116 protein-coding genes and 1 pseudogene (1 of these 117 only partly in view) are annotated in these 115,343 nt (G+C 41.5%); 49 read left to right on the top strand and 68 right to left on the bottom strand.

The window, feature by feature from the left end:
* The first annotated feature begins 103 nt into the window (after positions 1-103).
* On the top strand, positions 104-2,269 hold the full coding sequence (locus BKH46_RS00880) for a TonB-dependent receptor (protein ID WP_172402510.1): 2,166 nt from the start codon (positions 104-106) through the stop codon (positions 2,267-2,269).
* Here BKH46_RS00880 and BKH46_RS00875 read toward each other — a convergent pair.
* From BKH46_RS00875 to ispG, 3 genes are all read right to left on the bottom strand, one after another.
* Positions 2,266-3,513 (bottom strand): MFS transporter, encoded by a 1,248-nt coding sequence (locus BKH46_RS00875; protein ID WP_095224928.1) that lies wholly within the window; start codon positions 3,511-3,513, stop codon positions 2,266-2,268. The two genes, BKH46_RS00880 and BKH46_RS00875, sit on opposite strands and share 4 nt — an antisense overlap.
* 9 nt (positions 3,514-3,522) lie before the next feature.
* Positions 3,523-4,437, bottom strand: coding sequence for an AEC family transporter (locus BKH46_RS00870; protein ID WP_095224927.1), 915 nt, complete (start codon positions 4,435-4,437; stop codon positions 3,523-3,525).
* A gap of 192 nt (positions 4,438-4,629) precedes the next feature.
* Positions 4,630-5,703: a flavodoxin-dependent (E)-4-hydroxy-3-methylbut-2-enyl-diphosphate synthase gene (gene ispG, locus BKH46_RS00865; RefSeq protein WP_095224926.1), complete on the bottom strand. Its 1,074-nt coding sequence runs from the start codon at positions 5,701-5,703 to the stop codon at positions 4,630-4,632.
* 226 nt (positions 5,704-5,929) lie between these two features.
* On the opposite strand from ispG, the gene BKH46_RS00860 reads away from it, so the two are divergent.
* The 18 genes from BKH46_RS00860 (at position 5,930) to yedF (ending at position 20,328) form a co-directional block, all read left to right on the top strand.
* Positions 5,930-8,062 (top strand): WD40 repeat domain-containing protein, encoded by a 2,133-nt coding sequence (locus tag BKH46_RS00860; protein ID WP_143428891.1) that lies wholly within the window; start codon positions 5,930-5,932, stop codon positions 8,060-8,062.
* 12 nt (positions 8,063-8,074) lie between these two features.
* Entirely contained in the window at positions 8,075-8,476 is a 402-nt protein-coding gene (gene hypA / locus BKH46_RS00855) for a hydrogenase/urease nickel incorporation protein HypA (RefSeq protein WP_095224924.1), read from the top strand.
* Positions 8,466-9,065, top strand: coding sequence for a nickel-binding protein Mua (mua, locus tag BKH46_RS00850; RefSeq protein ID WP_095224923.1), 600 nt, complete (start codon positions 8,466-8,468; stop codon positions 9,063-9,065). Before hypA ends, mua begins: the two co-directional genes overlap by 11 nt.
* A complete protein-coding gene (gene lpxB / locus BKH46_RS00845) occupies positions 9,058-10,125 on the top strand; it encodes a lipid-A-disaccharide synthase (protein WP_095224922.1) in 1,068 nt (355 codons plus the stop codon). Before mua ends, lpxB begins: the two co-directional genes overlap by 8 nt.
* Positions 10,126-10,171: 46 nt before the next feature.
* Positions 10,172-10,663, top strand: coding sequence for a transcription elongation factor GreA (gene greA, locus BKH46_RS00840; protein WP_095225033.1), 492 nt, complete (start codon positions 10,172-10,174; stop codon positions 10,661-10,663).
* Positions 10,660-11,091: a dUTP diphosphatase gene (gene dut, locus BKH46_RS00835; RefSeq protein WP_095224921.1), complete on the top strand. Its 432-nt coding sequence runs from the start codon at positions 10,660-10,662 to the stop codon at positions 11,089-11,091. Before greA ends, dut begins: the two co-directional genes overlap by 4 nt.
* Positions 11,092-11,133: 42 nt before the next feature.
* Positions 11,134-11,772 (top strand): hypothetical protein, encoded by a 639-nt coding sequence (locus BKH46_RS00830; RefSeq protein ID WP_216358689.1) that lies wholly within the window; start codon positions 11,134-11,136, stop codon positions 11,770-11,772.
* Positions 11,769-12,797 (top strand): PQQ-like beta-propeller repeat protein, encoded by a 1,029-nt coding sequence (locus tag BKH46_RS00825; protein WP_253248265.1) that lies wholly within the window; start codon positions 11,769-11,771, stop codon positions 12,795-12,797. Before BKH46_RS00830 ends, BKH46_RS00825 begins: the two co-directional genes overlap by 4 nt.
* On the top strand, positions 12,794-13,435 hold the full coding sequence (locus tag BKH46_RS00820; RefSeq protein ID WP_095224920.1) for a type III pantothenate kinase: 642 nt from the start codon (positions 12,794-12,796) through the stop codon (positions 13,433-13,435). The genes BKH46_RS00825 and BKH46_RS00820 overlap by 4 nt, the downstream gene beginning before the upstream one ends.
* On the top strand, positions 13,432-14,046 hold the full coding sequence (hisG, locus tag BKH46_RS00815; protein ID WP_095224919.1) for an ATP phosphoribosyltransferase: 615 nt from the start codon (positions 13,432-13,434) through the stop codon (positions 14,044-14,046). Before BKH46_RS00820 ends, hisG begins: the two co-directional genes overlap by 4 nt.
* The gene (locus BKH46_RS00810; RefSeq protein ID WP_095224918.1) at positions 14,043-14,342 is read left to right on the top strand and encodes a hypothetical protein; all 300 of its coding nucleotides are present in this window, start codon (positions 14,043-14,045) and stop codon (positions 14,340-14,342) included. The genes hisG and BKH46_RS00810 overlap by 4 nt, the downstream gene beginning before the upstream one ends.
* On the top strand, positions 14,342-15,169 hold the full coding sequence (locus BKH46_RS00805) for a sulfite exporter TauE/SafE family protein (protein WP_095224917.1): 828 nt from the start codon (positions 14,342-14,344) through the stop codon (positions 15,167-15,169). Before BKH46_RS00810 ends, BKH46_RS00805 begins: the two co-directional genes overlap by 1 nt.
* Complete coding sequence (locus tag BKH46_RS00800) at positions 15,166-15,699, top strand: HAD family hydrolase (protein WP_095224916.1); 534 nt, start codon at positions 15,166-15,168, stop codon at positions 15,697-15,699. The genes BKH46_RS00805 and BKH46_RS00800 overlap by 4 nt, the downstream gene beginning before the upstream one ends.
* A gap of 1 nt (position 15,700) precedes the next feature.
* Positions 15,701-16,699 (top strand): ADP-glyceromanno-heptose 6-epimerase, encoded by a 999-nt coding sequence (gene rfaD / locus BKH46_RS00795; RefSeq protein ID WP_095224915.1) that lies wholly within the window; start codon positions 15,701-15,703, stop codon positions 16,697-16,699.
* Positions 16,700-18,124: a D-glycero-beta-D-manno-heptose-7-phosphate kinase gene (rfaE1, locus tag BKH46_RS00790; RefSeq protein WP_095224914.1), complete on the top strand. Its 1,425-nt coding sequence runs from the start codon at positions 16,700-16,702 to the stop codon at positions 18,122-18,124.
* Between the two features lie 8 nt (positions 18,125-18,132).
* Positions 18,133-18,705 (top strand): D-sedoheptulose 7-phosphate isomerase, encoded by a 573-nt coding sequence (gene gmhA / locus BKH46_RS00785; RefSeq protein ID WP_095224913.1) that lies wholly within the window; start codon positions 18,133-18,135, stop codon positions 18,703-18,705.
* 132 nt (positions 18,706-18,837) lie between these two features.
* Positions 18,838-20,079 (top strand): selenium metabolism membrane protein YedE/FdhT, encoded by a 1,242-nt coding sequence (gene yedE, locus BKH46_RS00780; RefSeq protein ID WP_216358688.1) that lies wholly within the window; start codon positions 18,838-18,840, stop codon positions 20,077-20,079.
* Between the two features lie 24 nt (positions 20,080-20,103).
* Positions 20,104-20,328, top strand: coding sequence for a sulfurtransferase-like selenium metabolism protein YedF (yedF, locus tag BKH46_RS00775; protein WP_343286590.1), 225 nt, complete (start codon positions 20,104-20,106; stop codon positions 20,326-20,328).
* Between the two features lie 13 nt (positions 20,329-20,341).
* On the opposite strand, the gene BKH46_RS09380 is transcribed toward yedF, so the two are convergent.
* From BKH46_RS09380 to purL, 3 genes are all read right to left on the bottom strand, one after another.
* Positions 20,342-20,650, bottom strand: coding sequence for a hypothetical protein (locus tag BKH46_RS09380; protein ID WP_143428890.1), 309 nt, complete (start codon positions 20,648-20,650; stop codon positions 20,342-20,344).
* Positions 20,651-20,825: 175 nt separating this feature from the next.
* A complete protein-coding gene (locus tag BKH46_RS00765) occupies positions 20,826-21,836 on the bottom strand; it encodes a lipid A deacylase LpxR family protein (RefSeq protein ID WP_095224909.1) in 1,011 nt (336 codons plus the stop codon).
* Between the two features lie 3 nt (positions 21,837-21,839).
* Positions 21,840-24,080 (bottom strand): phosphoribosylformylglycinamidine synthase subunit PurL, encoded by a 2,241-nt coding sequence (purL, locus tag BKH46_RS00760; RefSeq protein WP_172402509.1) that lies wholly within the window; start codon positions 24,078-24,080, stop codon positions 21,840-21,842.
* 198 nt (positions 24,081-24,278) lie between these two features.
* Between purL and ppsA the strand changes: the two genes are divergently transcribed.
* The 6 genes from ppsA to BKH46_RS00735 all read left to right on the top strand — a co-directional run bounded on the left by ppsA (position 24,279) and on the right by BKH46_RS00735 (position 30,883).
* A complete protein-coding gene (gene ppsA / locus BKH46_RS00755; RefSeq protein WP_095224908.1) occupies positions 24,279-26,705 on the top strand; it encodes a pyruvate, water dikinase in 2,427 nt (808 codons plus the stop codon).
* A 9-nt stretch (positions 26,706-26,714) separates the two neighbouring features.
* Entirely contained in the window at positions 26,715-28,820 is a 2,106-nt protein-coding gene (locus BKH46_RS00750; RefSeq protein WP_095224907.1) for a ribonucleoside triphosphate reductase, read from the top strand.
* An 8-nt stretch (positions 28,821-28,828) separates the two neighbouring features.
* On the top strand, positions 28,829-28,987 hold the full coding sequence (locus tag BKH46_RS09375; RefSeq protein WP_143428889.1) for an anaerobic ribonucleoside-triphosphate reductase: 159 nt from the start codon (positions 28,829-28,831) through the stop codon (positions 28,985-28,987).
* The gene (locus BKH46_RS00745) at positions 28,978-29,664 is read left to right on the top strand and encodes an anaerobic ribonucleoside-triphosphate reductase activating protein (protein WP_095224906.1); all 687 of its coding nucleotides are present in this window, start codon (positions 28,978-28,980) and stop codon (positions 29,662-29,664) included. The genes BKH46_RS09375 and BKH46_RS00745 overlap by 10 nt, the downstream gene beginning before the upstream one ends.
* Before the next feature lie 10 nt (positions 29,665-29,674).
* Positions 29,675-30,271, top strand: coding sequence for a GNAT family N-acetyltransferase (locus tag BKH46_RS00740; protein WP_095224905.1), 597 nt, complete (start codon positions 29,675-29,677; stop codon positions 30,269-30,271).
* Positions 30,272-30,346: 75 nt separating this feature from the next.
* A complete protein-coding gene (locus BKH46_RS00735) occupies positions 30,347-30,883 on the top strand; it encodes a DUF308 domain-containing protein (RefSeq protein ID WP_095224904.1) in 537 nt (178 codons plus the stop codon).
* Between the two features lie 11 nt (positions 30,884-30,894).
* Here the strand turns inward: BKH46_RS00735 and BKH46_RS00730 are convergent, their stop codons facing one another.
* The 9 genes from BKH46_RS00730 to BKH46_RS00690 form a co-directional block, all read right to left on the bottom strand.
* The gene (locus tag BKH46_RS00730; RefSeq protein WP_095224903.1) at positions 30,895-32,019 is read right to left on the bottom strand and encodes a tyrosine-type recombinase/integrase; all 1,125 of its coding nucleotides are present in this window, start codon (positions 32,017-32,019) and stop codon (positions 30,895-30,897) included.
* A 572-nt stretch (positions 32,020-32,591) separates the two neighbouring features.
* Positions 32,592-33,770: a pyridoxal phosphate-dependent aminotransferase gene (locus BKH46_RS00725; RefSeq protein ID WP_095224902.1), complete on the bottom strand. Its 1,179-nt coding sequence runs from the start codon at positions 33,768-33,770 to the stop codon at positions 32,592-32,594.
* An 81-nt stretch (positions 33,771-33,851) separates the two neighbouring features.
* Positions 33,852-34,823 (bottom strand): hypothetical protein, encoded by a 972-nt coding sequence (locus BKH46_RS00720; RefSeq protein ID WP_143428888.1) that lies wholly within the window; start codon positions 34,821-34,823, stop codon positions 33,852-33,854.
* 29 nt (positions 34,824-34,852) lie between these two features.
* Positions 34,853-36,001 carry a dihydropteroate synthase gene (folP, locus tag BKH46_RS00715; RefSeq protein WP_095224900.1) on the bottom strand — a complete coding sequence of 383 codons (1,149 nt, stop codon included), beginning with the start codon at positions 35,999-36,001 and terminating at the stop codon, positions 34,853-34,855.
* 3 nt (positions 36,002-36,004) lie between these two features.
* Positions 36,005-36,646 (bottom strand): DNA polymerase III subunit delta', encoded by a 642-nt coding sequence (locus tag BKH46_RS00710; protein ID WP_095224899.1) that lies wholly within the window; start codon positions 36,644-36,646, stop codon positions 36,005-36,007.
* Positions 36,643-37,200, bottom strand: coding sequence for a HobA family DNA replication regulator (locus BKH46_RS00705; protein ID WP_095224898.1), 558 nt, complete (start codon positions 37,198-37,200; stop codon positions 36,643-36,645). The genes BKH46_RS00710 and BKH46_RS00705 overlap by 4 nt, the downstream gene beginning before the upstream one ends.
* Entirely contained in the window at positions 37,197-38,402 is a 1,206-nt protein-coding gene (locus tag BKH46_RS00700; RefSeq protein WP_095224897.1) for an aspartate kinase, read from the bottom strand. Before BKH46_RS00700 ends, BKH46_RS00705 begins: the two co-directional genes overlap by 4 nt.
* Positions 38,402-38,872, bottom strand: coding sequence for an RNA pyrophosphohydrolase (locus BKH46_RS00695; RefSeq protein ID WP_095224896.1), 471 nt, complete (start codon positions 38,870-38,872; stop codon positions 38,402-38,404). Before BKH46_RS00695 ends, BKH46_RS00700 begins: the two co-directional genes overlap by 1 nt.
* 104 nt (positions 38,873-38,976) lie before the next feature.
* Complete coding sequence (locus BKH46_RS00690; protein WP_095224895.1) at positions 38,977-39,288, bottom strand: c-type cytochrome; 312 nt, start codon at positions 39,286-39,288, stop codon at positions 38,977-38,979.
* Positions 39,289-39,378: 90 nt separating this feature from the next.
* Here BKH46_RS00690 and hemW point away from each other — a divergent pair, with 90 nt between their 5' ends.
* Entirely contained in the window at positions 39,379-40,422 is a 1,044-nt protein-coding gene (gene hemW, locus BKH46_RS00685; protein ID WP_095224894.1) for a radical SAM family heme chaperone HemW, read from the top strand.
* A gap of 85 nt (positions 40,423-40,507) precedes the next feature.
* Here hemW and tsf read toward each other — a convergent pair whose 3' ends face one another.
* The 6 genes from tsf to mnmG all read right to left on the bottom strand — a co-directional run bounded on the left by tsf (position 40,508) and on the right by mnmG (position 47,075).
* The gene (tsf, locus tag BKH46_RS00680) at positions 40,508-41,575 is read right to left on the bottom strand and encodes a translation elongation factor Ts (protein ID WP_095224893.1); all 1,068 of its coding nucleotides are present in this window, start codon (positions 41,573-41,575) and stop codon (positions 40,508-40,510) included.
* Positions 41,576-42,376 carry a 30S ribosomal protein S2 gene (gene rpsB / locus BKH46_RS00675; protein WP_095224892.1) on the bottom strand — a complete coding sequence of 267 codons (801 nt, stop codon included), beginning with the start codon at positions 42,374-42,376 and terminating at the stop codon, positions 41,576-41,578.
* Positions 42,377-42,554: 178 nt separating this feature from the next.
* On the bottom strand, positions 42,555-43,526 hold the full coding sequence (gene selD, locus BKH46_RS00670) for a selenide, water dikinase SelD (protein WP_095224891.1): 972 nt from the start codon (positions 43,524-43,526) through the stop codon (positions 42,555-42,557).
* Positions 43,527-43,587: 61 nt separating this feature from the next.
* Positions 43,588-43,941 (bottom strand): DsrE family protein, encoded by a 354-nt coding sequence (locus BKH46_RS00665; protein WP_095224890.1) that lies wholly within the window; start codon positions 43,939-43,941, stop codon positions 43,588-43,590.
* The gene (dapE, locus tag BKH46_RS00660; protein ID WP_095225030.1) at positions 43,931-45,106 is read right to left on the bottom strand and encodes a succinyl-diaminopimelate desuccinylase; all 1,176 of its coding nucleotides are present in this window, start codon (positions 45,104-45,106) and stop codon (positions 43,931-43,933) included. Before dapE ends, BKH46_RS00665 begins: the two co-directional genes overlap by 11 nt.
* Before the next feature lie 70 nt (positions 45,107-45,176).
* Entirely contained in the window at positions 45,177-47,075 is a 1,899-nt protein-coding gene (gene mnmG, locus BKH46_RS00655) for a tRNA uridine-5-carboxymethylaminomethyl(34) synthesis enzyme MnmG (RefSeq protein WP_095224889.1), read from the bottom strand.
* A 94-nt stretch (positions 47,076-47,169) separates the two neighbouring features.
* On the opposite strand from mnmG, the gene BKH46_RS00650 reads away from it, so the two are divergent.
* Positions 47,170-47,973 (top strand): phosphatidate cytidylyltransferase, encoded by an 804-nt coding sequence (locus tag BKH46_RS00650; RefSeq protein WP_095224888.1) that lies wholly within the window; start codon positions 47,170-47,172, stop codon positions 47,971-47,973.
* Positions 47,974-47,982: 9 nt separating this feature from the next.
* Positions 47,983-49,074, top strand: coding sequence for a 1-deoxy-D-xylulose-5-phosphate reductoisomerase (dxr, locus tag BKH46_RS00645; RefSeq protein WP_095224887.1), 1,092 nt, complete (start codon positions 47,983-47,985; stop codon positions 49,072-49,074).
* 156 nt (positions 49,075-49,230) lie between these two features.
* On the opposite strand, the gene dnaJ is transcribed toward dxr, so the two are convergent.
* A complete protein-coding gene (gene dnaJ, locus BKH46_RS00640; protein WP_095224886.1) occupies positions 49,231-50,397 on the bottom strand; it encodes a molecular chaperone DnaJ in 1,167 nt (388 codons plus the stop codon).
* Between the two features lie 97 nt (positions 50,398-50,494).
* Between dnaJ and recR the strand changes: the two genes are divergently transcribed.
* The 6 genes from recR to folE all read left to right on the top strand — a co-directional run bounded on the left by recR (position 50,495) and on the right by folE (position 55,183).
* Positions 50,495-51,076 carry a recombination mediator RecR gene (gene recR / locus BKH46_RS00635; protein WP_095224885.1) on the top strand — a complete coding sequence of 194 codons (582 nt, stop codon included), beginning with the start codon at positions 50,495-50,497 and terminating at the stop codon, positions 51,074-51,076.
* Positions 51,077-51,180: 104 nt separating this feature from the next.
* On the top strand, positions 51,181-51,495 hold the full coding sequence (locus BKH46_RS00630) for a c-type cytochrome (protein ID WP_095224884.1): 315 nt from the start codon (positions 51,181-51,183) through the stop codon (positions 51,493-51,495).
* A gap of 35 nt (positions 51,496-51,530) precedes the next feature.
* Positions 51,531-52,559 (top strand): alanine racemase, encoded by a 1,029-nt coding sequence (locus tag BKH46_RS00625; RefSeq protein WP_095224883.1) that lies wholly within the window; start codon positions 51,531-51,533, stop codon positions 52,557-52,559.
* A complete protein-coding gene (gene truD / locus BKH46_RS00620; RefSeq protein ID WP_095224882.1) occupies positions 52,559-53,665 on the top strand; it encodes a tRNA pseudouridine(13) synthase TruD in 1,107 nt (368 codons plus the stop codon). The genes BKH46_RS00625 and truD overlap by 1 nt, the downstream gene beginning before the upstream one ends.
* Positions 53,666-53,707: 42 nt before the next feature.
* Complete coding sequence (gene htpX, locus BKH46_RS00615) at positions 53,708-54,634, top strand: zinc metalloprotease HtpX (protein WP_095224881.1); 927 nt, start codon at positions 53,708-53,710, stop codon at positions 54,632-54,634.
* On the top strand, positions 54,635-55,183 hold the full coding sequence (gene folE, locus BKH46_RS00610) for a GTP cyclohydrolase I FolE (protein ID WP_095224880.1): 549 nt from the start codon (positions 54,635-54,637) through the stop codon (positions 55,181-55,183).
* Position 55,184: 1 nt separating this feature from the next.
* Here folE and ppa read toward each other — a convergent pair whose 3' ends face one another.
* The 4 genes from ppa to BKH46_RS00590 are packed head-to-tail and all read right to left on the bottom strand — an operon-like array spanning position 55,185 to position 59,064.
* Positions 55,185-55,703 (bottom strand): inorganic diphosphatase, encoded by a 519-nt coding sequence (gene ppa, locus BKH46_RS00605; protein WP_095224879.1) that lies wholly within the window; start codon positions 55,701-55,703, stop codon positions 55,185-55,187.
* 9 nt (positions 55,704-55,712) lie between these two features.
* Positions 55,713-56,285, bottom strand: coding sequence for an adenylate kinase (locus tag BKH46_RS00600; protein WP_095224878.1), 573 nt, complete (start codon positions 56,283-56,285; stop codon positions 55,713-55,715).
* A gap of 40 nt (positions 56,286-56,325) precedes the next feature.
* Complete coding sequence (aspS, locus tag BKH46_RS00595; RefSeq protein WP_095224877.1) at positions 56,326-58,065, bottom strand: aspartate--tRNA ligase; 1,740 nt, start codon at positions 58,063-58,065, stop codon at positions 56,326-56,328.
* Positions 58,066-58,116: 51 nt separating this feature from the next.
* On the bottom strand, positions 58,117-59,064 hold the full coding sequence (locus BKH46_RS00590) for a chemotaxis protein CheW (protein ID WP_095224876.1): 948 nt from the start codon (positions 59,062-59,064) through the stop codon (positions 58,117-58,119).
* 100 nt (positions 59,065-59,164) lie between these two features.
* Between BKH46_RS00590 and ligA the strand changes: the two genes are divergently transcribed.
* Entirely contained in the window at positions 59,165-61,138 is a 1,974-nt protein-coding gene (gene ligA / locus BKH46_RS00585) for an NAD-dependent DNA ligase LigA (protein ID WP_095224875.1), read from the top strand.
* 181 nt (positions 61,139-61,319) lie between these two features.
* Here ligA and BKH46_RS00580 read toward each other — a convergent pair whose 3' ends face one another.
* From BKH46_RS00580 to BKH46_RS00470, 23 genes and pseudogenes are all read right to left on the bottom strand, one after another.
* Positions 61,320-61,895: a peptidylprolyl isomerase gene (locus tag BKH46_RS00580; protein WP_095224874.1), complete on the bottom strand. Its 576-nt coding sequence runs from the start codon at positions 61,893-61,895 to the stop codon at positions 61,320-61,322.
* Positions 61,892-62,839 carry a hypothetical protein gene (locus tag BKH46_RS00575; RefSeq protein WP_253248264.1) on the bottom strand — a complete coding sequence of 316 codons (948 nt, stop codon included), beginning with the start codon at positions 62,837-62,839 and terminating at the stop codon, positions 61,892-61,894. Before BKH46_RS00575 ends, BKH46_RS00580 begins: the two co-directional genes overlap by 4 nt.
* Positions 62,840-62,848: 9 nt before the next feature.
* Entirely contained in the window at positions 62,849-63,361 is a 513-nt protein-coding gene (locus BKH46_RS00570; protein WP_095224873.1) for an OmpA family protein, read from the bottom strand.
* 57 nt (positions 63,362-63,418) lie between these two features.
* Positions 63,419-64,672, bottom strand: a complete 1,254-nt coding sequence (tolB, locus tag BKH46_RS00565) for a Tol-Pal system protein TolB (protein ID WP_095224872.1) — start codon at positions 64,670-64,672, stop codon at positions 63,419-63,421.
* Positions 64,672-65,385, bottom strand: coding sequence for an energy transducer TonB (locus BKH46_RS00560; RefSeq protein ID WP_095224871.1), 714 nt, complete (start codon positions 65,383-65,385; stop codon positions 64,672-64,674). Before BKH46_RS00560 ends, tolB begins: the two co-directional genes overlap by 1 nt.
* Complete coding sequence (locus tag BKH46_RS00555) at positions 65,385-65,783, bottom strand: ExbD/TolR family protein (RefSeq protein ID WP_095224870.1); 399 nt, start codon at positions 65,781-65,783, stop codon at positions 65,385-65,387. Before BKH46_RS00555 ends, BKH46_RS00560 begins: the two co-directional genes overlap by 1 nt.
* A gap of 3 nt (positions 65,784-65,786) precedes the next feature.
* Positions 65,787-66,365 (bottom strand): MotA/TolQ/ExbB proton channel family protein, encoded by a 579-nt coding sequence (locus tag BKH46_RS00550; RefSeq protein WP_095224869.1) that lies wholly within the window; start codon positions 66,363-66,365, stop codon positions 65,787-65,789.
* A gap of 2 nt (positions 66,366-66,367) precedes the next feature.
* Complete coding sequence (atpC, locus tag BKH46_RS00545) at positions 66,368-66,760, bottom strand: ATP synthase F1 subunit epsilon (protein WP_095224868.1); 393 nt, start codon at positions 66,758-66,760, stop codon at positions 66,368-66,370.
* Positions 66,761-66,770: 10 nt separating this feature from the next.
* Entirely contained in the window at positions 66,771-68,171 is a 1,401-nt protein-coding gene (atpD, locus tag BKH46_RS00540) for a F0F1 ATP synthase subunit beta (RefSeq protein ID WP_095224867.1), read from the bottom strand.
* Positions 68,172-68,187: 16 nt separating this feature from the next.
* Entirely contained in the window at positions 68,188-69,084 is an 897-nt protein-coding gene (gene atpG, locus BKH46_RS00535) for an ATP synthase F1 subunit gamma (protein ID WP_095224866.1), read from the bottom strand.
* A 14-nt stretch (positions 69,085-69,098) separates the two neighbouring features.
* A complete protein-coding gene (gene atpA / locus BKH46_RS00530; protein WP_095224865.1) occupies positions 69,099-70,613 on the bottom strand; it encodes a F0F1 ATP synthase subunit alpha in 1,515 nt (504 codons plus the stop codon).
* A gap of 17 nt (positions 70,614-70,630) precedes the next feature.
* Positions 70,631-71,161, bottom strand: a complete 531-nt coding sequence (locus BKH46_RS00525; protein WP_095224864.1) for a F0F1 ATP synthase subunit delta — start codon at positions 71,159-71,161, stop codon at positions 70,631-70,633.
* On the bottom strand, positions 71,161-71,670 hold the full coding sequence (locus tag BKH46_RS00520; RefSeq protein ID WP_095224863.1) for a F0F1 ATP synthase subunit B: 510 nt from the start codon (positions 71,668-71,670) through the stop codon (positions 71,161-71,163). The genes BKH46_RS00525 and BKH46_RS00520 overlap by 1 nt, the downstream gene beginning before the upstream one ends.
* A 10-nt stretch (positions 71,671-71,680) precedes the next feature.
* Positions 71,681-72,106, bottom strand: coding sequence for a FoF1 ATP synthase subunit B' (locus BKH46_RS00515; RefSeq protein WP_095224862.1), 426 nt, complete (start codon positions 72,104-72,106; stop codon positions 71,681-71,683).
* Positions 72,107-72,179: 73 nt separating this feature from the next.
* Entirely contained in the window at positions 72,180-73,058 is an 879-nt protein-coding gene (locus BKH46_RS00510) for a ParB/RepB/Spo0J family partition protein (protein WP_095224861.1), read from the bottom strand.
* 1 nt (position 73,059) lies between these two features.
* Positions 73,060-73,848, bottom strand: a complete 789-nt coding sequence (locus tag BKH46_RS00505) for an AAA family ATPase (RefSeq protein WP_095224860.1) — start codon at positions 73,846-73,848, stop codon at positions 73,060-73,062.
* Positions 73,849-73,860: 12 nt separating this feature from the next.
* Positions 73,861-74,490, bottom strand: coding sequence for a biotin--[acetyl-CoA-carboxylase] ligase (locus BKH46_RS00500; RefSeq protein ID WP_095224859.1), 630 nt, complete (start codon positions 74,488-74,490; stop codon positions 73,861-73,863).
* Positions 74,490-75,401 (bottom strand): methionyl-tRNA formyltransferase, encoded by a 912-nt coding sequence (locus tag BKH46_RS00495; RefSeq protein WP_095225028.1) that lies wholly within the window; start codon positions 75,399-75,401, stop codon positions 74,490-74,492. The genes BKH46_RS00500 and BKH46_RS00495 overlap by 1 nt, the downstream gene beginning before the upstream one ends.
* Before the next feature lie 58 nt (positions 75,402-75,459).
* Entirely contained in the window at positions 75,460-76,578 is a 1,119-nt protein-coding gene (obgE, locus tag BKH46_RS00490) for a GTPase ObgE (protein WP_095224858.1), read from the bottom strand.
* A gap of 20 nt (positions 76,579-76,598) precedes the next feature.
* Positions 76,599-77,411: pseudogene (locus BKH46_RS00485) on the bottom strand (DUF535 family protein); the annotation flags it as partial.
* Positions 77,412-77,997: 586 nt separating this feature from the next.
* Positions 77,998-78,252 carry a 50S ribosomal protein L27 gene (rpmA, locus tag BKH46_RS00480; protein ID WP_095224856.1) on the bottom strand — a complete coding sequence of 85 codons (255 nt, stop codon included), beginning with the start codon at positions 78,250-78,252 and terminating at the stop codon, positions 77,998-78,000.
* A 10-nt stretch (positions 78,253-78,262) separates the two neighbouring features.
* Complete coding sequence (rplU, locus tag BKH46_RS00475) at positions 78,263-78,574, bottom strand: 50S ribosomal protein L21 (RefSeq protein ID WP_095224855.1); 312 nt, start codon at positions 78,572-78,574, stop codon at positions 78,263-78,265.
* Positions 78,575-78,679: 105 nt separating this feature from the next.
* Positions 78,680-79,051, bottom strand: a complete 372-nt coding sequence (locus BKH46_RS00470) for a RidA family protein (RefSeq protein ID WP_095224854.1) — start codon at positions 79,049-79,051, stop codon at positions 78,680-78,682.
* 76 nt (positions 79,052-79,127) lie between these two features.
* Here BKH46_RS00470 and BKH46_RS00465 point away from each other — a divergent pair, with 76 nt between their 5' ends.
* From BKH46_RS00465 to hsrA, 3 genes are all read left to right on the top strand, one after another.
* Positions 79,128-79,550 carry a hypothetical protein gene (locus BKH46_RS00465; RefSeq protein WP_095224853.1) on the top strand — a complete coding sequence of 141 codons (423 nt, stop codon included), beginning with the start codon at positions 79,128-79,130 and terminating at the stop codon, positions 79,548-79,550.
* Positions 79,551-79,663: 113 nt separating this feature from the next.
* Complete coding sequence (gene flgL, locus BKH46_RS00460; protein WP_095224852.1) at positions 79,664-82,210, top strand: flagellar hook-associated protein FlgL; 2,547 nt, start codon at positions 79,664-79,666, stop codon at positions 82,208-82,210.
* 345 nt (positions 82,211-82,555) lie between these two features.
* Positions 82,556-83,233, top strand: a complete 678-nt coding sequence (gene hsrA, locus BKH46_RS00455) for a homeostatic response regulator transcription factor HsrA (protein WP_095224851.1) — start codon at positions 82,556-82,558, stop codon at positions 83,231-83,233.
* A 3-nt stretch (positions 83,234-83,236) separates the two neighbouring features.
* On the opposite strand, the gene BKH46_RS00450 is transcribed toward hsrA, so the two are convergent.
* Complete coding sequence (locus tag BKH46_RS00450; RefSeq protein ID WP_095224850.1) at positions 83,237-84,262, bottom strand: SAM-dependent methyltransferase; 1,026 nt, start codon at positions 84,260-84,262, stop codon at positions 83,237-83,239.
* Positions 84,259-85,464 (bottom strand): aspartate aminotransferase family protein, encoded by a 1,206-nt coding sequence (locus BKH46_RS00445; protein WP_095224849.1) that lies wholly within the window; start codon positions 85,462-85,464, stop codon positions 84,259-84,261. The genes BKH46_RS00450 and BKH46_RS00445 overlap by 4 nt, the downstream gene beginning before the upstream one ends.
* A 160-nt stretch (positions 85,465-85,624) precedes the next feature.
* Here BKH46_RS00445 and BKH46_RS00440 point away from each other — a divergent pair, with 160 nt between their 5' ends.
* From BKH46_RS00440 to motB, 5 genes are all read left to right on the top strand, one after another.
* Complete coding sequence (locus tag BKH46_RS00440; protein ID WP_095224848.1) at positions 85,625-86,236, top strand: MBL fold metallo-hydrolase; 612 nt, start codon at positions 85,625-85,627, stop codon at positions 86,234-86,236.
* 15 nt (positions 86,237-86,251) lie between these two features.
* Positions 86,252-87,031, top strand: coding sequence for a HesA/MoeB/ThiF family protein (locus BKH46_RS00435; RefSeq protein WP_095224847.1), 780 nt, complete (start codon positions 86,252-86,254; stop codon positions 87,029-87,031).
* Positions 87,028-87,438 carry a M67 family metallopeptidase gene (locus BKH46_RS00430; RefSeq protein ID WP_172402508.1) on the top strand — a complete coding sequence of 137 codons (411 nt, stop codon included), beginning with the start codon at positions 87,028-87,030 and terminating at the stop codon, positions 87,436-87,438. Before BKH46_RS00435 ends, BKH46_RS00430 begins: the two co-directional genes overlap by 4 nt.
* 62 nt (positions 87,439-87,500) lie before the next feature.
* On the top strand, positions 87,501-88,271 hold the full coding sequence (gene motA, locus BKH46_RS00425; RefSeq protein ID WP_095224845.1) for a flagellar motor stator protein MotA: 771 nt from the start codon (positions 87,501-87,503) through the stop codon (positions 88,269-88,271).
* 12 nt (positions 88,272-88,283) lie between these two features.
* A complete protein-coding gene (gene motB, locus BKH46_RS00420) occupies positions 88,284-89,078 on the top strand; it encodes a flagellar motor protein MotB (RefSeq protein WP_095224844.1) in 795 nt (264 codons plus the stop codon).
* Here the strand turns inward: motB and BKH46_RS00415 are convergent.
* From BKH46_RS00415 to BKH46_RS00390, 6 genes are all read right to left on the bottom strand, one after another.
* Positions 89,075-89,800 carry an MnmC family methyltransferase gene (locus BKH46_RS00415; protein ID WP_095224843.1) on the bottom strand — a complete coding sequence of 242 codons (726 nt, stop codon included), beginning with the start codon at positions 89,798-89,800 and terminating at the stop codon, positions 89,075-89,077. The two genes, motB and BKH46_RS00415, sit on opposite strands and share 4 nt — an antisense overlap.
* On the bottom strand, positions 89,800-91,245 hold the full coding sequence (gene guaB / locus BKH46_RS00410; protein ID WP_095224842.1) for an IMP dehydrogenase: 1,446 nt from the start codon (positions 91,243-91,245) through the stop codon (positions 89,800-89,802). The genes BKH46_RS00415 and guaB overlap by 1 nt, the downstream gene beginning before the upstream one ends.
* Positions 91,242-92,612 carry an Asp-tRNA(Asn)/Glu-tRNA(Gln) amidotransferase subunit GatA gene (gene gatA / locus BKH46_RS00405; RefSeq protein ID WP_095224841.1) on the bottom strand — a complete coding sequence of 457 codons (1,371 nt, stop codon included), beginning with the start codon at positions 92,610-92,612 and terminating at the stop codon, positions 91,242-91,244. Before gatA ends, guaB begins: the two co-directional genes overlap by 4 nt.
* A gap of 67 nt (positions 92,613-92,679) precedes the next feature.
* Positions 92,680-93,273 carry a dephospho-CoA kinase gene (gene coaE / locus BKH46_RS00400; protein ID WP_095224840.1) on the bottom strand — a complete coding sequence of 198 codons (594 nt, stop codon included), beginning with the start codon at positions 93,271-93,273 and terminating at the stop codon, positions 92,680-92,682.
* Between the two features lies 1 nt (position 93,274).
* Complete coding sequence (locus tag BKH46_RS00395; protein ID WP_095224839.1) at positions 93,275-94,069, bottom strand: spermidine synthase; 795 nt, start codon at positions 94,067-94,069, stop codon at positions 93,275-93,277.
* Positions 94,070-94,184: 115 nt separating this feature from the next.
* Positions 94,185-96,965, bottom strand: coding sequence for a DNA translocase FtsK (locus BKH46_RS00390; RefSeq protein ID WP_253248263.1), 2,781 nt, complete (start codon positions 96,963-96,965; stop codon positions 94,185-94,187).
* Positions 96,966-97,133: 168 nt separating this feature from the next.
* On the opposite strand from BKH46_RS00390, the gene BKH46_RS00385 reads away from it, so the two are divergent.
* Positions 97,134-98,597, top strand: coding sequence for a hypothetical protein (locus tag BKH46_RS00385; protein ID WP_095224838.1), 1,464 nt, complete (start codon positions 97,134-97,136; stop codon positions 98,595-98,597).
* On the opposite strand, the gene BKH46_RS00380 is transcribed toward BKH46_RS00385, so the two are convergent.
* Both BKH46_RS00380 and tkt read right to left on the bottom strand, forming a co-directional pair.
* The gene (locus BKH46_RS00380; protein ID WP_095224837.1) at positions 98,594-100,894 is read right to left on the bottom strand and encodes a PD-(D/E)XK nuclease family protein; all 2,301 of its coding nucleotides are present in this window, start codon (positions 100,892-100,894) and stop codon (positions 98,594-98,596) included. The genes BKH46_RS00385 and BKH46_RS00380 overlap by 4 nt on opposite strands.
* Positions 100,895-100,906: 12 nt before the next feature.
* On the bottom strand, positions 100,907-102,871 hold the full coding sequence (gene tkt, locus BKH46_RS00375) for a transketolase (protein WP_095224836.1): 1,965 nt from the start codon (positions 102,869-102,871) through the stop codon (positions 100,907-100,909).
* Between the two features lie 198 nt (positions 102,872-103,069).
* On the opposite strand from tkt, the gene BKH46_RS00370 reads away from it, so the two are divergent.
* A complete protein-coding gene (locus BKH46_RS00370; RefSeq protein WP_095224835.1) occupies positions 103,070-105,178 on the top strand; it encodes a TonB-dependent receptor in 2,109 nt (702 codons plus the stop codon).
* Between the two features lie 19 nt (positions 105,179-105,197).
* Complete coding sequence (locus tag BKH46_RS00365; protein WP_095224834.1) at positions 105,198-106,463, top strand: MFS transporter; 1,266 nt, start codon at positions 105,198-105,200, stop codon at positions 106,461-106,463.
* 28 nt (positions 106,464-106,491) lie between these two features.
* On the opposite strand, the gene BKH46_RS00360 is transcribed toward BKH46_RS00365, so the two are convergent.
* The 3 genes from BKH46_RS00360 to BKH46_RS00350 are packed head-to-tail and all read right to left on the bottom strand — an operon-like array spanning position 106,492 to position 108,511.
* Positions 106,492-107,337, bottom strand: coding sequence for a bifunctional riboflavin kinase/FAD synthetase (locus BKH46_RS00360; RefSeq protein ID WP_095224833.1), 846 nt, complete (start codon positions 107,335-107,337; stop codon positions 106,492-106,494).
* Positions 107,303-108,016 (bottom strand): TlyA family RNA methyltransferase, encoded by a 714-nt coding sequence (locus BKH46_RS00355; RefSeq protein WP_095224832.1) that lies wholly within the window; start codon positions 108,014-108,016, stop codon positions 107,303-107,305. Before BKH46_RS00355 ends, BKH46_RS00360 begins: the two co-directional genes overlap by 35 nt.
* Before the next feature lie 3 nt (positions 108,017-108,019).
* Positions 108,020-108,511 carry a hypothetical protein gene (locus BKH46_RS00350; protein ID WP_095224831.1) on the bottom strand — a complete coding sequence of 164 codons (492 nt, stop codon included), beginning with the start codon at positions 108,509-108,511 and terminating at the stop codon, positions 108,020-108,022.
* A 92-nt stretch (positions 108,512-108,603) separates the two neighbouring features.
* On the opposite strand from BKH46_RS00350, the gene BKH46_RS00345 reads away from it, so the two are divergent.
* Positions 108,604-109,494 (top strand): aspartate carbamoyltransferase catalytic subunit, encoded by an 891-nt coding sequence (locus tag BKH46_RS00345; protein WP_095224830.1) that lies wholly within the window; start codon positions 108,604-108,606, stop codon positions 109,492-109,494.
* A 99-nt stretch (positions 109,495-109,593) separates the two neighbouring features.
* Here the strand turns inward: BKH46_RS00345 and BKH46_RS00340 are convergent, their stop codons facing one another.
* Positions 109,594-110,358, bottom strand: a complete 765-nt coding sequence (locus tag BKH46_RS00340; protein ID WP_253248262.1) for a DUF3943 domain-containing protein — start codon at positions 110,356-110,358, stop codon at positions 109,594-109,596.
* Between the two features lie 138 nt (positions 110,359-110,496).
* On the opposite strand from BKH46_RS00340, the gene BKH46_RS00335 reads away from it, so the two are divergent.
* Positions 110,497-111,018 carry a YhcH/YjgK/YiaL family protein gene (locus BKH46_RS00335; RefSeq protein ID WP_095224829.1) on the top strand — a complete coding sequence of 174 codons (522 nt, stop codon included), beginning with the start codon at positions 110,497-110,499 and terminating at the stop codon, positions 111,016-111,018.
* 4 nt (positions 111,019-111,022) lie between these two features.
* Positions 111,023-111,520: a DUF2147 domain-containing protein gene (locus BKH46_RS00330; protein WP_095224828.1), complete on the top strand. Its 498-nt coding sequence runs from the start codon at positions 111,023-111,025 to the stop codon at positions 111,518-111,520.
* A gap of 102 nt (positions 111,521-111,622) precedes the next feature.
* Here BKH46_RS00330 and BKH46_RS00325 read toward each other — a convergent pair whose 3' ends face one another.
* The 5 genes in view from BKH46_RS00325 to BKH46_RS00305 are tightly spaced (at most 39 nt apart) and all read right to left on the bottom strand, a layout consistent with a single transcriptional unit that may run on beyond the window.
* Positions 111,623-112,648, bottom strand: a complete 1,026-nt coding sequence (locus BKH46_RS00325) for an aspartate-semialdehyde dehydrogenase (protein ID WP_095224827.1) — start codon at positions 112,646-112,648, stop codon at positions 111,623-111,625.
* Positions 112,649-112,687: 39 nt separating this feature from the next.
* Entirely contained in the window at positions 112,688-113,278 is a 591-nt protein-coding gene (locus BKH46_RS00320; protein WP_095224826.1) for an HAD-IB family hydrolase, read from the bottom strand.
* A complete protein-coding gene (locus tag BKH46_RS00315) occupies positions 113,275-114,237 on the bottom strand; it encodes an NAD(P)-dependent oxidoreductase (RefSeq protein WP_095224825.1) in 963 nt (320 codons plus the stop codon). Before BKH46_RS00315 ends, BKH46_RS00320 begins: the two co-directional genes overlap by 4 nt.
* Before the next feature lie 2 nt (positions 114,238-114,239).
* Positions 114,240-114,602 (bottom strand): SMR family transporter, encoded by a 363-nt coding sequence (locus BKH46_RS00310; RefSeq protein WP_095224824.1) that lies wholly within the window; start codon positions 114,600-114,602, stop codon positions 114,240-114,242.
* A 23-nt stretch (positions 114,603-114,625) separates the two neighbouring features.
* Positions 114,626-115,343, bottom strand: the 3' portion of a protein-coding gene (locus tag BKH46_RS00305; protein ID WP_095224823.1) for a glycosyltransferase family 87 protein. Its footprint extends 500 nt past the window's final position; only the last 718 of its 1,218 coding nucleotides appear in the window; the start codon falls outside the window, past its right edge — the gene reads right to left on this strand; its stop codon occupies positions 114,626-114,628.

Genomic DNA, 115,343 nt, shown 5'->3' with positions numbered 1-115,343 from the left:
TTTTTTATATAAGGAGATTGTATTGCGAAAATCAAGTCAATGGCAAAAAAATATTTTATGTGCTATGGGGGGAGTTTGTGTCTTGGGTATATTTGGAGGGCTTATGGCTAGCCAAAAGGGTCTTGCTCTCACGCCTTTGATGACAACAGCCACACGGATACCCACTCGTATCAGTCAATCACCCGGAAATGTCACATTGATGGAAAAATCTGAAATCAAAAAGAGGACACCGCGTCAAATCAGCGATATGATCTCTGTGATGGCAGGCGTGAGGGTGAGTAAAGATGTGGGCTATCAAGGGCGAGAGCAGCTATTTATCCGCGGTATCCCCTATGGGACGATTGTAATGCTTGATGGTGTGATACTCAATGACTTAGAGGGAGAAATGCGAGTGATCCAATCTATCAATGCCTATGATATCGATCGCATAGAAGTGGTGCGTGGGCCTTTTTCGAGTTTGTATGGGACAGGAGGGATTGGTGGGGTGGTGAATTTCATCACAGAAATGCCCGCTAAATTTGAATCCACAGCCGTATTGAGTTATGGCAATGAGCTAGATTCTAGCCCCATCAAAAGTGCTGATAAAAACCTTGCAAGGGGATATTTTTCACTCGGAGATGTGTTTTTCAACCATCGTTTAAAGCTCAAAGCTACTTATGCCTTTACCCACTCTGATGGGGCATATCGTGTGCCTGTTATGGCGACTCAAAGCCCTATTGCGGGGCTAGATGTCACTATCAACCATCAAAGTATCGACCCTAAAACCAACAACAATGCAGGCTGGCTAGGACGCACTGGCTATGGCACACAAGATGGGAGACTGAGGCTAGGCTATGACTGGGGCGAGAAAGATACGACAGACCTAGACTTGCATATTTTATATCTAAAAGAAAATGAGGGGGTGCCTGATAGCAATATGAGAGATACAAATGGTGTGGCCATCTGGTCGTATATGACAAACAATGGTAGCTATTCGCCTTTTTTGGAATTACTCGAAGCAGGGAGAAGAAAAGAGTGGAATTATATCGCTTCTATCTCACATAAGCATTATTTCAGTGAAAATGCTGATTTGAGTTTAAAGCTTTCTAGCGTGGATTTAATCAGTCATTTTGTCGATGGGCTCAGCAGCGCTACGATCTTTGGAGGTAGGGGTATTAGCTTGGATAATTATGCGAGCAGCAATTATTTTGATGCAGTTTATACCAATCGATTGAGTAAGAAACATACCTTTTTGCTCGGCTTTCAAGGGCGATATAGTCTTACACACAACGAACGCAACTATGTTGCACAATACAATCAAAAAAATTTTTGGAATCATTATGATGGTTTCAAGGTCAAGGATTATACTAATGCCTATACTCTCGCACTATGGGCGAGCTGGGTCGCAAAGTGGGATAAAACTTTTAGCACAAATATGGGCTTGCGTCTGGATTATTGGCAGAATTTTAATGACAAAGCTGCTGGCTATGAGGTGGGTAAAGGAAAAAATATGCAAAATTATGGAGGTTTTTCTCGCTTTTTCCCCTCACCCAAGGCAGCGATTAATTACAATCCGTTTCCATATACCACTATCAAGGCGTCTATGGGACTAGCATTCCGCGCTCCTGTGGCAAGGGAGATGTATCTTGTGGATAAAATAGGCAAAAGAAGTCGCGCAAACCCTTATCTCAAGCCAGAATATGGCATTGAATATGAACTTGGGCTCGAACAGCGCAATCCCTATGGGGGTGTGGCAAAAATTTATTTTTATCAAACTGATTTATTTGACGCTATCTATGAACAAGGTGATGGCAAAAGCATTGCGAGTGCCTTTCGAAACATCAATGGAGGGCATAATCGTATTTTGGGGATAGAAGCTGAGGTGATTCAAAAAATATGGGGTGATCTCAGTGCTGATCTCAACTATACCTACACACACGCCCAAGTCGTAGATAATCCCAACTCTCCTCAAGATAATGGCAAGTTTTTAGCAGGAATCCCTAAGCACATGATGCATTTATCTTTGCTTTATGGGAGAGAAAAAGGTTTTTTTGGTTCTTTGCAGGTCAATGCTATCAGTGGGGCTTATAATAGTATCAAGAATTCTCCTATTCTCAATGCGTATAAAAATTACTATGGACATATCAGTGCAGATGTTAAAATCGGCTATACCTTTAGCAATCAGCTATGGGTGTCTTTGAGTTTTTTGAATTTTACAGATTCGCAGTATTTTGATTATTATAAAGCGCCAGGGGCGAGCTTTTATCTTGAAGTCGGAGGCAGGATTTAGCAAGAGGGCTTTTTGAGATATTTTAGCAACCACAAAGCCATAATTCCCAACACTCCAAGCCCTAAAAGTGGCAAAGTCGAGTGCGTATAGTTTCCATATCTATCTTTGATGATTCCAACAGCCCCATTAGCCCAAAACCCCATGAGATTACTGAGGGCATTGACACAAGCTAGATAAAACCCTAGCTTTAAAGGTGGAACACTCTCAGTGAGATAGGCCCAAAAAGGTGCTTTAAACATAAAAACACAACTGATAATGACACATAAAAATATTTCAAGCAAAAATACTGAATGTTTAATGAGATTGAGCCCTGCCAAAAAGCAACTGATTGAGATTAAAAGTATGAAAATCTGCTTTTGACGCCAGAAACAATGCTTATCTGAATAAAAACCATAAACAACCATCATCACCATCGCCACTCCAAAAGGCAGCATATTGAACAGACCGATATCAATCAAATCTGTTTCCATAGAAGCAATGATAGAGGGCTGCCAGATTTTAAAAACCCCCGAAGCTGCTGAAACACTCGCATACACCAAAGCAAAGAGATAAATGCGTATGTCCCCAAAAAATCTAAACGCAAAAGCTCCTCTTATCGGTTGGTAATCAAGAGTTTTAGCGATTTGGGATTTCTGGGTAGATGTGAGCCAAGGGGTTTGTTGATAGTCTTTGGGTAAATAGCATAAAATAATCCAACCACACAAAAAAGCTGGCAAGGCTTCTAGGGCAAAAAGCCATTGCCAATTTTTTCCCCAAGGTATCTCAAAGCCAAGTATCCAAGCAGATAGCACAGAGCCCATGGCGTTTGCTAAAGGATTTGCAAGTAAAAATAAGCTCAAAATCTTTGCCCTATATTTCTTGCCAAACCAAGTATTTAAATAAAGCATTACAGTGCTCAAAAACCCTGCTTCACACATACCAAATAAAAATCTTAAAATATAAAATTCGCTAGAAGTTTGGATAAAAGCCATCAAAAATGAACACACACTCCAAGCAAGCACCATCAAAGCAAGCCAACATTTCAGGCCAAATTTTGTAGCGAGTGCCACACTGGGAATCTCAAATATCGCATAAGCTAGGATAAATTGTCCAGCTCCAAACCCAAAAGCACTCTCAGTTATGCCTAAATCTTTATCCATAAAAAGCTTGGCAAACCCAACATTAGCTATTTCGATATTAGCAATCAAATATGCAAAGAACAAAATAGGTAAAATCCTCAGTCCAACAAGCCTATATACATACATCACACTCCCCTAAATATAGCTCAGATATAGCCATAGAGGTATGATACACGCACTAGCAAGGATCCCAAAAGCGATAGAACTCACAGCAAGCTTTTTGTTGAGCCCTGCACGCATAATCACAGCTGCTGAGCTAATCAATGGGGGCATAGCCGATTCTAGCAGCGCCATCTGCCCATCACCTTGTATCGTGCCATAGCTGAGCTTAAGAGTGAAAAATAGCAAACTAGGGACGACCACCATTCCCCAAAAGAGCACAAAAAATGTATTTTTCCATTCGGTTTTGATATCACTCAGACTGATTTGCACCCCAATAGCAAACAAAGCTACAGGCGTCGCACAAGCCCCCAACTGCTTGATGGGTGTAAAAATCCACTCAGAAAGACCAAAAGGCATGAGCTTAAACACCAAACCAATGATAAGGGCTAAAAAAAGTGGGTTTTGTGAGAGTCGCATAGAAATCGACCTGAAGTTAAATACGCCCTTGCCTCCTAAGCTCATCATCAAAGGCGTGAGTATGGCTAAGGGAATAGCTGTGCATATTTGATCATATAAAATAGCCTTATTTGCGTATGCTTGCCCCAAAGCCCCGCCCACTAAAGGCACGCCCAAAAAAAGCGTATTCCCCAAAGTGCTCAAAAACGCCATAGAAACGATAGTGTTTCTCTCTCTTTTGAGTAAGAATTTTGCAAAAACATACATCAAGAGCCCGCCAATGAGCGAACAAAGCAGTGCTAAAAGCAAGGTCACAAGCAGCTTGATTTCAAACTCAATATGATAAATGCCTGTAAAAATCTGTGCTGGCAGGGCAAAATTCAGCAAAAAGCCTAGCAAAATCCCGCTTTGCTTGTTGCCTACCATACGCATTGATTTTGCCAAATATCCCAATCCAATAAAAGCAAAAACCCCATACAGAGCCAATAACATCTCATTCCCCTCTACACTTTGCTGCTAAGCTTATTTTTAGCAGACAGACTAGGCTTTATCAGCAGTGATTGTAACGCTAGAAAGCTTTTGAAACCTTAAAAACACATATCCACCCACAATAGCCATAGATGATTCAAGCACAGAAAGCACAAGATTCAAGGGCTCAAAAAAAGGGGGAGGTTAGGGGAGGGGTTATTCAGATTGCCCGCGCTCAGCAGCGAGCTTTTGCACCTCATCGATAAAAACCTCTAAAATCTTGTCTTCAGGGAGTCTGCAGAGGACTTCGCCATTTTTGATAATTAGACCATCGTGGTTACCAAAGGCAATGGCAATATCAGCGTGCTTGGCTTCGCCGATAGCATTGACTGCACAGCCCATCACGCTCACATTTAGAGGTGTTTTGATATGGGCAAGACGTTTTTCTACTTCTTTGACAGCAGCAACAAGATTGGCTTCAATGCGCCCGCAAGTGGGACAAGAGATGATAGTAATGCCATCTTTTTGCCTCCCACTATATCGCAAGATTGCCTTGGCAACTTTGATTTCTTCTTCTAATTCGCCTGTGATAGAAATACGCATTGTATCCCCGATCCCCTCCATCAAGAGATTACCCAATGCCATAGAGCTCTTAATCATTGAGTGGAATATTGTCCCTGCTTCTGTGACCCCTAAATGGAAGGGATAAGCAACCAAAGGACGTAGCATTTTATACGCTTCAATCGTGCGTTCTACATCGCTTGCTTTGAGGGAAACTTTGATATTTTCAAATCCAAAATCTTCAAGCAGCTTGATATTATAAAGCGCTGATTCGACCATACCTTTAGGTGTGGGGCCATATTTTTTATCAAATTGCTTCTCCAAACTCCCGCTATTGACGCCTATGCGGATAGGGATCTGTCTTTGATTGCACGCATCGGCCACGGCTTTGATACGATCTTTTGTGCCGATGTTGCCCGGATTGATACGGATTGCATCAACACTCTCAGCTGCAATCAAGGCAAATCGATGTCGGAAGTGGATATCAGCAACAATCGGGAGGGTGGAGATTTTTTTGAGCTCACAGAGTGCGTTAGCATCTTTTTGGTCGCTCACAGCCACACGCACAATATCGGCCCCCACAAGATGGAGCCTGTCGATTTGCTCTTTTGTTGCTTTCAAGTCGGCTGTTTTGGTGAAAGTCATACTCTGCACACTGATGGGAGCGTCCCCACCGATGGGGACATTGCCGATAAAAATCTGTTTGGTGGGATATCGTGGCTTTAACATCTGTCTTCCTTAAAAAATTGTGCTTATGCTGAAAATATTATTTTGGTCTTTTGTTTTTGAAATTATTTAAAATAATTTTACATATTTATGGGCAGAACCCGATAAATTATGTTATGATTATACACGATTTTAACCCTCAAAAGATAAAAAATCATAGTGGTGTGGTGGTATCTACCCAAAGAATCCAAAGTCTAAATAAAGTCTAAAAATTCAAACTGGAGCAATTGTGCTTAAGGTTCGGAATAAAATCAATCTGATTGTTAACGTGCTTGATATTGTCAGAGATGGTGAAGAATATCTGCTCGTTGATTGCAATTCAAGGATTTATCGCTTTTCTTTGAAAGATTTTATGTTTTCTTTTAGCAAATCAGTCGGACAAAACGACCCCATACACCACCATTATTCTAAAGCCATAACTTGCTCTTTAGACAGCTATATCCTTATCCCTAGAATCAAAAAGTCCATCAGCAATATCTACAAACTATCAAACAACCATCTCTTTTTGACAACGCGTCTAAAATGGCACCGCACAGATGTGAGCGTAGCAAAGTTTTCACAAGACTGCAAATATCTAGCCACAGGTGGGGAAGATGGGCGTGTATTTATCTATACCCACCCCAACCACAGATACACTACATTTTTACCCAGGCGCGCTGATTATATCTCAGCACTAGCCTTTAGCGAGCATTCTAAGCAGATCTGCTATGCTTCTTATGATATGAGCTTTGTGGTTTATGACTTAGAGAGGGATACAGAGATTTGGAGCGCTAAATCCCCTAGCGTGATTGAAGATATGGTGTTTTTTGATGGGGATACAAAGATTTTTTATGTTTGCAAAGATGGCGAAGTAGGGGTCTTTGATATCCAACAAAATAGCAACACCATCAAAGCCCATCTTTTAGCTTGGCCGACTAAAATCGTGCTTTCTGGAGCGCATATCTATATCGGTACACGCGAAAATATGCTCTATATCTACCATCTCCCAAGCCATACACTCAACCACCCTATCGAGCTTGCTTCAAAGGGCGTGGGCTGCTTGAAAATCTATGAAAATCTTTTATTCATCTGCTTTGTCAATGGCAATATCCAAATTATCGATAAACTCTATCAGATGGACGCGTTTTTAGCCCTTTTAGACCAAAATAATTTCAAGCAAGCCAAGGCCTTTGCAGAGGAGCATAATATCTTGCTTAAAACACTTGATGTCTATACTAAGGTCAAAAATACCACTTGGCCAGAGGCACTAAAGAGTGCAATTAAGTCATTAGTCAAAAGCCAAAGTCAAGGTATTCCTGATATCGCACTCCCTTATCTTGAAGACTTGCAAAAAGCAGAAGAAATCAAAAAATACATCGCAGAAAGATCTTCGATTGCAAAGTTTTTGAGTGCTTTTGAAAGCCGCGATTATTATTTGGCGTGCAAAATCGCTAATGACCACCCTTGTATCAAAGACCTCCAAGAATATGAAAAAATCAATGAATACTTTGAAAAAATCTGCAATATTTCTAATTATCTGGTGTTTTCTGACCCGAATACAGGCAAAGAAAAATTTTCCATCTTAGCAGAACCTTTCAAAGATATTCCGGATAAAAAGCCCATTGTCACGACTATTTTAGGGAATTGGGAGCAGTATCTGATTATAGAACGTTATGCGAAAAAAAGGGATTTTGCTAATTATTTTAACGCCTTAAAGCCATATCCATTTCTCAAAAAAAGCCGAACATATCAAAAAATGTTCTTGATATGTGAAAATATCGCCCATCAAACCCAAAGCGCTATCGCAAACAAAGACTACCCCCAAGCACAAGAATATCTCAAGCTCCTAGCAGGGGTAGAGCCTTTTGTGGAGTTTGTATCCAAGAGTCAAAACTATATCAATAACATTGAGCTATTCCTCTCACAATACCAAAGCAAAAACTACACTGAATGCTATAAAATACTTGATAAATACCCAGAAATACGCACTTCTGAAGAGGCGATCACGCTTTATAAAGAAACTTCCCAAGTCTTTGCAGAAGCCAAAAGTATCGCACAAAAGGGCGATGTAGGCAAGACATATCAAAAGATACAAAATTTTCTCTCGATTGCCTTTTGGAAAAACAAAGTCGATATCACAATGAAAATAGCCTATTTGTATGAGATGTTTGAGGCCTTTGAGAGTGGGGTGGAGGGTGTGGATTGGTCAAAAAGTATCGGTGAATATGTCTTGAGATATGGGCGTGATGATGAGATCAAAAACTTTTGCAATCCAGAGCCTGAGCTACAAAAAATCTTAGAAAATATCAGCGTCCAACCATCAAATGAGCAATCCCTTGCAAATATTAAGCATATACAAAGTATTATTTTCAAAAAGAACTAAAAGGTCAAGGCGATGCACGAATATTCAGTAGTTTCCTCTCTCTTGCAGCTTTGCGAAGAGCACGTCCATAAAAACAACGCTTCTAGGGTTGAAAAAATTGTCGTGGGTATTGGCGAGAGGAGTGGCATGGATAAAAGCTTGTTTATCAGTGCTTTTGAAACTTTTAGAGAAGAATCCCCCGTATGCAAAGACGCTATTTTAGAAATCATAGAAGAAAAGGTGGAGCTAGAGTGCAAGGACTGCCATACGCGTTTTTCTCCCCAAGGTATTGAATATGGCATCTGTCCAGAGTGCAAAGGCAGCCATATTGAAATCATCAAAGGGCGTCAAATGCACCTATTGACCCTAGAGATGATAGGAGATGATGGGAGTGATGGAGATGAGGGCAATGGAGAAGAAGGCGATGGAAGATAGACATATTTTTCAAGAATTTATCCAAAAAAGCTCTGAAATCAAGGAAAGCTGGGAGCTTGTAGAGCTCTTTGAAGCAGAAAGAGAGCGATTCAAGCAAGAAAGCCAAGCCTATAAACAAGAAATCGAGCAGTCAAAAAAGACCCTCAAAGACTTGCGTGCCCAAATCACCCAACTCAAAGCAATCATCAAGAAATTTGAAGATATCCAGTCCCAAAAAATCGAAGCCATCAAGCAAGTCAATCAAGAGCTTTTCAAATACAAAATCAAAAAAAATATTTCTGCCCTCCATTATGAAAAATCCCAACTCTTGAGTAAAAAAGATGAAATCCTCCCTAAGCCCCTAGAAACCATCGACATCTATCTCAAAGACGGCTCGACAGCCAAGGCCAAGCCAACAAAAAAGGTCTTTTCTGATACATTGTATAGAAAATATCGCGTTGTTTTAAAAGAAAATAAAGCCCTCAAAGACCAAATGCTAGGTCTTGAGCTAGAAAATGCAAAACTCAAAATCGAACTGCGCGATTTCCATACTGAAGACATACTCAATACCCAACAATCCCTCCAACCCCCTAAGGACACTAATGCCTAAAATCCTTGTCAGTGCCCTTGAGCCTAGCTCTAACCTCCATCTCAAAGAACTCAAAAAACATCTAAGCAATATCGAATTTATCGGGATTTTTCAAAAAGACTTAGGCGAGCCGCTCTATGACCCAAGTATGTTTTCTGTGATGGGCTTTGGCGATGTTTTGGGGAAAATAAGGTTTTTTTATCGCACAAATAAAGCAATGGCACAATTGGCCCTGCAAGCTGATATGGTGCTTTTGATGGACGCGTCTTCTTTTAATATTCCTCTAGCAAAAGCTATCAAACATCTTGTGCCCCATAAGCCCATTATTTATTATATCTTGCCCCAAGTATGGGCGTGGAAAAGCTGGCGTGCGCAAAAAATCGAACGCTATTGCGATAGACTCGGGGCGATTCTGCCTTTTGAGGTAGGGTTTTATCACTCTAAGGCCTCTTATGTTGGCCACCCTTTGCTTGATGAAATCTCTTGTTACAAGCAAAGCCCGCAAGGAGATGGGATTGCCTTTATGCCCGGTAGCAGAAGAAGTGAAATCAAAAAGATATTTCCTATTTTTGTCCAAACTGCCAAAGCCCTCCAAGGCAAAAAAAAGACACTCATTGTCCCCAAATCCTTTGAGGGAGCTGATTTGAAAGCGATATATGGAGCGGGTTTAGAAGAGTTTGCTATTTCTTTTGATACCCATCAAAGCCTCTATGAAGCTGAATTTGCCTTTATCTGCAGTGGGACAGCCACACTAGAGGCCACACTCATTGGCACGCCTTTTGTGCTGGGTTATCGAGCAAAGGCCATAGACTTTATGATTGCAAGAGCCTTTGTCAAGCTCTCTTGTATCGGGCTGGCAAATATTTTTTATCAAGCGCTCAATGGCGAAGAAGCAGGCAAGGGCAAAACCCGATTGCACCAAGAATTGATCCAAGAAGCGCTCAATCCCCAAAATCTCCTCCAATGCTACTACCAAACAGACAGAGAGAAATTTTTATGCGAGGCGGGTAAAATTAGGGAATATTTGCAATATGGCAGTGCCAAAAATATTGCCAAATGGATAGCTTTAACATTAAATTAACTTCAGATTTTATATGATTGTGTTTTTAGTTGAGGAGATCAGTGAAATGAACAAGGAACCAATGAGTGCATACGGATATGAAAAAATCTGTTCAGAATTAAAAAATCTCAAAGAAATCGAACGCCCCAATATTGTCAAAGAGATCGATATTGCCAGAGGGCATGGGGATTTAAAAGAAAATGCTGAATACCACGCAGCAAAGGAAAAGCAGCTTTTTATCGAAGCAAGAATCAATGACTTGACCCAGATATTAAGCAACGCCCAAGTCATCGACCCAGCGACACTCACGCACAACAAAGTCAGCTTTGGCAGCTCTGTAGAGATTGTCAATCTCGATAACGACAAAAAATTCTCCTACACCATAGTAGGCAGCACTGAGAGCGACCCCTCAAGAGGATTGATTTCATTTGCTTCTCCCATCGCTAAAAGCCTTATCGGCAAAGAAGAGGGTGATGAAGTGACAATTAGCTTGCCCTCTGGAGAGAGTGATTTTGAAATTTTAAAAGTTTTTTATCAAAAGATAGAGTTTGAAAAATGAAAATACAAATCAAAAAACTCCACCCAAAAGCCCAAATCCCAAAATACCAGACCCAAGGGGCAGCGGGCTTTGACTTGTGTGCTTTAAAAGATTATGTGCTTGAGGCAGGGAAAAGTGCTCTGATCCAAACAGGGCTTGCTATATCGATACCTGAAGGTTATGAACTCCAGATAAGACCTAGAAGTGGGCTAGCGCTCAAGCACGGCGTGAGCGTTTTGAACGCACCAGGGACGATTGATAGCGATTATAGAGGTGAAATCATGGTGCTTTTAATCAACCATTCAGATGTTGATTTTACAATTTCAAGCAAAGATCGTATCGCGCAAGGGGTCATCAACAAGGTCTATCAAGCCGATTTTATCGAAACCCAAGAGCTGGATACTACCTTGAGAGGGGAAGGTGGGTTTGGTAGTAGCGGGAAACAATAATTAGATAGAAATTAGACACAATCAATCATTTTAGGAGTGACAATGGGCATTAAAAACAATATCAAGCAAGTCCAAGAAGAATTCAGAGGCGATGAGAAGCTTTTAGAGAGTGCTTTCAAGTTAGAGCGGCTGTATCGCAAATACAAATATGTGCTATGGGTGATTGTGCTGGTCTTGTTGGCTTGGTTTGGCTATAGCAAGTTTGCAGCATACCAACAACAAAAACAAGCCCAAAAGACCACAGCTATCTATAATGAAGTCTTAAAAAGCCCTGAAAATCAAGCCTTGCTCGATGAACTCAAAAAAAGCTCACCAGATTTGTATGATCTCTACACTTACGCACAAGCTCTGCAAAATGGCGACCAAAAGGCACTTTTAGCACTCAAAGATTCTCAAAACCCCATCATCAAAGACCTTGCGACCTATCAGTATGCTTCTTATACACAAAATCTCACCGAGCTAGAAAAGCTCAACACCACTCCAATGAAAGATTTTGCTATCTTGCAAGAAGCGTATTTGCTTTATACAAAAAATCAAATCCCGCAAGCAAAATCCCTCCTAGACCAGATTGATAGGACTTCTTCTGTGTATCAAATCGCTGCTATTTTGAAACATTATGGAGTCTTTGAAGCACAAAATACCACCCCCAAAGCCCAACTCCCCACAGAGGTTTCCCAGTGATCCATATCAAAAGTATCTATTTTGCATTTGCTTTAGCAGTGTTTTTTGTTGGCTGTGGTTCTAAAAAATATTTCGAGCCCCCTATCACTAATGGCACTTTGAAGTTTGACCACAAGCTTCAAGATAAAATCGTGAGTGCCAATCGCTTTGGCGCAGTTTTGGATAATGGAAGTGTTATCGACGCTAATGGTCTTACCTATCTGAAAATCAATCAACAATCGACATTTTTAAACGAAACACAAGATTATTATATTATCGCCCAAGACTGCCACCATTTAGAGCTTATCAACAAAACCACGCAACAATCTACAATCCTCACTCTCCCTACTTGCCCCTTAGGAGCCTCGACTAAAGGGGATTTGCTCGCTCTTGTTTTAGCAGATAATTCCACAAATATCTATAGTATCAAGACACAAGAAGCGCTGTTTTCGCAAAAAGGCAGCCCAAGTATTGCGATCAATTCCCTAGTGGCTGCTCCGGTTTTTTTAGACACTTTGGTTGTCTTCCCCACGCTTGATGGGCGGCTTTTGGTTGTGGATACTAAGAGTTACACGCCTGCAAGAAATATCATCATCAACAGCGAAAAGTTTTTTAACAATATCATTTATTTGGTTATAGATGATGAAAGTATGTTTGCAGCTACAAGCAAAAGGCTTGTTTCTATCATCTCAGGCCAAGAGTTTAGCTATGATGCTGATATCCGTGATGTCTTGTATCAAAAGCCTTATTTGTATGTTTTGACCCTTGAGGGGCAGATTATCCAGCTCGATAAGACGCTCCGAGAGCTCAATAAAATCAAACTACCTTTTGCCACGCTCAATACCATTGTCATCACAGATAACAAGCTCCATACTATCGAGAATAGGGGCTATTTGATTGAAGTCGATACGATAAACTTTGCTTATAAAGTCTTTGAAGTCAAGGGCGCTTTGGGGCGCATGAAGCTTGATAAACTCAATTTCTATGACAAGCACAGGATTTATTATGATAAATATTATTTTGACTTTTCTAAAGAGGGAAAATGATACTCTGTGATATTGGCAATACTTATGTCCATTTTTATGACAAACGCAAAATCTGGAAAAACAAACCCGAAGCCATAGACAAAAAAGAATTGCACGCAGATATTTACTACATCAGTGTCAATCCCACCAACGAACAAAAGCTCATCGCAGCACACAAAAATTCCTATAATATCGCTAAAATTATTGACTTTGACACTCCTTATATGGGGCTAGGGATCGATAGAAAAGCAGCTTGCTTGGGGATAGATGATGGTGTGATTGTTGATGCTGGGAGTGCGATCACTATTGATGTGATGTGTCAAGGCAAACATCAAGGCGGCTATATTTTACCAGGTCTAGCAGGCTATGGCCATATATTTGAACAGATTTCAACTGCCCTCAAACTCCCCATAAACTTTGCTACCCCCCTAGACACACTGCCCCTTGATACCCAATCGGCTATGAGTTTTGGCGTCCTTAAAAGCATTATACTTTGTATCCAAGACACCATCAAAGACCAAAAAGCCTACTTCACAGGTGGTGATGGGAAATTTTTATCAAAGTTTTTCCCCAAATCAGTTTATAATGAAATGCTTGTTTTCAATGGTATGCAAATCTCGATTGATCAAGCACTCAAATACCACAAGGAGCAGAAATGATCACGGTTGCTTTGCCTAAAGGGAGGATTGCTGATGAAACTTTGGATTTGTTTGGCAAGATATTCCAAGAGAATTTTAGCTTCCAAGACAGAAAGCTCATTTTAGAGCACATGGGGTTTAGATTTTTGCTCGTGCGCAATCAAGATGTTCCCACCTATGTCTATCATCAAGCTGCTGATATTGGTGTGGTAGGGCGAGATGTCTTAGAAGAACACGAGCTAGACCTTATCTGGCTACTCAATCTAGGGATAGGCAAATGCAAGGTTGTAGTGGGCTCTAGCGTGGGTAAAGGCATTGATTATCGCAAACCTCGTATCAAAATCGCTACAAAAATGCCCCGTATCACTATCAGGCATTTTTCTCAAAAAGCTATCGCTGTTGATGTCATCAAGCTTTATGGCTCTATCGAGCTAGCACCATTAGTAGAGCTCTCTGATGGGATTGTAGATATTGTCCAAACGGGCGCTACGATGAAGCAAAATAACCTAAAAGTCGATGAAGTGATTATGGATTCGAGTGCTTATTTGATTGCAAACAAAAATAGCTTTTATGCCAAAAAGCAAGCAATTCTTGATTTGCAATCCCAATTCCAAGCCTTGATACAGCAATGAAAAAGCTCATTTGCTGCCTCCTATCTCTCCAATCTCTGCTTTTAGGGCAGTGGCAAATGTTTAGCGATAAGACCGATACTTATATCTACAATACAGACACAGGAGAAATCTATATCCGCTATCGGAGCAACAAAAAAAACTATGAAGATGTGTTTGTCAAAATGCCCAAAGGAGTCATACCTCAAGATTCAAAACATATCACTTCGCCCACAACACCCAAGCAAAATGACACAGCACTTGAGGCAATCAAAAAGGCAAATGAAATGCTCAATCATTCTATAGAGGGAGGTATGTGATGGATACAATCGGATTATTGCTTTCAGTGTTTGTTATCGCGTTTCCTATGGCTTTGAGCCATTGTGTGGGTATGTGTGGGGGGATAGTCATCGCTTATACACACGGCAAAATCCACCCCAATGCTAGCAACTCCTATCAAGCCCTATGCCATATCCTTTATAGTCTAGGGAGGATCACTTCTTATATGATTATCGGGGCTATCAGCGCTTTAATTGGCAATGGTATCAGCGCATCGATGCAGACAAAAGGTATTTTGTTTATCGTTGTGGGGGCGCTTTTGATTGTGTTTGCTTGCCTTTATGTGTTTTTCCCTAAGGTCATTACCTTTTTAGAGCCCTCAATCTCTAAGAATTCTCAAAACATCTTTTCGCGCTCTTTTCATAACACATTTGCGTGGTTGATGGGCTCAAAGAATCTTTTTAGCTTCTGGGGATTAGGGGTTTTAAATGGATTTTTGCCTTGTGGTATGGTCTATTATTTTGCCCTGAGTGCTGCGCTTGCTAGCAATGTGCTGATGGGAGCAGTGATGATGGGAGTATTTGGATTGGCGACTTTTTTGCCAATGTTTGTGCTGGGCTTTATCACAGGTAAAATTTTGACATCAACTTTCAGGAGCTTTTTTATGAAAATATCTTTTGTGCTCATGCTCTGCTTTGGCGGGTATGGCATTTATAAGGGGATTTCAATGCTTGAGGGCAAAGCAATGGGAGGACACTCAATGGGAGGACATTCGATGGGTGGGCACTCAATGCCAATGCACTCGACCCAACCCCATACGCCCCATACCCACTCGATGGGAGCTGATGATTCTGGAGTGAGGCAATGAAGGCAGTCTTTTTTGATAGAGATGGCATTGTCAATGAAGATTTTGGCTATGTCTGCGAGCCCAAAGAATTTATTTTTATGGAGGATATTTTTGAATTACTGAAATTTTGCAAAGAAAAGGGCTTTTTGCTGATCCTCATCACCAATCAATCAGGCATTGGCAGAGGGTATTACACATTAGAGGATTTCAAAGAAGTCACACAATATATGCAAAAAGGACTCAAAAAAAAGCTAAAATTTGCTTTTGACAGCATTTATTTTTGCCCCCACAACCCAGCTGATGCTTGCTTGTGCCGCAAACCAAATATTGGCATGATCCAAAAAGCCCAAAAAGATTACGCACTCAATCTCCAAGAGTGTTTTATCATTGGAGATAAGCCTACAGATATGCAAGCAGGGCAGGCAAGCGGGATTGGTAATAAAATTTTTTTGAAAAACACCGATGAGGGGGTGATGGGGATTGAAAATCTCCATATTGTTTTTTCACTCAAACAAGCCCTAGAAGTCATGAAACATTTAGTAGGAGAATAATATGCGCTATATCGAAAACACACTCAAAGGCAAAACGATTTTAATCACAGGTGGAGCAGGCTTTATCGGGAGCAATCTAGCGTTTTATTTTCAAGAAAATCACCCTGAGAGCCGTGTGGTTGTGTTTGATAAATTTCGCAATGAGGGCACTTCTTCTAGTGGCAATCCAACTTCTTTGGGGCATTTTAAAAACCTCATTGGTTTTAAGGGCGAAGTGATTGTAGGAGATATCAATCGTATCGAGGATTTAGAAGATATTGCTGCATTGAATTTTGATTATATTTTCCATCAAGCAGCGATTTCTGATACAACCATCAGCGATCAAGAGCTAGTCATGCGCACCAATCACGAGGCCTTTTTGAACCTCTTACATATCGCTTCAGAAAAAAACGCCACCGTTATCTATGCCTCTTCAGCAGGGACTTATGGCAACACAAGCGCACCCAATAGTGTGGGCGTGGGCGAAAACCCTGAAAATATCTATGGATTTTCCAAACTCCGCATGGACGAGAGCGTCCGAAGAATACTCCAAGACAACCCCAAAGCGCCCATCATCGGCTTGCGGTATTTCAATGTCTATGGAGAAAGAGAATTTTATAAAGGCAAAACAGCCTCAATGATTCTCCAGCTTGGCTTGCAAGCCCTTAGGGATAAAAAAGTCAGGCTTTTTGCTTCAGGAGAGCAAAGACGAGATTTTGTCTATATCCAAGATGTGATCCAAGCCAATATCAAAGCCCTAGAGGTCAAAAAAGGTGGGATTTATAATGTCGGCTATGGTGAGAGTCGGAGCTTTAATGATATTGTTTGTTGCCTCAAAAATGAGTTGGGGGATTTTGCAGTCGAATATATCCACAATCCCTATGCATTTTTCCAAACACACACACAAGCTGATATCCAAGAAACCATGACTGATTTGGGCTATCAACCTCGCTATAACCTAGAATCAGGAATCAAAAGCTATATAGAAACAATCAGAGAAATCCACAATAGGAGCAAATAAATGTTTGGGCTTGAAGATAAAACCCCCTCTATTTTAGTGGTGGGGGATTTGATGATCGACCATTATATCTGGGGGAAGTGTGAGCGCATATCGCCTGAAGCCCCCGTGCAGATAGCAGAAGTCAAAGATGAGAGCAATCGCTTAGGTGGGGCGTGCAATGTTGCTAATAATCTCATTTCACTGGGTGCAAAGGTAAGCATATGTGGTGTAATCGGTGATGATGACACGGGCAGATGGCTTGTGGGTAGTTTGGATTCTTTGGGAATTGATATCGATAATGTTTTTGTCCTCCCCCATCGCCCCACAACCAAAAAAACACGGATCGTTGTATCCAATCAGCAAGTCTTGCGTATCGATAGAGAAGACAAAAATACCATTTCTGACCAAATCGCTGCTGAAATGATAGAAAAAATCGAAAACAAAATTTCAGATTTTGATTGCGTGATTTTGTCTGATTATAACAAAGGCGTGCTGAGTGCAACGCTCACTAAAAGCCTTATCAAGCTTGCAAGGAGCGAAAATAAGCCCATTTTGTGCGACCCTAAGGGCAAGGATTATCAGAAATATCAAGGTGCGACCTTACTCACGCCCAATAAAAGCGAAGCCCAGCAAGCTAGCAAAATTGATATCACTGATGACCAAACGCTCCATAAGACCTTAAAATTTTTCAAAGACCAATACAAGCTAGCCATCTCGCTCATCACTTTGAGTGAAGATGGGATTGCCTTGCTTGATGGGCACAATCAGCTCATCAAAATCCCCACGATCGCCAAAGAAGTCTATGATGTCACAGGGGCGGGGGACACAGTGATTGCTGCGCTGGGCTTTGGGCTATCTAGCGGGCTAGATATTTATCGGGCTTGTGAATTTGCTAATGCAGCAGCAGCTGTTGTGGTGGGTAAGGTGGGGAGCGCTACGGTGAGTTATGCAGAGATTATCCAATACATGCACGCGAGGAATCAATCTGATTGCAATGATAAAATCCTAACAAAAGCGACACTCCTAAACATACTCCAATCTCTCAAAGACAAAAAGATTATATTCACCAATGGTTGCTTTGATATCTTGCATAAAGGGCATATTTTTTATCTCCAGCAAGCCAAAAATTTAGGCGATATTCTCATTGTAGGGCTCAATAGCGACCAATCAGTCCAAAGACTCAAAGGCGCTCAAAGACCTATCAATCCCCAAGATGATAGGGCTTTTGTGCTTGCAGGGCTAGAGAGCGTGGATTTTGTCGTGATTTTTGATGAGGATACGCCCGAAGAACTCATCAAAGCCATCAGTCCTGATATTTTGGTAAAAGGCAAGGATTATGAGGGCAAGCCCATAGCAGGAACAAAATATGCTAAGGAACTCAGATTGATTGAATTTGTCGATGGCAAATCAACGACAAATATTCTCAAAAAAGTCAAGTCATTATAGGAGGCAATATGAGAAAGTGGATAGAAGGTGAATTTTTAGCACACATAGAAACGGCAAAAAAAACCCTAGAGCTCTTAAGTGGAGATATACAAAAAGTAGCCACGCTCTTGAGCGATACACTCTCAAGAGGCAATAAAATCTTATTTTGTGGGAATGGTGGGAGTGCTGCTGATGCGCAACACTTCGCAGCTGAACTCTCAGGGCGCTATAAAAAAGAGCGTCAAGCACTCGCAGGGATTGCTATCACCACCGATACTTCAGCACTCACAGCTATCGGAAATGACTATGGCTATGAATATGTATTTTCTCGACAAGTCGAAGCGCTTGCTAGAGCAGGCGATGTGGTCTTTGGGATTTCAACAAGTGGGAACTCACAAAATGTCATCAAAGCCTTTGAAGCGGGCAAAAAAATAGGCTGTCAGAATATCGGTCTTTCTGGGCGCGATGGAGGGCTGATGTCAGATGTTTGCACACACAATCTCATTATCCCGAGCTCAGATACCCCGCGTATCCAAGAAATGCATATTTTAGTGATCCATATTCTTTGTGATAGGATTGAATCAGCTTGTAAAATGGCTTGATTTTCAGTGAATTTTTAGCAAAGATAGAGGACAATATTCCCCTTTGATTGAGCGCTAAGGCTTAGCGATACTATTTTTAGACTTCTAAAAACCAAATCTAAAAATATATTTTATCATTGTCTGGAGTTTTTGATGTGGCAAACATTGAAGCAAAAATATCTTGTGGGATTTTGGAATCCATTGCCTGCTGTGATAGCCCTAGGGATTTTATCGACTTATTACTTTGGCTTGACAGGGAGTTTGTGGGCTGTAACGGGTGAATTCACTCGTTGGGGTGGGCATGTGCTGCACTTTTTGGGGGTGGATATATCACGATTCCATTATTATGATATCCAAAATATGAGTGGCACGCCTTTGAGTCGCAATGATGGGATTATGGTGATTGGTATGTTTGTGGGCGCTCTGATAGCGACCTTATGGGCAAATAACTTCAAAATCCGACTACCCAAAAGCAAAATTCGTATCGCGCAAGGATTTTTAGGCGGGATTATCGCTGGCTTTGGCGCTAGGCTTGCGATGGGTTGCAATCTAGCAAATTTCTTCACAGGTATCCCTTATTTTTCCTTGCATACTTGGGTTTTTAGTATTTTTATGATTATTGGTATTTATATCGGCACAAAGTTTGTTGCACTGCCTTGCTTCCTCCCAAAGGTCGATATGCAAAAAGTCCATACGCAAAAACAGCTCTCTGATACGCGCTCAAGGTCTTTTGTGCTATTTATCTTGGGCTGTGTGGTATTTTTGCTCTCTGTGCTTTGGATCATCTATCTCACTCATGTTGCACCAACACCAAAGGGCAGGGCACTTCCTGTGCTTGGTATGGCTTTAGGGTTTGGAATATCTTTTGGCTTTATCATCGCAAGGGCTCAGATTTGCTTCACTTCAGCCTTTAGAGATTTATTCATGACAGGGCGCACGCAGATGGCAAAGGCCGTGGTGATTGGAATGGCGATTTCTTGCATAGGGGTTTTTAGCTATCTGATGTTAGGCAATGCCCCTAAAATCTACTGGCTAGGGCCTAATATTATCTTAGGTGGGCTGCTCTTTGGCTTTGGCATTGTCTTATCTGGTGGCTGTGAGTGTGGCTGGATGTATCGGGCTATCGAGGGGCAGGTGCATTATTGGGTCGTTGGGATTGGTAATGTCGTAGGGACAATGATTTTAGCTCTGAGTTGGGATTATTATGGCGAGGCATTAGCGACTTCTTGGCCTAAAATCAATCTTTTAGATGTTTTTGGCAATTATGGGGGTTTGATTGTGAATTATGCACTTTTGGGCTTAGCATTTATTTTTATCCTTTGGGTGCAGCAGCGATTTTTCAGAAAAAATATATTCCAAAGCCCCTCCACTCAATGTATCAACACACGCAAATAAGGAGCGCATATGCTAGAAGAAGAAATAATTCCCAATTATTGCCTAGATTTGCAGGGTGAGCCCTGTCCTTACCCAGCTATTGTCACACTCCAAACTCTCCCCAAACTCAAAAAAGGAGAGATTTTAGAGGTTTTAAGCGACTGCCCACAGAGTATCAACAATATCCCTATTGACGCTAAAAACCACGGCTATGAGGTGCTCAAAGTCGAGCAAAGGGGCGTGAGTATTCGGTATTTGATACGCAAATAATCTTGATTTGCCCTCATTGCCAATCTTCATTGATACCTAGCAGAATACATTGATTGAAATCAGGCAGCACGCAATATGCAAAAAGCTCACTGCCTATTCCCAAAACCTCTAAATCACTCAGATACCGCCCATCAAATTGGAGATAAAACACTCTTGGTTTTTTCCCTTTTGCCTCCAAGACCAAAACACCGCTCACGCCCACGCCTCCTAGATGGGAATATTTGATAAAACTTTTGAGGATAAAATAGCTCATCACCAACGCACCTTTGAGCTCTTGCTTTTTTATGGGCTCTAGTGCGGTATAGACAGAATGTTCAATCACATTGCGCCCCCTAAATTTTGGATATTGCCCATTTAGAGATTGCTGATGGAGAGTTTGGTAATAAGATATAAGAGTCTGGCGATGGGAGTTGAGATAATAGTTCGCATTTTTGGGGCTTGTAGCAAATATCTGGCAGAAGAAGAGTGATAATGCTAAAAATAGCTTGTATGCCATTTCAAAAAGCGATACTGAGCTCTATTGTCCCAAAATCGTGCGCTTGAGGCTGGGATTTAAAGGTCTTAGAAGTATGGGTATAAGTATAGGCAAAACGCATACCTTGATATAAAATTGCTGCCCCAATCTCGCCATTATAAACAAAATATTCCATATCCAATCCCGTCGGCGCACCAAAACTATTGCCTTGTATGAATATATCTCGGGCTTGATAACGGCCAAAAATCCCCCCAAAAATATACGCAGAAAATCTGTCATTATAAGCTTGTGCGCCATTGAATCCCGTATTGACCTTATTGACACCAAAATCAGAGTCAAGATTATAGCCAATGCGAAGCCTTGTGCCGATCTGAAAATGCGTATCTGCATTGCCTAAGGCAACATCTAAGGCAGGCAAGATATCTGAAGAGAGGTATCTCAAATCCCATAGATAGAATTTTTTCACGAGCTGATAATTGAGATTGACAATCAATTCATTTTTAAGCTGATGTTTCCAGCCATAAAATATAGGATTGCTAGTGAGGTAATGTATGAGCTTTTGTGTTTCATAAGCTAGCGCTGAGGGGCCGACCATACCTATGGATAAAAATGTGCTTTCTAGCACACTCAAAGAGCGATGGATAATCCCAAAATTCAAGCGCATATAGCCTGAATATGGGTGGTCAGAGGCACTAGGGGTCAAAGCCCTTGAATAGGGCGTGTAAATATCTTGTGAGAGCGAGAAGCTAAAATGTGTCATTTTCATCTGCGCATACCCCAAACTCACATACCGACTCCACGCCATCATCGAGTCTTTATCCTCACAAGAAAAGTCATATTCCCTGCTGCTATAGCCTAAAGATGTCCCTGCTGTGTAGTATCGGTCTATGTATTGATTGGCATAAGCGTCATTTTCAGTGAGTAGATTCACAAATTGCTTTTGATAAGCAATCAATCCACTATCACACACCCCATCATCTGCAAGCCCCACGCCCAAAAGCACTAAAAATGCTGATACAATTTTTTTTACCATTATTCACACCAAATCAAGCTGCGTAGCAAAGCTTTGGAAATATATCTCTTTGGCCTTGGAGATATCGAGTTGGATTGTATCGATACTGATACCATCTTGTGGGGGTCTGACCTCTCCGAGCACACAAAGGGGTATTTGATGTGTTTGGGCAAGCGCAGTGAGCTTGGAGAGATGGTCTGGGGTAACCTCTGCTAATACGCAGCTTTGGGATTGACTGAAAATATTTTCACGCTCTAGCTTTTGGCTTGCTTGATAAAAGGGGCTTTTTATCGCTACGCCCATCTCTGTGATGAGCGCCATTTTTGCTGCTGCAATGGCTAGCCCACCTTTATTGATATCTTTAGCTGCAACAATAAGCCCCTCTATAGCCGCTTGCTCTAAGAGCCTCCAGAGGGCAAGCTCTCTTTGCAGATTGAGAGTTGGAGGCGTGCCTGTGCATTGATGGGTGAGCATTTTTTGGATCAGGCTCCCTCCAAACTCACTTTGAATCTCGCCCAATAAAACTAGCAAATTCCCACTTTTTTGCAATCCTGCTTTGATGATATGCTCTGCTGATTTGATAGTGCCTACAGCTACGATAGTCGGAGTAGGGTAGATGTCTTGACCATCAGTTTGATTGTATAAAGACACATTACCACTCACAACAGGTGTATTTAGAGCCTTGCAAGCTTCTTTAATCCCATCAGTAGCTTCTTTAAACTGCCACATCACTTCTGGATTTTCTGGATTGCCAAAGTTCAGACAATCACTGATCCCAAACACTCTAGCCCCTCGCAACGCGCAATTACGTCCAGCAAGTGCCACAGCGATTTTTGCTCCCTCTTTGGGATCTAAATAACAATAACGCACAGGGCAACACACACTCATGGCCAAAAATGAATCATTTTCTTTCACTCGAATCACGCTCCCATCTCCTTGAGCGCTGCTGATGATTGTGTTAGTGCCTACAGAGTTGTCATATTGGGAGTAAATCCACGATTTATCGCACACATCTAAGCTCCCTAGCAAGATTTCAAAAATCTCTTGCTCAGCTTTTGTGCTGCCTTGATAGTGCGTTTGTCTGCATACATCTAAATATGCAGGCCGTTTGATGGGTCTATCTAAAATCGGGGCATTTTCACTCAGCTCTGCAACAGGGATTTCAGCACATTTCTCTCCATACCAAAACAACTCCATTTTCCCGCTATCACTCACTGCACCAATGATGGCTACATCTAACTCCCATTTTTCAAATATCGCAATGACTTCTTGCTCACAGCCCTTTTTAGCGCAAATCAACATACGCTCTTGAGATTCGCTCAACATCAGCTCATAAGGCCCCAAGCCCGCTTCTCGCATTGGCACCTTATCAAGATGGAGCACCATACCACTCCCAGCACGCCCTGCCATCTCAAAACTCGAGCTACTCAAGCCCGCAGCACCCATATCTTGGATCCCTACAATCAGATCTTTTTTGAATAATTCCAAACAAGCCTCTAAGAGGAGTTTTTCGCTAAATGGATCGCCGATTTGGACTGTGGGGCGCAGAGATTTGGAATCTTGTGTGAAGCTATCACTACTCATCACAGCCCCTCCAAGCCCATCAGCACCTGTCTTGCTCCCTACATAAATCACAGGATTGCCAACCCCCTCAGCTCTGCCATAAAATATTTCATCGCACGGAGCGATACCAAGCGTGAAGGCATTGACAAGGATATTGCCATTATAGCAAGCCTCAAAGCTGCACTCCCCTCCAATCGTAGGCACGCCCATACAATTGCCATAATCTCCAATGCCTGCTACAACCCCAGCAAGCAAATGGCGATGTTTGCTCCCTATAGCGTCCTTTCTATGGGCTTCACCAAAACGGATTGAATTAAGATTGGCTATGGGTCTTGCGCCCATCGTGAAAATATCACGCATGATTCCCCCTACACCTGTTGAAGCCCCAGCGTGCGGCTCTATGAAGCTAGGGTGGTTATGGGATTCTATCTTAAACACAGCGCCATAGCCTTGTCCGATATCAATCACGCCCGCATTTTCACCTGGCCCTTGGATCACCCACGGGGCTTGTGTGGGGAAGCCTTTGAGATATTTTTTGCTTGATTTATAGCTGCAATGCTCACTCCACATCGCTGAAAATATAGCAATTTCTAGCAGATTGGGCTCACGCGCTAAGATTTTTTTGATTTGTTCATAATCCTCCAAACTCAGCTTATGGCGCTTGAGCACTTCAGAAATATTTTCAATAGGTTGGGGGGTCATCTTTGTATTCCTCATTGGATTGGCATAAATATTAGGATAGCTTGATGGGATCGCAATCACTAAGGGTAATTTTATCTAAAATCATCACAAAACCAATAAAAATAGAAAAAATCTGAAATTTTATAAATTCTAAGTATCAAATAAAGATTTATCTATTAAAATGTTAAGCATTAACAGAATTGAGGAGAACGCAAGAATATGAAATATATCAAGTTTTTCAAGGAGCTCAATAATAGAGATGTCCCTTTGGTGGGTGGGAAAAACGCTAGCATCGGAGAGATGTTTCAAGAGCTTGTGCCTGTAGGGATCAAAGTCCCCAATGGATTTGCTATCACAAGCGAGGCTTATTGGTATCTCCTTGATAGTGGGGGGATCAAGCAAAAAATTATTGATTTGCTTGAAAATGTTGATGTGACTGAGATTGATGTGCTCAAAACTCGCTCCAAAAAGATCCGAGAACTCATCTTTGGCACGCCTTTTCCTACAGACCTTAGAGATGAGATTTTCCAAGCTTATAAGATTTTGAGTGATGAATATGGTATGCAAGAAGCTGATGTCGCTGTGCGCTCTTCTGCTACAGCTGAGGACTTGCCCGACGCTTCATTTGCCGGACAGCAAGATACTTATTTGAGTATCAAAGGGCAGACAGAACTGATCCATTATATCAAGTCTTGTTTGGCTTCACTCTTTACAGATAGGGCTGTGAGCTATAGGGCTTCTAGAGGGTTTGACCATTTTAAGGTCGCTTTGAGTGTCGGGGTGCAAAAAATGGTTAGGGCTGATAAGGGCAGCGCGGGCGTGATGTTTTCTATCGATACTGAAACAGGCTTTCAAGATGCTGTGTTTATCACTTCAAGCTGGGGATTGGGCGAAAATGTCGTTGGAGGCACTGTCAATCCTGATGAATTTTATGTATTCAAGCCCACCCTCGAACAAGGCAAACGCCCCATCATCAAACGCCAACTAGGCACCAAACATCAAAAAATGGTCTATGCTCCCAAAGGCAGCGATCACCCAACTAAAAATATCGCCACCACCCAAAAAGAGCTAGAAACTTTCTCAATCACTGATGAAGATATCCTCACTCTTGCGCGTTATGCCCTCATCATCGAAAAACACTACACAAAAGAAGCCGGCGAATACAGACCCATGGATATGGAATGGGCAAAAGATGGCGAAAGTGGAGAGATTTTCATCGTCCAAGCGCGCCCTGAAACTGTCCAGAGTCAAAATATCAAAAAAACCAACGGACAAAAAATCGAAAAATTCCGATTCAAAAACTGCAATGACACAAAAGAAATTATCATCAAGGGCAGGGCGATTGGAGGCAAGATTGGCACGGGCAAGGTCAGAATTATCAACGATATTGAACACATGAATACCTTCAAAGAAGGCGAAATCTTAGTCACAGACAACACCGATCCTGACTGGGAGCCTGCGATGAAAAAGGCTGCAGCAGTCATCACCAATCGTGGGGGCAGGACTTGCCACGCTGCTATTGTTGCTAGAGAGATAGGTGTCCCTGCGATCGTAGGGGCTGTAGGGGCTACTGATAGGCTCTATACAGGTATGGAAGTCACCGTTTCTTGCGCTGAGGGCGAAGAGGGCTATGTCTATGCAGGTATCCACCCCTATGAAGTCGAGAGTATCGAACTCTCCAATATGGGACAGACTCAAACTAAAATTTATATGAACGTGGGCAACCCCGAAAAGGCATTTAGCTTCTCCCAGCTCCCCAACCACGGAGTAGGGCTAGCCAGAATGGAACTCATTGTCCTCAATCAAATCAAAGCCCACCCCCTAGCCCTCCTTGACCTCCAAAATGGCAAAAAAGACATCAAAGACAAAGAAGAAATCGAAAAACTCATCGCAGGCTATGAAAATCCCAAGGATTTTTTCATCAAAAAGATTGCCGAGGGTATGGGAATGATCGCATCAGCTTTCTATCCTAGGCCTGTGATTGTGCGCACAAGCGATTTCAAGTCCAATGAATATCGTGGAATGATCGGTGGAGTGGCTTATGAACCTCAAGAAGAAAATCCTATGCTAGGTTTTCGCGGGGCGAGTCGGTATTATTCTGATCTTTATCGTGGCGCTTTTGAGTGGGAGTGTCAAGCCTTGGCTATGGTGCGTGATGAGATGGGCTTGACAAATATGAAAGTGATGATTCCATTTCTGCGGACACCAGAAGAGGGCAAAAAGGTCTTAGAAATCTTGCGGCGCAATGGGCTAGAATCGGGCAAAAATGGCTTAGAAATCTATGTGATGTGTGAGCTGCCTGTCAATGTGATTTTGGCCGATGATTTTCTCTCAATGTTTGATGGCTTCTCTATTGGCTCTAATGATCTCACTCAGCTCACCTTGGGCGTAGATAGGGATAGCGAGCTAGTCAGCAGCGTCTTTGATGAGCGCAATCCAGCAATGCTAGAGATGTTTAAACGTGCGATTGCAGCTTGCAAAAAGCACCATAAATATTGCGGGATTTGCGGTCAAGCCCCCAGTGATTATCCCGAAGTTGCAGAATTTTTAGTCAAAGAGGGGATTGATTCGATTTCTTTGAATCCTGATTCTGTCATCTCGACTTGGAATCTTGTTTCTAAGCTTGAAAAGCACTTAGGGCGATAAGGGCAATCAATGAAGCAATCAAATTTCCCACTTTTTATCTACAAAAGAGATGGACGCAAGCAAGATTTCATACCACACAAAATCAAAGACGCTATCAATAAGGCTTATGAGAGTGTGGGTAAAGCTCCTGATGGGGCTATCTATGATGCTGTGTTTTTTGCTATTGTGCAAAATGGAGCGAGCAGTGTCGAAGCGATTCAAGATATCATCGAAAAGGCTATTTTTGATATCGGTGCTTTTGAAGTGCTTAAAAGTTTTATGAATTATCGATTTTTGCATAAAATGCAGCGAGAAAATCAAGCAGGGCTTTATGCGGGCACAACTTTTGTTGATAGCACTCAAAGCGTGAGAGAATACATCGATAAAACCGATTGGCGTATCCAAGCTAATGCAAATACGGGCTATTCTAACGCAGGATTGGTCAATAATCTTGCAGGTAAGATCATCGCTAATTATTGGCTTGATAGTGTCTATTCTCCCCAAGAGGGGCGAGCACACCGCGAGGGGGATATCCATATCCACGATTTGGATTGTCTGAGTGGGTATTGTGCGGGTTGGAGCTTGCGCGCATTACTCAATGAGGGCTTCAATGGTGTTAGAGGTCGAGTCGAGTCCAAAGCTCCCAAACACTTCAGAGAAGCACTCGGTCAAATGGCAAATTTTCTAGGGATATTACAGAGCGAATGGGCAGGAGCGCAGGCTTTTAGCTCTTTTGATACTTATTTAGCCCCTTATGTGTTTAAAGATAATTTGAACTTTTCAGAAATCAAAAAAGCCATCAGAAGCTTTGTTTATAATCTCAATGTCCCTGCGCGATGGGGTCAATCGCCTTTTACTAATATCACGATTGATTGGAGTGTGCCTGAGGATCTCAAAGACCAAATCCCCACTTGCAATGATGTGCATTTATTCAAAAATCTCTCCGATACAGCCCTCATACACAAAGCCAAAGCGCGTGGAATAGAGAGCTTGGAGATGATGACTTATAAGGACTTTCGCCCTGAAATGGATCTCATCAATCGGGCTTATTATGAAGTGATGACAGAGGGGGATAAAAACTCACAGCCCTTTACTTTCCCTATTCCCACGGTCAATATCACACAAGATTTTGATTGGGATAGTCCTAATTGCGATATTTTGTTTGAAAACACTGCCAAAATCGGCTCGAGCTATTTCCAGAATTTCATCGGAAGTCAATATATACGCGATAAAGATGGCAAGCTCATCGAAAACAAAGATGCCTATAAACCCAATGCTGTTCGGAGTATGTGCTGCAGACTCCAGCTAGATCTCAGAGAGCTACTCAAACGCGGGGGAGGGCTATTTGGTAGTGCAGAAATGACGGGGTCTATCGGGGTTGTAACAATCAATATGGCGCGTTTGGGCTATGTCTATAAGGGCGATAAAAAGGGCTTGTTTGTGCGCTTGGGCGAGCTGATGGATATATCTAAGGATACTTTAGAGAAAAAACGTTTAGTCATCACTGATTTGTTTGAAAGGGGTTTGTATCCTTATACCAAAAGATACCTCCCCCATTTCAACCATCATTTTTCTACCATCGGAGTCAATGGTATCAATGAAATGATACGCAATTTCACTGATGATACGCACGATATCACCACGCAAATAGGCGAGGATCTGTGTTTGGAGGTCTTAGACTTTATGCGCACTAGAATCCAAGGCTACCAAGAGCAAAGTGGAAATCTCTATAATCTCGAAGCCACGCCTGCTGAGGGCACGACTTATCGCTTTGCCAAAGAAGACAAAAAAAGATTTCCCGATATAATCCAAGCTGGTTTTGATAGCAATATCTATTACACCAACAGCTCCCAACTCCCCGTGGGCTATACAGACGATCCCTTTGAAGCCCTCCAAAAACAAGACACAATCCAGACCAAATACACCGGTGGAACCGTCTTGCACTTGTATATGCGAGAAAAAATCAGCTCGCCCACAGCTTGCAAAGATCTTGTCAAAAGAGTCATTAGCAATTTCAGACTGCCTTATATCACCATCACGCCTGTCTTTAGTATCTGCCCCTTGCACGGCTATCTCAGCGGCGAGCACGAATACTGCCCCAAGTGCGATGAAATAGCCATGCAAATCCACTCATAAGGAAAAAAATGAAAAAAGAATCCCATAAAATCCCAGAATCCAAGCGCACTAAATGTATGGTATATACTCGCGTGATGGGCTATCACAGACCGATCGAAAGCTTCAACATCGGCAAAATCGGCGAACACAAGGAAAGAAAGTTTTTTATCGAAAATCAATGCAAATAAATCGTTCTAGCAAGCCTATCTATGCACTCACGCCTTTTACAATGCTTGATTATCCCGATAAACTCGCTTGTATTCTTTGGTTTCAAGGGTGTAATCTGCGGTGTGCGTATTGCTACAATACTGAGATTGTCACAGGCATAGGGAATCTTGATTTCTTGAGTGTGCTAGAATTTTTGGATACAAGAGTGGGGCTTTTGGACGCTGTGGTGCTAAGTGGCGGGGAGGCAACTCTGTGTCAAGGTCTTGAAAATCTTGCCTTTTTAATCAAACAAAAGGGCTTTCTCATCAAGCTCGATACCAACGGCACAAGAGCAGACAAACTCAAATCCATGATTCAAGCCAAGCTTTTAGATTATGTCGCCTTAGATTTTAAAGCACCCCCTTACAAAGACCTCGCTATCACACAATACGCAGATACTTATCGATGTTTTTTAGAGGCATTAGAAGTCTTACAAACATCACAAATCCCCTTTGAAATCCGCACAACAGCCCACAGCGAACTTTTAAACCCTAAAGATCTTGAGGTGATGTGTGAAATCCTTTGTGCTAGGGGCTATCAAGGGAAGTATTATCTCCAAGATTTTATCGGAGATAAAAAGACTTTTGTCCCATTGGGTAAAAGCTATAACAAAAAACAAAATAGGGCTCATGGACCCATAGAGCTGATATGGCGATAAAGGAGGGGCGATGGCAGAATTAGCAGCAGAAATGGTGGCAGAAATGGCGAAAATGATAGAATTCAAAGAAGTTAAAGACTCCAAGGAGTGTGCTGAGGTAGCAAGACTTGCCAAAGAGATTTGGGAGGAGCATTATGCAACGATTCTCTCACCTGCACAAATCCGCTATATGCTAGAAAATTTTCAGAGCACGCAAGCAATCAGCAATCAGATCAAAGAGGGCTATCGGTATTTGATGATTTTTAAAGCCAAGCAACTAGCTGGCTATTGTGCCTTGAAGCTTATGTGCGACCCTTTGTGCGTGCCATCGGGCCAATCTACAGACGACCAATGCAAAAAAACTCTTGAGGGCAAAGAAATTTTTTTAAGCAAGCTCTATATCCAAAAAAGCTACCGCGCTCAAGGCATTGCCAAGGTTTTGTTCCAAAATATCCAAACACTTGCGCAAGCCCCTCAAGCAAGGTTGGTATGGCTGAGTGTCAATAAACACAACACGCACTCCATACAGGCTTATCAAAAGCTAGGTTTTGCTATCTATCGAGAAGAGGGCGTGAGTATCGGGCAGGGGTATGTGATGGACGATTATTATATGCAAATGCTGTTGTGAGGGGCTTTGTGTGCCGGTGTTTACACGCCAGTGTTTGTGTGCTTGGAGATGGATTATCAATTGAAAGGATAAAGTATGAATTCTATTTTGCATATGATTTGGTTTTTGTTTGGCGTAGCAATGCTAGTTTGTGGGGTGGTGTCTATGGTCACGCCTATGGAAACATTTTTTGCCCTGATGGTTTTGATACCGATGATTTTGATTGCAGGGGGCATTGTGGGGTTGTTTTATTACTATGGCATGCAAAAGTCCATCAACTCGCAGTGGATTTTGGGCGATAGCCTACTTTCTTTGCTCTTTGGGCTCATATTTGCATTGGGTGGGATTGATTTTACTTCGGTTGTGATGGTTTATTTTGTAGCCTTTTTAGCGATATTTAAGGGCATTATCGGTGTTATTTCTTCTTTTGAGCTCAAAAAACTAGGATTTTCCCAGTGGCTATGGCTGTGTGTCATCGCAGCACTCAATATATTCATCGGGGCTATTTTCATCATCAAGCCCAGCATTGCCTCGATTGCAATCGGAGTTTTAGCGGGGATTTATTTTGTCTTTTTTGGTTTGATTACTTTGATGGGGTGGTGGGGAGCAAAAAACTCCGATCCCACCGCCTGATATTCCCCGCACTATTCTTGAGTATCTTGAGTATCTTGAGGCGTATGGGGCTTGAGATCTTCCATAATGCTTGCTGCTTCCATCAAGCGATTTTTATCAAAATGCGTATAAATGCGGCTTGTGTTGAGATCGGCGTGCCCAAGGGCTTCTTGCACCAAGAGCAAATCGTGTCGTTTTTGATAGAGTAGGGTGGCAAAAGAATGCCGCAGCATATGGGGACCTTTCTTTTCTTTTTGGATACCGACACTTTGGAGGATTTTTTCTACATAGCGATAGAGATAGGCTTGCGTGAGGGCTCCACCCTTTTGATTGCAAAAGAGCAGATTATCTGTGACCTCAATCATTGAGCGCAACATCAGCCACTCCTCAAGCAAGCTCTGTATATGGCAAGCTCGTATCATCACGACACGATATTTATCCCCCTTGCCCTTGATATGGAGGAGGTAGAGGTCTTTATCCAATGTAATATCCTTTGCCCTAAGGTGCAAGGCCTCACTCACCCTGATACCTGTATAAACAATCATTTTAACAATCAAACGATCTCTGGCACGAACCTTTGCAGAAAGCTCTAATGTATCAATACCGCCCAAAAACTTTTCTAATTCATCGGTATTGAGGTAAGCAGGGAGCTTTTGGCCTGATTTGCCCCTTGTGCCACTGATGTGTTTGAGCTCGATATTATAAGTATGTGAAAGCCCGTTTTTATCTCTATTTTGCTTATCGATATAGCCAAAAAGCCCCAACAAAGCAATGCGATAATTTTTCTTGCTCGCTAGAGATAGCCCGCCTGTTTGTGATACCAAAAACTCGGCTAAAATCTCCTCATCAATCTCTTTGATTGAGTGGTATCTTTCACAAAAACTCTGCATAAAGCTATAAAACTTGAGTATAGGATTGGCATAGGTATTGACCCCCAAAAGTCCAGCATTTCGGGCTTCTTTACAGATTTTTTCAAGCTCTTGGATATTTTTGGGGCTAGTGTGGAGAGCTTGCAAGCAGTTTTGAACACATTTTTTATCTTTTTTGCCCTTGACTTTGGAGTTTGAGAGCGTTATGAGTTTATAACGGATAAAGCGAGCAGACCAAAACAGCAAATCGCCCAGAAATCCCTCACCAGACTCTAGGTTAAAATACATTTTCTTGCTCCTTTTGCTTCTTGCTCTTTCACTTGGACTGAATCAAGATTATTTTTTATCAAATTTTATTTTTAATTTGCTTCTTTTTACTTTTTTTATTCGTTTTATCGCCTATTTTAGGGGGTTGATATAAAAGTTTGAAAATTATGGTTTTCATAACTAAATGAAATAATAGCACAAAAAATGGCAATGTTCGCACTTTTGACACATTTTTTAAAAAATGCACCAAAATAAGTTATAAATTTTAAAAAATGTGTCAAAATATTTGATATGCAATATTTATCAGTCTAATCTATGGAGTGCTAAAAATTAAAACTAACCTAAAAGCTCTGACTCAAAAGCTAGGATTTAAGAGCCTTTCTCTGCTCTGGCTAGAAATTCTTTTGCTATCATCTCTCTATCTCATCTCTATCTCATCTCTCTATCATCTCTCTATCATCGATGATTGATACAAGCATTGCGAGGGCACGAAGTTATCGACACAAGAGCCTTGTATGATTCAAAGTATGATTCAAAAAATTTAAAAACTTTGCACTATCAAAACCCCATCAAAACCCCTTAAAATCGACCTTTTAGCCTTTGAGGAACTTTGCAATGCGTTTGAAGCCCTCAGTGATCTGCTCATTGGAGCAAGCAAAAGAAAAGCGCACATACCCGTCCATACCAAAAGCTTTGCCTGGGACAAGTGCGACGCCCTCAGTTTCTAGGAGATCTTTACAAAATCTCATCGAATCCCCGTTATATCGTGTGATATCTTTGATATTGATAAACAGATAAAAAGCCCCTTGAGATTTCAAAACGCTCAATCCAGCAATGTTTTCTATCAGCTCACAAGCAAGATCGCGCCTTTTTTGAAAGGCTTCACGCATCATCTCAATATCGCTATCAGCCTCCCCATTTAAAGCCACAATAGAAGCCCTTTGAGTGATGGAGTTGATATTAGAGGTGCATTGACTTTGGAGGTTATTCATCAGTTTTAGCAATTTTGTATCTTTTGTCGCTAAATATCCCATACGCCAGCCAGTCATCGCCACAGACTTACTCAAGCCATTGACCGTGATAGTCCGCTTCATCATATCCTCACTGATAGAAGCTGCTGAAGTGAATACTATATCATAGGTCAATTTCTCATACATCTCATCACTAATCACCCAAATATTGCTTCCTTGAAGAATCTGTGCGATTTGTATGAGCTCAGATTGTGTATAGACAATCCCAGTGGGATTAGATGGGGTTGTCAAGATGAGTGCCTTTGTTTTGGGCGTGATAGCTTCTTTGAGCTGCTTGGGCGTGATCTTAAAATCTGTCGCCTCATCTGTGGGGATAAATACAGGCTTCCCTCCACTATAAATCACTATTTCAGGGTATGTTACCCAATAAGGTGCGGGGATAATGACTTCATCGCCCTGCTCTATGAGCGCTTGGAGTGCATTAAATAGCGATTGTTTGGCCCCATTACTCACAAGAATCTCGCTAGGGGTATAATCAAGATTGTTTTCCCTTTTGAGCTTGGCTGCGATGGCTTGACGCAGTTCAGGAATACCTGCGACAGGTGTGTATTTGGTATAGCCTGAGTTCAAAGCCCTAATTGCTTCATCTTTGATGACTTGAGGTGTGTCAAAATCGGGCTCTCCTGCAGAAAAACTCAAGATATTTTTGCCCTTGGCTTTTAGCTCTGCAGCAAGCGTGCTGATAGCGATAGTAGCAGACTCTGAGAGGTTTTGGATTTTTTGAGAATACTGAGGTTGCATCATCAGTCCTTTCACTTATCTTTGAATATTTTATCAGAAAATATCAAAAATTATTTAATATTTAGCGCACTAAAGACCCCATCAGATAATTTTTGTCTTGATGATACTTTTAAACCCCTTGGTGAGGGCTTCAAAGCGAGTGAGGAAAAATTTATTTTTACTCGCTAAAAAGCTCACAACCCTTTGAAGCTGCTCGCTGTTGAGCTCACTGATGGCGTCTAAACAGACTTTTGAGAAATCATTATCCTCCATAGAATTCAGACTCTCCAAAAAGGCTTTGGTGTATTTTTGGAATAGTTTTTTGTCTTGGATTTCGCGTTGATTTTGCTCGATGATGTCAGATTCTAAGAGCTCTAGCTGTGAAATCATGAGAGTTTTGAGATATTTTTTGGGATAAGAATTGGTGAGTTTTGAAATCTTTTCTATGAGTTCTAACTTTTTGGGAGTTCCGTTGTAATAGGCTGGATAATTTTCCTCCATCAAAGAGGGCATAAAGTTTTTGACAACCATCAGCTTGTCTTCTGCGATTTTTTTTAGCTTTTGGATATATGCAGGATTTTTGGAGTCTTCATAGACTTTTTCTAGCTTGCTAAAATCATTTTGATGTCTTTGATAATACTGCATCAAAGTAGCCCTTTCTTCTGCGGGCAGATCTTGGAGTTGGTCTTCTAGCCCCTCTAGCCAGACTTGCTGGATTTGGTGGTATTTGATTTGGAGTGCTTTTTTTATCTTTGTTGCAGGGATATTGCTGAGTTGCACGCATAAGATTTCTAAAAACTCTTCATAATCATAATAGCCCATATAAGTGTCAATGAGGTCATAAATCTTTGAAAATTTCTTTTTGACTGCAGAGATTTTTGTTCTAAGTTCTTGCTGTATGGCGTGGTCTTTGATGGGCGCTAGGGTCAGTGCGTGGTTTTGATTGAGGAAAGTTTGGAAAATATGGATTTCTTTAGAGATATGATTTTGATACATTTCAAGCAATTGAGATGTATTATATTTTTCAAGCTCAGCCCCATCATACCCGTTATTTTTCAAGTATGTTTTTATCATCACAAAATCATGCGAAACATTGCTATCATTCAAAACACTGCCTCCAAAGCCTGATAAACTTTCAGCATATCCAAATGAGCGTCTTCATCATGGACACGCAAGATATTTGCACCATTTTGCAGTGCGATGAGATGGAGGGCGAGCGTGCCTGCAAGCCTGTCTTGCGCTTCTCTTTGGGTGATAAGCCCTATTGTGTGTTTCCTGCTTGCCCCGACTAAAAGCGGAAAGCCAAAATGCGAGAAATGCTTGAGGTGCTTGATGAGGCTTAGATTTTGTGCTTGATTTTTAGCAAAGCCAAAGCCAATGTCCAAAATGATATTTTGGATACCAAAAGACTGCAGCCACTGGATTTTATGGGTAAAAAATGTATCGATTTCAGCGAACAAATCAGTGTAATCTGTCATTTGTTGCATTGTTTGGGGCGTGCCTTTAGAGTGCATCAAAATAGCAGTTGCGCCGTATGTAGCAGTGACTTTTGCCATATCAGGGTGGTGATACCCACTGATGTCATTGATGATTTTTACCCCATGGCTCAAGGCAAAATCAGCTGTTTTGGGGTTGTATGTATCGATACTAAAAGTTACTTTTTCAAAGAGCTTTTGTGTATGGATTTCTTCCATCACGCCCTGAAGTCTAGCAATCTCCACAGATGGCTCAATGAGCTCACTGCCTGGTCTTGAGCTAGCTGCTCCGATATCGATGAGCTCAAAGCCTTTTTCTATGAGCGTATAGATTCTATCAATCCCGCTTTGAGTATCGTGTCTGCTAGGAGAGAAAAAGCTATCAGGCGTGATATTGACAATCGCCATAATCGTAGGAATATCCCAAGAGGGCTTGTGGTGCTTGAGATGTGTGGTGAGTGTTTGGGCAAGGGCTTTGAGGCCAAAAGGCTGGAGCTTGCACTTAGAGATAATCTTTTCTAGCTGGGATTGAGTGGCAATCAAAATGCCATTATAATGAGTTTCTTTAGCCAATATGCATTTTTTAGGTGTGGCAAAGTCCCCCCCTGCGCTCAAAGCCTCTTGTTTGAGGATCATCACTGCACTCATCGGGAGATTTTGTATCTCAAAAAGCAATAACTCGCCCTTTTTTTGCATGATTTTTTGCCCATGCAAGTCACTTTGAATCTGCTTGAGTGCTTGGGGCAGTGCATTGAGATGGATTTGCTTGACAAACATACCCTACCCTTTGGAATTTCTGGATATTTTGATTTTTTGGAGCAACATCAAAAGCAATGGCAAAAAAGTATAAACATCTTTTTGATAGTTGTGATTGGCATTGATTGCTGCATCAAAGCTCCTTAGCTCGGCTTCATTGAGTGAAAATCCATGCTTTTTAGCCATAAACAAAAGCGATTGTATTTTTTCTTTTGTGCTGTCTTTGGAGATATTGGCGTCTACTTCAAGAGATTTGAGAAACAGATAAATATCTTTGAGGGAGAAATTTTTAAAATCAAGATTGAGGTCTTGGAAACTGACCTTTTTGCGCTTGTCTTCTAGGGGGAGTCGCGATCGGATAGTGGGCAAAAAGGAGGTTTTGTTTTTTGCAATCAAGACAAAACGCGTCCGATTGGGCGGCTCTTCAAGCAGCTTCAGCAGGGCATTTTGAGCAAAAATATTATAAGAATTTGCTGCAATGATGATGGTTTTGAGCTCTTTTGAGGTGATATAAGCTTGTGTCAAAATCTCATGCGCATCTTCTATCTTGAGTTCATCACAAGCAAGCACATACAAAAACTCTCCTTTGATATGCATACTCTGGTATTGGAGCTCGTGGTCTAAATCATTGCTTAAAACAATGCAACTTGCGTGTTTATCTGTCATTCTAGTGTGATTTTCCCAAACAAAGCACCAAAAAGCGCTTCTTCAAAAATCCTAAATAATTGGATCAACTTATAATCAATCATCTTGTCTAAGGAATTGAGCATAATGCCATCTTGGACAGATTCATCAAAAATCCATAAAAAGCCATTTTCTTTACTCATAGCGAGATTGGCCAGTATTGTATTGACCTTGCCGATATACCAAAAAGCATAGTCTTTATAAGCGATACTTAACATATCATTGACCAAAGCTGCTTCTTTGAAGATGGATTTTTTAGGGAGGGTGTCTTTGAAATCAAAAACAGGCACGATAGGCCTTGCCTGCCCGCCTAAGCGATTGATTGAAGATGCGATATATTTACCAAACCACTCACGCTCCTCATCTGTGCATACAAGCACACTACCGCCATTGAGTAAGTGGGTGATGGTGCGTGAAACCAAAGAAGTCCATTGATAGCGATTCATCTCTAGCCACCCACTCATCAAGGCCACTTGATCGCCCTCTTCACGAATCGTCTTTAGCATCCAATCTGATATATCAATACTACTATTCATCGATCGAGCTCATACACAGAATGGAGCGTTCTCACTGCAAGTTCAGCATATTTGCTAGCAATAATCATAGAGATTTTGATTTCACTTGTGCTAATCATCATGATATTAATATTTTCTTTTGCCAAAGCCTTAAATGCCGTGCTTGCCACGCCCGAGTGGGATTTCATCCCTACGCCCACGATGGAAACTTTAGCAATATCACAATCATAATCAATCGATTCAACGCTATCTAAAAATTTTTCTAAGACTTTTTTAGTCATATCTGTTTCAGTTTGTGGGATCGTAAAATCAATATCTGTCTTGCCATCTCGCCCTAGAGTTTGGACAATCATATCAACATTGATATGCGCATCTGCTAGAGTGCCAAATATCTCTGCTGCAATACCGGGGCGATCATAGACATTGGTGATACTGACTCTGGCTTGATTTTTATCTAAGGCAATCCCACTGACAATGGGTTTTTCCATAATGTTTTCCTCCGTTGTGATTAAAGTCCCCTCATCGTGGGTAAAAGAACTGCGTGTAACCAAAGGGACATTCCATTTTTTAGCAAGCTCTACAGAGCGATTGAGCAAGACTTTTGCTCCCATAGAAGCAAGCTCGAGCATTTCATCATAGCTGATTCTATGGATTTTTTTAGCATTTTTATCGATTCGAGGATCGGTGGTATATACCCCATCAACATCAGTATAAATCTCGCACAAATCTGCCTTCAAAGCCCCTGCAATCGCAACAGCTGACAAATCGCTCCCCCCTCGCCCCAATGTAGTCACCTCGCCTTGTTGTGTGATACCTTGAAAGCCTGAGATGACAATAATATAGTCTTGTGCGAGCAATTGTTTGATTTTGCTTGTGTCAATATATTCAATCCTTGCTTTTGTATGCATATCATCTGTGAATATCCCCGCGCCTCGCCCTGATAGAGAAATAGCCTTTTGCCCTTGGGCTTGCAGAGCAATGGCTAAAAGTGCGCTTGTGACCCTCTCTCCACTGCTTAAGACCATATCCACTTCACGCTCATTGGGGAATTTTGAAAAAAATTTTGTGTAATTGATGAGTGTATCTGTCTGCCCGCTCATCGCAGAAACCACCACCACCACAGACTGCCCTGCCCTCTTGGCCTCCATCACGCGATTAGCGACATTTGCTATGCGCTCACAATCCCCCATACTTGTCCCACCATATTTTTGCACAACCAGCATTACAAATATCCTTCCCTCTTAAAATAATCGATCACTTGCCGATACACGGGTCTTTTAAAATGCGTCACTTGCTCAAAAAGCTCCTCATAAGCTACAAATTTATATTCATTGAATTCAGGGATATGCGTTTGTATGTCAATCAATGTGTCATTTTTCAGCCGCACCAAGAAATATTTTTGCTTCTGGCCATCAAAGGGATAAAATTTCTTACTCACGCCTGAGGGGAAGTCGTATTTGATCCACTCAGGGTATTCAGCGATGACTTCGATACTATCAGTGCCAATCTCTTCTTTGAGCTCTCTATAGAGCGCATAAAGTGGCGTTTCACCAGCGTCTATCCCGCCTTGTGGGAACTGCCAAGCGCCTTTGATGTCTGTGCGGTGGGCGACCAAAAATTCACATTTGTTGGGATAGCTTGATGATAAAACCACTGCGGCTACATTAGGTCTGTAGCTTTTGCTATTTTTCATAATACACTCCAATCAAAATATTTGCTTGAATTATAATGAATAAAAACTTTAAGGTTTGTTTATTGGGAAGTAAATTGTCAGAAGTTTGGGGAGAGTCCCCCAAATTATTTTTTGAGCGTAGGAATATATTTGGCTAAAGCATCAATATCAGCTTCACTCAAAGGCTTGATTTGCCCCCACATTGTAGCACCTAGCCCGTATTGATTGAGTGTGCCAGCCTTATAGCCCATCAAATCTTTTTTGATTTTTGCACTATCAAGGGTATTGACAATTTTGCTCTTACCCAAAGCTGCTTTTTCCATATTAGCACCATGGCAAGCTTGACATTTTGTCTTGATGATTGTTGCAGGATCTGCAGCGTTCAGTCCCACTACTCCCAAGGCAATCACAACGACTGCTGGTAATAACTTTTTCATCATATCTTCCTTTTATATTGAAATGAAGTTATAATAATATTGCTAATATCATTAATAAATTCTTAACAAAATCTCAAAAATTAGGAAAAAATGATTCTCTATATCCATATACCTTTTTGCACAAGCAAATGCGGATATTGTGCCTTCAACTCTTATGACAACCAAGATACCCTCAAAGAGCCATACATCAAAGCACTCAGCAAGGATCTTGAATATGCTTTGGGGCAAAATAGCGCTGTGATTGATTCGATATTTTTTGGTGGAGGGACGCCCAATAGCATTGGAGTCAAAGACTATGCAACGATTTTTCAGACAATCCATCAGAGTGCAAAAGTGCATTCTGATTGTGAGATCACAGCTGAAGCCAACCCCGATTTGATTAGCAAGCAATGGTGCGATGGACTCAAAAGTCTTGGGCTCAATCGTATCAGTATGGGCGTGCAGAGCTTTTTTGCCGACAAACTGCAATTCTTACAAAGAGAGCATAATGACAAAGAAGTTTTTAATGCCATAGACACGACCGCTCAAAGCGGGATTGAAAATATCAGTATCGATCTCATCTATGACACCCCACAAGATAATAAAGATCGCATTTTTCAAGAAATACAAAATGCCTCAAAACTGCCTATCAATCATCTCTCTGCCTATAGTCTGAGTATTGAAAAGGACACTAAATTAGCGGGGTTGTATGAACAAAATCCACAAAAATATTGCTTTTTTGAAGAAATCAGAGATGCACTCAAGCAACAAGGCTTTAGCCAATATGAAGTTTCAAACTACACAAGAGGCTATAAAGTCAAACACAACCTCGCTTATTGGGCAGCTCAAGAATATATCGGCTGTGGTGCGGGGGCAGTGGGGAGGATTGGAGATTATCGGATTTATTCACACTCTAGTATCAAGACTTATATCCAAAATCCCCTAGAAAAACGCAAGGAATTCTTGAGTGCCAAAGATTTTAGACTCGAGAGTATTTTTTTGGGATTGCGTTGTGAGATTGGGGTAGCAAAGTCACTGCTCAATGCTGGGAAAATCAATATCTTGCTCGCAGAAAACAAATGCCATCTCAAAGGCGATAGATTGGTCGCTAATGATTACTTTTTAGCCGATGAGATAGCACTATGGCTGCTATAGTGATAGCACTATCAAAGGGCTATCAAGAAAGATAAAGATATTTAAAATTAACCTTAAGATTTATCTAGGCTTTGATATAGCTAGCTCACTGCATTTGAGCAGCGACTTCTTGAGCAAAATCTTCCACCTTTTTTTCGATCCCCTCACCAAGCTCAAACCTTATATAATCCACAATACGGATATTGTCTTTGAGTTCTTTGGATTTTTGCTCCAAGACTTGAGCGATAGTTTTCTTATCATCCATCACAAAAAACTGCCCCAAAAGTGTCAGTCTCTGATCGATTAGAGTGTTATCTGCGATGAAGCGCTCCATCTGACCGGGGATAATTTTATCCCAAATAGCCTCTGGCTTGCCTTGTTTTTTTAGCTCTTCTTTGAAAATATTTTCTTGCTCTTTTAAGATCGCTTCAGTGAGTTCGACTCGACTGACATATTTGGGGATTGTTTTTTGGGGTTTGCCTAGTCTTTTGAGCTCTTCGTTTTCTTTTTGGAGTTCAGCGATGAGTGCTGTCTTTTCTTTTTGGATAAACGCAGAATCAAAAGCCTTGAAATCCAAGACTTGAGGTTTCATCGCCGCAGCGTGCATACAGATACTTCTGACAAACTCAGCACACGCAAGGGCATTTTTAGCCTCATCACAAGTAATCGCAATCAAAACCCCTACTCTACCATTAGAATGCACATAACCATTGACAATGCCATTAGCCCCAGCAGTGATGGACGCAATTCTTCTGACAACGATATTTTCACCGATTTTAGCGATTTGAGTTTTGAGGTATTCTTCATAGCCAACACCATCAATATGGCTCTCATAAAGACTTTGTGTAGTGGATATTTTCTTGTCTTGGACAAGCGAAGAAGTTTTTTCTACAAGCTCTTTGAAGCCATCATTTTTAGCAACAAAATCTGTTTCGCTATTGATTTCAAGCATAACAGCTTGTGTAAAATCAGGGGCGACCTTTAAGGAGATAACCCCCTCGCTTGCGACTCTATCAGCCTTTTTTGCTGCCTTGCTCAAGCCCTTTTCTCTAAGATATTCTACAGCTTGATTGATATCCCCATCTGTTTCTACCAATGCCTTTTTGCAGTCCATCATACCAGCATCAGTCATTTCACGGAGTTGTTTTACAAGTTGTGCACTGATTTCTGCCATTTACTCTCCTTTTGCCATTTCTTTTTCGATTTCAGCAGTCACTTCATCTAAAAGTTCTTTTTTCTCTGCATCAGAAGCGGGCTCTTGCTCTGTGCTCTCAAGAGCTAGCTCTGCATCTTTTCCGGCGATTTCTCGACCTTCAATGATTGCCTCACTGATCTCTTTGCAAAAAAGTTGGATCGATCGGATCGCATCATCATTGCCCGGAATAGGATAATCCACCACATCAGGATCGCAATTAGTATCCAAGGGCGCTACCACGGGAATCCCTAGTCTTCTAGCTTCAGCTACAGCGATTTTTTCTTTGACTACATCAATGACAAAAATCATATCGGGTGCTTTTTTCATATGGCGCACGCCACCAAGATATTTATCGAGCTTTTCTTTTTTTCTCAAAATCATCAGTTTTTCTTTTTTAGTGAGCAAGTCAATCTGCCCGCTAGCTTCCATTTCTTCGATGATTTCAAGCTTTCTGACAGATTTTTTGATTGTGCTAAAATTTGTCAGCATTCCACCAAGCCAGCGATAATTTACATAAGGCACTTGAATTTTTTGGGCATATTCTCTGAGTGTTTCATTGGCTTGTTTTTTTGTGCCTACAAACATAATAGTCTTGCCCTCTGCTGCTGCATCTCTGACGATATTATAAGTGTATCGGAAATAGCGCAGTGTTTTTTGTAAGTCAATGATATGGATATTTTTACGCACACCAAAAATAAAACGTTTCATTTTTGGGTTCCATCTTCTTGTTTGATGTCCAAAATGCACACCACATTCCAATAAATCTTTCATCGTTACCATAGTATTCTCCTTGTGTCAATCAGTTTTTGCCTCCACGCTCTTTAACAGCTATCGCTGCAACCTTTGAAGAACTAGCGTGTGTGAGCTTTTTCATTCCAATGAAATTTGAAAATGAGTCGCCATTATATCTTTAAAAACCTAATTTTTCCCTTTAATTGCCTGATTGACCCAGATAAAATCATTGCAAATAGATAGGATAAGTGCTTTTGGGGATACATTGCGCGATGATATGCCCCTCTATCCCCTCTGCTGCTAACATCTTGAGTAAATCTTGAGCATTTTCTGCCTTGATAGCTAGGAGCAATCCCCCTGAAGTCTGCGCATCATAGCAAATAATATCATTGGCAAGTATGGAGCTTTTTACCATCGGTGCGAGTGCCTTTTTGTTTTGAAGGCTGCCATTGGGAACGACCCCACGATCAGCAAGTTCTAAAGCCCCTTGAAAAAATGGTATCTCATCAAAATGCAAGCAAATCGAGATATTTTCATTAACCATCTCACTCAAATGCCCGATCAAACCATAGCCTGTAACATCAGTGCAAGCACTGATTTCAAAGTTTTTTGCGCACAATGAGGCCTTGAGATTGAGCGTGCGCATAGATACAACCACATCGAGGTCATTTTGATATGCGATCACATCGTTTTTAAATGCTGTGGATAAAATCCCGCTCCCAATGGGTTTGGTGAGAATGATGAGATCACCAGAGTTGGCTGTATTGTTTCTCCAAAATACCCCATCTTTGATAATCCCTGTCACACTCAAGCCATATTTTTGCTCTTTGTCATTGATACTATGCCCTCCCAAAAGAGCACAACCACACTCTATGAGTTTGCTCAAAGCGCCTTGAAGGATTTGATGGACTCCTGTGGTGTCAATATGCTCCTTATCCCACATCAAAACGCCCATCGCTGTATAAGCCCTCGCCCCCTTAGCAAAGACATCACTCAACGCATTAGCAGCTGCTATCTGCCCATAGATATAAGGATCATCAACAATTGGCGTGATAAAATCCACACTCTGCACCAAAAGCGTATGACTATCAAGCCTAAAAATCCCGCAATCATCGTTTTCTTTAAAGTCTAAGAGCAGTCCATCATAATGGGGCTGATTGAGATTTGCCGTGATTTGTTTGAGGTCTTCCAGACCCACTTTGGCAGCTCAACCCGCACAACTAACGAATTTGGTTAATCTTTTTTCTTGCATACATACCTCAAAATAAAATCACTCCATCATTACTCAAAAGATTTTGCATGATAGCAACAGCATTGCCGATTTTCCCCACCAAAAGCTTATCTTTAAGACCAAAATGCACCAAACAAGTTTCACAAGAAAAAATCTCCACTCCCATCTTTTCTAAAGTCTTTAAAGTTTCTACCACCCCTGTGTTGTCTATATGGGAATTTTGGGTGCTAAGAAATACCCCTGTGTTTAAAAACACGATTCTTTGGGGCAAAAGCTCTTGGGGCATTTGTAAAAGCGTGCCAATAAAGCCCGCGCTCACGATATTCCCGAGCGCACCCTCACCGATTTTATCTGATTGAAAAAGTATTGTTTTATTCTCCATCATCACTCCTTGAATTGATATCACTTTGTGTGTCTGTTTGCACATTTAAATGGCACAATAAATCTAAAAAGATTTTATACAAAAATTCCAAATCAGCCACACAAACCCGCTCATTGACTGAATGGATCCGATCATTACGCACACCAAATTCAACGACCTCAACACCAAAAGCACTCAAATGCCTCGCATCACTTGTCCCCCCTCCTGTGTCTAGCTTGGGAGTTTGCGTGCATACTTCTGTGATAATCTTTTGGAGCAAGTGTATCAGAGCCGAATTTTTCGAGGTCAAAAAGGGCAATGAACTCTGTGTCAGCTTGCACTCATATCTCAAGCCCTTTAAAACTCCATCGATATAGCTTTGCACCTTTTGTAGGTCTGTCTGCGTTGAATGGCGCACATTAAACATCAGCTTCAAGTTAGGGGGTGTGACATTGACTACTTCTAACCCACCACGCATATCAGTCACCACCAACTTGCTAGGGGCAAACACCGCATCGCCCTCATCTAAATACACACCTGCTATTTTCCCCAATCTCTCCCCGAGTAATTCGATGGGATTTTGACATTTTTCAGGATAGGCTACATGCCCTTGTATGCCCTTGATTTCAATCAGACCATTGATAGAACCGCGTCTGCCGATCTTGATTGTATCGCCCATACTTTCGCGGCAAGTCGGTTCAGCGACTATAGCCATATCAGGCAGCCAACCTTTTTGGGACAAGGCCTCTAACATCGCTTGAGTCCCGCCGATACCTGGCCCCTCTTCATCGCTAGTGAGTAAGGCAGAAAGTATCAAATGCCCTTTTTGGTCTTTTGTGGGCTTAAAATCCCTCAGAGCGCACAAAAACGCACTCACACCACTCTTCATATCTTGCGTCCCACGACCATAAAGATACCCCTCACGCAGCTCTGGAACAAATGGCGAACTCTCCCATCCCTCCCCTGGGGGGACGACATCAATATGCCCTGCAAAGCAAAAATGCAAAGGCTTTTTGGATCTGTCACCAAAATGTTTGAATAAAAAAAGATTTTTGACCCCCTCACACTCCAGCGCAAAAACTTCAAAATCAGGCAACAAAGAGCGCACAAACGCATATGCGCCACATTCTTTGGGCGTGATGGTAGGGTAGCTCACTAGCTGGCTTAAGACCTCTAGGGGGGTCAATTTTGCTTCTTGTGTTTGTGCGGGCTTGGCTTGAATATTGGTTTGGTTGTTTGTTTGGTTTTGCATTGTTTTATCTTTTATTAGCTTTTCTTAGATGGATATATAAATGCAGCACATCAAGTCCTGCAGGGGTGATTCCACTGATTTTAGAAGCGTCTAAAAGGCTTTGGGGTCTGAAAGTATTGAGCTTTTCGACCACCTCCAAACTCAAGCCAGGGATACCTTCAAACACAAAGTCTTGGGGGATTTTTACTTGGAGCATTTGATGGGATTTGGCGATATTTTCGTGTTGTTTTTGGATATAGCTTTGGTATTTGCATTGGATATGGATCTGCTCTAATGCCCGAGGGCTTAGGGCACTAAACTGCGGATACATTTTTTTGAGTTTTGTGCTATCAAAGCTATCTCTGCCGATGATGAGCTTAGGCGAGCATTTATCACTGATAGGCATTTCATCCAAGCTTGCAAGCAAGGCAAGATTTTGTTTTGATGGCGTGAGAACTTCATTTTCTAAATACTCCAAAGCCCACGCAATGTTTTTTTGGTCTATACAAAGGGCTTCATAGTCTTTTGAGTCCATCACACCAAGCTTGTGCGCATAATCTCCGAGCCTAAAAAGTGCATTGTCTTCACGGAGCAAAAGACGATATTCAGCCCGTGAGGTAAAGACCCGATAAGGCTCTTTGGTTCCTTTAGTCACCAAATCATCAATCATCACACCAATATAAGCCTCATCTCTACGCAAAACAAGCTCCTCTAAGCCCCCAAATCTCTCTTGTTTTTCATCTTTTGCAAGGCTTAAAACTGCATTGATTCCTGCCATAATCCCTTGTGCTGCAGCTTCTTCATAGCCTGTAGTGCCATTGATCTGGCCTGCGAGATAGAGATTTTTGATTTTTCGGGTTTCAAGGGTGTGTAAAAGCTCAGTAGGCTGGATATAATCATATTCAATCGCATAGCCATAACGAGTGATTCTAGCGTTTTCAAGCCCCTCGATGGAAGCAATCACTTGCTCTTGGATATCAAAGGGCAAAGAAGTGCTCAAGCCATTGACATAATATTCCACTCCCTTGGCTGTTTGGGGCTCTAAGAAAAGCTGATGGCGATCTTTAGAAGCAAAACGATTGATTTTATCCTCAATGCTAGGGCAATACCTAGGCCCTACGCCCTCTATCTGTCCGGTGAAAAGTGGGGCACGATGGAAATTATCTCTGATGAGCTTATGGGTATTAGCATTTGTATAAGTCACATAACAAGGCAACTGATTGGGATTGAAGGAAGCTCTATCGGTTTTATAGCTAAAAAAAGGTGGGGGGAAATCACCACTATGGATTTCTAGCCGAGAAAAATCTATACTCCTCCCATCAAGCCTAGGGCAAGTCCCTGTCTTGAGCCGCCCCATCTCAAATCCTAGAGATTCAAGACTCTGTGAAAGCCCAATAGATGCACTTTCTCCGAATCGGCCATTTTGACTTTGACTCTCACCTATATGCACCAATCCCCGCAAAAATGTGCCTGTAGTGATGATGATTTTTTTAGCAAAATAAGTTTTATTGATATTAGTTTTTAACCCGATCGCCCGACCATCTTGCACGATCAATCCCTCAACAACTTCTTGAGAAACGCTCAAATGGGGCGTATTCAAGATAAGATCTTTTGCAAATATGCGATACTGATCCATATCGATTTGCGCACGCGTGCCTCTGACTGCTGGGCCTTTTGAAGCATTGAGAACTCGGTATTGGATACCACAACTATCAGTGATAAGCCCCATCGCCCCACCCAGTGCATCCACCTCTTTAGTCAGATGTCCCTTGCCTAGCCCGCCTATAGCTGGATTACAACTTGCTAGACCGATATTTTCTATCAGTATCGTCAGCAGATGAGTCTTTGCACCCATTTTTGCACTGATAAGGCTTGCTTCTATGCCTGCATGCCCACCACCTACTACAATCACATCATATTCCATCGATAGCCTTGAAAACTTTTAGGGCAATTATAACCAAGCTTAATCAGTTTTGCATTATAATTGCATTGATGTATCCAAACAAAATGAGGGAAAAATGAGTTTGAAGGAAAATTTTTTGAGTAATAAATCGCGTTATATCACTGGGATCATTCTCATTGTGTGCTTGGCTTTGATTTTATACATAGACAACACGCCCTTGATTTGGGCAATCTTGGGGATTGCTTATCTGTTTGGGTTTTTTGAAGCTATCAAACTTTTTGGCTGCAAATCCCATCTGATGATGTATCTGCTTGCTGTGATTTTATGGGTATTGGCTGGGCTCAATGGCAGACCCATAGAAGCAGCAATTTTTATTGCAATGGTGATGGCGGGCTTTTTGGCTTATAAAAAATCTTTCAATCCCATACAAATCCTCCCTTTTATCTATCCTAGCATTCCCTTTTTGGCTCTATTTGCCATTTATAAAGACTTTGGCGTGTATGCGATATGGTGGCTTGTTATCGTGGTCGCACTGACTGATATCGGAGCGTATTTTGGTGGGAAAGCTTTTGGGAAAACGCCCTTTACCCCCACTTCACCAAACAAAACCCTAGAAGGTGCTATCATCGGTCTTGCCATAGCTGTAGCTATTGGGAGTTTCATCGGTATGGGGAGCTTGAGCGGGAATTTTATCATCTCTTTTTTGATCTCATTTGCTATATCTGTGAGTGCGATTTTAGGCGATCTTTATGAGAGCTACCTCAAGAGAAACGCGCAACTCAAAGATAGCGGGAATATCCTACCAGGGCATGGAGGCGTGCTAGATAGGCTTGATGCTGTGTTATTTGGTGCGATCACAATGCACTTTTTGCTGTATTTTTTGCAAACTTGGAAGGAAACTTCTCTCATCGTTTTATAAGGGGCTTTGATGATACTCTTAGGCAGCACAGGATCGATTGGGGTCAATGCCCTCTATATCGCACACAAATTCCATATCAAAGCCGAAAGCTTGAGCGCTGGGCGCAATATCGAGCTTTTCAACCAACAAATTGCCTTGCACCGACCTAAAAATGTAGCGATTCTCTCTGTCCAAGACCTCCCTGCCCTCAAGCCACAAGGCGCTAGAGTCTTTGTAGGGCAAGAGGGTATTTCTGAAATGATCGCTGCTTCAGATTCTTCTTTAGTCATCAACGCCCTAGTGGGCTTTGCTGGACTCAATCCCACATTTACGAGCCTCAAACACCGCAAAAAACTAGCCCTGGCCAACAAAGAATCCCTTGTGAGTGCTGGCTGGCTTTTAGATACAAGCGATATTATCCCCATTGACAGCGAGCATTTTGGTCTTTGGTATCTCCAAAGCAAACGCCCGTTTAAGAAGTTATTCATCACAGCAAGTGGAGGGGCATTTCGCGATACACCCCATCAAGATATTCCGCTCAAAACCCCCGCTGATGCACTCTGCCACCCTAACTGGAAAATGGGCAAAAAAATCACCATCGATTCTGCAAGTATGGTCAATAAACTTTTTGAAGTCTTAGAGGCTAAATGGCTTTTTAAGACTGAGGCAATTGAGGGCTATATCGAGAGAACTTCTAATGTGCACGCCTTGATTGAATCTATAGACGGGAGTATCACAGCACACTTTGCTTATCCAGATATGAAACTCCCTATCGCCTATGCACTCGATAGCACGCAAGCACTCAAAGAACGTGTGATTGAGGGGCTCACACTCGAGAAACTCCAAAGTATCAAGTTTGAGCCCATCAACACAGAGCAATTCCCGCTCTGGAAACTCAAAGACACACTACTGCAAAACCCGAAACTAGGTCTTATCCTCAATGCTAGCAATGAAATAGCTGTCAAAAAATTTTTAGACCATGCAATCAATTTTGGTCGTATCCGCGTGATTATCGAAAGGGCTTTAGAGAAATTTGGCTCTGCTTTGGGGCATTTAGGGACACAAGAAGATATTTTAGCGCTCGATACAGAAGTCAGACATTTTGCGACCTCTCTCTCTTAAATTTTTTATTTTCTCTCTTTGAAGCTTGAGGGGCTGTTTTAGATAAAAAGGCTATTTAGATAGCTTGAGAGGTGCTTGAAGCCCCCCCTTTTTTTTGTCAGAATAAAACTTGATGAAAATTTGCTTTAAAAAAGGGAGGGGATTTTAAAGAGAAATTTATTTTTTCCTTCTGCCCTTGGCTTTGCTCTCTGGTTTGAACCAATTTTTAAGCCTTTCAAAACACGCGTCAAACAAATTTGTATGGGGTTCGCTTTCATAGCCAAAGCTATTGTGGAGCTTCTTCAAAAGCTCTTTTTGCTCCTCATTGAGCTTGGTGGGATAAATAATTTTTATCACAGCCACAAGCTTGCCATAAGCTTTAGAACTCACATCTTTGACCCCCTCGCCATTGAATACAAATCGTGAGCCATCTTCAGAATTTGCAGGGATATGGAGATCGAGCTCTCCACGCAATGATGGGATTTTGAGCTTTGAGCCCAAGGGAATCGCTGTGAAAAATACGGGCACTTCTATATACACATCATTCCCATCACGGACAAAGTATTCATCATTTTCAACATATGTCATGATATACAAATCGCCTCGCTGACCATTTTTCTGCTGATTTCCCTTGCCAATGACGCGTATTCTGTTTTCATCATCAACCCCCTCAGGCACATTGACTTCAAAGCTTTCTTCAACAAACTTAAAGCCCTCGCCCAAGCAAGCTGAGCATTTTTCTTGGATCTTATGCCCTGAGCCTGAGCAAGCTGAGCAAGTCTGTGCAAAAGTCATAAAACCTTGTCGCATGAACACCTGCCCCCTACCCCCGCAAGTCGAGCAAACTTCTAGTTTAGCGTCCTTTGCTCCTGTGCCATCACAATCCTTGCAATAAGCTTTGTATCGGGTCTTGATTGTCTTTTTGCAACCAAACACAGCTTCTTTAAAGCTCAAATCTAGCTTATAAAGATAATCAGGGTTGAATTTTGTTCGCGATTCCTTTTGCCTTGACCCTTGCCCAAAGCCAAAGCCCCCACCAAATGCTGATTCAAAAATAGAGCCCAAATCTCCAAAAATATCGCTGAAGTCTTTCCCTCCAAATCCACTAAATCCATTGCTCTCAAGCCCCTCTTTGCCGTATCTATCATAGACTTGGCGCTTGGATTCATCGCTTAAAACCCCATAGGCTTCATTGACTTTTTTAAACATCTCCTCGGCATTTTTATCATCAGGATTTCTGTCAGGGTGGTATTTGAGCGCCATTTTTCTATAGGCTTTTTTGATTGTTTCTTTATCGCTGCTTTTGCTGATTTCTAAAATCTCATAATAATCAAATTGTTCCAAATCACCTATCTCCTACTAATAAGATTTTATAAAGGCGAAATTCTATCTTAAAAAAGTTTTATCCATTGTTAAAATTCCTTGGGTTATGATTGCGTTCATGAAAACTTATAAAACTACCCTCAATCATTTCTTTTCCCTCACAGAAGCCCTAGAGCAACTCCCGAGTATCGGCAAAAAATCTGCACAAAAAATGGCTTATAGCTTGAGTGTTGAGGACAAATACCTTGCTTTAAAAATTGCCCACGCCATAGAAAATGCGATTGATTATGTGCGAAAATGCAGCTTGTGTGGAGGCTTGAGCGAGAGCGAGGTGTGTGAAATCTGCTTAGATCCCCATCGCCAAAACGGACAGCTCTGCATAGTCTTGCACCCAAAAGATATTTTTACCATCGAAGAAATCGGTGATTTTAATGGCAAATATCAAGTGGTCGAAGAGCTCGAAGCCATAGATTTTACTGCGTTTAAAAAATATATCTGCGAAAATAAAATCCAAGAAATCATCTTTGCATTTTCTCCCACGCTTGCTAATGAGGCAATTATGCTTTTTATCGAAGACAGATTGCAAGATATGGATTTGATATTTAGCAAAATCGCGCAAGGAGTCCCCACGGGAATTGGTCTTGAAAACATTGACCAACTCTCGCTCTCAAGGGCTTTTAGTTCAAGGGTAAAATTATAAAACTTATGTTTATATAAGGTTAAAATCTGTAAAATTCCCCCGTTTTAAAGGCTTGCTTTATGTCTTCAAGCAAACTTTCAACACAAACAAAAAAGGAGATTCAGATGAAAAAACTTCTCATCGTAGCATTTTTAGGTGCTATCAGTATGGCTATGGCTGCAGAGGCTCCTGCAGCATTTAAAAAATGCGTTGCTTGCCATGGAGCCAATGGACAAAAAGTCGCCCCAGGCGCTAAAGGTGGTGTCACTATCGCAGGATTGCCTAAAGCAAAGTTGCTTGCTGACCTCAAAGGTTATAAAGCTGGCACAGCTGATAATGGCGGGGCAAAAGCGATTATGTATGCTCAGATGAAAAATGTTTCAGATACAGATATCGAAGCACTCGCTGACTATATCTCACAACTCCCTCCCAAAAAATAATCTATCGGGGATTTCCCCGATATTCCTATCTAGCTATGGCTGAAATACTCATCAACTCAAGATTTTTCAAAAACAATCTTGATACCATCACCGCACACATCAAAGACAAGAATAAACTTGCCCTAGTCCTCAAAGACAACGCCTATGGTCACGGACTCGAACAAATCGCCACATTAGCACACAACTATGGTATCAAAAATGTTTTTGTCAAAAACGAATCAGAAGCCCTCAAAATTGCCCATCTCTTTGAATATGTCACGGCACTCTATGGCTCTCTCTCTCCCCACTCTCCCCGTAATATCGCCCTTTCTATCAATGCCCCAGAAGCCCTAGAGAACATCAAAGCAGGGGCGTATGTGGAGCTTAAGGTCAATACGGGTATGAACAGAAATGGTATCCCTATTTCAGCGCTAGAATCATTTGTTAGCAATATCTTGCATAAAAAGCTCCATCTTTTGGGCGTTTTTGCCCATAATGCCTATGGAGATGAAACGGGGGGTGATTTTGAAAAAGCCCAAAAAAACTTTTTGCAAGTCAAGCAGACGATTACTTATCTCTCCAACAAACTAGGCTTTCCTTTGCCTCGTTTCCATACACTCTCTTCTTCTGGCACCCTCAGAAGTGCTGTAATCGATGATGATTTGGTGCGTATTGGGATTGGAGCGTATGGCTATTTGGGTAATACCTTTCCCTTGCCAATCGCTGATTCACTCAAGCCCATTGCTTCACTTTGGGCAGATAAAATCTGCGAACAACATCTCTTAAAAGGCTCTAAAATCGGCTATGGTGGTAAAAGTATCTTAGATCAAGACACCACAATCAGCACCTATGATGTTGGCTATGGTGATGGGCTATTCCGCCATAATGGCAACAAAGGCACACTCACCACAGCAGAAGGGTATCTTATCTTGCCTATCACTTCAATGGACTGCTTTTCTTGTATCTCTCGAGCTAAGCGCGTTTGTGTCTTTGATAATGCTCAGTTGCTAGCACAAATGCTGGATACGATTCCTTATGAAATACTCACAAACCTATCTCCATTTATCAAACGAACCATTATCTGATGGAAAAAATCTACGCTTACAACCACTCGCCCATTGATTTTTATTTCTCACAAAATTCTAGGGATTTTATGGTGCGTGAAGTCCCCTTGTATCCCTGCTCTCAGACAGGCGAGCATTGGGTGATTTGTGTCCGAAAAAAGGGCTTAAGCACTTTAGAGATGATAAAAATCATCTCTAGACTCATCGGCTGCAAGGCTAGTGAAATAGGCTATGCAGGGCTTAAAGATAAATCAGCTACAACCACCCAATACATCTCTATCCATAAAAATTTCACCAAAGCCCTAGAGGGCAAGATTGCAGCCTTAGAAGAAAAAAACATCAAAATCCTCTCTTCTTCTTATCATCACAACAAGCTAAAAATAGGACATCTCAAGGGCAATAGCTTCTTCATACGACTCAAAAAAATCTCCCCTGCAAACTTCCAAAAAATAGACTCTGTCCTCCAAATTATCGCCAAAAATGGACTGCCCAACTACTTTGGGTATCAGCGATTTGGCAAAGAAAGCACCAACCATTTAGATGGAGAAAAAATCGCCCACCAACAAATGCGACTCAAAGACAAAAAACTCAATCATTTTTTGCTCTCAAGCTATCAGAGTTTTTTATTCAATCAATGGCTGGCTTTGCGGGTTAAAATCAGCAGGATTTTTGAGGGGTTTGAGCCTGATATGATCAAACACGCACTCAAAGACCACGCCCCCAATCTCCCATTAGAAGCTATCAAGGCCATCAAAGCACAGCCCCATTTTTTCAAGCTTTTTGAGGGAGATTTGATGCACCATTATCCGCACGGAAAGCTATTTGCACTCGATATGTGCGATGATTTTGAGCGCTTTTATCAAAAGCTTATCACCCCTACAGGACTTTTATCGGGGATAAAAACACCACGAAGCACAGGGCAAAGTGGCATATTGGAGCAAAGCTTTGATGATACAAAGATCCAAGCAAATGGTGCGAGAAGATTTGCGTGGATTTGGGCAGAAGAAATCAAATACCGCTATATCGCTGAGCAAGCTTGGGTCGAGCTAGAGTTTTTCCTCCCAAAGGGCTCTTATGGGACAACGCTTATCGAAGAACTAGCCCATCGCAATATTAAAGTTGATTAAAATTTTTTTGTCATAATAGGCATCAAGCAAAAAGGAAAGACAATGGATTTTCAATCAATCATCTCTCAAAATCGCGCCAAAACAAACGCTGTCTTACTCACTTATATTGCTATTTTTATTTTGATTGGCTTGCTTGTAGATATCATCAGAATCAATGCGACTTCTTTGAGTGCTGGATTTGTATCGCTCATTACTTTTAAAGTTTTCCCAATCGTGAGTGTTTGTATGCTGCTTGTTGCGTTGGGGATTATCTATTTTTCTATCCAAAATTTCACCGGCATTATGCTCAATGGGAGCACTTATAAGCTCATCGATCCAAGCAAGGTTTTAAGCAAGACAGAGCGGTATCTCTATGAGATTTTAGAAGAGCTCATCAAAGAATCCCACAACGCCTTCACTCCCAAGCTTTATATTATGGAAGCCCCTTATATGAACGCATTTGCGAGTGGTTGGAACGCTGATAACTCTCTGATAGCACTCACAACAGCCTTGATCCATAATCTCCAAAGAGATGAACTCAAATCCGTGATGGCACACGAGCTCAGTCACATCAGGCACGGGGATATTCGTTTGACAATGTGTGTGGGGATTTTGAGTAATATCATGCTTTTAGTTGCCAACTCAGCAGTCTGGATATTTTTAGGAGGTAATCGTGAAAAAGGTGCGAATACTGCTAAAATGATTTTATTGGTCTTGCAATTTATCTTGCCAATTTTTACATTATTTTTACAAATGTATCTCAGTCGCAGTCGGGAATATATGGCCGATAGTGGAGCTGCATATATTATGGAAGATTCAAGACCCATGATACGCGCTTTACAAAAAATCAGTGGCGATTATAGCACCAATGATTACTCCCAAATCGATACCAATCCCACCAGAAGAGCTGCTTATATATTTGATAGCTCTGAAGTTTTTAGCACACACCCAAGTATCCAAAACAGAATCAAATCCCTACTAGGAAGATAAATGGAGCATCAAGATTATTGCAATTATTTTTTTAATAAAATCGGTGAAGACCCCAACAGAGAGGGGCTAAAAAACACTTCCAAGCGCGTAGAGGACTCGTGGGGATTTTTATATAGTGGCTATGGGAAAAACCCTAAAGAAGCCTTGGGGAGCATATTTGAGCAAGGGGCTTGCGATGAAATGGTGTTGATTAAAAATATTGAATTTTATTCAATGTGCGAGCACCATATACTGCCATTTTTTGGGCATATCAGTATCGGATATATCCCAGATAAAAAGGTGGTAGGTATCAGTGGGCTTGTGCATTTAGTCGAGATTTATTCCAGAAGATTGCAGATACAAGAAAGGCTCACTGCCCAAATCGCTGAAACCATTATGGAGGTCTTGAATCCAAAAGGTGCAATGGTCGTGTGTGAAGCCAAGCATTTGTGTATGAGTATGCGCGGGGTGCAAAAGCAAGATGTGAGTATCAACACCAGTGCCATCAGGGGGCTTTTCAAGTCCGACCCCAAGACACGGGCTGAATTCATGCAGCTATTGAAATCCTAATTCATTGATAAGATTCAATCGCCTTGTCTAAAATCGCTTTTGCTTCTTCTTTTCCTGCAAAACCTTTGACCTTGACCCATTTATTGGGCTCTAACATCTTATAAGTTTCAAAAAAGTTTTTGATTCTATCTAGTGTGATTTGAGGTAAATCTTCTAATGTCTTGATTTTTTCATAGCGTGGGTCAATCTTGCTAATAGGCAGGGCTAAAAGCTTTTCATCTAATCCACTTTCATCTTCCATAATCAGCACACCAATCAAGCGACACTTGATGACACTCCCTGCTTGGAGGGGATATTCATTGAGCACCAAAATATCAGCTGGATCGCCATCTTGACTCAATGTATTGGGGACAAAGCCATAATTAGCAGGATAAAACATCGCACTATACATCACTCTATCGACAACAACAGCACCACTTTCTTTATCGATTTCATACTTGATACAAGAGCCATAGGGGATTTCTATGACAGCGTTGATTTTTTCTGGATTCTCTCCTATTGGTATTTTAGCAATATTCATTTTTACTCCTTAAATTTTTGATTGGATAAAATCTTCCATCTCTTTGACAATTTCTGCGATCGTGCGCTCACCATTGATGCGTTTGAGGATTTTTGAGCGCGTGTAAAACTCTTGGATAGCCTTGAGGGGCTCTTGATAGACACGCATGCGATTGTTGAATACTTCAGTATTGTCATCAGCCCCCCTTGCACGTCCTAAGACCCTTTCTTTAGCCACTGCTTCACTGACATCTACTTCAATCACGCTGATGAGTGCGACTCCATCTTGAGATTTGAGCACATTATCTAAAGACTCCATTTGCTCCACACTTCTAGGATAGCCATCGATGAGTATCACATCTTTGGGGGCATTTTTGATAGCTGTCACAATTGTTTCTACAACAATATGCAAAGGCACTAAATTCCCCTTACTCGTAAAACTCTCAATCAAGCGCCCCCGCTCACTCCCAGAAGCCACTTCATTTCTGAGCAGATCCCCTGTAGAGTAATGCACAATCTTATCTGCGTGGTTTTGGGCAATGAGTTGTGCGTCAGTCGTTTTGCCACTTCCTGGTGCTCCAATGATCAAAAATAGCTTTTTCATGATGATCTCCTTTGTAGTTTATCTGCTTTGATGGTTTCCATCAAATATTTTGCAAGCGAATATGCAACTCTTGGAGCTGCTCTTGGCTGACATTGCTAGGGGCTTGTGTGAGCAAGCAAGAAGCTTTTTGAGTCTTTGGAAAGGCGATAACATCTCGGATACTGCTTGTTTGCGTGAGTAACATCACCAAACGATCAAGCCCAATAGCAAATCCTCCGTGTGGGGGCGCACCATAATTTAGGGCTTCGAGCAAAAATCCAAACTTGCTCTTAGCTTCTTGCGCTGGGATACCTAAAATCTCAAAAACCCTCTCTTGTATGTCTGATTGATGGATTCTTATACTCCCCCCACCAAGCTCTACACCATTAAGAACGACATCATAAGCATAGGATTGGATTGCTTCAAGATCTTGTGTGTCTAAATCCTTTGGCATTGTAAATGGATGGTGCAAGGCCTGTATTTTGCCATCTGCTTGCTCAAACATCGGGAAATCCACCACCCATAAAAAATTCAACTGCCCCTCAGGTATCTGCCCCATATCTTGGGCAATCTTGAGTCGCAACCGACCCATATAATCCCAAACCACCCTCTTATCCCCTGCACCAAAAAACACAATATCTCCGAGCGCAAGCCCAAGACGCTCCACTAAGCTCTCGAGATTTTGTGACGTGATGAATTTCACCAAAGGTCCCTTCAAGCCGTCTTCTTTGTATTGGATATATGCCAAGCCCTTAGCGCCAAACTTCCTGACAAATTCCTCAGTTTCTGTGAGTGTCTTACGGCTAAAAAAACCATCCCCACCTTTGACTTTTAGGGCTTTGAAACGATTTTTCTTGCTGTCTTTGGCGATAGTTTTAAAGATTTCATTGCTAGAATCAACAAACAAATCCCCGACCTCCACAAGAGGCATATCAAAACGCAAATCGGGCTTATCTGACCCATATTTTTCCATAGCCTCTGCATAAGGCAAGCGCACAAAAGGGATTTGTATGTCTATAGAAGCTGCAGCAAAAATATCTTGAATCAATCGCTCAGCCACGCCCATCACATCTTCTTGCGTGCAAAAACTCATTTCCACATCAATCTGGGTGAATTCTGGCTGTCTGTCTGCACGCAAATCTTCATCACGGAAACATCTGGCTATCTGAAAATACCTATCAAAGCCGCTCACCATCAGTAATTGCTTGAAAAGCTGAGGGCTTTGCGGGAGGGCAAAAAACTCTCCTTTATGCACCCTGCTAGGCACCAAATAATCCCTAGCTCCCTCTGGTGTGGTCTTAGACAAAATGGGAGTTTCGACCTCGATAAAATCCATTTGAGCGAGTGAATTTCTTGTTGCAATGGCTATATCACTGCGAGTTTTAAAAATCTTAAATGATTTTTGAGAGCGCAAATCCAAATACCGATATTTTAGCCGCAAATCTTCATTGACACTCCCATCACCGATAGTTATCGGCGGAGTTTGGCTTTTATTTTCAATACTGATTCCATCTAAGACCACTTCGATTTTGCCTGTTTTGAGCTTAGGGTTCTCAAGCCCAGCCCCCCTAGATCGCACTTTACCCTTAGCGATGAGCACATATTCATCACGAACACTCGAAGCAAGCGCATAAGCAGGAGAAGTAGGATCGCATACAAGCTGGATAATCCCACTCTTATCCCGCAAATCAATAAACACAACCCCGCCATGATCTCTATAGGTGTTGCACCAACCACATAAAGTGACGCTTTCGCCTATATTTTTTTCATCTAAATCTGTGCATAAATGAGTTCGTAACATCTTTGCCTATCACCTTTCTTTGTATTAAGTTTGTTTCCACGCGCAAAGTCCCTAGCTATGTGCCAAAAACTTTTTTAATAATTCTTCGATCTCTACTGCATTTGATTTTGTGATAAAACCATCTGCGTGCAAGGCTTGTGCCATCTGTTTGTTAGAATCACTGCTCATAGAAGAATTCACAATAACAGGAATATGCCTTGTTTGGGGGTTTTCTTTAGTGCGTTTGAGGACTTCAAAGCCCGATACCATAGGCATTTCTAAGTCTGTGATGATCACCCCGATATGCGCAATCACATCTTCTGAAAACAAATAATCCAAAAGTGCCTTGCCATTAGGAAATGTGAAATATTTGAGTTCGAGTTTTTCGATGATTTTTTGCAAAGATCTGGCCGCAAATTGTGAATCCTCTGCAAGCAAAATAATTTTATCACTATTGATAGCTTCAATCGATTGGAGCTCCAGACTCGAGAAGCCCTCAAGCATTGGGAAAGCATCAGCAACCATCTTTTCTACATCTAAAATCTGTATCACAGAGCCATCATCATATTTTGTCGTAGCAGTCACCTTGCTTCTCCCATCAAAGCCATATTCACTACCAACCACGACTTCTGACCAGCTTTTTTGAATAATCCGCTTGACACCAAGTATTTTCAACCCCACGGTGTAGTTAGAAAAATTACAAATCACGACAAGGCTTTTCTCACCCTCGATAGAATAAGGCCGCAAATCCCTCCTTGGGTCTTGCGGGCTATAATAGAGCCATCTTTTCATATCCACCAATGGGATAGACTCTCCCCGCACGGTCAAAAAACCTAGCATAATGCCATCGTTTTCTCCAGCTGTCTGGGTAAACTCTCCCTCATAGTAGATAATCTCCCTGATTTTAAATACATTCATCGCATATAATTGGGAGTCTAATTCTCCATCGAGTGTGAAGCATAGGAACTGCACCTCGTTATTTAAATGCAGCGAAGTGGTCTTATCAATACTGCTTATCAAAACGACTCCTTATGATGCACCATCTAGCAGACAATGCCCCAAATCAATGCTATAATATTACCAATAAAATACAAAATTTATTCCATATAATGAGGGTTTGATGTTAAAAAATCTCAAAGATTATCAAAAAAATGTCGCCTTGCTCACTCAAATGGCGCACCATTACTATGTGCTTGATAATCCGATTGCAACTGATGCGCAATATGACCAGCTCTATGCAGAAGTGCTTGCCTATGAGAGGGCTTATCCAAAAGATTGTATCGCTTCTTCGCCCACACAAAGAGTGGGAGGGGCAGTGCTAGAGGGCTTTAGCAAACACAAGCATTCAGAGCGTATGTGGAGTTTGGATGATATTTTTGACTCTGCAGAGCTTTTAGAATGGGTGGGGCGTATCTATAAAACCTATCCGAATATGAGCTTTGTGTGTTCGCCTAAATTTGATGGAGTGTCTTTGAACCTCTATTATGAAAATGGTATGCTTATCAGTGCGGCCACAAGGGGTGATGGGAGCATAGGAGAATTGATCACACAAAATGCTAAAACCATTCCCTCTATCCCCCTTGAAATCCCCCATAAAGAGGGGATCGAAATCAGAGGGGAGGTCGTGATCACTAAAGATGATTTTGAAAAAATAAACGCCCAAAGGCTGCAAACAGGGGAAAATCTCTTTGCCAACCCTAGAAATGCTGCTGCGGGGAGCTTAAGACAGCTTGACCCTAAAATCACAGCCAAAAGAAAACTAAAATTTATCCCTTGGGGGATAGGAAAAAATACATTTGAAAACAAAAGCTTTTTAGAATTGATGGAACAAATCGCCCAATATGGCTTTTATCCTACTCCTCTCATCAAGCACTGCCATAATATCGAAGAAATCCAAGCTGCCTATGAGCATTTAGTGAGCTTGCGGCACACCTATCCTATTATGCTTGATGGAATGGTGATCGTGCTAGATTCTATCCCAGCACAAAAATCGCTCGGTTATACCATCAAATCCCCGCGCTTTGCTTGTGCGTATAAATTCCCCGCGATACAAAAAAGCTCCAAAATCCTCTCTGTCACCAATCAAGTAGGCAGGAGCGGGGTCATCACACCTGTAGCTGAGCTTGAGCCTATTGAGATTGAGGGCGCGATGATTGCACGAGCAACCTTGCATAATTACTCTGAAATCCAAAAAAAAGATATTCGTATCAATGACACTATCATCATTGTCCGCAGTGGAGATGTGATCCCTAAGATTATCAAGCCCATTATCGAGCTTCGTGATGGCACACAACTTGAAATCACAAAGCCAAGCCACTGCCCTGTATGCCATAGTGAATTGCTGATTGAAGATATTTTTATCCGTTGTCAAAACCTCTCTTGCAAAGCAAGGATCAAAGAATCCATCACTTATTTTGCCTCCAAAAAGGCTCTCAATATCGATGGTTTGGGGGGGAAAATTGTCGATCAGCTTTTTGAAAATGGTATCATTTCTAATATTCTTGATATCTATGCGATACAAATAGAGAGCCTGCTAGGGCTGGAGGGCTGGAGGCAAAAAAAGGCTCAAAATCTCATTGACGCCATCAAAGCGACAAAAAATATCCCACTATGGCGACTGATCAATGCACTAGGGATTGAGCATATCGGAGAGGGAGCGAGCAAAAAACTAGCCTTGAGCTTTGGGTTAGAGGTCTTTGAAAAAGACTATGATGATCTCATTGCTATCGATGGATTTGGGCAGGAAATGGCTGCTTCTGTGATTGATTTTGGCATTGTCAATAAAGATTTGATCCAAAAACTCCTAGAGCTCATCACCCCGCAAGTTTCTCACGAAAATGTGCGTGATGATTCATTTTTTAGCACAAAAAGTATCGTTTTAACAGGCACTCTCTCTAAGCCGCGCGAACAAATCGCTGCATTGCTTGAATCTTTAGGGGCTAAAATCATCTCTAGTGTGAGTAAAAACACAGATTTAGTCATCTATGGAGAAAATGCTGGGAGCAAGCTACAAAAAGCAAACGATCTCCATATCCACACTATAACCGAAGAAACACTCAGAGAAATCCTCAAAAACGAGGGGATTGAGCTTTAAGGGACTGATTGTGTGATGTCTTATCTAAGTCTATTTATCTTGTTTGAAGATACCCTATAAATTCTTTTAAGATATGATGAAAATCTTCTAAAATCTTTTAGGGGCTTAAATCTCACCCCCAACTATCAACTATCAACTTATCGCCAAGGTAAGGCAAGGCAAGCTCCCAATCCATACCCCATCAGTGGGAACAGCCACAACCCCCACCGCCGCCACCACAGCAGCCGCCTTCATTTTCGTGTTCGTGATGGTGGTGATGTCCGCTACCACTGCCACAACCACAGCCCCCACCTGCCATACTTCCACTGATAATTTCTTGTTCAGTGGGCTCTCTAGAATCTAGCACCGTGATATTAAACATTAAAGTTTTGCCCGCTAATGGGTGGTTATAATCTATCATCACGACCTTATCGCTAAAATCTTTAACAACCACCTGCACGGTCTGCCCATCTTCGCCTTGACCAAAAAGTGTCATACCTTTTTGGAGTGTGATACCCTCAAACTGCTCTTTAGGGACTTCTTGGAGAAAATCATTTCTATAAAGACCATAAGCCTCTTCAGGGCTAACACACACTTCGATTTTCTTACCAACTTCTGCACCAATAATAGCCTTTTCTAACCCTGTAATCACTTGACCTGCACCCACCAAAAACTCCAAGGGCTTAGAACCGATGTTGGAATCAACAACCTCTTTGGTATCAAAATCCATCACTTCATACTCAATGGCTACAACTTTATTTGTTTCTATACTATTCATTTCTTACCTTTTGTTCGATTTATGATCTCTTTAGCTTTCTGACCTTGCTCACTATCGGGGTATAAGTATAACAAAGATTCAAGAAATTTATTATAATTTACCATATCTTTTGAATACCTAAAAGCCCACGCAGTATGCCACAACAAAATAGGCATATACTGAGCTTTCTCATCGAGCAAAGCACTTTTTTTATACAAAGCGATAGCATCTGTATATTTCTTTTCTTTATAAGCAATCTCACCGAGCATATAAAGGCTATAAGCAGCTCTATAGGGGATTTCTGCTGTCCATTGAAACCTTATCTTGGCCTCTTTGAGTTTGCGCTGGGAATAGAGTTTGAGTGCTTCAGCAAAAATCTGCTTTTTCTTACTCACATCTTTTTGAAATGTCGGCTCTTGGGGCGTTTTATCCTCTGATGTGGGTGTGCTTTGGTCTGTGTCTGGTGTTTGTGTGGCAAGATTTTTTTTGATCCAATCAAGCTGTGCAATCATCGTCGTATTGATACCATTGAGTAGCTCACTCATATCATTGATTTTTTTATCTAGCTCTTCGATGGCTTGCTTGTTGCTCTCTACTTGCTCTTTGAGTCCATCAAGCAAATCAGCTTGCTGCTTGAGTGTGTTAGAGTGCAAATCTTGGAGTGCTTGCAGGGATTTCAGAGAATTTTCGTGGATAGCTGCAGTATCGAGCAAGCCCTTGATTTTAAGGCTCTGACCTTCAAAAAGACTTTTGACTCCATCTTGGGATTGTTCTAAAGACGCAACTCTATTTTGCAAATCCACAATCACAGATTCGAGATTTTTATTACTCAATTTGAGAGTCTTGAGCTCCTTTTTAGTCGCACCACTTTGGAGCTCAAAGGCTGAGGGCTCACTATAAGCCACCACACAAATCAGAAACAATAAAACAAACAAATGCGAGTTAAAGATTCTGATTTGCCCCATATACAATCACTATTTTACCAATTTAATATCTGCTCTTCTGTTTTTCTGATAGCAAGCTTTTGTTTGCTCGTGGCAAATCGGTTTGCTCTCACCAAAACTAACAACCTTAATCTTGTCCTTAGAAATCCCTTTGACAACCAAGGCACTCTTCACGCTCAATGCCCTCTTAGTCCCTAAAGCATAATTATATTCATCGCTACCAAACTCATCTGTATTCCCCTCAATCAAGACGTTCATATCAGTGTCTTTGATTTTTTGCGCACTTTCATCGACTGCGTTTTCCATATCTGGCTTGATATTGAATTTATCAAAATCAAAATACACGCTGCCTACGATTGTCCCGCTTGGAATCTCTTCTGGTGCTTGCTCAGCTTGCTCTGGCTCTTGGGGTGCGGGGGCAATATTATCTTGAATCTTTTCTTGCTCTGTGCTCCCTGCATTAGAAACACTCACTTCTTTTTGAGCACAACCTGCTACCAACAAAACCGCAAAAATAAAGCTTGTCGCTAAAATCTTATTCATAAAAACTCCTCAACCCTTGTTTTTTGGATTTCCATTATATCCAAATAATTAACCAAATCACCAATCAAAGGCTTGGATTTTGATATGATTCAACGGAAAGAGATAGCTGCGATTATAGTCCAAACGAATGATCCCTAGGGCACTTTGAGCCTGTGTGTGCTTCAAAAACATAATGCTCCCTCCATCGTTAGAAAATCGCGGCATTTGATTGGTGCCATTGGCTGTGAGCCTGCGGATATAATCACTTTTAGTAGAAATCAGATACAGATTGAAGGTATTCAGACCAAATTCATTAGCGCTCTCACGACTCGTATAGACAACATAATCTTGATAAGCAGAAGCAGAGCTATTGTTGCGTCCGTGATAGACAACCTGCTCGACAGGGGCATTGATATCTAGCTTTTTAGCAAAGACATTGGGATACCCTGCCCGATCTGAAATGAATATCATCGCTGTATCCCCATCGATAAAACTCCCTGAAACATCGATCCCTGGATACTTTGTGAGTTGTTTGCTTGTCTTGGTGGGGACATCATAGAGATAAATATCTGATTGGGCTTTGGGGGCTAGGGACAAAAGCAGTTTGCTGCCATCTTTACTCACGCTTGAAACAATAGCCATACCATCACTTGCTATGATATTTTGACTCAAGCCTGTGTAGATGTTATATTTGATAATCGTGGGCTTTTGGAGATATTTGGTGTAATAGATTTCAGTCTGATCGGCATTTGCCCATTTGGGAAATATATTGAGCCCGCCTTTGATGATAGTCTTTTGATAAGTAAGGGTATAGTCTGATATGATGATACTTGTTTCACCTGATTTGATATATTTCGACAAAACAACAAATCGATCCATCCAAGCAATCGAGGGGGCATTGATATAATCATTGATATCAATAGCCATTTTATGTGCAGCAAAGGGATAAAGGGCTTTGTCTGTAATCGCATAGATTTTATTGACTTTGAGTTCAGAGGTATTGATATCATACAAATACAACACTGCTTGCAATCCTTGGGCAGTGTCTTTGGCTTCTATATGGGCTAAAAGGTCGATTTTTTTTAGCTTATAAGTTGGGTAGTCGATAGACTCGCCTTTGTATTTATCGCCATCAGATACTTCAAAATGGCTACTGATTTTTAAATCAGTCATCAAGATTTTGTAGATCTTTTTTGCTTGCTCGCTATCTTTGGATTCAGAATAGCTCACTTCTATATTGGGGATTTTCTGGATAGTTTTGATCACATCTAAAGTCGCATCAAAGGCAAACAAACTCCCACAATACACAAAAATCAAAAATATAATTCTCATCATTTTTCCTCTGTTCTGAAATTGACTTCAATACTGACAAATTTGCCCTTGGGATAAGGGGGGAATTTTTTAGAGCTCAAAGCACTCAAGAGATTTTCCACGCTTTTGTTGTAGTCATCATAACGAGAATATCTCAATATTTTATAACTAAAATCTCCCGTATCTGTGATAGTGAGTAAGACGCTCACAGAAGCATTTTGATAAAAAGATATTTTCCATTGAGAATACAAAATCTCATAAACCTTGGCAAACCAAAGGTCATAAACACCATCAGAAGTATCTGGCTTGGGGGTTTGGGACTGGACATCGATAGCTTTATTTTTAATCATTTGGAGTTTAGAGTTGATCGCTTTTAAACTACTTTGGAGCTCTTCTAAAGCTTTCTGTTTTTGCTTGCGTCGTTCAAGATTTTTAGCGACTTGCTCGCGATTGTCTGCGACCTCTGGCTCTTCTTTTTGGGGGTTGATAGAAGAAAAAATATCTTTGATACCTGTCCCCTCTAAAGGAGTGCCTCCTTGCTGGGTTTGCTCACTCTCTGAAGAAGCATCAAGCAAAGCATCGATAGCAATCGACTGCTCAATTTTTGTATCTGCCTTAAATACATACCGCACGGGATCAGAAAACTCAAATCCAAAGATAAGAAAAAACAGAATAAAAAAATAAAAGAAAAAAGCAAAGACCCCTGAAAAAATAAACAACAATCGTGTATTCATCAGCCATTTGTAACCAAAGAAACTTTTGAAAAGCCCGCCTCTTTAATGCTTTTGAGCAAATAGACAATATTTTCATAAGTCAAATTCTTATCAGCCCGAATATGGACACTCGTATTTTTGTCATATTCTTTTGCCAAAAGATTGAAGCTATCAGGAAAAGAGTTGTAATCATAGACATTGTTTTTGATATAGATTTTCTTTTTAGCGTCCATACGCACTTCAAGAACCTTTTCTTGTGAGGCTTTGAGTGTTTTTGAGCCTTTGGGGAGTGTGATATTTTCTTGATAAGTGATCGTGGGTGTCGTGACCATCAAGATAGCCAAAAGCACAAGCATAATATCCACCAAAGGGGTGATATTGAGCTCTGGTTTTTCGTCCCAATCAAAATCATTTTCCATCGATTATTTTCCATTGCCAGTGTTTTTTGAGAGAATCATATCAATTTGCATCTGCACATACACAGACAAATCATAAGCCTTTCTCTTTAAAATCAAGAAGAAGGAATATGCAGGTATAGCTGTCAAAATCCCTGCTGCTGTGGCTATGAGTGCCTTAGAAATGATAGGGGCTATCACATCAAAAGAAACTTGACCACTCATTCCTAGTTTCCCAAAAGCGTCCAATATCTCTACAACCGTGCCAAACAGACCGATAAAAGGGGCTGTTGATGAAACAATACTCAAGACCACCAACCCCGTGCTTGCTTGTTTGAGCACTTGAGTCTTCCAGATGTGGAGCATTTCTTTTGAAGTACTTATCTCTCTGTCTTTGCTTGAGTGAAATATCGGATAATCGGGCAATTTTTGCTCATCTTTGATGATTTTATCCAAAGAGTTTTTTTCTCGCGAAGTTTGAGATCTTATAGATATAAACTTATAAACAAAAATCCATAAAGTCAAAATAAAATACAAAGACAACCAAAATAGCACAAAAATCGTAATCAAGCCACTTTCATAAAAAAAATTTTGTATCACTGCCATATTTATAATTTACCTTTTGCTGAAGTTTCTATTTTTGAGACGACATTAGAGATGGCAACCCTATCTGAGGTCGCTTCTTCCAAGAGTTTCTTGGCATCAGCGATAGCTTGCGAGATTTCATTAGCGTCTTTGCCACCGATGGCTACAGCCCCATCTGCTAAGATATCTACTTGCATTGCACTCACCTCAGCATAGCCCCAATTGATGGCAATCAAATCGCGTTCATTGCCAGATCTCTCAATCTCAATCACGCCGCTTTTGAGCAATGAAAGTATGTTGCTATGTCCTTTTAAGACACCAAACTCACCCTCTACACCGGGTAAGGTGACACTTTTAACTCCACCTGAAAATATCTCCCCATAAGGCGTGACTATATTGACAACTAATTCTTCCATTGCTGATTCCTTATGCATTTTTCATTTTCTCTGCTTTTTCTATTGCCTCTTGTATATTGCCAACCATATAAAATGCATTTTCTGGGATATGGTCATATTTGCCCTCTAATATGCCCTTAAAGCCCTCAAGGGTTTCTTCTAATGTGACATATTTGCCAGGACTTCCTGTAAAGACTTCTGCGACAAAAAATGGCTGGGATAAGAATTTTTCGATTTTTCTTGCTCTTTCGACCACTTTTTTATCCTCTTCAGATAGCTCGTCCATTCCCAAAATTGCAATGATATCTTGGAGATCTTTGTATTTTTGTAGGATTTGCTGGATACCTGTAGCGATTTTATAATGTTCTTCACCAACAATCTGAGGGTCTAAGATCCTAGAGGTCGAATCCAGAGGATCCACAGCAGGGTAGATTCCTTTTTCAGCGATTTTTCTATTTAAAACCGTGGTTGCATCAAGATGAGAAAAAACTGACGCAGGAGCGGGGTCTGTCAAGTCATCTGCAGGCACATACACTGCTTGAACAGAGGTGATAGAGCCCTTTTTAGTAGAAGCAATCCTCTCTTGGAGCTTACCCATCTCGCTAGCTAATGTCGGCTGATAGCCCACAGCAGATGGAATCCGACCGAGCAAAGCAGACATTTCAGCACCCGATTGGGCATATCTGAAAATATTATCAATAAACATCAAAACATCAAGACCTTTTTCATCTCTGAAATACTCAGCCATCGTAAGACCTGTAAAGGCAATCCTGTTTCTAGCCCCTGGAGGCTCGTTCATCTGTCCATAGCAGAGGGCAACTTTATCCAAAACGCCCCCCTCTTTCATCTCATGATACAAGTCATTCCCCTCGCGTGTCCTCTCACCCACACCAGCAAATACAGAATAACCGCTATGTTTGTAAGCGACATTATGGATTAGCTCCATAATCACCACGGTTTTACCCACGCCCGCACCACCAAACAAGCCTACCTTACCTCCCTTAGAATAAGGAGCGAGCAAATCGACAACTTTAATCCCTGTTTCAAACATTTCAGTTTTTGTGCTTTGATTCTCAAAAGTCGGTGCACTGCGATGGATCGGCCAAGTAGGAGCATTTTTGATGGGCTCACCCTCATCAATCACTTCACCGATCACATTAAAAATCCTCCCTAGCACCTCTTCGCCCACAGGAACTTCTATCATCTTACCTCTAGCGCTCACAGCTTGATTCCTAGTGAGCCCCTCAGTCATATCCATTGCGATAGTTCTCACGCGATTATCACCCAAATGGGCAGCAACCTCTAAAACTAGCTTTTTCTCTACACCCTCAAAATTGTATTTGACATCTAAAGCCTCATTGATTGCAGGCAGATAGGACTCAAAATCCACATCAACCACTGGCCCCATAACTTGAATAATTTTTCCTTCCATATATATTCTCCTCAATTTATTTCATAGCTTCGACGCCAGCATTGATCTCTACTAATTCGGTAGTGATGGCCTCTTGTCGTGCTTTATTATAAGAAACTGTCAAGCTTTTCACAAGCTCGCCAGCATTGTTGGTTGCTGTATCCATTGCTTGCATCCTTGAGCTATGCTCAGCAGCTAAGGAGTCAATCAATGCATAATACACATTGTATTCGATATATTTTTTTGCCAATTCATCTAATACAATATCTTCATCTTCATCAGGCTCAATACTCACAGCACTAGAACTTGCATCAACATCAGCAATATCAAACCCCAAAGGCAAGATGGTTTTTGTCTTCAATTCTTGGGAAATCATATTTTTAAAGCCATTATGAACAATCAAAACCTGATCGGTCAAGCCATCAAGATAATCTTGCACAACTTTGAGGGCAAAATCAGAAGCGCGATCATAATCAGGGAACGAACTCAAATCTGTGATTTTATCAAGCACTTCAATGTCATTGAATACAAAATAAGCAATGCCTTTTTTGCCAATACCTCTGAGTCTGACTTTGATACCTTGGCTTTTATAGACCCCCATCAAGCGGATCACTTCTTTGATAGTCGTGGCGTTGAATCCCCCGCACAGCCCCTTATCAGCAGTCACAAATACAATATCGACCTTTTTGATCTCTCTGTCTTTTGTATTCAAAAAATACTTACTATTGATATTTTCCAATCCTCTGGTTTTGATCTTTGATAAAATATTGCCAAAAACTTCATTGAGCTTGTTGGCAAATATCTTAGAACGTTTTGCCATCTCCTCGGCTTTTTTCAGCTTAGAAGTAGAAACCAATTTCATCGCACGGGTCGTCTTTTGAGTGTTTTTGACACTGCCGATTTGCTTTCTGATTTCTTTTAAGTTATTTCCCATTGCTTGTCCCTGCTTTAAGCTGTAAAGCTTATTTTGAACTCATCTAAAGCCTTTGTCAAGACACCTTCTAGGTCTTTATCCAATGCCCTTTTGTTTCTGATGTCTTCAAAAATCTTAGGATATTTTGCTTCCAAAAACGGATAAAGCTCGCTTTCAAACTTCACAACACGATGGGTAGGGATATCATCTAAAAAGCCCTTTGCCCCTGCGTAGATAATCACTACTTGTTTTTCAATAGGCAATGGCGAATACGGTGGCTGTTTGAGAACTTCTACCATTCTCTGGCCTCTATCAAGCTGCTTCCTGCTTGATTCATCTAAATCAGAGGCAAACTGCGCGAAAGCTTGCAATTCACGATATTGTGCCAAATCCAATCGCAGTGTCCCTGAAACTTGCTTGGTTGCCTTGATTTGCGCAGCCCCACCAACCCTAGAAACTGAAAGCCCGACATTGATAGCAGGGCGAATACCTGAGAAAAACAAATCAGTTTCCAAAAATATCTGCCCATCAGTGATGGATATGACATTAGTGGGAATATAAGCTGAAACATCTCCTGCTTGTGTTTCTATAATCGGTAGAGCAGTCAAAGATCCCGCACCTTTCTCATCGCTAACTTTTGCAGCACGTTCTAAAAGTCTTGAATGGATATAAAACACATCTCCGGGAAATGCCTCTCTGCCCGGAGGTCTTCTCAAAATCAAAGACATTTCTCTATAAGCCACTGCGTGCTTGCTCAAATCATCATAAACAATCAAGGCATGGCGCGCATTATCTCTGAAATATTCTCCAATTGTCACACCCGTATAAGGTGCTAGAAACTGCATTGCTGCAGAGTCTGAAGCTGATGCATTGACAATCACGGTATATTCCATCGCACCATATTCTTCAAGTTTTCTGACTACTTGTGCGACCGTGGATTCTTTCTGACCGATAGCAACATAAATACAAATGACATCTTGACCTTTTTGGTTGATGATCGTATCGATAGCAACGGTTGTCTTGCCTGTCTGTCTATCGCCAATGATGAGCTCTCTTTGACCCCGACCGATAGGGACTAGTGCATCGATTGCCTTGATACCTGTCTGCAAAGGCTCATGGACAGATTTTCTATCCATAATCCCTGGCGCTTTTTGCTCAACAAATCGATATTCTGTAGCTTCTATTGCTCCTTTTCCATCGATAGCCTCACCCAAAGTATTGATAACTCTCCCAACAACTGCATCGCCAACAGGGACTTTCATGAGTTTGCCCAATCTCTTTACAGAAGTGCCTTCTTTGATGTTTTTGCCATCACCAAGAATCACCACACCCACACTGCTTTCTTCGAGATTTGAAGCCAAACCTTTATCACCAGTATCAAACTCAACCATTTCATAAGACATAACATTTTTGAGTCCATAAACTCTAGCAACCCCATCAGCATAAGCGATAACTTTACCCGTTTCGGCTATGTCGATATTGATGTCAAAACTTTCTATCCTTTCCTTAATAATCGAACTGATCTCTTCTGGCTTTAATTTTGCTACCACACTTTCTCCTTTTAAAGTTAAATTGCTTTTAAAATATATGATTTCAATTCATTGAGAAAATTATCCCTTGAGAAGGAAACCTCAATGCCCAATCCATTGATAACCAACTTGATACCCTCTATCTCTGTGATGATCTTTTGGATCTCAAGACCGACCCCAAGACGACCTGCTAAAGATCTTGTGATTGCATCAATAGTGCTTGCGTCAATATCTTCATTGAGATACAACAAACCTATGTAGGATTGATTTGTTTCATTGATGTGGAGTTGGAGTGCTCCATACACAAATGGGATCATATCAAGCCGATTGTTTTCTGCTAAAAGCTTGATAAAGTTGGTAATTTTTTCATTTTTTGACTCCATCAATGTCAGCAAAAACTCACATTTCTGAGCTCTGGGGACATAAGGAGAATTGATAATATCTAAAAATTTATCCACACTAAATGCACCGACTACTCCCTTAAAATCCTCCAACACAAGGCTCAGATCGGCACCATCAAGACTCTCTATCAAGGCTTTTGTATATTTTTTTGCTACGACTTCAAGCATCACGCCACCTTTTTATTGAGTATATGGATATAATCAGAAGTTTCAAAAGTCCCTACCTTGGTCTTAAAGAGCTCTGTAAGTATTTCTTCGACAACTTCTCTCTCCATCTTTTTTTGCTCAAAATCCATCAAAATCTCGTTATTTTTGATGATATTTTCTATATCAACTCGGGATTGCTCTTCAATCTTTTGCATCACCAAATAAGCTTCTTTTTTGGCAGTAGCGACCATATCTGTGGCTTTACTTTTAGACTCTTCGAGCTTTCTTAGGGCTTGCTCCTTAGCTTTTTTGGCAGTTTTTAGCTTGTCTTGGACTTCTTCGAGTTTTTTAGCGATATTTTCCCTGCGGGTAGCAAAAAGCTCTTTGAGTTTATCAGCAGCCAAATACCATAAAATCGCTATAAAAATGACAAAATTGACAATACGTTCTACGATATCTGTATCGGAAATATCGACTTCAGACCCCAACAAGGCAGACATAAAAGCTAATGACAAAAGAATATATTTCACACAATCCCCCCTATATTTGAGATATTTTTATTTTCAAAGACTCTTCAAAAACTGGCATTTGCTCCAAAAGCCGACCTTTAAGCTCGCTCCTTTGTGATTGCAATCCCTCTAAAAATTCTTCAAACTTCGCTGCTGTTTCTGCTTTATTTTTTGAAATTTTAGCTTCATAGGCAGTCTTGGCTTCATTGTTGGCTTGTTCGACAATCTGCACAGACTCCAAACGGGCATTTTCTAGGATCTGCTTGATTTCTCTGTCGATTTCAATGATTTCTTGTTCGTTATTATGTATAGATTCCACATCTTGAGTGATAGAGGAATTTCGATTGTCCATAAAAGAAAAAATAGGTTTATACAGCCAAGTATTGAGCAGATAAAGAGTGATCAAAAACACAACAAAAACTAGAAGCATCAGGTAGGGATTCACGGTTATGGTCATCAAAACTCCTCTTACATCAAGATAATAAACTACAAATAAGGCATTTTATCAAAAATTATCTTAAATGAAGCAGTCAATGTGGAGATAATTTTTCCATCAAGGCTTCAATCTTTGAATCATCGGATATATCAAGCACTAGCCGTCCCTTTTTTATCGCACAAGAGATACCATAATCTTCAAGGGCGCTTTTGAGCCAAGTTAGCCTTTTATCGGTCTTTGGTGGAGTCAAAGAGCTTTTGGGTTGGGGGCTGGAGGGGGAGCTTGGGTGTGTCTTGAGCTTTTTGACAAGCAACTCTGTATCGTGCACAGAGAGTTTTTGCCCCAAGATAGAATCCAATGCGATATGTTGTTCTGCTTCTGATAGGGTGATGAGGATTTTTGCATGGCCTTGCGTGAGTTTTTCAGCAACCAATGCCTCTTGCACCGCAGAAGAAAGCCCCAATAAACGCAAGGTATTCGTGATTTGCGTTCTTGATTTTTTGATTTTTTTAGCCAGTTCATCGTGGGTGATCTGATAGTCTTCAATCAGTTCTTTATAAGAATGGGCCAAATCAATGGGATTGAGCTCCTCGCGTTGGATATTTTCAATCAGAGCAATCTCTCGCAGCTTGGTAATATCCACATCAACAATGATTGCTTTGATTGTCTTGAGTCCTGCTAGTTTTGAAGCCCGAAGCCTCCTTTCACCAGCTATCAACACATAATCTCCATCGTGGTTTTCATACACAAGCACAGGCTGCAGCAACCCGTGTTCAGCAATCGACTCTGAAAGCTCGCTCACAGAATCAGCAGAAAAATGCCTTCGGGGCTGGTAGGGGTTTGGCTTGATGATATCAACATCGAGTTCAACAACCAACTCAGAATTATCCGAAAGATTGTTTTCATAAGCCTGACTCACCTCGCTGAGCAAAGCCCCCAAGCCTCTCCCTAAAGCCAAATTCTTTTTTGCCAAATCACACTCCTTGTAAAATTGTTTGTGCTAGCATTTGATAGGCTATGCTGCCATTTGATTTGACATCATAAAGCAAGACAGGCTTCCCAAAACTAGGTGATTCTGCTAGTTTGACACTGCGAGGGACGATGATATAAGAATCGTTGGTTTTGTTTTTAAAAAGCTTTGCGTCAAAATGTTGGGACAAATCAGCAAAAACTTGCTTGGAGAGGTTGTTTTGAGAAGAATACATTGTGGGTAAAAAGCCTTTGATTTCTAAATGAGGGCTTGTGGTATCGCGGAGGATTTTTATCGTGCTCAAAAGCTGTGCTAGCCCCTCTAGGGCAAAAAATTCACATTGGATAGGGATAATGACTGAATCAGCTGCTGAGAGGGCGTTGATCGTGAGAGGCCCTAGGGCTGGGGGAGAGTCGATGATGATAAAATCATACAGATGTAAGATTTCTTGGATTTTTTTTCTGAGTATCAAGTCTTTGTTGGAATTTTTTTTGCCATAAAATTCTTTTTCGATACCGACTAGACCGATATTAGAAGGTGCTAAGTGCATAAAGGGCATTTCAGTTTTTTGGATAATTTGTGAAAGCTTTTTGCTCCCCATCAGCACATGATAAATATCAAATTCAATATCATTTCTCCGAAACCCCAAACTCGTAGTGGCATTGGATTGTGGGTCAAAATCAATCAACAAGACATTTTTTTCTGCCAATGCCAAAGAAGCAGCTAGGTTTACTGCTGTGGTCGTTTTCCCTACCCCGCCTTTTTGATTTGCAACTGCTATCACTTCACACATTTTTTACTCTCATTATCTGATATTATAAATTTTTTCACCATTTAAATAAATCCCCCCATCAGGCAATAAAATTGCCCCCTCTAGGTCTAACACACCATCTTGATGATGGAACGAAAAACCAAAATTTTTATAAAATTCTAACTCATACTTACTAAAAATATGCTTCCATCTGGAAGTATTTTTGATTTTTGCAAAAAACTTTTCTAAAACTTCTTCTCGAGAGATTGCAGCACCCAAATATGCGAATCTCCCGCCATAAATATTCAATCCAATCCCACAAACTATATCCTCCCTACAAACACTACTCATCACGCCCCCAGCTTTCTGTTTGCCTATATACAAGTCATTGGGCCATTTGAGCCATACATCAAAGCCCAAAGACACGAGCACTTCTTTGAATATAAATCCAAAAAATATCGAAGCACTCTGCAAAGGCAAATCTTGTGGCAGTTCAGATAGTTTGATGGCAAACGAAAAACTCAGTGCCTCTCTAGCCTGTTCCCAGACATTGCCCCGACTGCCAATTCCAGCTGTTTGTTTGTCTGCTACAACACAAATCGGAGAGATAAGCTTAGCTGCTTTTAGCTGCTCTGAAAGATAGGTTTGTGTTGAGGGTAATATATCAAAATATAAAATTTCCATCAAGATAATATATCTCCTATTTTGAGTCTTTGCCCTAAAAGATAAGTTCTTGCGTCAATTTTTTGTTTGCTTGGGGCTTGGAGGGAAGCTATCTTGAGCGCCCCACGCTCGCAGCCAACCACAACAGCACTGCCCTCAATCGCCAAAATCTCTCCCTCTTGATATGTCCCACTCAAAGCAACAATCTCCACACCAAAGAGTTTCAGACCACTTGCTAAAAAGATATGGGGCCAAAGCGAATACGCCAAAGACTTCAGATAAATATTCTTAGCATTTATAAAGTGCACGACTCCATCAGTTTTTTGAATCTTTTTGCAATAGCTCGCATCTGCGTGGATCTGCTTTAGGGGCTCAATATGCTCTTGGCGTATCAAGACTTCAAGGAGCAAATCCCCACCTAGCTGTGCTAAAAGGACTATCAAAGCCTCCATATCCATAGAATCTACACGCTCCAAAGCCCCCACACCTAAAATATCTCCACTATCTAGCCCCTCTTGCATTGCCATCACACTCACCCCATAAAGCTCTTCGTGGTTGATAATCATCTCGTGTATGGGCGAAGCACCTCTGTATTTTGGAAGTATCGAAGCGTGCAGATTAAGACATAAGGCAAGAGAGAGGATTTGAGGGGGCAAGATCTTCCCATAAGCAACGACGACAATCACATCAGGTGCGAGTGTCTGGATATTTGCGATACTTTGTGTGTCTAAGCTTTCGGGCTGGAAAATAGGGATAGTAAGCCCTCTTTGTAAAAGCAATTCTTTTGTCTGGGGGCATTTGAGCTCCTTTGTCCTCCCAAAGGGTTTATCAGGCTGCGCAAACAATCCCACCACTTCAAAACGCACATCATTTAAAATCTGATCTAAAACCAAACGCGCAAAATAAGGAGTCCCCATAAACAAAACTCTCATCTTTGCCCTTGGTGCTTGTTTATTCATTTTAGTCCCTTCCCTTGCTCCAACCTCCCCATCAAGACTCAAGCCCCTCTTTTGTATGCGTATTCAGATACTCTAAAACATCTAAAAGCACAAAGCTCAAAGCCCGCGTATTGACTTGAGTGAGCGAAGAAATAGGGATTACAAACAAAGGTTTTTGCATATCTCTGCCCCCCTCTTGTATGGGGGTTTGATCGATATAATATTTCCAATCCTCAGACAGACCAAATGACCCAATATCCATAGCCTCTAAGCCCAAAAAAGCATAAAAATCATCTATATTTTTTTGAGAAAAATCCAAGCTGTCTGTTTTGTTTAAAACAACACCAAAAGGTCTTAAATACAGCTCTTCAGAAAAGTTCTTAAGTTCTATTCTGAGTTTTTGGTATTGCTTGATAGGGTCTTTATCCCCTGTGCCATCGAGCACAAAAAGCAAAAATTTAGTCCGTTCAATATGGCGCAAAAACTCTATCCCTAGCCCCTTGCCTGCAGACGCCCCATCGATGATACCTGGTATATCAGCAACCACATATGAAGAAAATGTATCAGGAGAAACCACACCAAGATTAGGCACTAATGTCGTAAATGCATAATCAGCAATCTCGGGCTTAGCATTTGAAATCACAGATATTAAGGTAGATTTCCCCACATTAGGGAACCCCACTAGCCCAACATCTGCAATCAGCTTGAGCTCTAGCCTGATATGCCTTTCTTCTCCAGCAAGACCACTTTGAGCGTATGTGGGGCGTTGGTTGATGGAATTTTTAAAGCGCATATTGCCCCAACCACCCTTCCCACCTTTGAGAACCTTGAGCTTGATACCATCACTTGTAAAATCATACAGCAATTTGTGGGTATCAAAGTCAAAAACTTGCGTGCCTGGAGGGATTTTGATGATAACATCTTCGCCCTTTTTGCCACTGCATTTCCTGCCCCCACCAGGCTGACCATTTTTAGCCCTATAGTGCTTAGTCCCACGAAATTTAGAGAGTGTGTCTGTGTTTTTATCCACTTCAAAATACACATCACCCCCATCACCCCCATCACCCCCATCAGGCCCCCCATTGAGGACAAATTTCTCGCGCCGAAAGCTCACAGCCCCCGCACCCCCTTTGCCCGAACTGATAAAAATATCTACATTGTCAATAAACATATGATTCCCAAATTTTCAGATTATTTCATGCAAAATATTTTAACCATTTCTTCCTTTAATTCTTCTAGCATTAAAAATCGTTTTTTATACATCGAGCGTTTGCTGCTAGGAATATCTTCAAGTTACTTGTGCTTGTGGTGCAGCTGATAATAACAATGCCTGCCGATACAAACAAGCTCTCCATATGCTTCTTGCCAAGTCTTGTCATAATCAGCATAATAGCCTTTGTGTAAGCCCCTATTGGAGCGGATTTGCAACTTTGAGGAGATACCTAAAGTTTGATTGCATTTCAAAACTTTTGTAAGGATTTTGAGTGCTTCAATCAGCAGTGCGCTAGGTCTTAGACCAAAGCATTTTTTTGTCAAAAGTCTGATTTCATCTTCCCTATGAGCACTAGCCCTACCCCCCCCCCCTTGTATCGAGGCAATCAGCAGGTTCTTTTCAGGCATGAAACAAAAAGTCGCTTGATAGATGGATTCTCCCGAGGGATTCCTGAGTGCTAATGCCCAAAACCCCTCTTCATTGGCGTTGGTGTTTTTTCCAAAATAGTCCATAGGGCTCTTTGGAATCAAGAGCAAATAAATGGATACTTTTTTCCCAAAAAAGGGGGGGGGCGCTATCTTGAGTGATTGCCAAAGCTGGGTGATAAAACGCAAATCAGAAACAATATATGCAAAACGTTCTTTGGGGCTAAACTTTTTATTACAAAAATACCTGATAAGGACATAAGCGCAAATCGGAGAATACTCAAAAAAATCCATCAAAAAGAGATATGTATTGATGAATACCTCAAATTGTTTGATGTATGGATAAAAGATTATTTTTCTTAAATAAAACGCACATACCGACGCAAAGTAATCTTAAAATCCGGATCTTTCAATAAACTTGCTTTTAAAAACTTATATCCCATAAACTCCCTCAATACTTGTTTTTTATCAGTTAGAAAAAAGGTTAATCTTATCTTGTAAAATCTTAAAATTTGCTATAGTATTGTGACTTTCTATCAACCATCAAGCAAAGTTATGGAGGCTTAGGATAGGTCTTACAAACAATGATTAAAAAATCAGACAACAAATATAAATTGATACAAAACTGACATAAAAAGACAAAATAACAAATGCAGTAGTGTGTTTATGGTGTATTCAATGCTATCTTGTGCTATCTTGTTCTATCTTGATATAAGGTCATCAAAACAAGAAACAAAAGCATTGTTTAAAAATATGATAAAAACTTAGAAGTGTTATTTGTTACAAGGGGTATAAGGGGCATCATACAAAGATAAAAGTGCAAAAATAAAAGTACAAAGATAGAAATATGAGAAAAATATAACAAAAGTGCCAAAAATATTAGCTATCAATTCAAGAGAGTCCAAAGGCTATTTTGAGCCTTAGACTCATCTCTCAATCGATTGACCTCTGCTTAAGCAGAAATGACTGAAACCTTTTTGCGATTCTTGTCTTTTTGCTGGAATTTGACAACACCATCAATCAGAGCAAAAATCGTATGATCCTTGCCGATACCGACATTAGCTCCGGGGTGGATTTTTGTGCCCCTTTGTCGGACGATGATATTCCCTGCGCGAACAAACTGAGAACCAAACTTTTTGATCCCTAGCCTCCTACCTGCAGAGTCCCTATTATTTTGGGTGCTACCTTGACCTTTCTTGTGTGCCATCTGATACTCCTTATCCTGCTATCTTTAAGATTCTTACTCGAGTGAAATCGCGTCTAAAACCTCTTTTGGTTTTGCTGTCTTTCCTTCTTCTCTTTTTAAATGTAACGACTTTTTTTGCCCTGCCCTCATTGATGACTTCTGCTTGGATTTTTGCACCCTCCACAAAAGGGGCTCCCAGCTTAAGATTATCACCATCAGCAATGGCTAAAACTTCGTTCAATTCTAACTTTGACTTTGGCTCAAGGCTCATTTTATCAAGTAAGACGATATCGCCCTCTTGGACCTTGTATTGTTTGCCTCCATTCTTGAAAACTGCATACATTGTATCTGTCCTTGCGAAGTTTATTGTTTCAAACGCTTATCTTAAATGATGCGAACAAAACTACAAATTTTATAAAAAAAAACCTAATATTTACTTTAAATGACTTTAAACTTGAGCGATACACTCGATTTCTACCAAAGCATTTTTAGGCAATGTCTTCACAGCAACGGTGCTGCGAGCTGGCTTGTGTGTGCTGAAATATTCTCCATAGATCGCATTGAGTGGGGCAAAATGATCCATATCCGATAAAAATACCGTTGTTTTGATCACCTTAGCAAGAGAGCTACCCCCTGCTTCTAGGACTGCTTTGAGGTTTTTTAGCACTTGATGGGCTTGAGCGCTGATATCTCCTCCGATAAACTCTCCTTGTGCATTTAAGGCAATCTGCCCTGATGTATAAATCAATCCATTATGGACAATAGCCTGCGCATAAGGGCCAATCGCCGCGGGTGCGTGGGGACTTGAGATAATCTCCATCTAAAAACTCCTATTTTAATTTTTTTGCATTGTATTATACTATAATGTAAAAATACTTTTAGAAATTGAGGTGCTGATGCGATTGGTGCAGTTATATTTTTTGCGTTTTGTGCTCCCATTGGTTTTTCTAGGCACAAGGGGCTTTGCAGATACTTTTATCACCGATGGCATACAAGTGGCTATATCTCTGAAATCCAACCAAGTTTTGCTGATAGACCATCGCACCCAAAAGCCCATCGGCATTATGGAAATCACCCCTAATGGCAAGCTCATCAAACTCCCCTTGCCACGCTCTTTTCTCTACACACCTCAAGCAAAGCCCAAAGTAAATATCCAAACAAAGCCTAGCACCCCTCCTTCACACACAACCTCCAGCCCTGCCCCAAAGCCCCCTAAGCCCAAATCCACCACCAAACCCTTGATCGAAAAAAACAGACAATGGGACAAAAAGCAAATCCCGTTTTTGATCCAAGAAGAAACATTGCCCCTCAATCCGTGATTGAATATTTACCCAATACTGCCGATTTATAGGCAAAGAAGTGGAATTATTTTTGCTTGATTCCTCCAAATAGGTGCAAATAGTTCTAAACCAATCATAAAAGAGGTCTTTGTATGCGTATCACTTTTGGGACAAAATACAATCAAATGAATTATTACCAAAATGTCTTGCAAAACAAACTCAATGATATGAATACCAAAATCGCCTCAGGACTCAAAATCCAATATGGCTACCAAGATAGCAGTATCAATAACCAAAACCTAAAATTAGAATTTGAAAAAAACACGCTCGACCAAGGCATTGATGTCGCCCAAGACGCCCATACTTCTACTCTCAACACCGATAAATCCCTCAGCGAGCTCTCTGAAACAATGCGACAATTCAAAACAAAGCTCATACAAGCTGCCAACGATATCCACTCCCCCAACTCTCGAGAAGCAATTGCAAGCGATTTAGAAAAGCTCAAAGACCATATGATTAATATCGCTAATACCTCTATCGGTGGAGAATTTCTCTTTGGCGGGAGTAAGGTGGATAGACCCCCTTTTGATACTCAAGGCAACTACTTTGGCAATGATGAAAAGCTCAATGCCCTCATCAGCTCTAACAATCTCGTTCCCTACAATATTACAGGGCATGAATTGTTTTTTGGCAGGGATTCAGACAAGCAAAAAATCATCACTTCAAATATCAAAATGCTCAACCAAAGCAAACTGCACCCTGATGTGATGGACGCTATCAACAAGACCAACCCCTCGCAAGAAGTTTATATCAAGCCTGAAGATACCTTAAGAGATCTCATCGGAGATAATGACAACGATACCACCAATGACCCCAAAGAATATTTTTATCTCCAAGGTATCAGACCTGATGGCTCGAATTTCAAGGCAAAATTTGCTTTTGACAAGGCTTACAAAAATCCAGAAAACGCCACCAAAGTAGCTGATTTACTCACTCAAATTGGTAAAGAATTTGGCAACACGCCGCAAAATAAAGTAGTCGATGTATCTTTAAACACTTGGGGGCAGATCGAAATCAGAGATCTCAAGCCCGGCAATGCAACCATTGATTTCCACCTCATCTCCAGCGATACAGACGCAGATAATCTCGATGATTTAAGGGCGAGTGGAGCTAGGATCACATCTTTTAATAAAAGCCCCTTTCTCACCGACAAAGGGCTCTCTCATATCCAAGGTATCAGCGATAACTATGATTTCAGGTTTGTCAGAATCCCCACAGCCTTTATCGCACAAGACAACACCCCAGCAAACAAAAACACCAAGCTTTCTGAAATCTTTGACCCCAAAGCAACCACGCTCCAAATCGATGGCACACGCCCCAACCACGAAGATGGCACGATCAACACAGAGCCCATAGAGCCGCTCTTGATTGATATTGAGCACAGCACAATGGGCGATTTGATGGATCAAATCAAAGAGCATTTTGGCGGGGATCTTGAAGTGGAGCTTGCTAATGGTAGGATCAGCATTGTTGATAATCATGTGAAAAATCAAGCCCACGATAGCAAAACACCTCCCTTTGATGGCGAGCACGGCTTGAGTATCTCATTTGCGACCTTTGATGCAAATGGTCTCCAAACCGATGCGATCCCCACAGACTATGAAAATGAATATGAAAAAACATACTTCACCCAAAAAGGTGCTTCACTTTTTGGAAATATTTCACAGACCCTAGCCGATGGGAGTGGCTTTGCTACCCCTGAAACCAAGCTCTCAGAAGTCGCAGGAGGGAGCATGCAAGGGCAATCTTACACCCTCAAGCTCAAAGATCACAACGGACTCCCGCTAGAAGCACAGATTATTTTTGATACCAAAGGCAGCTACCTCAAGCTCCCTAGCAAAACCCCCAATCAAGCTGCATATATTATCCCTCTCTATAATCCCCACGATAAGCCCCCAGCCATCAGTATCACCCCAGCAGATGAGGTCACTTACCAGCAATTGATGGACGCTATGAGTATTGCGCTCAACTATAGCAATCAAGACCAAAAAGCCTACTTGCAAGCCCAAAATGCAAACAACACACCCACTCAAGCCAATAAAGACGCTTATGAAAAGCTGCTAGCAAGCGCTAAAGGGGTATTCTCGATACAGATGTCTGGAAATGGAAAAATACAAATCCAAGATAATATGCGCTCTTTGACCCAAATGCAATTCATGATGTATAACGACTCTAGCGATGATTTCTCAGCCCAAGCTATCAAAAATGACACTTCGGGGATTCGGCTTAATGCCAACAATGCCTTGAGTATCGATCAGCCTGATATTAATTTCTTTGAACAGATTGATGATATCATTGATTCAGTCAGACGAGGGATTTACCGACCTGATAATTTTGGCAATGTCTATACCAATGATATGAGAAGATTAGGCATACAAAATGGCTTGAGTGCCTTTGAGCATTTGAGTGATCATATCGAAAAAATGATCGCTCTCAATGGCGCACATAGCAAGACATTTGAAAATATCATCAGAAGAAATGAAGTCTTAAAAGTCCAAGTGGATTCTATCAAGGGCGAAGTGATTGGGACAGACTTGGCAGAAACCTATAACAAATTTTCCAACCTCACAACAAACTACAACGCCGTGCTCTCTTCTACAAGCCGTATCAATCAGATGTCTTTGGTTAATTATTTGTAACTTATTATAGTATTTGTTTGATTTTTAGAAAGCTACCCCACAAGGGGGATAGCCATAGATAGTATATTATAATTCTTCAATAACTTAACAAAACAAAAAAGGAGATCGATGCACAAAATCAATTACGAGTAGAGAAAGGAGGGGGAGGTGACTCTACTCTTATGTGCATCTGGCCAAACTAGTTTCAACTAAATTTGGTTGTTGGGATTCTATAAACGAAAAGTATATATTTAGTTAACAAGCATAGGAATTTATAAATTTTGTGCTTATCTGTTTAATTTAATCTAAAACTGTGCTATAATCTGACACTTTAAACATAATCTCTTAAGCTCAAGGATCGACAAGATGCGTATTTTAATCATAGAAGATGAGTCCCCTCTAGGCAAGCCTGTTTCTGAGGTTTTGACTAAGCATAGCTACCAGACTGATATAGCAGAAAATCTCAAAGATGGTGAATATTATATAAGCATCAGAAACTACGATCTCATTTTGATCAATTCACAGCTCCACGATGATGAAAGTATCAATATTATCTCCCAAGTCAAAGCAAAATATCCTTGTGTCCCTATCATTATGCTTGCCCATAAGCCCAAGCCCGAACAAGAAGTCCAAGCCTTCAAAGCTGGTGTTGATGATTTCATCGCTAAGCCTTTTGATATCAATGTTTTGCTTGCAAGAATCGAGGCAAGACTGCGTTTTTGGGGGTCAAGCATTATAGAAATCGAAGATCTTATCATCAACCCCGATGAAGAGAAAATCACCTATAAAGGCAAAGAAATTGAAGTCAAAGGCAAGCCCTTTGAAGTGCTCACACATCTAGCTAGACATCGCGATCAAATCGTATCTAAAGAACAGCTATTAGACGCTATCTGGGAAGAGCCTGAGCTTGTGACGCCTAATGTCATTGAAGTTGCTATCAATCAAATCCGACAAAAGATGGATAAACCACTCAATATTTCCACGGTCGAAACAGTGCGTCGCAGAGGTTATCGCTTCTGCTATCCCAAACAAGCACAGGAGTAGTCCTTATAACCCCTTTTTCCCGCCTTCAAACCCTATCAGATAAAATCTCTCGCCAAGCCCTGTAGGACTGATTAAAGTCTTGATTTTAGACACTTCTCTCAGATAGTGTTGGTAATCTGTGCTTGCAGCAAATTTTTCTAGCAACTCTCCCAAGCCCAAATCCACCAAAGCCCGCATTTGGGGTGCAAAGAATATGCGTTGTGCTCCATAAGATTCAAAAATATCTGCAATCAAAGCAAAATCCACATCATAAGTGATATCAGATTGTTGATAAAATCTCTTCAAGTCTTTTTTGATATCTGTAAAATTATAGACACAATGGTTTTGATAAGCTCGCAAATTAATATCTTCCCGAACTCCCCACTGCCCATAATCAAAAGCCAAAAATCTCCAAGCCTTAGCTGCTTGAAGCTTTGAAAGCAGCAAAGAAATGAAGCTCTCCAAATAGATAGGCAAAAGACCTTGTGCCATAGGATAGATATCAAGCAACGCACACGCCTCTTGAGAAAGCTCCCCCCAAGATAACTGATGGCAATGGGTATCTGTATGCACATAAGCCATCTTTTTATCCATAATCACCTCACAAGCAAAGGCATCAAACAACTCATTGCAAAAGACAAATGCACTTTCTGAATCCCTCAAATTGAGTGCGTGCAAATCTTTGAATACCTGAAGTTCTAAGCCTGTCTGCTTCAAAAAGTTTGCCTTTTGCACCAAGGCCTTTTCCTCAAGAGGTTCAATACTGATAAATTCACAATGAGGTATCACACCATCAGAAAGGGCGATCAAAAATTCTGCCACATCACCGATCAAATACCCCCTATCAGCACCTATTTCGATGATTTTCAAAGGCAAGCCCAGCTTTGCGCTCTCTAAAAGCCCTAGCAAGTGGTATGCAATACTCCCGCCAAAAAATTTACTCACAGAAACTGAAGTATAAAAATCCCCGCCCTTACCCACAACAGCATAGCGATAATACCCCTCCTTGCCATAAAGCCACTCTTGCATATAAGCACTAAAGGCAATCATAACTTGCGACACGCTTCTTTGAGTCGATAAAAGCCCTCTGTGATCTCCTCTTTTTGGATACTCAAAGGGGGCAAAAAGCGCACAACATTTTTGCCTGATTTTAAGATCAAAAGCCCCATATCAAAGGCTTTATCGATCACATTTGCTTGGATCTGGCTATCTTTTGCTACCAAACCACACATCAAGCCAATCCCAACTCTTTTTTCAAAAAGCCTAGGGAAAGCATTGAGTATGCCCTCTAGCTCTTGGTTGAAATGCTCAATTCTCTTTGTGAGTCTACCTGTTGTGTATTCTTCTTCTAAGATTTCTAGCACACAAAGCCCTGCTTGCGTAGAGAGGAAATTCCCCCCAAATGTGCTGCCGTGATCGCTGGGCTCAAACACATCTTTGAGGGCACTCAAAGTAGCTCCTATAGGCACTCCACCTCCCAAGCCCTTAGCTGTGGTGATGATATCAGGGCTAATCCCATAGACCCCAGAAGCAAAGATTTCACCACTCCGAAACACCCCACTTTGGACTTCATCGACCATCAAAAGGATATTTTGCTTTTTGAGAAACTCTGCAAGCTCTTGGATCTCTTGTTTATCCATAGGCAAGATCCCTCCCTCGCCTTGTATCAGTTCAATGAGCACCCCACAAGTCTTCTCATCAATCACACGATAAATATCAGCGATATTTTTAGCCCGCACAAATCCATCTAAAAGGGGTGCAAAATGTGTATGCATTTTATCTTGACCTGTGGCTGTGAGTGTGCTGATTGTCCTGCCGTGAAAGCTTGATTCTAAAGTCACGATTTTATACCGATCCATTTTGCCATCTTTTTCGCCAAACTTCCTAGCGATTTTGATCGCACATTCATTGGCCTCTGCCCCACTATTGCTAAAAAACACGCGCATATCATAGCCAGAGAGCTCAATGAGCTTTTTTGCCAAAAGGGCTTGTGGCTCTATGAGATAGAGGTTAGATAAATGGATAAGATCCCTAGCTTGCTTTGCGATCACATCTGCTAATCGCTCATTCCCATGCCCCACACTACAGACCCCAATCCCACTGCCAAAGTCTATAAACTCCCTAGAACAAGGCGTATAGAGCTTAGCATTTTTGCCATAGGCAAAACGGATCTTTTTGCGTGCATAAGTGTGCAAAACATACTGAGCGTCTATATCCATCAAGTCATCAATTTTATAGTTTTTATCAAACATCACAAACCTCCTATGCTGATACTGGGCGTATCTCTTAAAATTTTACTACTTTTATGCCCGATATTTATAAAATCCATACTAAATATGCGATAAAATTGTTTTATATTTTCTTTCAAATAAGGCTGATTGAGCGCAACGCAAATCGATTGCAAGGACACTGATGGAACTACTCATACAAGCATTTGGTCCCCCACAGACAAATTGCTACATACTCAAAACCCCCAGTGGTGAGCTAATCATCGACCCAGGTATTGGCGCGAGTCAATGGGTGCTTACTCATATCAAAACTCCTCTGGCTATCTTGGTCACCCACGGGCATTATGACCATATTTGGAGTCTTGCAGAGCTCAAATCCCACCTACCCCACACACCCATATACTCCCCCAAAGAAGATGCGTTTATGCTCTCTACAGACTGCTTTGAGATAGGATTGCCCCCTTGCGCGGCTGATCATCTCATCAAAGGACAAAAATCCTGCACTTCTTTTGAAATATCGGGCATACCCATCAAATATTGGCATTTTCCTGGTCATACACCTGGTTGTTCGATCATTGAAATTGATGATATGATTTTTAGTGGTGATTTTATCTTTTATCGCTCCATTGGACGCTATGATTTCCCTTATTCTAGCCCTGCTGATATGAAGGAATCACTTTTGCGCTTCCAAACTCTCCCCTCCCAAACAGACAAGACCATCTACCCAGGGCACGGGCAAAAGACCACATTATTTGCCGAGCAAGCCAACGCAGGTTTATGGCTGCAAAGACTTTAACACAAGGAGCTCATGATGACACTCACTCAAGACCAAAAAGAACGTTACCTCAGACACATTATGCTAGAAGATGTCGGGGAGTATGGACAGATAAAGCTACTCAATTCTAGCGTGCTTATCATCGGTGCTGGAGGGCTTGGATCGCCCAATGTGCTATATCTTGGGGCTGCGGGTATCGGCAGGATTGGTATCATTGATTTTGACCTTGTTGAAATCAGCAATCTCCAAAGACAAGTTATCCACACCACTCAAGAAATCAGCACCCCCAAAGTCCAATCTGCAAAAAACACTATCGCAGCCCTCAATCCTGATGTGAAAGTAGAAACTTATTTTGAAAAATTTAGCGCTGCTAATGCCCTAAAAATCATCAGTCAATATGACTTCATCATCGATGCTACAGATAATTTTGCAGGCAAATTCCTCATTAACGATGCTTGTATCCTAGCTAATAAGCCTTATTCACACGCTGGCGTGCTCAAATATCAAGGCCAGACCATGACAATCCTCCCCCATCAAACTTCCTGCTTTGCTTGTGCTTTTGATACCCCCCCACCCACAGAGCTCAATCCCATCTTTCGAGCAGGGCTTTTTGGGGTGATACCAGGGCTAATTGGCTGTATCCAAGCTGCTGAAACCATCAAATTTTTACTTGGTATTGGCGATTTGCTCACGAACAAACTTTTGAGTATTGACGCTAAAACAATGCAATTCAGAAAGATAAATGTTTCTAAAAACCCTCATTGCAGAGTTTGCGGACTCAATGGTATCCAAGAGCTCAAAGACTACCCCCAGTGATCTGCCTTTCTCAAAAGCTCTATGAAAATCTGCTAGATTATGCCATTGCTTGTGTGCCTTATGAGTGTTGTGGATATTTATTAGGTCAGCACGATAGCCTAAAATGCCTCAATCAAGTCACACAAATATGCAAAATCCCAAATATCCATACCGACCCCAAACATTTCTTTTGGCTCGCCCCTGATGGGCAGTTAGAAGCCCTCAAAGAAGCCAAGAGCCAAGGGCTTGAAATCATTGGTATCTTCCATTCCCACCCCACAAGCCCTGCTTATCCCTCACAAGAAGACCTCAAATATATCTATGACTCCAGACAAAGCTACTGCATTATATCACTAACCCCCAACCCCTATATGGCTTCATTCCGCATTGAAGGCAAGAAAATCTATAGGGAAAATATAAAGTTTTAAGTTTTCTGCTCGATTCTTGGGTATAATTTGAGCAAAATAAATCAAATACTGATGGAAAAAATATGGATCTTTCGACATTACTAGGTATGTTTTTAGCTCTCCTTGCTATCTCTGTTGGTGATATTTTGGAGGGTGGGAATCCACTGCATATTGTCCATCTGAGCTCTGTGATTATCATCGTCCCTACGACTTTGTTTTCTGCGATGACAGGGACACACGCACGTTTTGTCAAAGCAGGCTATAAAGAGCTCAAAGTGGTCTTTTTAAACTCTAAAGTCAATCTCAATAATGTCATCAGACAGCTTGTAGAGTTCGCTACTATGGCAAGAAAAGATGGTGTCTTGTCCTTGGAAGCAAAGGCTGCGCAAGTCGAAGATGATTTCACGCGCGAAGCCCTCTCAATGATTATCGATGGCAAAGACGCAAAGGCAGTGCGTGAAGATATGGAAGTTCAGATCGAAGAGCTCGAAGAATACTACCACGGAGCAGCCCATTATTGGATACTTGCAGGTGAATCTGCGCCTACTTTTGGTCTAGTCGGGGCTGTTATGGGTCTAATGCTCGCACTCCAAAAGCTAGACAACCCCGCTGAAATGGCAGCTGGGATTGCAGGGGCTTTCACAGCAACGGTGACAGGGATTATGTGCAGTTATGCGATATTTGGCCCTTGGGGCAATAAGCTCAAAGCCAAATCAAAAGACATCATCAAAGAAAAAATTGTCGTGCTCGAAGGGGTCGTGGGGATTGCCAATGGCGATAATCCCAGAAGCCTAGAAGCAAAACTCTTGAGCTTTTTAGGGCCTGATGAGCCAAAAATCTCTCAATTTGAATAGGACTTTTTGAAAATGGCAAAGAAAAAGAAAAATGCCGAATGCCCTGCTGGTGAGAAATGGGCAGTTCCTTATGCTGATTTCTTGTCTTTGCTTTTAGCACTTTTCATTGCTCTATATGCTATCTCTGCGACTAATAAAGCAAAAGTAGAAGCCTTAAAGACAGAATTTATCAAGATCTTTAGCTCAGTAACCAAGCCTGAAACCATACAGCCTGTAATCCCTATCCCACCTAATCCGGGCGAAAGAACTGAAGAAACTGATGGCAATAAACTCTCCCAATCCCAGCAAACCTCTTCTTCTGTAGCCATAGAAAATATCGCGCAGCTTGAAAATATGATCGAAGAGGGGGGCGTGCTCGAACAAGTCGAACAAGGCGTTGTGCTCCAACTCCCTGCGAATCTTCTTTTCAAGCCCGCAGAAGCTAATATCTCTAGCAGTGATATGATGATGTATATCAAACGCATTGCCCAAATCATCAAAAAGCTCCCCCCACAAGTCAATATTGATGTCAGGGGCTACACAGATAACACGCCTTTGCCTAAAACTTCAATGTTTAAAGACCATTATGAGCTAGCAGCCATGCGTGCTGCGAGCGTGATGAAGGAATTGATCCAAGATGGTATCTCACCTGATCGCATATCCTTTTCTTCTTATGGCAAATACAAGCCCTTAGCCCCTAATGATTCTGTAGAAAATAGACTCAAAAACAATCGTGTAGAAATATATCTCTCTACCGATCCCAACAACATCAAACAAATCCAATCTATCCTAGACAAGCACCCCCAATCCAAAGCTCCCTCCAACTAAACATCAATCCTGTTTTGATTCCATATCTGTATTGATGGGCTTTGTGGGAGGGCTTGCTTGCATAAAAGTGTGCTTTTTCTTGTGTATGAACTCGCATATTTATAGACCAAAAAGCCCGCTTTCTGCGCGCGTGCTAGAGTGGCTTGATGGGTAGAATAGGTCGTGATGATTACAGAGAGATGTGTGATCTTAAAAAGCTCCGAAAAATACTCCAAACTCCATAATTCAGGATTGGCCTTAGGGCTAAAGGCGTCTTGATAGATAATATCGATACTTTGGGGCTCAAAACTCTGCAGATACTCCCTCGCATCGCCCAAAAATAGCTCCAAGCTTATGTGAGGCGTGATTGTAGCTTGCCCTTTTGCGCTCAGCATAGCAATGATTTCTCTGATATTGACCCCACGCAACGCATAAGGATACTCCAAGCCCAAAATCTTCTCAAACACACTTCTATCTTTTTCGGGTGTAAAAATCTTTATCTGCCCTTGATAGCCCATTTTTATGTATTGTGCGATGGTGGTAAAAGTATTATATCCCAGACCAAAACAAATATCTAAAATATTTAGGCTGGGCTTATGCAGTGCGTTTGCAAATAAAATCGGAGGTAAAATGTGCTTATGGAGCGTTTCTGTATAAGCCCCATCTTTTAGGCTATGGTAGCATTGATTGAACTCTTGATTAAAAAGAGTCAAACTACCATCACAGCTTAAAATCCCCTCCATTATCCGTGGTAATTGGGAGCTTCTTTGGTGATATCTACATCATGGACATGGGATTCTCGAAGCCCTGCAGAAGTGATCTCAACAAACTCAGCATTTTCCCATAAAGATTGGATATTTTTGCTCCCCAAATAGCCCATTGAAGAGCGCAGTCCGCCTACGAGTTGATGGATCACATCTGCGATTTTCCCACGATAAGGCACCCTGCCCTCAATCCCCTCAGGGACAAGCTTTTCTTGTGCTGTGCCCTCTTGGAAATATCTATCTGAACTGCCCTTTGCCATCGCGCCGATACTCCCCATACCCCGATAGCTTTTATACTGCCTGCCTTGAAATATCATCGCATCTCCGGGCGATTCTTCAGTCCCAGCAAGCAAACTCCCAATCATCACCGAAGAAGCCCCTACAGCAAGCGCCTTAGCCACATCGCCTGAATACTTAATCCCCCCATCAGCAATAATAGGCACATCGTGTTTGAGCGCTACATCAGAACAACCATCAATAGCAGACACTTGGGGCATACCCACGCCCGCGACAATTCTTGTCGTGCAGATACTCCCTGGACCAATGCCGACTTTGACTCCATCAGCCCCAGCGCTGATGAGGTCTTGAGTGGCTTTGGGAGTAACGACATTGCCTACAATCATATCGATAGAAAATCGATTCTTGATATTTTCTAAAGTCCGAATCACATTGATAGAATGCCCGTGCGCACTATCTAAAACAAGCACATCTACCCCTGCTTGTATCAAGGCCTCAGCCCTATCTAACTGCCCCACACCAATCGCTGCGCCCACCCTAAGGCGCCCCAGCTCATCTTTATTGGCATTGGGATATTCGATACGTTTTTGGATATCTTTGATAGTAATCAGACCTTTCAAGATATTTTTGTCATTGACAATGGGGAGTTTTTCGATCCGATGGCAGTGCATGATTTCTCTGGCTTCTTCAAGGCTGATACCCACAGGAGCTGTGATTAAAGGGGCTTTTGTCATCACATCGCCCACCTTTTTACTCAAATCTGTTTCAAAGCGCACATCTCGATTGGTCAAAATCCCTATCAACAAACCATTTTCATCAACTACAGGCACGCCAGAAATTTTATAATTATCTGTGATGACTTTTGCATCAGCTAAGCTTCTGTTTGCTTGGATATAGATGGGATCTGTGATGATACCACTCTCACTTTTTTTAACCTTTTTGATTTCAGAAACTTGAGAGGCTATATCCATATTCTTATGGATAATGCCTATCCCCCCTAATCGCGCCATTGCAATGGCTGTCCTGTATTCAGTCACTGTATCCATCGCTGCACTGACAAAGGGAATATTTAAGGCTATGTTTCGGGTGAGTTTGGAGGTGATGGATACTTCTTTGGGTAATACCTCTGAATAGCCTGGGACCAACAAAATATCTTCAAATGTCAAAGCTTTTTGTATCAATTTCATCTTTTCTCCTGATCAAAGTTTATCTCCAAGACTTGCTCAAGTCCATAAGCTGCGTCTAAAATACTCTGTTCATCAAAATCTCTGCCTATGAGCTGCATTGCAATGGGTAAGCCCTCTTTGGATTTAGCCACAGGCAAAGAGATTGCAGGCAAGCCCGCTAGATTCACGCCAATTGTATAAATATCACTCAGATACATCGCCAAAGGTGAGTGCATACTGCCAAATTTAGGAGCGACACTAGGAGCGATGGGTGAGAGGATCATATCAGTATCTTTAAAAATCTCTGCATACTGCCCCTTGATGAGTTGCCTTATTTTTTGAGCCTTGAGATAATACGCATCATAATAGCCGCTGCTGAGGACAAAATTTCCTAGCATAATGCGCCTTTTGACCTCTTCGCCAAAGCCCTCACTCCTTGTTTTGATGTATAAATCTTTGAGATTTTCGGGGTGTTCTGCTCGATTGCCATAGCGAACACCATCAAAACGCGCGAGATTTGAGCTCGCTTCTGCTGTGCAGATGATGTAATAAGCTGAAATATGATAATGTGTATCGAGCATTGTTTTAGAGATGATTTGATGTCCCATTGATTCGATTGTTTTTATCGTATCTTGATAGGCTTTTTGGATCTCTAAATCAGCGTCTTTGAGATAATCCTCCAAAATCGCCACTTTAAAGCGCCTATCCCCATCGAGTTTAGAAAAAGTTTGTGCTGCCTTTAGGGGGCTTGAAGTAGAGTCTTTTTTGTCATGACCACTGATTGTATCAAACAATATCGCACAATCTTCGACATTTTGGGTGATAGGCCCTATCTGATCGAGGCTAGAGCTATAAGCAATCAATCCATAGCGGCTCACTCTGCCATATGTGGGCTTAAGCCCCACGCAACCACAAAACCCCGCGGGCTGCCTGATAGAACCTCCTGTATCACTCCCTAAAGCTGCGATCGCCAAGCCCCCCGCAACTGCAGCAGCACTCCCTCCAGAACTCCCCCCAGGCACTCTTGAAATATCTCGTGGATTTTTTGTCCGCCCATAGCAGCTCGATTCTGTCGTGCTCCCCATAGCAAACTCGTCCATATTCGCCCGCCCAAATGCGCACATACCATTTGCGTGCAAATGTTCGATCACACTCGCGTGATAAGGGGCTATATAACCTTTGAGGATTTTGCTCGCACAAGTGATTTCCCAATCTTTGACATTGATATTGTCTTTGACTAAAATCGGCACGCCCGTATGTGTGCTCTCTGTGGGCTCATCGATATAGGCGTTGAGTTCGATATTGGCTTTGACTTTTTCTTTGATTTGGGATTTGATCTCTTGGAGTGCTTCAGGGGGGAGGGAAAGGGCTTTTTTAAGGGTTATCATCAATATACTCCGTGATAGATGGATTTATTTGGATAATTATAAAACTTTATTGCTTATAAAAAGCATTTCAGCTGAGTGTATGCAGAAATTTTTCAACTTCTTTTTGCAGAGCTTTGAGATCTTGAGAATTGATGAGGATATAATCACTCTGGAGTTTTTTATGCTCGATATCCATCTGAGCAGCAAGCCTTTGGCTGGCTTCTTCCTTGCTGAGGGTATCTCTAGCCATAATCCGCATGCATTGTATCTCATAGGGAGCATAGACAAGCACGACCTTTTTGACCCCATATCGCTCCCTCCCCCCTGTTTCAAAAAACAAAGGAATATCCAAAAAATAATACTTTTGATGTCCCTCGAGCTCTTTGGCACAAGAGAGGATTTTTTGATGGATTTGCGGGTGTAAAAGCCCCTCAAGCTTCTTCCTAGCGTTTGTATCAGTAAAAATGAGTTTGCCTAATTTTTTTCTATCAATCTTGCCATCTGTATCTAAAATTGCCGTAGAAAAGTGCTCTATCAAAGCTGCTTGATTTGCCTCTAGCAAGGTGTGGGCAATTTTGTCTGCGTCAATAGTGGTATAGCCATAGAGTGCGAGCATACTTGAGACCGTGCTTTTCCCCGAGCCAATACCTCCTGTGAGTGCGATGGCATATTGCAAACTCATTTTAATTTTTCACAATACCCTTGAGTTTATTAGCCAAGGCTTGGGGCAGACTGAAAGCACTCTGATGGATATCAGCGTTATAATATTTAAGCCCCTCAAGCATATCAATTTTTTGCAGCAACATATCTGCTGTAGGGTGGTATCGCTTAGAAGCAAACACAAATCCCCTATCTGTTAGAATCGACAAAGGCGCAAAAAACGGCATGACAATATCAAAAAACGCACCCGTTTCTGCGATACTTGCTTCAAAACTCTCAAACTCCAACAAAGGGTGCTTGGTGAAAAATACTAATATCCCCTCTTTGCTCAACATTCTTTGTATGCCATCTATCTCGTGCTTATTGGGTCGATGTTGGCAAACAATCACATCATATTTTTTGACATCTAAATCTAGGGCTTTATGGTGTCTTTTGAACCGACAATGCGTGCTTACAGAGGAAAAATTAGGCAAAAAGCTAATGAGAGAATCAAGGACTTTATCATCATTTTGAACAAAATCCACACACAACCCCTCGTGCTTGAGGGCTTGTGCGGCAATCTCTAGGTCAAACCCACCTAATATCAGCATATTTTTAGGATCAGGGTGGGAGCAAAGAGATAAATGTGCATAGAGCTCACTTTCGATATAAAGATATTTTTTTAGCATGATAAAACTCTCATCAATCATCGCTATCTGGTCAAAATCATTGCTCTGGAAAATCTCAAGCACATGCTCGGGACTTCTGACATCAAGCAGTTTAGTGTCTATGGTGTATTCTTGGCGAAAGTTTGGGCTTATCTGTCTAGTGATCCACATAATTATCCTTCAATCTTTAAATTTATTGTATTGTATGATTTAAAATATTAGTTAAAAATATATAAAAACAAACTTTTATACTAGCAACTCCCATCGCTCTATCAACTATGGTATTTTATATGCCAACAATCTCTCTGACCCCTTTGGAATTGGGCTCTGAGAGAAAGCCTTGGTTTTGAAGCTCTTCAACAACAGAAGCGGCCTTGTTATAGCCCACGCCTAATCTTCTTTGCAAATAACTGATAGAAGTTTTTTTATCTTGGAGGATAATTTTTTTAGCTTCCATAATCAGATCACCCCCCTCAGATGTGATGACAGGTAGGGCAACCTCTGCTTCATCGAGCAAAAAATCCTTACTATAGATAACTTCTCTTTGTGCTTTGATGTATTCTACTATCTCTTCTATCTCTTCTTCAGAAGCCCAAGGAGCGTGCAAACGCACCACCCCGCCAATACCGGGGGGCGTAAAAAGCATATCCCCCCTGCCAAGCAGACTTTGAGCCCCCTCAACATCAAGCACCACTCGAGAATCTATCTTAGAGCCGACTTTGAAGCTGATCCTTGAGGGGAGATTGGTCTTAATGAGTCCTGTAACGACATCAACACTAGGGCGCTGCGTCGCTACAATCAAGTGCAAGCCCGCTGCCCTCCCCATCTGAGCAATCCTTGCAATCGGAAATTCTGCTTCCTTGCCCCCTGTCATCATCAAATCAGCCAGTTCATCAATAATAATCACCAAAAACGGAAAGACTTCAAGCCCCTCTGCCTTGGCCTTGGGGTTGTATTTATCGATATTTTTTGTCTTGCACGCACTCATCAATTTATAACGCCTTTCCATTTCATTGACCGCACTCACAAGGGCTGCGATCGCCTTTTTGGGATTGGTGATGATGGGTGTGAGTAGATGGGGTATATCAGCATACATACTGAACTCAACCATTTTAGGGTCGATCATAATGAGCTTGAGATTATCAGGAGAATTTCTAAAAAGCAGCGATAAAATCATCGCATTAACGCCCACACTCTTCCCGCTTCCTGTTGTCCCTGCAATGAGGAGATGGGGGAGCTTTTTGAGGTCAGTGATGAAGGGATTCCCCACGATGTCTTTTCCTAAGGCAAGTGTGAGGGGTGAAGCAGAGTTTTCAAACAATTCACTCTCTAAAATCTCTCGGAGATAAATCGTATCTGTCTTGGCATTAGGGATTTCAATCCCCACGACATCTTTTCCGGGAATAGGGGCTTGTATGCGGATTGACTGCGCACAAAGTGCCATCGCTAAATCATCGCCTAATGTCAGTATCCGACTCACTTTCACATTGGGCGCAGGGCGGAATTCAAAAGTTGTTACAATCGGCCCTGAATAAGTCCGCGCAATATCGCCATCGATTTTAAACATTTTGAGTTTTGAGAGCAGGTCTTGGATTTTCTTATCGATTTCATTTTCATCAACCTGCAAAGACTGGGGCTTGGGCTTTTGGAGCAGCTGTGTGCTAGGGAGTTGATAATCTTTGGGCTTCTCCACCTCGCCAAAATCAAGCTCCTCTAAAAGCTGCTTGTTTTCAGCAAGCTCTTTTACAATCAAAGGTCGGGGCTTAAACACTGCTCCATAGCCATTATCAGAAGCTAAAGGCTCAAAACAATATTGATGTGTTTGCTGAGAGGGGTTTTTATGCGCGCTAGGCTCTACTGCGCTTGGGGGCGTATCAAGATAAGAGCTGCTTGGTGAGAGAGAGATGTCAATTTCTTGAGAGTCTTGAGATTGGGACTTTGGCTCTTGAGAGTCCCGATAATGGGACTCTAGCTCTTGAGAATCCTGATATTGTGAGCTTCGGGCGATTTGTGATGTTTGAGAGATGGGGGACAAAGAAGTTTCAGAAAGAAAATCAGAGGTGTTGATACTCCGAGGATTGCTGTCATTTTTTTGTCGTTCAAGCACCCTGCCCTCTGCTGTTTTTAGAGTGATTTGGTCTTGAGGGCTTTGGGGCTGCTTGCTTTGGGTAGAAAAATCTATGCTAGTGTGAGGGGGCTTTTTATGACTGGGGGCTTTTTGGGGGTTGGGGTTTTCTTGGAAATGGCTTGCATTAAGTTCTTCAAAAAACTTCTTACTTCGCTCTAAAATACGCTCCACATTGACCTCTAGCACCTCTCCGACCTCGCTAGGATCAACCAAACGCACCATATCTGTGTATTTTTTTTCTTCATATTCTTTATTGGGTAAAGGCACGCAGCTCACTTTGACCTTGCTCTCATTAAAAGGGATTTCTGGAGGCGGGGTCTGTGGGGAGTTTTGGTGTGGTTTTTCTTGTAAGTTTGCTTGAGGGGCTGATTTTTGGAGGGCTTCTTGGGATAATGATTCTTGGAGCTCTAATTTTTGGCGTAATGACTCTTGGTGTAATGATTCTTTTGGCAGCTCTTGATGTGTTTGCTTGGAGGGATTCCACTCGGGGATTTCTTTTTGAGTAGAGGGCGTAAAGAACTTTTTGAGCTCTGTCAATGGAAGATTTTGCGCCATATTTTTTATACGCATTAATGTGTGGGTAATGCCCTTGTAGAGCGATTTAGAGAGAAATAAAAAATTACTAGGAAAAAGCATTGCATAAGAAGTGACTAAGCCGATTAAAATCAGCACACACACACCCAAAAGCCCAATAAATGGATATAAAAAATCCAAAATCACCCCACCTATTTTGCCCTTTTGCAAAATGAGTGCTTGGAATACTAGCAAAGACAATATACCCAAAATTCCGGCCAAAACAAGCTCTGTCTTACCCCAATCAGAGAGAGTTTCTCTATAGCAAAGATAAGCAGGATAGATCAAAAACAGCAGATAAAAATACGCCAAATAGCCAAAAAACTCCATATTGATACGCGCAAAGATAGCTCCAAAATTACCCACAAGACCCGTGCTGCCAAATATATTAGCGATAGATAGAAAAATAAGTATTGCAGAAAAAATCACAAATAGATATAATTTTTTAATAGTTCTGTCCTCACAAGGTGGCAATTTTATTTCAAATTATAGCATATGTAGAGCTATGGCAACAACCATAATTTAGGATTCAAAATGCACGGAAAGATTATCAGATACTCCATATCCATAGGATCAGGAGTTGTCACAAACGCATCAAAAAAAATATTTGAACTCCGCAAAGAAAGCTGGCACGATACGAGATTTTTGCCCGCTGTGGGTATGTATGTAGAGTTCAGATGCGATAGCAATGGATATTCTATCACCGACGCCAAAGCCTCCAACTACCAAGACTTCCCCCCTGAAGCGCTCATCAAAGAAATTGACTTTTGGAAAACTGATACCGATGAAGAGCTCAAGCAAAAAGAACAAGATTTGCAAAATCAAATCACCCAAAAAATATACAAAGAAACCAACTATGCCACACTCAGAGCCATTGCAGCGAGCTCTTCAGTCCAAGACTGCCTCAAAGAATATTTTGCAAGAGAGTTCAACACTATCAAATTTATCCTAGAAGATAATGACACCCAACACAGTTCAAAAATCAACTATCTCTCCACCAAACGTTTTTTACTCAAGGCAATGGATTATCTAGTTTTCACCGATAGAAATATCACAATGGATACCTTTGCAAGCGATTTACAAAAGCTCAATAAACTTGAATATTCCTATAAAAACTTTACTAAAAATAAAAATATTAATTTTGAAAAGATATATGAAAGTTGCTTTTTAGACTTGCAATATAACTATCGAGGGGCTATCAAGGCGATTTTAAGCACGAAAGAAAAAATCCTCCAGCTCAACAACAAAATCAAAGGGAGTATTTATGAAATCAAGCAGATAAAAACAAAGCTTGAAAATAAAAAAAATGATGAAAAAAATCTCCATACCAAGCTTGAGAGTATCAAACTCACCATCAAAAAGTCCGAAGAAGAAATCAGTGCCCTTAGGCAAACGCTCCAAAATCTCACGCATTTATCAGAAGAATTTAAACGCGAGCATTTTTTGACCTTTAAGGCTGTATTCAAGAGATTCTATGAACTGCTTATCAATAAAACGATTGAAGCGATGGATATTTGTGCGAGTAGTTTTGATGATAAGATTTGGAAGCTAGGTATGGGATCTATGGCTATCAAAAATATGTTTTTTAAGCACAATATCAATGAATCTTATTGTGCGATGACCTTTTTGGGGCAATATTTGCGGCGTTTGGATAAGAACAAGCTCAGTGAAAACGAAAAAGCGACCTATAATTACTATTACCAATACAAACAAACACACGAAAAAAAATTCTTGATTTTTACCACCAATCAAAAGCTTGAAATGGCGCTAAAAATCCAGATTATGTCGCTTTCTAAAAACTATAGCGTCATGATTGTCAAAAAGGACGGGGAGTTTTACACCCATATCAACCAGCAAAAATTCGAGCTAGGCTATATCGACCCGTATGTGGATGCTGATATCAAGCAGCTGATTGAAGAGGCAAAAAGCTCAAAATACAATACCGATACACGATTTGCCATCGTTTCAAAAGAGCAAATTGCCACGCTCAAAGACTAGATTTCCACACCGCAAATATCCTTAAATGGGCAATATCCGCAGGTTTTTTTATCTTCTGTCATCACAAAATCAATCTCGCTATTAAAAATCTTGAGCTTTTCTTGCAAAAGCTCTGTTTTTTGCTCCAAAGTTTCTTCTTCTCTGAGTTGATGTTTTTCATTTTTCAAATCATAAAAATACGCACGCACATCTTGAGAATACCCCAGAGCCTTTGCTCCATAAAAATACACAGGCATTTGAAAATCACAGCTATCGGCCAATTGTGCCTCTGTATCGACCTTAAAGCTTGATTTGTATTTATAATCAAGCAGGGCAATATGCCCATTATGCGCATCGATTCTATCGATCTTGCCCTTAAAAGTAAAACCTCCTATTTGGGTGATAAAACTCACTTCACAGCCCAAGACCTTCATGCCCTCATCTGCGCGATTTTTCTCAATACGCCAAAACCTCTCGAGGTCTTTGAGGGCTAGCTGGAGATTGAGTCTTTCTGTGGCTTTGAGTGTTTGATTTTGTTCAGATTTTTGCAAAATTTCTTGTTTGATAGACTCAACATCTGGAGTTTGATTGATATATTTTTTATAGCCATCACAAAGCAAAGTATGCAAAAGAGTGCCGATATTAGCATCAGGACTTTTGGGCTCTTTGAGCTTTTGGATAAATTTAAGATAAAACTTCCTTTTGCAGCTCAAAAAGTCGCTTAATTTTGATGCTGAAAATTCAAAGTCTTTAGGAATAGTCCCTAAAAATTGATCTTTTTGGTATGGCTTTTCTTGATTGAAAGGGAAAATTCTATAACACCCATCGCCATTTTTGATACCCTCTGCAATGCCTAATTCATCAAGCATTTTGCAATATGATGTGTCCTCAGAATTGACATAAGCAATGCTGATTTTTTGTGTGTTTTCAAAAAGCTGGAGATAATAGTGCTTCTGCAAGTCTTGCTTGTCTTTTAATGTGGGTATTTGGAGGGCTTTTCTGATACGCGTGTTTAAAAACATATCGCTGTCATTGAGATTGGGGACAAATTTATCATTAAAATCCACCACAACCACCTCTTCAAAACACAGCCCCCTAGACTCCAAAACCCCCATAACCTTGATTTTACCCCCACTGACATTATCAATCCTAAAAGCCCTCAAATCCAAAATATAAAGCTCCAAAATCTCTGCAGGCAAAAACTCTGAAAAACTTGGCGCAATCCTTTCATAATCAAGCAAAATTTTTGAGTGAAAATCCCAGAATAAGTCTTTTTCACCGCTAGTTTCAAGCAGCTCTTGCGTGTAGTGTGTGAGCCATTGGAGTGGGTTTTCTTCTTTGTGTATGGGGGCTTGCTTGAGTGCTTTGAGCCTTTCTTGAAGCAAGGCAAAATACGCACAATTCTCAATCCCCTCACCCATAGCAAAATTCAAATTACCATATCGATCCAAAAGCTTGAGATACTCAGAAAAATCCTCGCTGGGCGTGATGATAGCAAATCTTTCAGGTGGTGTGGGAGATGTTAGCCATTGATCAATGCGTTCAAAAACCAAAGAAGCTTGAGAAAGCCGAGAAGCAAAGCTAAATACCTCGATATTGAGGTCTTTTTTGATAGGGATTTGCTCTAAGATTTCAGAAGTCTTGAGATTGATTTTATAGCAAAACCCCTCTTGCAATGGGGCTTTGAGAAAGCCAAAATGCCCTTGATTATACCGATCGCACTCTATATGCAAAAACACATCTAAAGACTCTGAAACTTTGTCTAAAATTTTTTTCTCTTGTGCGTTCAAAAAGCCATCTAAATAGAATTCCACGCAAGAAAATCCATCAAAAAAGCCCTCTAAAATCTCATACTCCCCGCCTCTACCTAAAATATCAAAAAATCCATACTCTTGGAGCTTTTGAGTGTATTGTTTATAGATTGTAAGCAAGATATTTAGATACTCTTCATAATCCCCATAAGTGTCTTTGAGCGGGATTTCTTTGAGATTAATATCAAAAGCTGTGAGTTCATCAAAAAATTCAAACAAAAATGAGCTACTCTCCAAATAACCTAAAAAACTTTTTTCAAACACCAAGCGATATTCAAAATCATCTCTGGCTTCTGCCATCTTAGCAATAATCTCTAGCAAAAAAACCTTGCGAATATTTTTAGGGATTATCTGCTTTCCAGAAACACTCACCACATTTCTAAAAAACTCGCTCGCACTCAAAGCCACGGGCAAAAACCCCTCCCCACACTCCCGATAAAATCCATTGATCCTTCGCCTTGTAGCAAACACATACAAAGGTGTTTTTTGAGTAAAAAATCCTACCATCAGCACTCTCTTTTAGATTGATTGTTTTAAAGTCAATAGCTTTTTAGCTTCTTGCGCGATATTTTGAGGCTCAAAGCCATAATGTGCAAACAACTCTGAACCCACGCCCGAACTCCCAAAGCTATCCATACACACCACACCATCAGCCCATCGATACCACTCAAGCCCCCTAGCAGCCTCGATAGCAAGCACCTTGCTTTTAGCAAACAAGCTCGCTTGATATGCCTCCCCTGCTTGGGCTAAAAGCTCAAAACAAGGCACACTCACCACACGCACGCCAATCCCCTCATCTTCTAATATCACAGCACTCTTTAATGCCAAAGCCACCTCACTCCCGCTAGCTAGCAATGTGATTTGATGGGTTAGACCTGCGCGCACCTCTTGGAGCAAATACCCTCCCTTAGCGACTTTCTCATATGAGACAGGAGAGAGAATCGGGAGATTTTGACGCGAAAGCACAAACATACTTGGGGCTTGTGCCTTCAAGGCTACTTGCATGCAAGCGATATTTTCATACGCATCAGCAGGACGGAAGACCAAAAGATTAGGCATTGCTCTAAAATGGCTGAGCTGCTCGATGGGCTGGTGCGTCGCCCCATCTTCTCCCACACCGATACTATCGTGTGTGCATACATAAAATATCTTTGTGCGCATGATCGCACTCACTCGGATACTCGCGCTCATATAATCACTGAAAACAAAAAATGTCGCACAAAAGGGCAAAAACAAGCCATAGTTTGCAATCCCATTACTGATAGCCCCCATTGCATGCTCCCTGATACCAAAATGCAGATTTTTGCCATTAGGGAAATCGCCTGTGCCCTCTAGGTGCGTATTGTTTGATGGCGCTAAATCAGCACTCCCACCCATAAAGCCCAAAAGGGATTGTGAAAGGGCGTTTAAAATCTTGCCATTACTCACGCGCGTAGCCATCATCTCGCCTGTCTTAAAAGTCGGATACACGATCCCATCATAATCAGGACACTGCATTGCAGATATTTTTTGCTTCATTTCAGGATTGCAAGCGAGCTTTTGCTCCCAAAGTGTTTGTGCGAGCTCGCCTCTTTCTTTGAGTTGGCTAAAACGCAAAGCCACATCTTCGGGGATAAAAAAGCTCTGCGCTGCATCAAAGCCCAAAGCCTTCTTAGACTCAGCAATCACTGCTGCTCCTAGTGGAGCGCCATGGGTTTTATGGCTACCCTCTAGTGTGAGGGCATTTTTGCCGATAATGGTTTTTGCGATAATGAGCGTGGGTTTTGTAGAGTTCTTAGCTGCAAGCAAGGCTTGATGGATAGAGATAAAATCATGCCCATCACACTCTAAAACTCGCCATTGCTGTGCTTGAAACCTCTGCGCAATATCCTCACTCATCGCTAGCCCCACATCTCCTTCAATAGTAATCGCATTGCTATCATAGATGACAATGAGATTATCCAAGCAATGGTGCCCTGCGATTGAAGCACTCTCATAGCTGATCCCCTCTTGCAAATCCCCATCTCCACACAAACAATACACTTTATGGTCGATAATCTCAGAGCTTAAGATATTTTGAGCATATTTTGCCCCCATCGCAAAGCCCACAGCATTACCCAACCCCTGCCCAAGCGGGCCTGTAGTGATTTCTACTCCCTCAGTATGACCTAATTCTGGGTGACCAGGTGTTTTTGAGCCTAGTTTTCTGAAATTCTTAAGATCTTGCAAACTCACATCAAAGCCCCATAAATGCAGCAAACTATACACCAAAGCACTCACATGCCCCCCGCTAAAGACCAAGCGATCTCTATTGAGCCATTTAGGATCTTTGGGATTGATACGCAAATGCAGCCCTAGCACCACAGCAATATCAGCCAACCCCATGGGAGCGCCCGGATGCCCACTATGTGCATTTTCGACCATATCAGCACACAAAAATCTAATGGTATTGGACATTTTTTCTAACATAAAAAGATCATCGGGTTGGATTTCTTTGACGCACATAACTAGCCTTTTTTTGGTTTTAAAAGATTGATGATGTAATTTTGCCTTGTAAATTTTTAGCAACACATTAAATATAAGAGCTTTTTGAAATTATGCCCCCTCCCCTTATGTGTTTGGAGTAAAAAATTCTTTTAGAGTAGAAATCAAGCCTGCTATTTTATAAAATCAAGAATCATTTTTATTTATCAAAGGATTCTGATGTTATACAAAATAATAAAGTCCCTAAGCCTTGCTTCAAGCTTGGTGTTTGCCTCCAACGCAACACAAACACAAACAGACCAAACGCAAACCCAAGAGCAAAATTATTTGCTCCAAACACAGATTGTTTCTGCAAACAAATTTGACCAAAATCTCAGAGAGATTGATGGCTCCATCGCACTTGTTAATGGCAAAAAGCTTGGTGATCTGAAAATATTTTCCACACAAGATTTAAGCAAAATACTCCCCGGATTTGTCCTCAAAGCCACTGCAGGGCCGGGCTATGTGCTAGGCAGTATTCGGGGGATCTCTAGCACGGATTATTTCAACCCCTCTTTAGTTATCTATGTTGATGGAATCCCTCAAGACCCAGCATTTCTCACACAAGAGCTTTTAGATGTCAAGCGCGTTGAGCTCTTAAGGGGCCCTCAAGGCACAATCTGGGGACAGAACGCCCAAGCTGGCGTGCTCAATATCATCACCAACCCCATCACAAGCAATACCCCACATTTACACGCAAGCACTTCTGTAGGCACCCTCGCTCAAAATGCAATACTCACTGGCTCTGCTCCTTTACTCAAGGATTGGCTCTATGTGGGCGGGAATATCGCTTATCAAGGCTATAGCGGGCAGCTCAAGAGGGAGGGCAGCAACAAACGCCCTGATGATAGCCACGACATCTTAGGCAATCTCTCCATTGCCTTAACCCCCAAAGACTCTGGCTTCCAAGCACTCTTTAAATATTCTATCGACTCTCTACTCAAAGACCACCACGATGGATTTTTTCTCGATAGCAAGGCTTATAAAAGCCTTGAAGTCAGCAAAACTTATCAAATACCAAACTTTTTGCGTGATGTGCAAACTTATGCCTTAAAACTCCAATTTGATTTCAAAAACACTTCACTCACCAATGTCCTCTCCTATCAAGACAGATTTTATAAGCAAGAGCTGTATTATGGGGCGTGGGACGAAAGACGGGGGACTTGGACTGATGAGCTGCGGTTGGTGAGTCAGTATGCAAAAGGCGGGTATTCTATATTTGGATTGTATTTCCAAAATCTCCAAAACAATATCACTATCGCAGACCTAGCTGCACCAAGGCTGCATTTTAGCCCGATTGATGGCAAGACAAAGATTGACAAAAATGTCTTTGCGCTCTATGGTGAGGGCAAAACACCGCAATTTTGGGGCTTTGATTTTACTTTGGGATTGCGATATAGCTTCGATGCTTCCAGAGTGCATTTTAGTGGCAAGGGAGATCCTAGCTATATGCTTAAAAACAAAGATGGGCAAGTGCTAATGGTGGATTATCTCGCACCTTTTAAAAATAGCTATGATTCTAATATCCTCACTCCAAAAGTCGCCCTGGGCTATGATATCAACGCAAATATCCGACTCTATGCCCTCTATCAAAACGGCTATAAAGCAGGGGGCTTTTTCTTCTACACAAGCAAAGAGGGGGACAAAGATATCATCAAACCCGAATACACACAAAACGCTGAAATCGGTATCCATAGCGAATTTTGGGACAATAAAATCTCTCTCAACGCAGCTGCTTATTATATCTACACCACCAACAAGCAAGTCCTCATTGGTATCATCGGTAACCAAACACTCAAAAATATTGGCACAACCGATTCTAAAGGGCTTGAACTTCAAGTCAATCTCTCTCCCATAGAAAGCTTGCAAATATCACTTGGTGGGACTTTTGGGCATTCTAGATATATCAAAGCGATTGATTATATCACCCATACAAGCCTTAAAAACAATACCTTAAGCTATGCCCCTGATATCACGATCAATGCCAACATCGACTGGGCGTTTGTGCGTCTTGCAAAATACAAATTTTTCCTCAATCTCAATGGGAATTTTTACTCTAAAATGTATTTTGATGAGAGCAATACCCTAGCCCAAGACCCCTATGCCCTGCTCGATGCTTCCATTAGAGTGGAAATGAAAAATGGGCTCAATCTCAGTGTGTATGTGCAGAATATTTTCAACCAAAAATACGCAAACTATGGCTATGACGCAGGGAGTCTTGGAGGGGGCAAGCAGCTGATTTTAGGGGATTTGCGTAATATTGGTCTTGGGCTCTCTTATCGGCTATAACACCTCTAAAGTCTAGTGCATGCAATCTATATGGCCCTCAAGCCCTAAGGGCAAAAAATCAATCGCGATGATTCTTTATGCAAACTTTATTGCTACTTATTGTATCTCAGGGATTGCAGGTATGTTTGTCATCAAGACACTTCCGAGTATTTTCAGAGATTCTGGTATGAGTGCTGTGCAGATTGGCTGGTTTTTGCATATTGTGCTTTTGCCTTGGTGTCTTAAAATCCTCTATACCCCCTATATACAAAACTACCGAAAAACTCCCACAAAGACCCAAACACTGATGGTTGGCGCTAATCTCGGATTGATTGTGCTTGTAGCTTTGAGCGTTTTGCTTGATTATGGCTCTGATTTTGTGATGTTTTGTCTGCTTTGTTTTTTGATACAAGTGGCTTTGAGTATCAGTGATATCACACTGAGCGCTACAGGGATTGATACACACATCACACACTATGCATACATCACAGCGATTCGCGTGATCGCTGCAGCCATAGGGGCGATATTTGGCTCTGGTATGTTTTTGCTCCTTTATGGGCATTATGGCACTCAAGTTGCCACAAGCGCTTTAGTGGGTATGATTGCTATTTTTGTGCTGCCTAGCTTTTTTATCCATAAACTAGCTTTTATCAGCTCTTTTGAGCCCGCCTCTACCTCTGCCCTTACCTCTACCTCTGTGCCCCTCAAATCCCTCAAATCAACGCTCAAAACTGCCTTAAAAGAAAATTATCATAAAATCGCCCTGATTCTCTTAGCCAATCTAGGGGCTAGGCTGGGTATGTTTATGATTGGTGTGTTTTTGGTCGATCAAAAGATTTCTTTAGAAACTCTAGGGCTTGTCTTTGGGCTCTATAGCACCTTTGCTTCCATTACTGGAGGGGTCATCGGGGCTAGATGGGGGCGGCGTTTGGGGGATAAAAAGACCTTGATGGTTTGCTTGTTTTTAGAGTGCGTAGTTTTTATCGGCTTTATTTGGGCATATCTAGGCATATCAAGCCACGCCCAAGGGATTTTAATAGGTATTTTTATCCTTGCAGTCTGTGTGCTCAATATCAAATTTGTAGCGCTCTATGCTGTGATGATGCAGTATTCTTTTGGCAAAAATAGTGCGATGGATTGGAGTATCCTTGGAGGAACAGAGGCGTTTTTAGCCATTATCTGCCCGCCTATTGGAGGGTATTTGATTGCGTTTTATGGTTTTGGAGTTTTTTTTGTATGCTGCTTGGGGGCGTCATTTTTAGCATTATTGGTATGGGGATTTTTAGGTCTCAAGGGCAAACTTTAAGAAAAAATAGAAAATAGAGGTGGGGGGGCTAGCCCGAATACCCTAAAATATGGCTTGCTTGCAAGATGTCTGCTCCGATTTGGGCTTTGAGCTTTTGGAGAGAGTCAAAGTGCTTGTTATCTCGGATTTTTTGGACAAATTCAATACCAATGTATTTTTCCTCTAAGCTAATAGCCCCACCAAGCACATGGCTTTCAATAGAAAAATTCCTATCAGTGCTCAAACGATTCCCCACAAAAGATACAGAGGGAAAAACCCTCGATTGGATATGTGTCAAGCTAGCATACACGCCATTTCCGGGCAACACAAATGCGTGCGTTTTGATATTGATAGTCGGATACAGCTCCCTTGAACCAAGATTTTGCCCTGATATGACCCTACCATAGAGTTTATAATAACGTCCCAAAAGCTTGTTTGCTAATGTCATATCCCCAAAGCCAATGAGTTCTTTGATGATACTAGAATGCAAGGGGATTTCACCGATTTTAACCTCAGGGACAATCACAACCTCCCCATCAAAAAGATTTTTGAGATCATCAGCACCATAATTTTTGTTTTTACCAAAACGGAAGTCATAGCCCACAACAATACGGCGCAAATGGGGCAATTTCTCGCACAAAAATCTGACAAACTCCCCTCCCTCCCAAGTATAAATCTCTTCAAGTGGGAGCAGATATGAGGGGTGTGCGATGAGGTTTTGACGCACTTTAAAAGGCGTGATATACTCTCCTTTGCGCCTATCAATCACAAGCACGCAGCTATTTGTATCCAAAAATTCAAACAACTTCTGATGTGCTAAATGCACCCCATCAAATTTCCCCATCGCTATGCTAGTGATTTTAGTGTTTTTCGATATAGAAAAAAAACTCTTCATTTCCTGCCTTTCCTTTGAGTGATGATTTTTGCATATTTTTGAGTTGCAAGCCCTTAGCTTCTATCTCAGCCTCAAACTCCAAACACCGCTTCTTGATAGCTTCTGCATCGAGCACCACGCCTTTTTTGCTCCTTTTAGCGCAAAGCCCCACTTCAAATTGCGGCTTAAAAAGCAAGATAAAGCACGCACTCAAAGGGATAAGAAAATCCAAAATCTTACTCAAAGAGATAAAACTCACATCACACACAAGCAAATCAAAGCTCTCTTGAGTCTGAAACTCTCGGATATCACACTGCTCAAAAAGCCTAATCCGTGGATCTTCTCTCAGTGCAGTATCTAGCTGATGACTCCCCACATCAACACAAGTCACAGCCCTCGCCCCTCTATAAAGCAGTGCTTGCGCAAAGCCCCCTGTGCTAGAGCCCACATCAAGCACAGATTTCCCTCTAACTTCTAGCTTGCTTGTTTCTAAAAACGCCCAAAGCTTCTCCCCTGCCCTGCTAGGGAACACCCTTTTGACATCAACCACAACCTCTTCTGTCCCCTCTGGAGGTATCCAAAATGCAGGCTTGCATATTATCTTCCCTCCCACATACACCCTTGCTTGCGTGATGAGCTCTTTTGCCTTTTGGCGGCTCTTGCAATAGCCTTTTTCAAGCAGATACTGATCCAGACGCATGATTTAAAACTGCATGGGGATAGCTTGATAAGCAAAATTAAAAGTGATTTTGCCCACATCATAAATATCCATCACTAGCTTTGCCTTTCTTGAAGCAAGGGGATCGAGCACATCAAAAGCCACCAAAAAAGTCCTGCTCCATTTATTAGACGCAGATAAAATCTCATCATATTCATCTTTTTTGATCTCTCGCACCCAAATAGGCGGCTTGCCAAAAAGCGTAAAACTAATCATGCCGTGATAAAACACATCTTGACGCTCACTAAAAATCTCGACAAAAAAATACTCCCGACCACCATACACAACATTATCAACCTCATTGAGATGTGTGGCTACTGCCACTACAATGGGCTTTTCATCTTTGATGATTTCACCCTTTCTGCTTGCTTGTATCTTGCGTTCTACAATCACATCAGGCTTATACCCCCCTGAATAATAGCTCACGCAGCCAGACAACAAAACAAACATACAAACAAATAAAATATTTTTATCCATCAAGAACCTATTTTTATCCAGCACAAGAGTGTTTTATGATTACTTAGGTTAAAATCATATCTGAATTTTATCACAAAAGAAATGGAACCACTATGCGCCACCTCATACAAACAACTGACTTGAGCACAGATGAAATCGATAAGATTTTATCCCAAGCCAACACTCATCTCCAAGCCAACACTCATCTCGAAGAAGAACCCCACCACACACTCAAAGGCAAAATGGCTGTCACAATATTTTTTGAAAATTCTACACGCACGCTCAGTAGCTTTGAAATCGCCCTCAAAAGACTGGGGGCAACCGTGGTGCGCCTTGATGTGAGCAAAAGCTCCACAGCAAAAGGAGAGTCTATCTCTGATACAGCAGCCAATCTCAATGCAATGAAACCCCACGCCATCATCATCAGACACAAAAACGCAGGCGCAGGAGAGCATTTAGCCAAATATGTATCTTGCCCTATCATCAATGGTGGCGATGGCGCGCACGCACACCCCACGCAAGCCCTGCTAGATCTCTTGACAATCAAAAATCATTTCAAGACCTCTTTAGTGGGTAAAAAAATCGCAATCATCGGGGATATCAAAAATTCTCGAGTGGCCAATAGCAATATCGAGCTTTTGGGGCGCTATGGTATGGAGATTATTTTGGTCGCTCCCCCGCATTTCTTGCCCTCAACGCATTTACAAACAACAGCTGACCTGAAATCTGTGCTAGGAGAAGTTGATGTGTTGATGAGCTTACGCACCCAAACAGAAAGGCACGATACCCAGACATACGGCTCACTCAAAGACTATGCTCATCATTTTTGTATCACAAAAGATATGATCAAAGACAAAAATATCATTATCCTACACCCTGGCCCTGTGCATAGAAATGTAGATATTGAAGATGAAGTCCTCAAAGACCCTCGGTGCAAGGTGCTTGAGCAAGTCACTAATGGCGTGGCTGTCCGTATGGCTGTGATGGAGCATTTTTTATTATAATCGCCCAAAACCCCTCTCCCTTGCTCTCACGCTCCTTATATAAATAGTGATAAGTGGTGCAACACAGAGCAATACCCCCCCCCCAAAGTGCTATAAATTTTAAAATCTATAGCTAAAGCCCACGCCCAAAGGTGAAGCAAATACTTGCAGTGCGTTTTGGTTTTTCACACCAAAGAGTTTGCCCACGCCCAAATCCCGCACAAGAAAGCCTATAGGATCCATCAAAGCAATCATACCAAGCCCTAAGACCCTAGAGCCAAAGAGTCTCCCCTCATTGCCTTGGATATATCGAGTCAATTGATAAAAAACTTCGCCAAATATCGACCCCATCGCAGGTGTGAATATCAGATCCTGCCAACTGGGTATCTCGACAAAAGCTTCAATGCCATATTCCCAAAAAAACGCCGAAGTCACAAAAGAAAAAAGCACAGATTCTGCCCAACTATAGCCTGCCATACGAGGTTGCATATAATACACTGCGCCAAAATATGGGTGGGCAACACCATTGAGCCAAAAATTATCATCATCAACAGCTGGCCCAATCTGAATATCTTGCAACCAACTCCTAAAGCCAAATCGCTCCCTGTCCCAATGGGTCACGCTCTCTGGCATTAAATATAGCCCTGTAACTCCGACCAAAAGCCCCACGCCCAAAATCCCTATGCTCGTGCCAAGGTATCGCCCCTTGCTGTTGGGTAGGTAATAATAGGGATTATTTGTGCGGTGGTTTGAGGGCTTCAAACTAGATGGAGGCAAATAAGAGTGATGTGTCTGCCCCCCTCTGAGGGTATCTTCTAGTTGCGTGCCAAATAACATTGTAGCCATACAAATGGCAAACAAAAATCTAGCGATACTCAAATCCATTCTCCTAAACTATATACCATAACTGCATATCTTCCAAAATCTTGCTCTCATTTTATTGCATTAGTTTAAATGATTGCATATGCAAGTATTTAAACTAAACTGATACAATACAACACGAAATACAACAAGGGGGGACAAATGGCACTCATCGGGAAGCTCCAGACCTTCAATCACGCACTCCAAGCAAATCCAAACCTTAAAGCCTTGCAAACTTATCTCAACGCTGCAAGCTCTATAGATACTCCCATATATCGGCGCATACTAGACACTCCTTTGGGGCTTGAGCGTAAGTTTGACCTTGGTGGAGGGCTGCAAGCCATTGAGCAAAGCTATTCATGCAAAGACCCCAAAAATGCCTTTTATGAAAGCCATAAAATTTATGTCGATTTCCAGCTAGTCGTATCAGGAGAAGAGATTTTTGAAGTGGGCGACCCCTTAGATTTCAAAATCAAAACCCCCTATGATACCCAAAAAGACCTCATCATCTACCATCAAAGCCCTCAAACCTCTAAATTCCTCTTATCTAGTGGTATGCTCGCTATATTTTTTGACACTGACATACACGCTGGAGGGCTCAAAAAAGAGGGGCAAGAAGTGACATCTCCAATATTTAAAACCGTTATTAAAGTCCCTAAAAACCTCATTGACTTGCGATTTTAATCCCATGAAATCCCTTGTTTTTATGATATGTGTCAGTATTTTTGCCTATGCCCAAAAACTAGAGGGGCTGTATCAAACAGAGTCTTTTTTGTATATCCAAAGCTCTTTAGTGGAGTTTTTTAAATTTCAAGGCAAATACTATGCTTATGCCATCGCTAATACCAATGGCTCCCCTGCCCAAAAAGACACGCACAACCCCAACCCAGCCCTAAGGAATCGCACCGATAAGGGCGTGGTCTTTTTATATGACCTCAAGCAAACCTCGCCCTCCACCTATGAGCAAGGCAGAGTCTATAATTTCTATGATGGCAGAACTTATTATGTCCATATCCATCAAAAGAAAAATGGAGATTTGAGCTTTTTTGTCAGCTTGTATCAAGGCGGGATTATCGGGAAAAGCTTCTTATGGAAACATATCAATGAAGACTATCTGCAAAAACACCACATCACAAAGCCTGATTTTAACAATGTGCTCAAAAGCCTATCACAAATCAATCCTTAAACCCCCACGCCCTTTTAGCTCTTAATTTTTAGTTTTTGCCCCCTAGCTCCTAGCCTTTAGTTTTTTGACTTTTTGGCTCTTTTAAATGGGCTTTAAGAGTGCTTAGCGGTGGAGTTTTATCCATTTTTGTGCAATCCGCACAGCATTTGTCGCTGCGCCCACGCGAATCTGATCGGCCACGCACCATAAATGCAAGATTTTTTTGTCATAGAGGTCATTGCGGATTCTGCCTACATAAGTTGTATCTGTAGCTGTAGCTAGAGTGGGCATTGGATATAGCTTCTCTTGTGGATTATCGACTACGATAACATTAGGGGCTTTTTTGAGTAGCTCTCTGGCTTCTTTTGCCTCCACTTCTTTGCAGAAATGTATCGTGATTGCCTCACTATGGCTTCTCAGCACAGGGACACGCACACAAGTAGCACTCAAAGCAAAATCACTATGGAGGATTTTATTGCTCTCTTGGAGCATTTTCATCTCTTCTTTTGTGTAATCATTGGGCATGAATTGATCGATATGGGGGATCAAATTGAGCGCGATACGATGGGGAAAGGCTCTAGGTTCAGCGCTATCAAGACTAAAGGCAAAAAACTGCTGCATTTGCTCAACAAGCTCTTCCATTCCCTTTTTGCCCGCCCCACTGACAGCTTGATAAGTGCTCACATCAACCCGTTCAATACCAAAGACACGATGCAAGGGCGCTAAAACTTGCACCATTTGGATTGTCGAGCAATTAGGATTGGCGATAATCCCTCTTTGCTTCCATAGGGCTATATCCTCAGGATTGACCTCAGGGACGACTAAAGGGACATCTGCTTGCATGCGAAAATGGCTTGTATTATCGATCACCACAGCCCCAGCTTCCACAGCAGAGGGTGCAAACTCCGCACTCACGCTCCCCCCTGCTGAAAAAAACGCTATCTCAATGCCCTCTTTGGCAAACACATCATGTGTTGTTTCTAAAATCTTATACACACCACCACAAGCTTCTATCTCTTGCCCCATACTCCGAGCACTCGCTAGAGGGACAAGCTTTTTGATAGGGAAATCTTGCTCTTCTAAGACCTTAAAGAGCTCTTCACCCACTGCACCACTAGCCCCCACAACTCCCACAACATATTTTTTCATTTCTCGCCCCTTGATGGATTTAAATCTTGTGATTATACATTATTTAAAATTTCTATAAAATCTATTTTCTTCTCTTGTCAGTGCTAACATCTCTCTATCACCCTTGCTATCGCCATAAACATAGATTTCTGCATATTGTGTGAGATCAAATTTTTCTCTAATCCGCACAACCTTTTGCGCTCCATAGCAATTAAGCCCCTCAAACGCCCCACTCAAGAGACCATCTAAGACTTCTAGCCTTGTGCCAATACAGCCCACTCCCAAACGCGCACACAAAGGCAAAAGATAATTCTCAAAACTCGCAGATACCACCACAACCTCATCACCACGACTCTGATGATAGCGCAAAGCCATCAAAGCAGAATCCTTTAAAATCCCCTCCAAAAAGGGCAGAAATTCCTCACATTTTTGCGTGAATAGCTCCTGTGTATATCCTGCAAAAAAATATCGGCTCAATCGCTCCTTAGCATATGCATTACTCACAATCCCTAGCATATATCCGAGCAAAATCAGAAAATGCCTGCCTATGCCTTGATAAAACCTCTTCTTACCCACCAAAAATTTCACAAACAGCAACAAGCTGTCTTTTTGACTCATCGTCCCATCAAAATCAAAAAAAGCAATATTCATCGCCCGCTCTTTTGTGCCTTGTATTCTCTATAAGCCTCTATGAGCATATCTTTATCTGCATACACAGGGTTCCAACCCAGCATTGCTTGTGTGTGAGAAATATCAAGAATATATTCTCTATCAGCGATTTGATACTGCTCAGCATACATCAGCTCAAGACCTAGCTTGCCTAAAAAACCTAAGGTCTTTTTGAGTGTATATGCGTGCGTGGGGATTAGAATCGAGCGAGAATTAATGTCTTTTATCAGCTCTGCAAGCAAGGTCTTAATCGGAGGGGGGCAAGCACTCCCGAGATTGAACTCTGAATTAGGCAGTCCCTTTTGGATTGAGAGTAAAATCGCTTGGGCACAATCAAGCACACTCACCATCTGATAGCAATTCTCTCCTTTGCCAATCAATGGAACAGGGAGATTCTTATCCATCAAGGCAAATAGCTTACTCAAGATACCAAATCGCCCCCTCCCCACTATCATACGAGGTCTGAAGATACTAATCTGAAAGCCCTTTTCGCGATAACTCTGAGAGATTCTCTCACTCTCTAGCTTGCTTTTTCCATAAAAGCCAAAAGGATTTTTAGGGTGCATGAGATCAATCGGCAGATACATAGGTTTCCCATAGACCATATCCGTGCTTACATACACCATTTGATAGCAACCATGCCTTGCCATCACTTGCAAAAGCCGCTCTGTGCCTGTTACATTTAAAGTATCAAAATATTCCTTTCTCTTGTATCTAGGAGGTTTTTGGTGGTATTGTCTGGCTGCTAGATGGATGATAATATCTTTAGGAGTGAGGGCAAAATCAAAATCTTGAGTCAAATCGATTGGAAAAAACTTTGCTTGAGAGTTGGCCTTAGGGGGCGCAATATCAAGATTGAACACTTCAAAGCCTTCTTGAATCAGCAAATCAATCACATACCCGCCCAAAAACCCACTACCACCGACAACCACACAACGCATCACTACCCCCTTGCCATACTCAAAAACACAAGCCCTGCACCAATAAGAACAATCCCTATGATTTTATACACATCTAATGGCTCACCAAATATCCAATAAGCCAGCACCAAAGTCAAGACAAAGCCTAAGCCCAAAAATGGATATGCCACGCTCACATTGACCTTAGACAAAACCACCATCCAAGTCAGCACACTCACACCATAGCAAAAAAGCCCTGCCCACAGATACGCACTCCCTAGGGCTTTTAAAACAAATGCTATATCCAAATGCAGCTCCCCTAGCGTGAGCATTCCTTTTTTGATAAAAAGCTGCGCAAAGGCATTGAGTGCTACAGAAAGCACAATCAGTGGTATAAATGGAATCATCTCAAATCCTCCTTTGTCTTTTTCTATCTCGCAACACTGTGGTTTTTACACCCTCTATGGGCAAAAAGCAGACCAAAAGCCCCTATAATCAAGGTCATAGATACGATTGTAGTGAACGGGATACCCATATTCATAGACCAAAACAGCTCTTGGGGCATATGCAACAATGCCTTAAAATCAGCCCGCATAAACAGCCGATTGCCATACCAAAAAAACACGCTCAAGCCCACAAGATAGAGCAGCCAAAAGTTTTTTGCCCGCAAAACATCTTTTGCAATCAAAATAGCTATGAATAACATATAGTGGTCATATCCTAGATGGTATAGTGTCCCCAGCGACAAGAGCAGCGAAGAACTGACCCATAAGCTGTTGGGGGGGGGGGCATATAACACTCTGCTGATATAAACCACATAAAGCCCGATGATCGCCCATAAAAATGGATTAGAAATAAAAAATAAATTTTTACCAAATATCAGCCGCGATAGACTCATCAAATCAGCAGGCCCAATCGGAGTTGCTGATGTAGAAACTTGAGGCATTAATAGCAAAGTCTGCAGCACGCCCATATCAAAATGCCAAGCAAAAAGCAATACAAAAGCTAGATTGATACAACCTGCAAGGAGCACTTCTCGATAATACCCCGCAAGGAAAAACGCCAAAAACAAAGGGATACCAAAGGTATATTTGACAAAAATCACGCTCAAAGCAAGGGTCAAAATCCACGGATTCTTGCGATAACAA

Source organism: Helicobacter sp. 12S02634-8 (assembly GCF_002272865.1).
Classification (GTDB): domain Bacteria; phylum Campylobacterota; class Campylobacteria; order Campylobacterales; family Helicobacteraceae; genus Helicobacter_J.
The sequence above is the reverse complement of the archived record's forward strand: the minus strand, read 5'-3'. Positions and strand labels throughout refer to the sequence as shown.

Coding starts and splice junctions, on each gene's coding strand:
- guaB (WP_095224842.1), bottom strand. CDS start 91,245: ATGAAATTGATACAAAAAGCTTTGACATTTGAAGATATTTTGTTGGTC.
- BKH46_RS00580 (WP_095224874.1), bottom strand. CDS start 61,895: ATGAATAGTATAGAAACAAATAAAGTTGTAGCCATTGAGTATGAAGTG.
- BKH46_RS00505 (WP_095224860.1), bottom strand. CDS start 73,848: ATGTGTGAAGTGATAGCAGTTGCAAATCAAAAAGGCGGGGTAGGGAAA.
- BKH46_RS00525 (WP_095224864.1), bottom strand. CDS start 71,161: ATGCTTGAAGTCGTAGCAAAAAAATATACAAAAGCCTTGATAGAGAGT.
- folP (WP_095224900.1), bottom strand. CDS start 36,001: ATGTTTGTCAAGCAAATCCATCTCAATGCACTGCCCCAAGCACTCAAG.
- dxr (WP_095224887.1), top strand. CDS start 47,983: ATGATACTCTTAGGCAGCACAGGATCGATTGGGGTCAATGCCCTCTAT.
- BKH46_RS00705 (WP_095224898.1), bottom strand. CDS start 37,200: ATGAATAGTAGTATTGATATATCAGATTGGATGCTAAAGACGATTCGT.
- atpC (WP_095224868.1), bottom strand. CDS start 66,760: ATGGAAGAATTAGTTGTCAATATAGTCACGCCTTATGGGGAGATATTT.
- BKH46_RS00435 (WP_095224847.1), top strand. CDS start 86,252: ATGACACTCACTCAAGACCAAAAAGAACGTTACCTCAGACACATTATG.
- aspS (WP_095224877.1), bottom strand. CDS start 58,065: ATGTTACGAACTCATTTATGCACAGATTTAGATGAAAAAAATATAGGC.
- rfaD (WP_095224915.1), top strand. CDS start 15,701: ATGCGCTATATCGAAAACACACTCAAAGGCAAAACGATTTTAATCACA.
- BKH46_RS00830 (WP_216358689.1), top strand. CDS start 11,134: ATGGGCATTAAAAACAATATCAAGCAAGTCCAAGAAGAATTCAGAGGC.
- rpmA (WP_095224856.1), bottom strand. CDS start 78,252: ATGGCACACAAGAAAGGTCAAGGTAGCACCCAAAATAATAGGGACTCT.
- BKH46_RS00315 (WP_095224825.1), bottom strand. CDS start 114,237: ATGCGTTGTGTGGTTGTCGGTGGTAGTGGGTTTTTGGGCGGGTATGTG.
- mnmG (WP_095224889.1), bottom strand. CDS start 47,075: ATGGAATATGATGTGATTGTAGTAGGTGGTGGGCATGCAGGCATAGAA.
- BKH46_RS00325 (WP_095224827.1), bottom strand. CDS start 112,648: ATGAAAAAATATGTTGTGGGAGTTGTGGGGGCTAGTGGTGCAGTGGGT.
- BKH46_RS00735 (WP_095224904.1), top strand. CDS start 30,347: ATGAATTCTATTTTGCATATGATTTGGTTTTTGTTTGGCGTAGCAATG.
- greA (WP_095225033.1), top strand. CDS start 10,172: ATGAACAAGGAACCAATGAGTGCATACGGATATGAAAAAATCTGTTCA.
- BKH46_RS00695 (WP_095224896.1), bottom strand. CDS start 38,872: ATGAAAAATAGCAAAAGCTACAGACCTAATGTAGCCGCAGTGGTTTTA.
- BKH46_RS00800 (WP_095224916.1), top strand. CDS start 15,166: ATGAAGGCAGTCTTTTTTGATAGAGATGGCATTGTCAATGAAGATTTT.
- BKH46_RS00555 (WP_095224870.1), bottom strand. CDS start 65,783: ATGGAAAATGATTTTGATTGGGACGAAAAACCAGAGCTCAATATCACC.
- hemW (WP_095224894.1), top strand. CDS start 39,379: ATGATTCTCTATATCCATATACCTTTTTGCACAAGCAAATGCGGATAT.
- hsrA (WP_095224851.1), top strand. CDS start 82,556: ATGCGTATTTTAATCATAGAAGATGAGTCCCCTCTAGGCAAGCCTGTT.
- tsf (WP_095224893.1), bottom strand. CDS start 41,575: ATGGCAGAAATCAGTGCACAACTTGTAAAACAACTCCGTGAAATGACT.
- BKH46_RS00320 (WP_095224826.1), bottom strand. CDS start 113,278: ATGAATATTGCTTTTTTTGATTTTGATGGGACGATGAGTCAAAAAGAC.
- BKH46_RS00750 (WP_095224907.1), top strand. CDS start 26,715: ATGAAGCAATCAAATTTCCCACTTTTTATCTACAAAAGAGATGGACGC.
- BKH46_RS00630 (WP_095224884.1), top strand. CDS start 51,181: ATGAAAAAACTTCTCATCGTAGCATTTTTAGGTGCTATCAGTATGGCT.
- BKH46_RS00500 (WP_095224859.1), bottom strand. CDS start 74,490: ATGGAAATTTTATATTTTGATATATTACCCTCAACACAAACCTATCTT.
- BKH46_RS00625 (WP_095224883.1), top strand. CDS start 51,531: ATGGCTGAAATACTCATCAACTCAAGATTTTTCAAAAACAATCTTGAT.
- BKH46_RS00365 (WP_095224834.1), top strand. CDS start 105,198: ATGCAATCTATATGGCCCTCAAGCCCTAAGGGCAAAAAATCAATCGCG.
- BKH46_RS00740 (WP_095224905.1), top strand. CDS start 29,675: ATGGCAGAATTAGCAGCAGAAATGGTGGCAGAAATGGCGAAAATGATA.
- BKH46_RS00820 (WP_095224920.1), top strand. CDS start 12,794: ATGATACTCTGTGATATTGGCAATACTTATGTCCATTTTTATGACAAA.
- BKH46_RS00805 (WP_095224917.1), top strand. CDS start 14,342: ATGGATACAATCGGATTATTGCTTTCAGTGTTTGTTATCGCGTTTCCT.
- dut (WP_095224921.1), top strand. CDS start 10,660: ATGAAAATACAAATCAAAAAACTCCACCCAAAAGCCCAAATCCCAAAA.
- ligA (WP_095224875.1), top strand. CDS start 59,165: ATGTTAAAAAATCTCAAAGATTATCAAAAAAATGTCGCCTTGCTCACT.
- BKH46_RS00710 (WP_095224899.1), bottom strand. CDS start 36,646: ATGACAGATAAACACGCAAGTTGCATTGTTTTAAGCAATGATTTAGAC.
- BKH46_RS00360 (WP_095224833.1), bottom strand. CDS start 107,337: ATGAAGAGTTTTTTTTCTATATCGAAAAACACTAAAATCACTAGCATA.
- BKH46_RS00870 (WP_095224927.1), bottom strand. CDS start 4,437: ATGTTATTGGCTCTGTATGGGGTTTTTGCTTTTATTGGATTGGGATAT.
- ispG (WP_095224926.1), bottom strand. CDS start 5,703: ATGTTAAAGCCACGATATCCCACCAAACAGATTTTTATCGGCAATGTC.
- yedE (WP_216358688.1), top strand. CDS start 18,838: ATGTGGCAAACATTGAAGCAAAAATATCTTGTGGGATTTTGGAATCCA.
- BKH46_RS00730 (WP_095224903.1), bottom strand. CDS start 32,019: ATGTATTTTAACCTAGAGTCTGGTGAGGGATTTCTGGGCGATTTGCTG.
- BKH46_RS00745 (WP_095224906.1), top strand. CDS start 28,978: ATGCAAATAAATCGTTCTAGCAAGCCTATCTATGCACTCACGCCTTTT.
- BKH46_RS00810 (WP_095224918.1), top strand. CDS start 14,043: ATGAAAAAGCTCATTTGCTGCCTCCTATCTCTCCAATCTCTGCTTTTA.
- motB (WP_095224844.1), top strand. CDS start 88,284: ATGGCAAAGAAAAAGAAAAATGCCGAATGCCCTGCTGGTGAGAAATGG.
- BKH46_RS00650 (WP_095224888.1), top strand. CDS start 47,170: ATGAGTTTGAAGGAAAATTTTTTGAGTAATAAATCGCGTTATATCACT.
- BKH46_RS00385 (WP_095224838.1), top strand. CDS start 97,134: ATGCACGGAAAGATTATCAGATACTCCATATCCATAGGATCAGGAGTT.
- obgE (WP_095224858.1), bottom strand. CDS start 76,578: ATGTTTATTGACAATGTAGATATTTTTATCAGTTCGGGCAAAGGGGGT.
- BKH46_RS00380 (WP_095224837.1), bottom strand. CDS start 100,894: ATGGTAGGATTTTTTACTCAAAAAACACCTTTGTATGTGTTTGCTACA.
- BKH46_RS00440 (WP_095224848.1), top strand. CDS start 85,625: ATGGAACTACTCATACAAGCATTTGGTCCCCCACAGACAAATTGCTAC.
- tolB (WP_095224872.1), bottom strand. CDS start 64,672: ATGAGAATTATATTTTTGATTTTTGTGTATTGTGGGAGTTTGTTTGCC.
- BKH46_RS09375 (WP_143428889.1), top strand. CDS start 28,829: ATGAAAAAAGAATCCCATAAAATCCCAGAATCCAAGCGCACTAAATGT.
- BKH46_RS00560 (WP_095224871.1), bottom strand. CDS start 65,385: ATGAATACACGATTGTTGTTTATTTTTTCAGGGGTCTTTGCTTTTTTC.
- BKH46_RS00690 (WP_095224895.1), bottom strand. CDS start 39,288: ATGAAAAAGTTATTACCAGCAGTCGTTGTGATTGCCTTGGGAGTAGTG.
- gmhA (WP_095224913.1), top strand. CDS start 18,133: ATGAGAAAGTGGATAGAAGGTGAATTTTTAGCACACATAGAAACGGCA.
- recR (WP_095224885.1), top strand. CDS start 50,495: ATGAAAACTTATAAAACTACCCTCAATCATTTCTTTTCCCTCACAGAA.
- atpD (WP_095224867.1), bottom strand. CDS start 68,171: ATGGAAGGAAAAATTATTCAAGTTATGGGGCCAGTGGTTGATGTGGAT.
- BKH46_RS00570 (WP_095224873.1), bottom strand. CDS start 63,361: ATGAATAAGATTTTAGCGACAAGCTTTATTTTTGCGGTTTTGTTGGTA.
- BKH46_RS00765 (WP_095224909.1), bottom strand. CDS start 21,836: ATGGTAAAAAAAATTGTATCAGCATTTTTAGTGCTTTTGGGCGTGGGG.
- BKH46_RS00335 (WP_095224829.1), top strand. CDS start 110,497: ATGGCACTCATCGGGAAGCTCCAGACCTTCAATCACGCACTCCAAGCA.
- mua (WP_095224923.1), top strand. CDS start 8,466: ATGGAAGATAGACATATTTTTCAAGAATTTATCCAAAAAAGCTCTGAA.
- BKH46_RS00725 (WP_095224902.1), bottom strand. CDS start 33,770: ATGCAACCTCAGTATTCTCAAAAAATCCAAAACCTCTCAGAGTCTGCT.
- BKH46_RS00355 (WP_095224832.1), bottom strand. CDS start 108,016: ATGCGTCTGGATCAGTATCTGCTTGAAAAAGGCTATTGCAAGAGCCGC.
- gatA (WP_095224841.1), bottom strand. CDS start 92,612: ATGATAACCCTTAAAAAAGCCCTTTCCCTCCCCCCTGAAGCACTCCAA.
- BKH46_RS00575 (WP_253248264.1), bottom strand. CDS start 62,839: ATGGGGCAAATCAGAATCTTTAACTCGCATTTGTTTGTTTTATTGTTT.
- BKH46_RS00415 (WP_095224843.1), bottom strand. CDS start 89,800: ATGGAGGGGATTTTAAGCTGTGATGGTAGTTTGACTCTTTTTAATCAA.
- BKH46_RS00395 (WP_095224839.1), bottom strand. CDS start 94,069: ATGTGGATCACTAGACAGATAAGCCCAAACTTTCGCCAAGAATACACC.
- BKH46_RS00340 (WP_253248262.1), bottom strand. CDS start 110,358: ATGGATTTGAGTATCGCTAGATTTTTGTTTGCCATTTGTATGGCTACA.
- purL (WP_172402509.1), bottom strand. CDS start 24,080: ATGACCCCCCAACCTATTGAAAATATTTCTGAAGTGCTCAAGCGCCAT.
- coaE (WP_095224840.1), bottom strand. CDS start 93,273: ATGAGTTTGCAATATGCCATCGCACTCACAGGAGGTATTGGCTCGGGG.
- BKH46_RS00720 (WP_143428888.1), bottom strand. CDS start 34,823: ATGATAAAAACATACTTGAAAAATAACGGGTATGATGGGGCTGAGCTT.
- motA (WP_095224845.1), top strand. CDS start 87,501: ATGGATCTTTCGACATTACTAGGTATGTTTTTAGCTCTCCTTGCTATC.
- lpxB (WP_095224922.1), top strand. CDS start 9,058: ATGCCTAAAATCCTTGTCAGTGCCCTTGAGCCTAGCTCTAACCTCCAT.
- BKH46_RS00465 (WP_095224853.1), top strand. CDS start 79,128: ATGCGATTGGTGCAGTTATATTTTTTGCGTTTTGTGCTCCCATTGGTT.
- BKH46_RS00350 (WP_095224831.1), bottom strand. CDS start 108,511: ATGGATAAAAATATTTTATTTGTTTGTATGTTTGTTTTGTTGTCTGGC.
- hisG (WP_095224919.1), top strand. CDS start 13,432: ATGATCACGGTTGCTTTGCCTAAAGGGAGGATTGCTGATGAAACTTTG.
- BKH46_RS00345 (WP_095224830.1), top strand. CDS start 108,604: ATGCGCCACCTCATACAAACAACTGACTTGAGCACAGATGAAATCGAT.
- rplU (WP_095224855.1), bottom strand. CDS start 78,574: ATGTATGCAGTTTTCAAGAATGGAGGCAAACAATACAAGGTCCAAGAG.
- BKH46_RS00495 (WP_095225028.1), bottom strand. CDS start 75,401: ATGAGAGTTTTGTTTATGGGGACTCCTTATTTTGCGCGTTTGGTTTTA.
- BKH46_RS00445 (WP_095224849.1), bottom strand. CDS start 85,464: ATGTTTGATAAAAACTATAAAATTGATGACTTGATGGATATAGACGCT.
- BKH46_RS00700 (WP_095224897.1), bottom strand. CDS start 38,402: ATGCTGGTTGTGCAAAAATATGGTGGGACAAGTATGGGGGATTGTGAG.
- BKH46_RS00310 (WP_095224824.1), bottom strand. CDS start 114,602: ATGATTCCATTTATACCACTGATTGTGCTTTCTGTAGCACTCAATGCC.
- BKH46_RS00880 (WP_172402510.1), top strand. CDS start 104: ATGGCTAGCCAAAAGGGTCTTGCTCTCACGCCTTTGATGACAACAGCC.
- BKH46_RS00550 (WP_095224869.1), bottom strand. CDS start 66,365: ATGGCAGTGATACAAAATTTTTTTTATGAAAGTGGCTTGATTACGATT.
- BKH46_RS00450 (WP_095224850.1), bottom strand. CDS start 84,262: ATGATTGCCTTTAGTGCTTATATGCAAGAGTGGCTTTATGGCAAGGAG.
- rfaE1 (WP_095224914.1), top strand. CDS start 16,700: ATGTTTGGGCTTGAAGATAAAACCCCCTCTATTTTAGTGGTGGGGGAT.
- BKH46_RS00875 (WP_095224928.1), bottom strand. CDS start 3,513: ATGTATGTATATAGGCTTGTTGGACTGAGGATTTTACCTATTTTGTTC.
- BKH46_RS00470 (WP_095224854.1), bottom strand. CDS start 79,051: ATGGAGATTATCTCAAGTCCCCACGCACCCGCGGCGATTGGCCCTTAT.
- BKH46_RS00515 (WP_095224862.1), bottom strand. CDS start 72,106: ATGACCATAACCGTGAATCCCTACCTGATGCTTCTAGTTTTTGTTGTG.
- hypA (WP_095224924.1), top strand. CDS start 8,075: ATGCACGAATATTCAGTAGTTTCCTCTCTCTTGCAGCTTTGCGAAGAG.
- rpsB (WP_095224892.1), bottom strand. CDS start 42,376: ATGGTAACGATGAAAGATTTATTGGAATGTGGTGTGCATTTTGGACAT.
- ppsA (WP_095224908.1), top strand. CDS start 24,279: ATGAAATATATCAAGTTTTTCAAGGAGCTCAATAATAGAGATGTCCCT.
- truD (WP_095224882.1), top strand. CDS start 52,559: ATGGAAAAAATCTACGCTTACAACCACTCGCCCATTGATTTTTATTTC.
- BKH46_RS00370 (WP_095224835.1), top strand. CDS start 103,070: ATGTTATACAAAATAATAAAGTCCCTAAGCCTTGCTTCAAGCTTGGTG.
- tkt (WP_095224836.1), bottom strand. CDS start 102,871: ATGTGCGTCAAAGAAATCCAACCCGATGATCTTTTTATGTTAGAAAAA.
- ppa (WP_095224879.1), bottom strand. CDS start 55,703: ATGAATATTGCTAAAATACCAATAGGAGAGAATCCAGAAAAAATCAAC.
- folE (WP_095224880.1), top strand. CDS start 54,635: ATGGAGCATCAAGATTATTGCAATTATTTTTTTAATAAAATCGGTGAA.
- BKH46_RS00600 (WP_095224878.1), bottom strand. CDS start 56,285: ATGAAAAAGCTATTTTTGATCATTGGAGCACCAGGAAGTGGCAAAACG.
- BKH46_RS00665 (WP_095224890.1), bottom strand. CDS start 43,941: ATGGAGAATAAAACAATACTTTTTCAATCAGATAAAATCGGTGAGGGT.
- BKH46_RS00330 (WP_095224828.1), top strand. CDS start 111,023: ATGAAATCCCTTGTTTTTATGATATGTGTCAGTATTTTTGCCTATGCC.
- atpG (WP_095224866.1), bottom strand. CDS start 69,084: ATGGGAAATAACTTAAAAGAAATCAGAAAGCAAATCGGCAGTGTCAAA.
- htpX (WP_095224881.1), top strand. CDS start 53,708: ATGGATTTTCAATCAATCATCTCTCAAAATCGCGCCAAAACAAACGCT.
- flgL (WP_095224852.1), top strand. CDS start 79,664: ATGCGTATCACTTTTGGGACAAAATACAATCAAATGAATTATTACCAA.